Annotated in this window: 96 protein-coding genes, 1 other RNA gene and 1 riboswitch (2 of these 98 only partly in view); of the genes, 16 read left to right on the top strand and 81 right to left on the bottom strand. The window is 36.2% G+C overall.

The genetic code is table 11. The annotated features are described in order from the left end of the window. The 21 genes from hflX to IGI97_RS05355 all read right to left on the bottom strand — a co-directional run. A protein-coding gene (gene hflX, locus IGI97_RS05455; protein ID WP_438738143.1) for a GTPase HflX crosses the window boundary here: on the bottom strand, positions 1–831 show its 5' portion. It extends 411 nt beyond the left edge of the window; the window shows 831 of its 1,242 coding nt (coding positions 1–831); its start codon is at positions 829–831; the stop codon falls past the left edge of the window. Positions 832–834: 3 nt separating this feature from the next. Continuing rightward, positions 835–1,764: a tRNA (adenosine(37)-N6)-dimethylallyltransferase MiaA gene (miaA, locus tag IGI97_RS05450; protein ID WP_002372075.1), complete on the bottom strand. Its 930-nt coding sequence runs from the start codon at positions 1,762–1,764 to the stop codon at positions 835–837. Beyond that, a complete protein-coding gene (locus IGI97_RS05445) occupies positions 1,765–2,511 on the bottom strand; it encodes a glycerophosphodiester phosphodiesterase (protein WP_438738141.1) in 747 nt (248 codons plus the stop codon). A gap of 158 nt (positions 2,512–2,669) precedes the next feature. Next, a complete protein-coding gene (locus IGI97_RS05440; RefSeq protein ID WP_438738139.1) occupies positions 2,670–3,629 on the bottom strand; it encodes a GDP-mannose 4,6-dehydratase in 960 nt (319 codons plus the stop codon). Between the two features lie 90 nt (positions 3,630–3,719). Next, on the bottom strand, positions 3,720–5,141 hold the full coding sequence (locus tag IGI97_RS05435) for a lipopolysaccharide biosynthesis protein (RefSeq protein ID WP_002401292.1): 1,422 nt from the start codon (positions 5,139–5,141) through the stop codon (positions 3,720–3,722). A gap of 70 nt (positions 5,142–5,211) precedes the next feature. Next, the gene (locus tag IGI97_RS05430) at positions 5,212–6,129 is read right to left on the bottom strand and encodes a lipopolysaccharide biosynthesis protein (protein WP_438738136.1); all 918 of its coding nucleotides are present in this window, start codon (positions 6,127–6,129) and stop codon (positions 5,212–5,214) included. 22 nt (positions 6,130–6,151) lie between these two features. Beyond that, a complete protein-coding gene (locus IGI97_RS05425; RefSeq protein ID WP_280946876.1) occupies positions 6,152–6,976 on the bottom strand; it encodes a LicD family protein in 825 nt (274 codons plus the stop codon). 2 nt (positions 6,977–6,978) lie between these two features. After that, on the bottom strand, positions 6,979–8,373 hold the full coding sequence (locus IGI97_RS05420) for an O-antigen ligase family protein (RefSeq protein WP_252654409.1): 1,395 nt from the start codon (positions 8,371–8,373) through the stop codon (positions 6,979–6,981). A 15-nt stretch (positions 8,374–8,388) separates the two neighbouring features. Further along, on the bottom strand, positions 8,389–9,369 hold the full coding sequence (locus IGI97_RS05415) for a glycosyltransferase family 2 protein (protein WP_438738133.1): 981 nt from the start codon (positions 9,367–9,369) through the stop codon (positions 8,389–8,391). A gap of 1 nt (position 9,370) precedes the next feature. Next, positions 9,371–10,429: an NAD-dependent epimerase/dehydratase family protein gene (locus IGI97_RS05410; RefSeq protein WP_002378507.1), complete on the bottom strand. Its 1,059-nt coding sequence runs from the start codon at positions 10,427–10,429 to the stop codon at positions 9,371–9,373. Between the two features lie 12 nt (positions 10,430–10,441). Continuing rightward, positions 10,442–11,146: an IspD/TarI family cytidylyltransferase gene (locus IGI97_RS05405; protein WP_438738131.1), complete on the bottom strand. Its 705-nt coding sequence runs from the start codon at positions 11,144–11,146 to the stop codon at positions 10,442–10,444. A gap of 1,137 nt (positions 11,147–12,283) precedes the next feature. After that, positions 12,284–15,943: a GW dipeptide domain-containing protein gene (locus IGI97_RS05400; protein WP_438738129.1), complete on the bottom strand. Its 3,660-nt coding sequence runs from the start codon at positions 15,941–15,943 to the stop codon at positions 12,284–12,286. Between the two features lie 319 nt (positions 15,944–16,262). Next, entirely contained in the window at positions 16,263–17,105 is an 843-nt protein-coding gene (locus tag IGI97_RS05395; protein ID WP_002400614.1) for a LicD family protein, read from the bottom strand. 15 nt (positions 17,106–17,120) lie between these two features. After that, entirely contained in the window at positions 17,121–17,954 is an 834-nt protein-coding gene (locus tag IGI97_RS05390; protein ID WP_010707337.1) for a glycosyltransferase, read from the bottom strand. Between the two features lie 120 nt (positions 17,955–18,074). Then, positions 18,075–19,472, bottom strand: a complete 1,398-nt coding sequence (locus IGI97_RS05385; protein ID WP_002356909.1) for a sugar transferase — start codon at positions 19,470–19,472, stop codon at positions 18,075–18,077. Positions 19,473–19,577: 105 nt separating this feature from the next. Beyond that, on the bottom strand, positions 19,578–20,879 hold the full coding sequence (locus tag IGI97_RS05380; protein WP_142665376.1) for an EpaQ family protein: 1,302 nt from the start codon (positions 20,877–20,879) through the stop codon (positions 19,578–19,580). Between the two features lie 28 nt (positions 20,880–20,907). Further along, positions 20,908–22,911, bottom strand: a complete 2,004-nt coding sequence (locus IGI97_RS05375; protein WP_164846935.1) for a DUF7657 domain-containing protein — start codon at positions 22,909–22,911, stop codon at positions 20,908–20,910. Further along, on the bottom strand, positions 22,912–25,053 hold the full coding sequence (locus IGI97_RS05370; protein ID WP_438738125.1) for a glycosyltransferase family 2 protein: 2,142 nt from the start codon (positions 25,051–25,053) through the stop codon (positions 22,912–22,914). A gap of 11 nt (positions 25,054–25,064) precedes the next feature. Then, positions 25,065–28,208: a glycosyltransferase gene (locus IGI97_RS05365; RefSeq protein ID WP_438738123.1), complete on the bottom strand. Its 3,144-nt coding sequence runs from the start codon at positions 28,206–28,208 to the stop codon at positions 25,065–25,067. After that, the gene (locus IGI97_RS05360; RefSeq protein WP_002356901.1) at positions 28,198–29,415 is read right to left on the bottom strand and encodes an ABC transporter ATP-binding protein; all 1,218 of its coding nucleotides are present in this window, start codon (positions 29,413–29,415) and stop codon (positions 28,198–28,200) included. The genes IGI97_RS05365 and IGI97_RS05360 overlap by 11 nt, the downstream gene beginning before the upstream one ends. A 12-nt stretch (positions 29,416–29,427) precedes the next feature. Further along, the gene (locus IGI97_RS05355) at positions 29,428–30,222 is read right to left on the bottom strand and encodes an ABC transporter permease (RefSeq protein ID WP_002356900.1); all 795 of its coding nucleotides are present in this window, start codon (positions 30,220–30,222) and stop codon (positions 29,428–29,430) included. Between the two features lie 151 nt (positions 30,223–30,373). Here IGI97_RS05355 and IGI97_RS05350 point away from each other — a divergent pair, with 151 nt between their 5' ends. Further along, positions 30,374–30,811, top strand: a complete 438-nt coding sequence (locus IGI97_RS05350; protein ID WP_434542884.1) for an EamA family transporter — start codon at positions 30,374–30,376, stop codon at positions 30,809–30,811. Positions 30,812–30,857: 46 nt separating this feature from the next. Here IGI97_RS05350 and IGI97_RS05345 read toward each other — a convergent pair whose 3' ends face one another. The 13 genes from IGI97_RS05345 to map all read right to left on the bottom strand — a co-directional run bounded on the left by IGI97_RS05345 (position 30,858) and on the right by map (position 41,986). Then, positions 30,858–31,895, bottom strand: a complete 1,038-nt coding sequence (locus tag IGI97_RS05345; protein WP_438738121.1) for an acyltransferase family protein — start codon at positions 31,893–31,895, stop codon at positions 30,858–30,860. Beyond that, positions 31,888–32,253 (bottom strand): DUF2304 domain-containing protein, encoded by a 366-nt coding sequence (locus IGI97_RS05340; RefSeq protein WP_002359899.1) that lies wholly within the window; start codon positions 32,251–32,253, stop codon positions 31,888–31,890. The genes IGI97_RS05345 and IGI97_RS05340 overlap by 8 nt, the downstream gene beginning before the upstream one ends. Beyond that, positions 32,253–32,978: a glycosyltransferase family 2 protein gene (locus IGI97_RS05335; RefSeq protein ID WP_002379615.1), complete on the bottom strand. Its 726-nt coding sequence runs from the start codon at positions 32,976–32,978 to the stop codon at positions 32,253–32,255. The genes IGI97_RS05340 and IGI97_RS05335 overlap by 1 nt, the downstream gene beginning before the upstream one ends. 58 nt (positions 32,979–33,036) lie before the next feature. Beyond that, the gene (gene rfbD, locus IGI97_RS05330; RefSeq protein WP_002356895.1) at positions 33,037–33,879 is read right to left on the bottom strand and encodes a dTDP-4-dehydrorhamnose reductase; all 843 of its coding nucleotides are present in this window, start codon (positions 33,877–33,879) and stop codon (positions 33,037–33,039) included. 92 nt (positions 33,880–33,971) lie between these two features. Next, a complete protein-coding gene (rfbB, locus tag IGI97_RS05325; protein WP_002359895.1) occupies positions 33,972–35,000 on the bottom strand; it encodes a dTDP-glucose 4,6-dehydratase in 1,029 nt (342 codons plus the stop codon). A gap of 24 nt (positions 35,001–35,024) precedes the next feature. Next, entirely contained in the window at positions 35,025–35,597 is a 573-nt protein-coding gene (gene rfbC / locus IGI97_RS05320; protein WP_353973680.1) for a dTDP-4-dehydrorhamnose 3,5-epimerase, read from the bottom strand. A 12-nt stretch (positions 35,598–35,609) separates the two neighbouring features. Then, complete coding sequence (gene rfbA, locus IGI97_RS05315; protein ID WP_002364387.1) at positions 35,610–36,476, bottom strand: glucose-1-phosphate thymidylyltransferase RfbA; 867 nt, start codon at positions 36,474–36,476, stop codon at positions 35,610–35,612. Between the two features lie 121 nt (positions 36,477–36,597). Then, on the bottom strand, positions 36,598–37,311 hold the full coding sequence (locus IGI97_RS05310; RefSeq protein ID WP_002384299.1) for a glycosyltransferase family 2 protein: 714 nt from the start codon (positions 37,309–37,311) through the stop codon (positions 36,598–36,600). 3 nt (positions 37,312–37,314) lie between these two features. Beyond that, entirely contained in the window at positions 37,315–38,142 is an 828-nt protein-coding gene (locus IGI97_RS05305; RefSeq protein ID WP_002362120.1) for a glycosyltransferase, read from the bottom strand. Next, positions 38,142–38,930 (bottom strand): glycosyltransferase family 2 protein, encoded by a 789-nt coding sequence (locus IGI97_RS05300; RefSeq protein ID WP_002359892.1) that lies wholly within the window; start codon positions 38,928–38,930, stop codon positions 38,142–38,144. The genes IGI97_RS05305 and IGI97_RS05300 overlap by 1 nt, the downstream gene beginning before the upstream one ends. A gap of 121 nt (positions 38,931–39,051) precedes the next feature. After that, positions 39,052–40,188 (bottom strand): MraY family glycosyltransferase, encoded by a 1,137-nt coding sequence (locus tag IGI97_RS05295; RefSeq protein WP_002366956.1) that lies wholly within the window; start codon positions 40,186–40,188, stop codon positions 39,052–39,054. A gap of 106 nt (positions 40,189–40,294) precedes the next feature. After that, complete coding sequence (locus IGI97_RS05290) at positions 40,295–41,206, bottom strand: YihY/virulence factor BrkB family protein (protein WP_002384297.1); 912 nt, start codon at positions 41,204–41,206, stop codon at positions 40,295–40,297. Positions 41,207–41,221: 15 nt separating this feature from the next. Then, positions 41,222–41,986 carry a type I methionyl aminopeptidase gene (gene map / locus IGI97_RS05285; protein WP_142425675.1) on the bottom strand — a complete coding sequence of 255 codons (765 nt, stop codon included), beginning with the start codon at positions 41,984–41,986 and terminating at the stop codon, positions 41,222–41,224. A 174-nt stretch (positions 41,987–42,160) separates the two neighbouring features. Between map and IGI97_RS05280 the strand changes: the two genes are divergently transcribed. Beyond that, entirely contained in the window at positions 42,161–42,604 is a 444-nt protein-coding gene (locus IGI97_RS05280; RefSeq protein WP_002356885.1) for a flavodoxin, read from the top strand. A gap of 74 nt (positions 42,605–42,678) precedes the next feature. On the opposite strand, the gene IGI97_RS05275 is transcribed toward IGI97_RS05280, so the two are convergent. Both IGI97_RS05275 and IGI97_RS05270 read right to left on the bottom strand, forming a co-directional pair. Then, on the bottom strand, positions 42,679–43,152 hold the full coding sequence (locus tag IGI97_RS05275) for a TspO/MBR family protein (RefSeq protein ID WP_002356884.1): 474 nt from the start codon (positions 43,150–43,152) through the stop codon (positions 42,679–42,681). 157 nt (positions 43,153–43,309) lie between these two features. Beyond that, positions 43,310–43,882 carry a TetR/AcrR family transcriptional regulator gene (locus IGI97_RS05270; protein ID WP_002356883.1) on the bottom strand — a complete coding sequence of 191 codons (573 nt, stop codon included), beginning with the start codon at positions 43,880–43,882 and terminating at the stop codon, positions 43,310–43,312. Between the two features lie 250 nt (positions 43,883–44,132). Between IGI97_RS05270 and IGI97_RS05265 the strand changes: the two genes are divergently transcribed. Together IGI97_RS05265 and IGI97_RS05260 are read left to right on the top strand one after the other, a co-directional pair. Next, positions 44,133–45,371, top strand: a complete 1,239-nt coding sequence (locus IGI97_RS05265) for an aminopeptidase (protein ID WP_002362125.1) — start codon at positions 44,133–44,135, stop codon at positions 45,369–45,371. A gap of 259 nt (positions 45,372–45,630) precedes the next feature. After that, a complete protein-coding gene (locus tag IGI97_RS05260) occupies positions 45,631–46,011 on the top strand; it encodes a PH domain-containing protein (protein ID WP_002356881.1) in 381 nt (126 codons plus the stop codon). Positions 46,012–46,102: 91 nt separating this feature from the next. Here IGI97_RS05260 and ffs read toward each other — a convergent pair. Both ffs and tadA read right to left on the bottom strand, forming a co-directional pair. Then, an RNA gene (gene ffs, locus IGI97_RS05255) (signal recognition particle sRNA small type) lies at positions 46,103–46,189 on the bottom strand. 39 nt (positions 46,190–46,228) lie between these two features. Further along, positions 46,229–46,750 carry a tRNA adenosine(34) deaminase TadA gene (tadA, locus tag IGI97_RS05250; protein WP_002384292.1) on the bottom strand — a complete coding sequence of 174 codons (522 nt, stop codon included), beginning with the start codon at positions 46,748–46,750 and terminating at the stop codon, positions 46,229–46,231. A gap of 77 nt (positions 46,751–46,827) precedes the next feature. Between tadA and IGI97_RS05245 the strand changes: the two genes are divergently transcribed. Next, positions 46,828–47,679, top strand: a complete 852-nt coding sequence (locus tag IGI97_RS05245; RefSeq protein ID WP_002383772.1) for a PucR family transcriptional regulator — start codon at positions 46,828–46,830, stop codon at positions 47,677–47,679. A 56-nt stretch (positions 47,680–47,735) separates the two neighbouring features. Beyond that, complete coding sequence (locus IGI97_RS05240) at positions 47,736–48,581, top strand: PhzF family phenazine biosynthesis protein (protein ID WP_438738117.1); 846 nt, start codon at positions 47,736–47,738, stop codon at positions 48,579–48,581. Between the two features lie 26 nt (positions 48,582–48,607). Here the strand turns inward: IGI97_RS05240 and IGI97_RS05235 are convergent, their stop codons facing one another. Beyond that, complete coding sequence (locus IGI97_RS05235; protein WP_002356871.1) at positions 48,608–48,946, bottom strand: hypothetical protein; 339 nt, start codon at positions 48,944–48,946, stop codon at positions 48,608–48,610. Positions 48,947–49,029: 83 nt separating this feature from the next. Further along, positions 49,030–49,734, bottom strand: a complete 705-nt coding sequence (locus IGI97_RS05230; RefSeq protein WP_002384290.1) for a zinc metallopeptidase — start codon at positions 49,732–49,734, stop codon at positions 49,030–49,032. Between the two features lie 197 nt (positions 49,735–49,931). On the opposite strand from IGI97_RS05230, the gene IGI97_RS05225 reads away from it, so the two are divergent. Next, complete coding sequence (locus IGI97_RS05225; protein WP_025187021.1) at positions 49,932–50,285, top strand: YxeA family protein; 354 nt, start codon at positions 49,932–49,934, stop codon at positions 50,283–50,285. 37 nt (positions 50,286–50,322) lie between these two features. On the opposite strand, the gene IGI97_RS05220 is transcribed toward IGI97_RS05225, so the two are convergent. Together IGI97_RS05220 and treP are read right to left on the bottom strand one after the other, a co-directional pair. Beyond that, positions 50,323–51,327 carry a nucleoid-associated protein gene (locus IGI97_RS05220; protein WP_002356866.1) on the bottom strand — a complete coding sequence of 335 codons (1,005 nt, stop codon included), beginning with the start codon at positions 51,325–51,327 and terminating at the stop codon, positions 50,323–50,325. 127 nt (positions 51,328–51,454) lie between these two features. Then, the gene (gene treP / locus IGI97_RS05215; protein WP_002383776.1) at positions 51,455–52,921 is read right to left on the bottom strand and encodes a PTS system trehalose-specific EIIBC component; all 1,467 of its coding nucleotides are present in this window, start codon (positions 52,919–52,921) and stop codon (positions 51,455–51,457) included. A 211-nt stretch (positions 52,922–53,132) separates the two neighbouring features. On the opposite strand from treP, the gene gloA2 reads away from it, so the two are divergent. Both gloA2 and IGI97_RS05205 read left to right on the top strand, forming a co-directional pair. Beyond that, entirely contained in the window at positions 53,133–53,513 is a 381-nt protein-coding gene (gloA2, locus tag IGI97_RS05210; RefSeq protein ID WP_002356864.1) for an SMU1112c/YaeR family gloxylase I-like metalloprotein, read from the top strand. A gap of 21 nt (positions 53,514–53,534) precedes the next feature. Then, on the top strand, positions 53,535–54,032 hold the full coding sequence (locus tag IGI97_RS05205) for an SRPBCC family protein (RefSeq protein ID WP_438738115.1): 498 nt from the start codon (positions 53,535–53,537) through the stop codon (positions 54,030–54,032). A gap of 106 nt (positions 54,033–54,138) precedes the next feature. Here the strand turns inward: IGI97_RS05205 and tnpA are convergent, their stop codons facing one another. Both tnpA and IGI97_RS05195 read right to left on the bottom strand, forming a co-directional pair. Next, positions 54,139–54,594 carry an IS200/IS605 family transposase gene (gene tnpA, locus IGI97_RS05200; RefSeq protein WP_010712524.1) on the bottom strand — a complete coding sequence of 152 codons (456 nt, stop codon included), beginning with the start codon at positions 54,592–54,594 and terminating at the stop codon, positions 54,139–54,141. Between the two features lie 200 nt (positions 54,595–54,794). Next, entirely contained in the window at positions 54,795–55,907 is a 1,113-nt protein-coding gene (locus tag IGI97_RS05195; RefSeq protein WP_438738113.1) for an FUSC family protein, read from the bottom strand. Between the two features lie 172 nt (positions 55,908–56,079). Here IGI97_RS05195 and IGI97_RS05190 point away from each other — a divergent pair, with 172 nt between their 5' ends. After that, the gene (locus IGI97_RS05190) at positions 56,080–58,221 is read left to right on the top strand and encodes a GH92 family glycosyl hydrolase (RefSeq protein ID WP_438738111.1); all 2,142 of its coding nucleotides are present in this window, start codon (positions 56,080–56,082) and stop codon (positions 58,219–58,221) included. A gap of 40 nt (positions 58,222–58,261) precedes the next feature. Here IGI97_RS05190 and IGI97_RS05185 read toward each other — a convergent pair whose 3' ends face one another. The 7 genes from IGI97_RS05185 to IGI97_RS05155 form a co-directional block, all read right to left on the bottom strand. Then, positions 58,262–59,743, bottom strand: coding sequence for a response regulator transcription factor (locus tag IGI97_RS05185; protein WP_002356858.1), 1,482 nt, complete (start codon positions 59,741–59,743; stop codon positions 58,262–58,264). An 11-nt stretch (positions 59,744–59,754) separates the two neighbouring features. After that, complete coding sequence (locus IGI97_RS05180; protein ID WP_002356857.1) at positions 59,755–61,485, bottom strand: sensor histidine kinase; 1,731 nt, start codon at positions 61,483–61,485, stop codon at positions 59,755–59,757. After that, positions 61,439–62,074 carry a YesL family protein gene (locus tag IGI97_RS05175; protein WP_002362905.1) on the bottom strand — a complete coding sequence of 212 codons (636 nt, stop codon included), beginning with the start codon at positions 62,072–62,074 and terminating at the stop codon, positions 61,439–61,441. The genes IGI97_RS05180 and IGI97_RS05175 overlap by 47 nt, the downstream gene beginning before the upstream one ends. Before the next feature lie 70 nt (positions 62,075–62,144). Further along, positions 62,145–63,611: an ABC transporter substrate-binding protein gene (locus IGI97_RS05170; protein WP_002384284.1), complete on the bottom strand. Its 1,467-nt coding sequence runs from the start codon at positions 63,609–63,611 to the stop codon at positions 62,145–62,147. Positions 63,612–63,634: 23 nt separating this feature from the next. Continuing rightward, on the bottom strand, positions 63,635–64,558 hold the full coding sequence (locus tag IGI97_RS05165) for a carbohydrate ABC transporter permease (RefSeq protein ID WP_002359877.1): 924 nt from the start codon (positions 64,556–64,558) through the stop codon (positions 63,635–63,637). Between the two features lie 11 nt (positions 64,559–64,569). After that, positions 64,570–65,526 (bottom strand): ABC transporter permease, encoded by a 957-nt coding sequence (locus tag IGI97_RS05160; RefSeq protein ID WP_002356852.1) that lies wholly within the window; start codon positions 65,524–65,526, stop codon positions 64,570–64,572. Positions 65,527–66,032: 506 nt separating this feature from the next. After that, positions 66,033–66,848 carry a MerR family transcriptional regulator gene (locus IGI97_RS05155; protein WP_002383586.1) on the bottom strand — a complete coding sequence of 272 codons (816 nt, stop codon included), beginning with the start codon at positions 66,846–66,848 and terminating at the stop codon, positions 66,033–66,035. Between the two features lie 66 nt (positions 66,849–66,914). Between IGI97_RS05155 and IGI97_RS05150 the strand changes: the two genes are divergently transcribed. Together IGI97_RS05150 and IGI97_RS05145 are read left to right on the top strand one after the other, a co-directional pair. Further along, the gene (locus IGI97_RS05150) at positions 66,915–68,642 is read left to right on the top strand and encodes an ABC transporter ATP-binding protein (RefSeq protein ID WP_002366974.1); all 1,728 of its coding nucleotides are present in this window, start codon (positions 66,915–66,917) and stop codon (positions 68,640–68,642) included. Between the two features lie 52 nt (positions 68,643–68,694). Next, entirely contained in the window at positions 68,695–70,473 is a 1,779-nt protein-coding gene (locus IGI97_RS05145) for an ABC transporter ATP-binding protein (protein ID WP_002374418.1), read from the top strand. Between the two features lie 53 nt (positions 70,474–70,526). Here IGI97_RS05145 and trpS read toward each other — a convergent pair whose 3' ends face one another. The 10 genes from trpS to IGI97_RS05095 all read right to left on the bottom strand — a co-directional run bounded on the left by trpS (position 70,527) and on the right by IGI97_RS05095 (position 83,830). Further along, positions 70,527–71,531, bottom strand: a complete 1,005-nt coding sequence (trpS, locus tag IGI97_RS05140; protein ID WP_002362895.1) for a tryptophan--tRNA ligase — start codon at positions 71,529–71,531, stop codon at positions 70,527–70,529. A gap of 161 nt (positions 71,532–71,692) precedes the next feature. Continuing rightward, on the bottom strand, positions 71,693–75,472 hold the full coding sequence (locus tag IGI97_RS05135; RefSeq protein ID WP_438738108.1) for an Ig-like domain-containing protein: 3,780 nt from the start codon (positions 75,470–75,472) through the stop codon (positions 71,693–71,695). A gap of 10 nt (positions 75,473–75,482) precedes the next feature. Beyond that, positions 75,483–76,451, bottom strand: a complete 969-nt coding sequence (locus IGI97_RS05130; protein ID WP_379896912.1) for a hypothetical protein — start codon at positions 76,449–76,451, stop codon at positions 75,483–75,485. 100 nt (positions 76,452–76,551) lie between these two features. Further along, positions 76,552–77,223, bottom strand: a complete 672-nt coding sequence (locus tag IGI97_RS05125; protein WP_002389950.1) for a hypothetical protein — start codon at positions 77,221–77,223, stop codon at positions 76,552–76,554. Between the two features lie 12 nt (positions 77,224–77,235). Beyond that, the gene (locus tag IGI97_RS05120) at positions 77,236–78,153 is read right to left on the bottom strand and encodes a carbohydrate ABC transporter permease (RefSeq protein WP_002383582.1); all 918 of its coding nucleotides are present in this window, start codon (positions 78,151–78,153) and stop codon (positions 77,236–77,238) included. Beyond that, positions 78,126–79,028 (bottom strand): carbohydrate ABC transporter permease, encoded by a 903-nt coding sequence (locus IGI97_RS05115; protein WP_002356840.1) that lies wholly within the window; start codon positions 79,026–79,028, stop codon positions 78,126–78,128. The genes IGI97_RS05120 and IGI97_RS05115 overlap by 28 nt, the downstream gene beginning before the upstream one ends. Before the next feature lie 150 nt (positions 79,029–79,178). Beyond that, positions 79,179–80,456 carry an ABC transporter substrate-binding protein gene (locus tag IGI97_RS05110; protein WP_002356838.1) on the bottom strand — a complete coding sequence of 426 codons (1,278 nt, stop codon included), beginning with the start codon at positions 80,454–80,456 and terminating at the stop codon, positions 79,179–79,181. A 49-nt stretch (positions 80,457–80,505) separates the two neighbouring features. Continuing rightward, complete coding sequence (locus IGI97_RS05105) at positions 80,506–81,648, bottom strand: glycoside hydrolase family 88 protein (RefSeq protein WP_002356837.1); 1,143 nt, start codon at positions 81,646–81,648, stop codon at positions 80,506–80,508. Between the two features lie 15 nt (positions 81,649–81,663). After that, positions 81,664–83,463 carry a DUF2264 domain-containing protein gene (locus IGI97_RS05100; protein ID WP_002359866.1) on the bottom strand — a complete coding sequence of 600 codons (1,800 nt, stop codon included), beginning with the start codon at positions 83,461–83,463 and terminating at the stop codon, positions 81,664–81,666. After that, positions 83,444–83,830: a hypothetical protein gene (locus IGI97_RS05095; RefSeq protein WP_002356835.1), complete on the bottom strand. Its 387-nt coding sequence runs from the start codon at positions 83,828–83,830 to the stop codon at positions 83,444–83,446. The genes IGI97_RS05100 and IGI97_RS05095 overlap by 20 nt, the downstream gene beginning before the upstream one ends. Before the next feature lie 175 nt (positions 83,831–84,005). Between IGI97_RS05095 and IGI97_RS05090 the strand changes: the two genes are divergently transcribed. Beyond that, complete coding sequence (locus IGI97_RS05090) at positions 84,006–85,067, top strand: LacI family DNA-binding transcriptional regulator (RefSeq protein WP_002356832.1); 1,062 nt, start codon at positions 84,006–84,008, stop codon at positions 85,065–85,067. A 40-nt stretch (positions 85,068–85,107) separates the two neighbouring features. Here the strand turns inward: IGI97_RS05090 and IGI97_RS05085 are convergent, their stop codons facing one another. Next, a complete protein-coding gene (locus IGI97_RS05085; RefSeq protein WP_002369000.1) occupies positions 85,108–85,941 on the bottom strand; it encodes a hypothetical protein in 834 nt (277 codons plus the stop codon). 278 nt (positions 85,942–86,219) lie between these two features. Further along, the gene (gene lepA, locus IGI97_RS05080) at positions 86,220–88,058 is read right to left on the bottom strand and encodes a translation elongation factor 4 (protein ID WP_002362887.1); all 1,839 of its coding nucleotides are present in this window, start codon (positions 88,056–88,058) and stop codon (positions 86,220–86,222) included. A gap of 246 nt (positions 88,059–88,304) precedes the next feature. Between lepA and IGI97_RS05075 the strand changes: the two genes are divergently transcribed. Together IGI97_RS05075 and IGI97_RS05070 are read left to right on the top strand one after the other, a co-directional pair. Continuing rightward, entirely contained in the window at positions 88,305–89,525 is a 1,221-nt protein-coding gene (locus tag IGI97_RS05075; protein ID WP_002356813.1) for a GNAT family N-acetyltransferase, read from the top strand. A gap of 23 nt (positions 89,526–89,548) precedes the next feature. Next, positions 89,549–90,028 (top strand): nucleoside 2-deoxyribosyltransferase, encoded by a 480-nt coding sequence (locus IGI97_RS05070; protein WP_156248846.1) that lies wholly within the window; start codon positions 89,549–89,551, stop codon positions 90,026–90,028. Between the two features lie 34 nt (positions 90,029–90,062). On the opposite strand, the gene clpB is transcribed toward IGI97_RS05070, so the two are convergent. The 10 genes from clpB to IGI97_RS05020 all read right to left on the bottom strand — a co-directional run bounded on the left by clpB (position 90,063) and on the right by IGI97_RS05020 (position 100,787). Next, positions 90,063–92,669, bottom strand: a complete 2,607-nt coding sequence (gene clpB / locus IGI97_RS05065) for an ATP-dependent chaperone ClpB (protein ID WP_002356811.1) — start codon at positions 92,667–92,669, stop codon at positions 90,063–90,065. 268 nt (positions 92,670–92,937) lie between these two features. Beyond that, positions 92,938–93,309, bottom strand: a complete 372-nt coding sequence (locus tag IGI97_RS05060; RefSeq protein WP_002362881.1) for a DoxX family protein — start codon at positions 93,307–93,309, stop codon at positions 92,938–92,940. A 183-nt stretch (positions 93,310–93,492) separates the two neighbouring features. After that, a complete protein-coding gene (gene purB, locus IGI97_RS05055) occupies positions 93,493–94,788 on the bottom strand; it encodes an adenylosuccinate lyase (protein WP_002356808.1) in 1,296 nt (431 codons plus the stop codon). 42 nt (positions 94,789–94,830) lie between these two features. Further along, entirely contained in the window at positions 94,831–95,946 is a 1,116-nt protein-coding gene (gene purK, locus IGI97_RS05050) for a 5-(carboxyamino)imidazole ribonucleotide synthase (RefSeq protein ID WP_002382795.1), read from the bottom strand. 327 nt (positions 95,947–96,273) lie between these two features. Next, the gene (locus tag IGI97_RS05045) at positions 96,274–97,593 is read right to left on the bottom strand and encodes a nucleobase:cation symporter-2 family protein (protein ID WP_002382793.1); all 1,320 of its coding nucleotides are present in this window, start codon (positions 97,591–97,593) and stop codon (positions 96,274–96,276) included. A 2-nt stretch (positions 97,594–97,595) separates the two neighbouring features. After that, a complete protein-coding gene (locus IGI97_RS05040) occupies positions 97,596–98,177 on the bottom strand; it encodes a xanthine phosphoribosyltransferase (protein WP_002356804.1) in 582 nt (193 codons plus the stop codon). A 154-nt stretch (positions 98,178–98,331) separates the two neighbouring features. Further along, positions 98,332–98,429: riboswitch (purine riboswitch) on the bottom strand. A gap of 147 nt (positions 98,430–98,576) precedes the next feature. Then, positions 98,577–99,263, bottom strand: coding sequence for a hydrolase (locus tag IGI97_RS05035; RefSeq protein ID WP_002356802.1), 687 nt, complete (start codon positions 99,261–99,263; stop codon positions 98,577–98,579). A gap of 19 nt (positions 99,264–99,282) precedes the next feature. Beyond that, positions 99,283–99,924 (bottom strand): glycoside hydrolase family 73 protein, encoded by a 642-nt coding sequence (locus IGI97_RS05030; RefSeq protein ID WP_002366997.1) that lies wholly within the window; start codon positions 99,922–99,924, stop codon positions 99,283–99,285. 99 nt (positions 99,925–100,023) lie between these two features. Continuing rightward, entirely contained in the window at positions 100,024–100,203 is a 180-nt protein-coding gene (locus IGI97_RS05025) for a hypothetical protein (RefSeq protein ID WP_002384259.1), read from the bottom strand. A 59-nt stretch (positions 100,204–100,262) separates the two neighbouring features. Then, a complete protein-coding gene (locus tag IGI97_RS05020) occupies positions 100,263–100,787 on the bottom strand; it encodes a hypothetical protein (RefSeq protein WP_002382789.1) in 525 nt (174 codons plus the stop codon). A 166-nt stretch (positions 100,788–100,953) separates the two neighbouring features. On the opposite strand from IGI97_RS05020, the gene IGI97_RS05015 reads away from it, so the two are divergent. Beyond that, positions 100,954–101,913, top strand: a complete 960-nt coding sequence (locus IGI97_RS05015) for a Gfo/Idh/MocA family protein (protein ID WP_002389962.1) — start codon at positions 100,954–100,956, stop codon at positions 101,911–101,913. 506 nt (positions 101,914–102,419) lie between these two features. On the opposite strand, the gene IGI97_RS05010 is transcribed toward IGI97_RS05015, so the two are convergent. From IGI97_RS05010 to IGI97_RS04975, 8 genes are all read right to left on the bottom strand, one after another. Further along, on the bottom strand, positions 102,420–102,839 hold the full coding sequence (locus tag IGI97_RS05010; RefSeq protein ID WP_002367000.1) for a hypothetical protein: 420 nt from the start codon (positions 102,837–102,839) through the stop codon (positions 102,420–102,422). 112 nt (positions 102,840–102,951) lie between these two features. Further along, complete coding sequence (gene asnS / locus IGI97_RS05005) at positions 102,952–104,304, bottom strand: asparagine--tRNA ligase (RefSeq protein ID WP_002376912.1); 1,353 nt, start codon at positions 104,302–104,304, stop codon at positions 102,952–102,954. A 16-nt stretch (positions 104,305–104,320) separates the two neighbouring features. Continuing rightward, positions 104,321–105,520 (bottom strand): pyridoxal phosphate-dependent aminotransferase, encoded by a 1,200-nt coding sequence (locus IGI97_RS05000; protein ID WP_002359774.1) that lies wholly within the window; start codon positions 105,518–105,520, stop codon positions 104,321–104,323. 38 nt (positions 105,521–105,558) lie between these two features. Beyond that, the gene (locus tag IGI97_RS04995) at positions 105,559–106,077 is read right to left on the bottom strand and encodes a cell wall elongation regulator TseB-like domain-containing protein (protein ID WP_202577122.1); all 519 of its coding nucleotides are present in this window, start codon (positions 106,075–106,077) and stop codon (positions 105,559–105,561) included. Positions 106,078–106,152: 75 nt separating this feature from the next. Beyond that, on the bottom strand, positions 106,153–108,942 hold the full coding sequence (locus IGI97_RS04990) for an ATP-dependent DNA helicase DinG (protein ID WP_002407157.1): 2,790 nt from the start codon (positions 108,940–108,942) through the stop codon (positions 106,153–106,155). Between the two features lie 180 nt (positions 108,943–109,122). Beyond that, positions 109,123–110,499: a hypothetical protein gene (locus IGI97_RS04985; protein ID WP_047649021.1), complete on the bottom strand. Its 1,377-nt coding sequence runs from the start codon at positions 110,497–110,499 to the stop codon at positions 109,123–109,125. 218 nt (positions 110,500–110,717) lie between these two features. Next, positions 110,718–112,175, bottom strand: coding sequence for an amino acid permease (locus IGI97_RS04980; RefSeq protein WP_002356790.1), 1,458 nt, complete (start codon positions 112,173–112,175; stop codon positions 110,718–110,720). 211 nt (positions 112,176–112,386) lie between these two features. Then, positions 112,387–115,343 carry the 3' portion of a PolC-type DNA polymerase III gene (locus IGI97_RS04975; RefSeq protein WP_002381593.1) on the bottom strand. Its footprint extends 1,399 nt past the window's final position, so only the last 2,957 of its 4,356 coding nucleotides appear in the window; the start codon falls outside the window, past its right edge; the stop codon is at positions 112,387–112,389.

Genomic DNA, 115,343 nt, shown 5'->3' with positions numbered 1-115,343 from the left:
TAAATCCATCGTCCGACTTTCTTCCAATGTCGACTGAAAGGCTTCAATCAGCTGTGTTGGTAAATCTTGAATGAAGCCAACCGTATCGGTCAGCGTAACTTCCATGCCTTGAGGCAATTGCCATTTTTTGGTTAAAGGATCTAACGTTGCAAACAATTGATCCTCTGAATAAGTTCCTGCTGTCGTTACCATGTTGAGAATGGTTGATTTGCCAGCATTGGTATAACCAATCAAGCCAATTTGAAATAGTTCTGAATTTTGTCTTTTCTGGCGGCTTCGTTCACGATGAGCAGTGACTTCTTTTAACTCACGACGGATGCCTAAGATTTTATTCCGAATGTGTCGGCGGTCCGACTCTAATTTCGTTTCACCAGGCCCACGCGTCCCAATACCTCCTCCAAGTCGGGACAACTGTTTTCCTTGACCAGCCAAGCGAGGCAATAAATAATCCAATTGTGCTAATTCAACTTGTAACTTTCCTTCTTTGGAGCGCGCACGCAAAGCAAAGATATCCAAAATTAATTGTACACGATCAATTACTCGCACAGCTAACGCTTCAGATAACAGTTGATTTTGGCGCGGTGTGAGCTCATGATTAAAAATCACAAGATCCGCTTCATAGGCATCTTTTAATTGAATTAATTCTTCCAATTTCCCCTTACCGATTACGGTTTGTCGATCAACTTGTGGTCGTTTTTGCGTTAAAACAAACACCACTTCTCCATTAGCGGTTTCCGTTAAATTCGCCAGTTCTTCCATTGATGCAGAAAATGTCTGATAATTTTTTTCCGTCTCAACTCCTACTAGAATCACTTTTTCATGAGTGGTCATCGCCTACTCACTCTCCTTCTGTTGTAGCCATTGCGCTACTTCTTTTTCCAACTTGGGCAAATCTGTTGGCTGCTGAACCAAATCCCACCAATGCGCAGCCATTCGATTTCTAAACCAAGTCAATTGACGTTTGGCATATCGCCGCGATTGCTGTTTGACTGTTTCAACCGCCATCTCTAATGATTGTTCACCGGAAAAATACGGGAAAAATTCTTTATAGCCAATACCTTGAGCTGCTTGTGCATGTGGTTGCTGAAACATCTGTTTTGCTTCTTCCACCAGCCCTTCTGTCATCATTTGATCCACCCGCTGATTAATACGCTCATATAATAAAGCGCGATCTGTTTCCAAACCTAACAAATAATAATCATAGAGACGAGCTGGTTTTTCCTTCGGGGTCAAAATACTATAACCTGTTTTATCAAAGACCTCTAACGCACGAATGACTTTTTTGCGATTATTAAAATGAATGCTGTTAGCCGCTAGAGGATCCTTTTGTTGTAATAACTGCCATAAAGCTTGGTTCCCTTTTTCTTCCGCAAATAAATTGTACGTTTCTCTAATTTCAGGCGAGTCATCTATCTCACGACTTCCTAGTTGAAAATCATAAAGGAGTGATTGAATATACAAACCTGTTCCTCCAACGATAATTGGTAGTTTCCCTTTTTCAGTAATTTCTTTGATTTTTTGACGACCCTCTCTCTGAAAATCAGCAGCAGAATATGTTTCGCTGACTTCACGGCAATCAATTAAATAGTGAGGAATCCCTTCTTTTTCTGTTTCTGTGACTTTAGCGGTGCCAATGTCTAACGAGCGATAAACTTGCATGGAGTCACCGCTAATAATTTCACCATTAAATTTTTTTGCTAAAGCAATACTTAATGCTGTTTTCCCCACCGCGGTGGGTCCTACAATAACTAATACTTTCTCCAATTATGTTTCTCCTTCTTCTTGCCAATTTTGACGAGCAAATTTTGCTTCTTCAGGAAAATCCGTATGAACACCCGCCAATTTTAGCTGAAAACAATTTTCCATTTCTTCCATCCGATTAACAGTCCACGGCCGCAGCGGTTTACCAATTGTGATAAGTTCTTTTTCATGAGCCAACACCCAAGACATTTTTGGATGTAAACTATCGACAAGCGCGAATGCCGGTCCCGCTTGACTTAAATCCTCTGCAGATTCGTAAATAAAGGCCATTTCTGTCTTAGGATCAGCTTTTTTTAATTTAACTAAACTTGGGAAATAAAAACTGGAATATAAATAACGAAACGGCCAGTTTTTTTGCTTCATTTGTTGGACGACTTTTTTCTCAATTCCTTCATAATGGATAATGTCCGTTTTAAGTTCAATATTCAAAAAACCATTGAATTGTTCTTCTTCAAGACATTTTAAAACATCTTCCAATGTTGGAACACATTGAACAGAAGGATTTTTCTGAAACCAGCTTCCAGCATCCAGTTGTTTTAATTCGTTTAATGTTAACTGTTGGATTTCACCATGACCATCTGTCGTACGATCTACCGTTTCATCATGCATAACGATTAAATAACCATCTTTAGATAGGTGAACGTCTAATTCAATTCCTTCAGCACCAACACGAACAGCCTCTCTGAAAGCAATACACGTATTTTCAGGATGGGTGCCTTTACTTCCTCGATGTGCAATAATATCTGTCATGCTCTCACTCCAATCTTGTTTATTGTACCATTGGAGTGAGGTGGGTTCAAATATGGGAAAAAGAAAAGAAAGAGCAAGACATCAATCAAAGCGACTGATGATGTCCCACTCTCTAAGTCTTATAAACAATTTAGTCTCAAATCCGTCTTTTTATTCTCTTAATCTTTTAGTTCATACTTAACATATTTATCCAAACCAGATTGAATACTATATTTCGGTTTATAACCAATGGCACGTAATTTAGATATATCCGCTAAGGAATCTTTGATGTCCCCAGCTCGTGCTTCTTTGTATTCAACTGGCAAAGTGACTTTCATAATATCATTTAAAGAAGAAATTAACTCATTTAAATCGGTTGCTTTCCCTGTTCCGACATTATACACTTCCCCAAGTGATTGGTCAGAATGAGCGACAAGATTCAACGCTTGAACCACGTCCTCAACAAAGACAAAATCACGGGATTGTTTTCCATCGCCAAAGATATTGAATGTCACTTCTTGATTGGCTAATAAGCGTTTGTAAGAGTCCATCACAATCGAAATAACGCCAGAATAAGGCGAATTAGGATTTTGGTTTGGCCCATAAACGTTAAAGAAGCGAACAGCGCTTGTTGGAACATCATATAAATGACAATAGTTTAACACATATTTTTCAGAAGCAAATTTATCCACTGCATAAGGCGTTAATGGACGAATTACTGATTCTTCCTGTTTTGGTAAAGTTGGCTCATCACCATAAACCGCTGCAGAAGAAGCAAACACCAAACGTTTTAAATCTTTCTGGTATTTCCGAATTAATTCCAGTAATTGTAACACACTCTCAAAATTCACTTGGTGTGTTTCCACTGGACGTGCTACTGAATCTGCTACACTAGCAATCGCTGCTAAGTGAAAAATGTAATCGAACTGATACTCTTGCAGTACTTTTTCCATTAATTGTTGATCAATCACGCTACCTTCAATGAACGTGATATTTTCAGATGTGTTTAAATTTTCAGTTTGGCCCATTGATAAATCATCAATGACCACAACTTGATTGTCTTTACTATAATAATTTGCTAAGGTTGAGCCGATAAAGCCGGCACCGCCTGTGATTAAAAAGTTACTCAAGTTTCCCACTCCAATTAAAATAATACATTAATTTTACCATTTTTAGATGTCAAAGACTACAGTTTGTTTTTTAATAAAAAAGGAGAGAAAATAATTTTCTCAACCTTTTACTAAATATTTTAAATTCTTTGCGTTATTTACAAAACTCTTATGAATGAATAAGAAATAGATAATGTACACAATTCCATAAGAAATGAAACTATAAATACTACCGCCAAACCAAAGATTACTAAAGATAAACAATAATGTAACCAACGTTTCCAATACAGTGCTATTACCTATTTTAACGTTCATATCTTTACATAGAAAAATTTCCGCTAAATTACAACGAAATGCTAAACTTACTAATATCAACCCAACAGTTAAATTCAAGTTCCCAACAACGAAAATCACAAACAGCGATAGGATTAACGACAAGGCAAGGGTCAATACGTTAACAAATAAAATTGTTTTTTCTTTTCTCAACGTTTTTAAATACGTGTTAATTAGCAAGGACATCCTACCCTCATAAATAACTATAGGAAATAGAATTCCCATAAATTTCAAACTTTCGCTATATTCAGGTAGCCACATACCTAAAACAAATTTGACAGGTACATATAACAGTAGAATTGCATACGTCAACGGAACAAAAACGCCTCTTAATGTGACAAATAAAGACGGCAATCGCTCTTTATTTGTCCGTCTTAACAACGGAAACATTACAATTCCAACAGCATTAATAAAAGTTAAAAACATATTTGATAAACTTAAAGTAAAGGACAATTTACCAAAGGTTTCGATAGTCCAACGCTGTTGAACAAAAAAGCGAATGGTTCCCATTATTAGCATACTTGCTATACTACTGAGCATTAGTTTACTACCTATGTTAATATTATCAACTATTTCAGGAGTAACTTCCTTCAAACTCATCATGTTCACACGCAACATGTCTTTAACTCTAAACATTCCCCAAACCGTAATAATCAGTTTAGAAAGTATATCCATAATGATTAGCCAATAAAAATCTCGTCCTCCTAATGCAAAGTAAATTGCAATGAACAGGACATATAAATAGCGATCATTTCTGGATAATTGAGCATATTCCTTAATACGATTTGTTGACTGAAAAACATACAGAATAAACGTTTTTGCAATTGTAATTACTGAAACAATGGCCGTCAATATCAAAATAATCCCTTGATATTCTTTCGGCATGAAAAAGTAAGCCCAAAGAATGACAAAAGCAGAAATACAACATTCAAAAATCGCTAAATACCAGAATTGAGAACCGAGATTTCTTTTATCTAAATTTTCGTATTCTTCTCCCCCAATTTTTAAATAGATACCATCAATCCAGCCTAAGTGAAAAAAACCAACATAGGAAGCATAGAAAACATATAATTGCCAATAACTATATTCCCTAACCCCCAACAATTTTGGAACAAATAAGTTTAATAAAACGGATATCCCAAGGGTAGCGAAATTAGCAGCGACTGTATAGTATAGATTTTTTACAACTGATTTAGCTTTCTCATTCATGTAGTGTACCTCTTATTCTTTTATAAGTTTAAATCTAAAATATTCATCAAAGATTTTCATTTTTCGTACTTTAGATAAAAAAGTTATTTAACCAACCTTTGAATGAATACTTCTCTTTAACAGTTTCAGAAACTGGTTTCATGGGTACCTTTAAAAACGTTAATATCTCAGACATATTTTGTCCATTTAGTAAAAACACATTTTCTTTTTCATAGAAATCCATGTTTAAAACTGTACGATTATTCGTAATTAACTTTTTATTAAGAAATAATGCCTCTAAAGGTCTTAATGATATTCCATGTTGATTTTCCTGTACAACATCTAGAATAGCCGATGTATTTGCTTCATACTTAATGAGTTCACTATAAGGGATAGGCTTCTTATAATCATAGTTTGAATAAGAATTTTTCGAAGAATCTACTACATAGATAAAAGGATTCAAATTACACTCTACAAAGTACGCTTCTAACTCTAATAAATAAGAGAGACGCTGTTTATCTACACCAATAAAACAAACATCAGATTGATACTTTGGATCTGCCTGACTAGCAACAACCTTTGTCTCGTCTATAAATTGGTTATTAAAATGCATTTGGTATTTTTCACAATCACCTATATCAAAGGACCAAAGCTCACAGTTTAAATCAGCGTAATAAGAAATCGGTGTATCTTTTTCAACAGGATTACTATACCATATAGCAATCCTGATATGCGGATATTTACGATTTAAATATTTAATTAACGGTCGTGAAAAGTAATGAGAGTTCAACAAAATAAAGTCTATTTCAGAAAGATTCTTTTTCCACTCTCCATAAAAAAATCTTGCAAATGTAGTGTCTATTCTTTTATCTAATTGATTTAATAATTTAACAACAAAAGGACGTTTAGAAAAATATTTTTCTACATGTACACCTAATTTTTGCGCATCAGTTGAAAACAGAACTGATTTTTCATCTAAAGTAATAATCATCATGCGAGTATAATCCATTATTTTTCCTGCCTTTTTTACTTTATTTCCAATAAAAAGTATACGGATGATGCGTCACTTGTTCAGACATAGGTGGTAATTCCATATAATTTCCATAACGTAATGATAAAAATAGTTTTCTGTCTTTGATTGCTCGAACTTTATTGCCAGCAAATAACACATCTTCATAATGATCAAACCATTCTTTTGGAAAAACACCCCATTCTTCATTGATAAATTCAATATAACCACATTCAATAGCTGATTCAATCGGATAAGTAGTTACTTTATCCATAAATTTACGTTTCCAAAAATCATAATCTCCCTGTTTAAGTAATTTTCGGTACCTTGGATATAGAAGTACTCGTTTTAAGTATGCTTTCCATCGAGATTTAGAAATGGCATAAGAATTATTTAAGGTAGCTAACATATTTTCTCTATACGACTCGCATTGACGACCAAAATCTAAACGTTCAGAAGATGTGGTTGGAAAACCATCAATCGGAAAAATATCGACAAACACACCTAATTCTGGGTCCTCACTATTATAAAATTGCTTCGATTTAACACATGTTCTAGTATCAACTAATTTTGCAAACGTATAGCGATAGTTCTTTCTTGTTTCCAAGCTCAATAATAGATAATTTTTATCTTTAGATAATATATTAATTAGACGATCATAATTAGGTCTCGTTAAGACAATATCCAAGTCATCATCCCAAGGGATGTATCCTTGGTGCCTTTCAACACCAATTAAACTACCGTAGTAAATAGAATATTCAATATTATTTTGACGACATATATTATCAATATATACTAATATTTCTGTGCTCGTTTCTTGTATTTCTTTAATCGTTAATGGTTTCATTTTTATCTCCAAAATAAGAATTTATTATTGTTTTTTACTAATTGACTAGAGACAGAACCTAAATATAGCCAAAATAAAAAGGTACCAATTTTATTAACTAAAATTAATTCTGTTAGAAACATTGCCGAAACTAAAATAGTCAGTACAATTAAGACATTTCGCAAAAAATTATCATTAAAAATATTGATTTTTTTTGAAAATAAAACTTGCAATGTTGTTAGGATTTTATTAATTAAAAACAGAATTAACGGAATAGTCCCTGCCAGTCCCGTTGTCGCTAAGGTATAAAAGAAAAAATTATGCGAAGTTTGTTGTTTAACCGCAATCAAAGTATTAGGTAAATATTGTTGGGCATATGTTACCAAATTTCTAGGAGAGGTACCAAACCAGATATTTGACTGAAATATCTCAAACGAACTTTTCCAAAGTCCAAAACGATTATTAGAAATATCTGTCTTGTTTTCTACGTCTGGTCTATCCAAAGAAACATCTGGTCGTTTTTTTGAAACGTTCGTTGTAGATTTGTATTCTACGTTATTCAACAAATCTAAAATAGCTAACATACCTCTTTCAATTAGCTTCGTTGCTATATAGGCAAAAAAGACCATACCAATACTTGTAATAATAGAATATAAAAGTTGTAAACCTAATTTTTTTTCAGTCGTTTTTTGATACACTACAAAAAACGAACCCACAAAAATAATTACCATTAGCTCTACAAAAGCCGTCCTTGATCCAGATAAAGTTATATATATCCATTGTATCAAAATATTCATTATCAATAACCATTTCCACTTTTTCAAAGTAGTTTGAAAAAGTAATGACACCGATAAAATTATTGAAACAACAGAAATGGTAGCCGCAAAGTTAGGGTCGGCAAATACCCCATATAAACGATTTTCAAAAAAGCCAATTCTTAGGCCATTATAAATTTTATCCAAAGGCGCTGTATATGAATACTGTATAAAAAACATGTAAATAGCAATAACTACTAAAAATCCCCAAACTATTAAAAGAATTTTTTCTAATACTTTAAATGTTTTTTTATCTTGTTCTTTACCAATTTGATAAATAACTAATAAAAAAATAGCTTGCCATATAACTAATTTTAGGTTAGCTATAAAATACGTTTGGTAATGAATGAGTGTTACAAAAAAAAGCATGACTATAAAAATGACTAACATCGGATCAAATTGTTTAAATCTTTTATTTTTTAGAATAAAAAACATCTGATTTAGAATATAAACCATCGCCCAAATTGATATCAACCCAAACACCAGAGTATCTACCTTACTTGGTAACAAGCTATAAAGACTAATTGTTCTTAATAAAAGCATAAATTCAAAAATTATTAAAAACGGTAATTTCGTTTTTTCCAAAAAGTTATTTACCCACATAATACTACTCCTAATTTATTCATTTTTTGTTTTCCTATGTTTTTCTTCCAATATAGCAATCATCTTATAATATGGTACTCCGATTTGAAGTGCGATTGCTCCGACTTTTCTAGGCATAGTAAAATATTGATTTTTCATTATAAATTTAAAATTTTTTCGTAAAAAAGTAACAATTTCTTTTTGAACTTTTTTTTCTTCATTATTTAACTTACTATTCATCATTTTATCTAATACTATAAAATTTGCCCAACATACACGTGTATGAACAACATTAGATAATTCAGGATACCGGTCTAAGATATATTTTTCATTTTCTTTCCAAACATTGATTGTATCTAAATCTTTCTTAGAAAAAAGATTGCTTGAAATACTATTGGCACGGTGAAAATAATAATATTTTTGTTGCGTATCAATAACAATTTTCTCTGTATGCTCTAGGATAGATAAAATAACTGCGCCGTCTTCTGTAATCATGCCTACAGGGTATCGGATATCTTCAAAAATTTCTTTTTTATATAACTTATTCACAGCATGAACAGATACAACTTTAGCTTCTAAAATTATTTTCATTGCCGCTACTTTATCTAATACTATATATTGCTGTTGTTTTTCTACAGGCTCTTTCCCCTCATAGACATCATAAATACCACAGATTGATAAATCGGCATCTTCTTTTACGATATTTGTATATAATAATTCATACATATCATCCGCAATGTAATCATCACTATCGACGAAACCTAAATACTCACCTGTCGCTATCTCAATTCCAGCATTGCGAGCATCGCTTAGCCCACCATTTTCTTTATGGATAACTTTTACCCGTTGATCTTGTTCAGCAAACTGATCACACATTGCTCCAGAACTGTCTGGGGAGCCATCGTCCACCAGAATTAATTCAAAGTCAGTAAACGTTTGAGCTAAAATAGAGCGTACACATTTTTCTAAATATTTTTCTACATTGTATACAGGAACAATAATACTAATTTTGGGCATATCAATTTCCGCTACCTTCTAAAATTTTAATTGTATGTTTTAATGGTTCTTCCATACTGTCGTACAGTGGCCGCCAACCTAACGCGTAAATTTTTTGATTGTCTAGTAATGCTTTTGTTGCTTTAGAAAACCCTTGTTTTTCTTGGGCGGTGGCTTCCCCATGAATCACTTTTGTTCCAGCTACATTGGCTAATGTTTCTGCAAAAGTGCGTAACGTAATATCGCAATGTTCGTTTGAAACATTGTAAGCTTCCCCTTTTTGCCCTTTAACTAATAAGAACAGAAGAGCAGATACAATATCTGCAACGTATGCATAAGAGTATAGTTGGGTCCCTGCACTTTTTAGCACAATGTTTTCTTTATGGACTGCATTCATAATAAATTGAGAAGAAGCTTTACTATCCGAAAGTAACATCGTAGGTCCAAACGTACGACTAATTCTTGGAATAACAACATCAATACCATATTTTTGAATATAGGCTTGACATAATGATTCACTTGCTCGTTTTCCTTCAGGATAACCGGCCCGTAGCGTGTTACAGTCAATATAACCGCAATAGTCTTCTGTAAATTTATCAAGATCTCCACGATTTTCTCCATAGATTTCAACAGTTGATAAAAATAACACTTTTTCACTATTCGCTTTAACCGCATAATCTAAAATATGCTGCGTACCAGCAATATTGGTCATAATCGTTCCAATTGGATCACTGGCATATGATTTAGGATGTGTATTACTAGCACAATGCAACACATAGTCACAAGCTTCTGCTATCTGAATTTCTTCTGTGACATCTCCGATAACTATATGGAATAACGGATCTTCTAGATAACTAGTAAATCGCTCTTCTAAACGCGACAATGTTCGTCCCATCGCCCAGATCGAAATATTCGCATTTCTCGTTTTATTTTGGTACATAAGCACATCAATTAAAAAGGTCCCAATCATGCCTGAAGCACCAGTTATAAAAACAGATTTATTAGTTACTTTCGTCCAATCTGGTGTCTTCTCTAAAACTCGTTCAACGTCTGATAAATAATTATCGTCTGTAAATAACATGGTATCCCTCCACTACTCTTCTTTCATTTTCAAGAAGCCTTTAAATAACTGTAAGTCATCTTGTGTGGTTAACTTAATGTTTTTATCTGAGCCTAAAGCAAAATACAATGTTTCGCCTAAATCCACCATCATAGTATTTGTATATGACGATTCAGAAATACCAATATTCTCACGGAATGCTTTTTCGTAAGCCCAAGTTAATTTTTCAAATTTATAGGCTTGTGGCGTTGACACGCGACGTAATGTTTCACGATTAATATATTGTCGAGTTGTTTCCTCGGTTTCTTTTACAAAAATTTGTTCATTATATGGCAACGAAGTCACTGCATTGCCGTATTCTTGACACTTAACAATTACATCAGATAAAACTAATTCATCAACTAATGGACGAATCCCATCATGGATAACAATAGTATCTTCAGGGGTTGAATGTTCTTTTAAGAAATTAACCCCATTGTTAATTGATTCTTGACCAGAATTTCCTCCTGGAATAATCCATTGTAATTTGTCAATATGGTACTCTTTTGCATAGGCATCTAGTGTTTGTTCCCAACCTTTTTTACACACAACTAAGATTCGATCAATGAGTGGATGCTTTTGAAAAGATTCCAATGTGTAGATAATTATCGGTTTTTCCTCTACCATAATAAATTGTTTAGGAATCTCCTGCCCCATTCGTTTACCGACCCCACCGGCAATAATTAAAGCTGTAATCATTTGATACAAAATCCTTTCTCTAACTAGTCAACAACTAGTTTTATTTCAATTTTGTTTAACTTATATATTCATCAACACAGCCAAAACTGCATTCAATCTTTTACATTTTCTCATAACTAACAGTAAGTTTCAATAATTTATCGTAGACCTTAATCGAACTGTAAATATTTGATTAAGAAAAAACTCATTGATGAATATAAATCTGGACAGGTTTCGGAAAGTTTGACTTTTTATTAAGTGTATTTTCCACTTTATTTTTAATTGTTGTTCTTGACAAAAATTGATAGGAATTGCCAAACCAAGTGTTTCTTTACTTCGATGATCGTTATACTAATAAATGTAGCTCCCAATGATCTTCTTCAATTATTGTTAACTTTCAAAAATAGTATTTTCTTTAAGAGCCTGTCCATAATACATTCTTTAACAAACCCTACCTTAGTTGAAATAAAAGATACGACGATAAGAATACTCCTTGATTCATTGACTTTATGTTTTAAACTAGTCGTATAATTCCAATTGTTATGCAAGTCCACAACTAATATGAATTAAATTTTTAGATAATAACTTTCTTTGAAATATTTTCAAAATAAAGGAATTCAATAGTACCTATTATTGCTTTTTGATGAGGAACCAACGTATGAGATAGTCGCTAAATAAATTTTTTAATCTATGTTCCCATTTTCGCTCTAATAGTTTCACTTTGTTAGGGAAATCTGCCATTAAAACCTACTCTCTTGCATGAATTTCAACAGAGTAATCCTTAAATTTGCGACTATGGCGTACTTCCCTTTCCAAAATTCTTTAGAAGAATAAGAAGGACCTTCACCGAATTCTTCAATCTCTTAGTCCTTTAAGACTTAGAAATTGAAGAGATCGAAACGAAGTGTAGTGTACGATGATTTCATCTGTTCATGCTTCACAGTGAAACATTGCAACTTTTAGCGCTTTAGCTCTTTTGACGGCCGGACTGTGACGAGACGTATGTCGAGAAAACACCATAGAAGTTGTTGAGAACAATGCAACGCGTAGTGTTGCTTCTGTTTCCGCCGTTTATCAATTTTTAAGCCTGGGACAAAAATCTGAAGTGATTTTTGTCCCAGGCTCTTTCTGTGTGTGATTCAATAAGTATTTTCACTATTATTTTTTTAATGCTCGACTATCTACCCAGCCGATTGTTTTGCCATTCAATTGAAATTGGTATGAAGTCAGACCACTAGATAATTTTGCAGACTGGATAATGGTTACGACTTGGTTGGCATATTGAGAAGCACGTCCCAAGTTCTCGCCATCTTCGGCAGTATTGTTCGCTTTACTAAAGACCCCATGTCCATTAGAAATTGACGCGTCTGCGATAATGCCTTGTTTGTTCATTTTCGTGTAAGTCGCTGTATTGAGAGTAGGGGTAAACGCCTGCTTATTCATCCAGCCAATTGTTTTGCCTCCAATCGCAAATCGCAAAAACTCTGCACGGCTAGTCTTCGCATACCCTGTAATATGGGCGGCTTGACCTGCGTATATGTCTCCTTTGCCCATACTAGAAACTCCTGGACCGACATTGTAAATTCCGTTGTATACATCATGTTTTTTTGCTTCACTCGCTACTTTTACTTTTGCATTGTAATCGTAGTTTTTTTGGCTAATTAAATCATCAAAGATTGTTCCAAATGCCCGACTATCTACCCAGCCGATTGTTTTGCCATTCAATTGAAATTGGTATGCGGTCAGACCATTAGATAATTTTGCAGACTGGATAATGGTTACGACTTGGTTGGCATATTGAGAAGCACGTCCTAAGTTCTCGCCATCTTCGGCAGTATTGTTCGCTTTACTAAAGACCCCATGTCCATTAGAAATTGATGCGTCTGCGATAATGCCTTGTTTGTTCATTTTCGTGTAAGTCGCTGTATTGAGAGTAGGAGTAAACGCCTGCTTATTCATCCAGCCAATTGTTTTGCCTCCAATCGCAAATCGCAAAAATTCTGCACGGCTAGTCTTCGCATACCCTGTAATATGGGCGGCTTGACCTGCGTATATGTCTCCTTTGCCCATACTAGAAACTCCTGGACCGACATTGTAAATTCCGTTGTATACATCATGTTTTTTTGCTTCACTCGCTACTTTTACTTTTGCGTTATAATCGTAGTTTTTTTGACTAATTAAATCATCAAAGATTGTTCCAAATGCCCGACTATCTACCCAGCCGATTGTTTTGCCATTCAATTGAAATTGGTATGCGGTCAGACCATTAGATAATTTTGCAGACTGGATAATGGTTACGACTTGGTTGGCATATTGAGAAGCACGTCCCAAGTTCTCGCCATCTTCGGCAGTATTGTTCGCTTTACTGAAGACCCCATGTCCATTAGAAATTGATGCGTCTGCGATAATGCCTTGTTTGTTCATTTTCGTGTAAGTCGCTGTATTGAGAGTAGGGGTAAACGCCTGCTTATTCATCCAGCCAATTGTTTTGCCTCCAATCGCAAATCGCAAAAATTCTGCACGGCTAGTCTTCACATACCCTGTAATATGGGCGGATTGACCTGCGTATATGTCCCCTTTGCCCATACTAGAAACTCCTGGACCGACATTGTAAATTCCATTGTATACATCATGTTTTTTTGCTTCACTCGCTACTTTTACTTTTGCGTTATAATCGTAGTTTTTTTGGCTAATTAAATCATCAAAGATTGTTCCAAATGCCCGACTATCTACCCAGCCGATTGTTTTGCCATTCAATTGAAATTGGTATGCGGTCAGACCATTAGATAATTTTGCAGACTGGATAATGGTTACGACTTGGTTGGCATATTGAGAAGCACGTCCCAAGTTCTCGCCATCTTCGGCAGTATTGTTCGCTTTACTAAAGACCCCATGTCCATTAGAAATTGACGCGTCTGCGATAATGCCTTGTTTGTTCATTTTCGTGTAAGTCGCTGTATTGAGAGTAGGGGTAAACGCCTGCTTATTCATCCAGCCAATTGTTTTGCCTCCAATCGCAAATCGCAAAAATTCTGCACGGCTAGTCTTCGCATACCCTGTAATATGGGCAGCTTGACCTGCGTATATGTCCCCTTTGCCCATACTAGAAACTCCTGGACCGACATTGTAAATTCCATTGTATACATCATGTTTTTTTGCTTCACTCGCTACTTTTACTTTTGCGTTATAATCGTAGTTTTTTTGGCTAATTAAATCATCAAAGATTGTTCCAAATGCCCGACTATCTACCCAGCCGATTGTTTTGCCATTCAATTGAAATTGGTATGCGGTCAGACCATTAGATAATTTTGCAGACTGGATAATGGTTACGACTTGGTTGGCATATTGAGAAGCACGTCCCAAGTTCTCGCCATCTTCGGCAGTATTGTTCGCTTTACTGAAGACCCCATGTCCATTAGAAATTGATGCGTCTGCGATAATGCCTTGTTTGTTCATTTTCGTGTAAGTCGCTGTATTGAGAGTAGGGGTAAACGCCTGCTTATTCATCCAGCCAATTGTTTTGCCTCCAATCGCAAATCGCAAAAATTCTGCACGGCTAGTCTTCGCATACCCTGTAATATGGGCGGCTTGCCCTGCGTATATGTCCCCTTTGCCCATACTAGAAACTCCTGGACCGACATTGTAAATTCCATTGTATACATCATGTTTTTTTGCTTCACTCGCTACTTTTACTTTTGCGTTATAATCGTAGTTTTTTTGGCTAATTAAATCATCATACTGTTTTCCACCACTAGATGTAAATCGTCCAGTGTAATCAGCATTAATATCAAACACACCTACTCCGATATCAACACCTGGAATCGTTAATAAAGAAGACCATTGCCATGCCGCATAACCTTCATTTTTGTGCCATAACTGATCTGCAGTCGGTTCAAAAGGATACTGAGCAATCCAAATATTTTCAGTCCCTAGTTGTGTAGGCGATAAAACTCCTTCTGTAAACCAGGCTGCCATTGAATAATGTAATACATTCGTAAAGCCTCTTGCTTTTAATTGATTAGCAAAAGCAATTGAATTAGCTGTCAATTGTCCATTATTCATGCTACCTTCTTCTGCATCATTAATCATTAAAGTATCTTTTGGTAATCCAGTATTAATTGCTGTATCGGCAAAGTAGTTTGCTTCTTTTATTGCCTGATCTTTTGTTGTAAAGTGACTATAGTGATAGGCAGATACTTTTATTCCCACTGCATTTGCATTTTGAACTTGTGCAAATCTTTCTGGATTTTGATAAGTTGTCGCTTCGGTCATTTTAACGACCACTCCGCCTATCCCATAACTTTTCATAGTTTGATAATTTGCTACACTTAAACTACCATTCCAAGAAGATACATCGATAAAGTTTTTAGGCGGACGATTTGCCTCTGTTATGCTAATAGGATCACCATAGGCATATGCGGCTCTTTTTCTTCTCGTTCCTTTCATTCCTGATCCCATAGGTTTGTTCATATCCTCTGTTATTACGATTTCGTCTTCATCTTTCTTATTAGCTTCTGAAGAACTAGTCGTTTCCGAAGTTTCTTCAGCATCTTTTGATTGCCAAGTGTCTTTAGCATCACTCGTGCCCAAACTATTTTTTGTTTCCGAAGGAACTGAAGATGAGGTGCTAGAAGAACTTTCTGTCGAAGTTTCCCCGCTAGATGACGTAGAATTTAGTGTTTCTGCTGTATCCGTAGAAATTACTTCTTCTGCACTTTCACTACTTGATGCATCGATTGCATACACTATTGATGAACTAGGAACCAATGCTGTCAACATTAGCATTGTAATAACAGATATTTTATTTATTCTCTTCATTATTTATTTAACCCTTCTTTTTGCGTATTGTTTACAATTAATCCTCATTTAATTATAGTATGTAAATTTTACTTGAAACCAACAATTTTTTACTTTTCAAATTGAAATTTCTCAAAACTGATTAGAATGAGCACTAGTTTCAAATAATTTTCTAATAAATTTTAGCTTACGTCAAGAAAATCTTGCTAACTTTTTTTTACTATTTTATTTCTAAACTTTATCTTTTTATTACATTGATTATGTTATTTATTTTTTTAAAACAAAATGCTGAACGCTATTTATAGATAACGTTCAGCCTCAGTATAAATAATTGAAGTTTTTAAAGATATTCTGTATACGATTTTTTAGTATCAACAATTAGCGCTTCATGATGAGGTTGACGATCTTCCTCTGGTGGCAATTGCATATAATCCCCAAAAACCTGTGTTAAGTAGCGCTTGTAGCCCACTGGTATTGGCATTTTTGTATCTTCAAATGGAACAAAAATAGCAGATTTAAAATCTTCTAAATGATAAATATTGCCCATGTAGCGTGGTCCGACACACAATTCTGTGACATAAGGAGTTGAACCAAAGGAATACTTGGTCATTCTTTTTTCAGCGAAGCGCCAAATATGATAGCGAATTTTGCTTGAAGAAAAAATCCCTAATAAAACCTTGCTTCCTGTAGCCATCAGACCACCATGTTTTTCTGGAACAACTTGCGAACAAAATAACGCATAAATCAGTGCCCAAAACTTTTGGATTTTTCTTCGCAATTTCCCTTCTGGCGCACCATCTAACGGAAAAATATCAATTGGTAAACCATGAGGGATATCTAAATCCTCTTGATAGGGTTTAATAAAAGTAGTGGCAGTATCCCTAATAGTTATAAATGAATTATGATCATTATATGTTTTAGAAGCAACTAATAATGGATATCTATTTATGTCTGCTTTCTGTGGCCATAGCTTTTTTAATTTTTCATAGTCTGGTCGTGGCATAAAAAAATCCAAATCATCATCCCACGGAATAAATCCTTGACTGCGTACAGCACCAATACAACCACCGCCACAGAAATAACATAATAAATTATTTTCTTGACAAAATTGCACAAAATATTTGGACATAGTTAATGTTACAGCCTGTATTTCTTTTAAATCTGTCTGAGACATCTCTTGCATAATTTTACCTCAATCTTAATCATTTTCTTTCCTTAAAAACTTCTCATAAAATTTACCTCGTAAAGTATTCGGCATCAAACTTACGACAACATGTGCACTGGAACTCACAAAAAAATCTTTAAAACTACCAAGTCCTGCTTGATAGATTGCTTTGCGTCCTTTTAGTCCTGACTTAAAATACTGCCAACCACCACGCCGTGCGTACATATCACTGCCTGTTCGAGCATAGACTAAATGTTCAGAAAGGTTCTGCGCTTCCTTTCCTTTTTTCAATAATCGTACCCATAAATAATAATCTTCAAATCCTGACATTGGCAGATAGTTACCGACCTCTAAAATGTCTGACTTCTTATACATGACAGTCATATGATTAAACGGGTTTCTTCTTTTGGAAAATTCACGAATAGCCTCATTAGAACTTGGAAGGTTACGATACCCCAAAATATTTTCTATGTTCCCTTCAAATTCGATAATGTTAGAACCGGTAATGACCAAGTTAGGATTTTTTTGAAATAATTGCCACTGCTTTTCAATCCGATCCGTCTTCATAATATCATCTGCATCCATTCGTGCAATCAGTTCATTACGACAAGCTTTAACCCCTTCTGCCAACGCTTTACCTAAACCAACATTTTTTTCTAGAGGTAAAACATGAAGCACTTCTGGATACGTTTCTTTATATTTATCTACAATGACTGTCATTTCTTCAGTTACAGGACCATCTTCTACTAATACTATTTCATCGACTTTTACAGTTTGATTAAAAATACTGTCTAAACATGCAATAACATATTCAGGACGCTCCTTTATATAAATGGAAAGTAAGACACTTACTGGTACCTTTTCCATTTCTTCACCCCTATTTCTTTTTTCATCCACGCTTGTATATTTTTACATAGAATACCTGATTTTTCAAGCTTTGTTAGAAGTCTCTCTTTTTTTCAAAAAAAAGAGAAGCCATAGCTCCTCTTAACGGTAAATTCTAATAGCATTCTCTTTACAATAATCCATCGTCAATTCTTCACGTTCTTCAGACTCATCCAATCCTCTTGATGATACTTTATCAAAGAGAATTTTGATGGTTTGAAGCAGAATTTTCATATCCAACAGTAATGAATAATTCTTGATGTACAGTAAATCAAAGTTCAATTTACTATTGTAGTCAGAAGCATACTTCCCATAAACTTGGGCATAGCCAGTAATCCCCGCACGTACATTGTGACGTAAATAGTAATTCGGGTTTTCCTGATTAAATTGATCAACAAAGAATGGTCGTTCAGGACGTGGTCCGACAATGGACATATCCCCGCGAATAACATTGATTAGTTGTGGCAACTCATCAATACGTAAAGCGCGCAAGTATTTACCAACTGTAGTGACGCGACTGTCGTTACTTGTAGATAAGACTGGACCTGATTTTGCTTCCGCTGTTGCCGACATCGTTCTAAATTTTAAAATCGAGAACTCACGTTGATCTAATGTAATCCGAGTTTGTTTGTAAATCACTGGTCCCGGTGAGGTTGCTTTGACTAAAATCGCTGCAATAAGCATTAAGGGTGAGGTAATCACAAATAGGCAAACAGAGACTAAAATATCGAATAAACGTTTAATAAAATTCTCTTCTGGTTGAATTTCAAAATTTGAGACTTCGATAATACTTTCATCTTCAAAGTTCATCATGTTTGGTTTTAACATAATTAGATTTTCAAAACTTGTATCTAAAAAGATTTTTTTCTTGTGTTTGACAATTAATTGATACAATTTTACTTTTTCGTTCTCATCAACATTACTTGAAATATAAACAATATCGATTTCATCGATAATTTTTTTTAAGTTTTCATAGTAATTGCTGACAACAACGCTCGTTACTTTATGCTTGTTATTTTTATCAGACATAAAGTTTTGAATTGAACGCATGACTTGATTTTCTTTACCTAGTAAAACAACTTTTCGCTCATTGCTGACCTTTAAGTATAAATAATAAACAAGAATTCGCCAAAGACTTAGAACAATAATTCCGATTATAAAGGAATATCCTAAAACAGAACGCGGGAACGTAAACCAACGTCCGGCAAATGTCACAATCATAATCGTTAAAGTCATTAAAATTTGACCAATCACCGTGACAAAAATGATGTCACTAATTTTGCGATTATAAAAAATATACGCACCTAACAACAAATTCAAAAAGATAAAAAAGATTGAAATGTAAATTGCAGATTTTTCATAAGCCACAAAGTTAAATGAAGGAATTTCTCGGCCAAATTTCACCATAAACCCTAAGATGATTGATAAATTATAGAGCAAAACGTCTGCTAAAATAATTACAATTCGTCTTGCATTACTCCATTCACTTTTTGATGTCATTAAAAACTTCCTCTCTTCACTTCCAGTAATTACATTATTTGTAATAACATGCAACCCCTATATTACCATAATGTCAGCGGACAAGAAAGTTCTATAGGATGAAAATTATCTGCGATGTCTTTGGACACGACTTAATTCTTCAGGTTGGTCCCAGCCCTCTTCGTCAACAGGTGCTATCGGGCGCTCTTCATTGCTAACAGGACTTGTTTGTTTCACTCGTTTTCTTCTTTTAGATGTCGTTGGTCTTTCATGTCTTCCTCGTTTTTTCTCTGGCCGGAAGTAGAAGGCTAGCCCAAGGAAACTATAAACAATCGGCATCCAATGAGGCGCTAATAAAATATCTTCCATAAATGAATGAATCCAGATTAAAAGGAAGCCTAAAAGTAAACTAACTTGCAAACGATCCAATGTTTTTTTGCGGAAACCAATCAATAAAATCATACTGACTAAAAAACCAAATAAAATCAGATAGCCAATGACACCAAAATTACTTAACGTAAATAGAAAAGCATTATGTGTCCCCAGCGGTTTCCATGAGGCCACAAAAGGCTCCATACCGACTTTAATATGTTGAGGATCAGATAACCATTTAGCAAAAAACTCATGCCAAATTCGTTCTCTTCCTGTAAATAAATCAACAGTATCCGATTCCGCACATAAGTAAAATAACAATGGTCCCAATGCAGCTACTCCGACAAAACCAAACAGCCAAACTTTCGAACGTTGCAAGAAACGTTTTGGTAAAAGATTATCCACCAGAATAAAACCAACTAAAATGGCAAAAGAGGTTTTTGATTGACTGACCCATGTACCTAAAACACCACCAATGTATACAGGTAAAAGCAGCAGGTTAAAAACCTTATTTCTATATGCTTTGATCAAACTACTGGCCATCATTGTTGAAAACATCAATGTTGCACCAATCGTATTGGTATTAATCCAAATACTTTCTAGTTTATTTGATTCTTTAAAAATTTCGTCTGCTGGAATCAACTGAGGCAACTCCACGGACATCCGATACAAAGTCGCACTCAAAGCAACTAAAGAGACAATTAATAAAAGCGTTTGATCCAAACGATCAAAGACACAAACTTTAAAACAAAGAACCAACAAAATAATTAAAGGAATCATTGTATCTGTTTGCATCGTGCTATGACGGATTGATTCCGTAAAGTGAAACAAGAGCCAGGTGGCTAGCGCCAACGCTACGGTCAGCCAGTCAATAAATTTTAATTTCGTACAATTTAATAGCAGTACAAGTATTACTGCTATTAATAATAAAATTGAACTATTGGCATACATATATTTTGTGACTGGCGCATCAATTCCTACGACCCACATCGTATACGAGCCGATCATTGTAACTAATAAAATAAGTCGACCGATTCTATTCAATACTTTTCCCATATTCAAACCTCATTCCATGAATGAATCACTAGTCGTTTATTCGATAAATATATGCCCCGTTCTGATCAGGTCCATATAATTTTTCAAAATGAATCGTTGGTGTGTCTAACGGTTCTAATGGTTTATAAACGACCGCATATTTAATCCCATATTCTTTTAATTTTTCTGGAGATAAACGAGCAATAATCGCATCTTTTTGCATCAACTCTAAAACAGGGGTCTGATTTCCTACTTCAACATTGATGTGCGCATAGCGATTATAAATAAATGTGTCTTTTCCTTTTGGATCTAATGGTTTCCAAGCCTCTAAGTCAGGTGTAAAAGCAACACCGTTAAATGTATGCACACCTAACATTGGCAAATAGCCATACATCAAGCGTTCGCCCACCCACAATTGGTTGGGGTCTTTTTTGTTAATTTCTTCCACTTCTACCGCTATTTTTTTACCATAGACAGCAGAAACGCCTCGAGAAATTGGATTAACAAAGGCACCAGAAACCATAATGATTCCTAATAAGACAAGGACAAATAACGTGCGCCAACGTTTAAATAAAGCAACAATTAAAACGGTAGCGACAACTAAGACACCAATGATGTCCATTCGTGTAACGTATAACCGTAAATTGCCCGTATATAAAACAAAGAAATACAGAACAACATTTAGTCCTAGCGCCCCTAACCAGGCCATCATTGGAATTTTTGCTTGGCGATTCCATAAATAATCGATGAACCATAAACTTAACAACACAGCGGCAAACCCAAAGGATAACATCGCCCGTTGTTCTGGCACATAAGACCACAATGTCAACTTAGCAAAAATTGTTGGAAATTGAACGCTCATCCAAACTAAGTTAAATAAACAATACACGAATAAGACAAAACCGTAAATGTTTTCTTTGATTTTTTTATAAAAAATAAATGGTGAGAGCGGCAAAATAACAAAAAATAATTGATAAAAACTACTGATTTCCGAATTATTTGAATATGGAACATCTTGAAACGGCATTTTCCAATTTGTTAAAAATAACAAAATATCGCGTTTAGGCATATCTCCACCTAAACTTACCCGTTTTCCTGGATAAGCGGTATCCATTACTGCTTTTAAGGAATCCAATGAGCCATATAGCGATCCGCCAACAATAATCGCCGTCATCAAGAGTGCCCCACCTATCAGGACCCCATCCCACTTATCCAACTTAATTTTTTTACGAAATTCTAAAAAGAATAAAATTAAAAATAATAAAATCAAATAACCAAGTGGTACTTGTAACGCAGGATAAATAACTAAAACAAATCCTGAAGCCATAATAACAGCCGTTATCGCACAAATGACACGACGTCGAACACTACTATGATAATAGAAATAATTATAAATTCCCACTAAAAAACCTAAGCCAAAAAATACTAAATCTCCAACTGGCGAGACAAACCACCATTGAAGGGCCGAAGAAAACGGAATCCAAACACTTGCTAACAAAGCTAAATATTTATTCCGCCGTGTGACGATCAAGCCAATTTCAAAAGAAAATAAAATTAAGCCAATTAATTTAAGATTCCAATACCATGATAAGCCATACTCTTTGCCTAATAGTACATAGCCCCACGTAAAAGGTTTCGCTAACGTGGCCAAATTCCACGCTGGTGAATTATAGCCTACCACCATGTCTTGCCCATTTAACGTAATCACATCATTATGTGTTTTCAAACCTGTTTGTGTTTGTGAGAGACTAAATGGGGTTTGAACGAGCCATTCATCCGAGCGAACACCTCTTGGTTCACCAGCAATTAATGAACTTTTTTGACCATCTGCATATTCAGAAACATACGCATCCCACATGTTTAATGAACTACCATGGACTTTAAAGGCGACCAGTAAAATAAAAATGACTGCCGCTAGCAGATAGCGCCAGCGTAACAAATGATCAACCAAGCGAGCGCTCTGCTCAGCTTGGTTGCGTAATGGTTGTTTTTCTTTTCTTGTAGTTAGTTGTTGTTCCATCTTTTCGCTCCATTTCGTCATCCGCAATTGCATCTAGTCAATTCGTAATGAAAAGTTGGGAATATCCCTTGTCAGATTAGGATTATAAAATGGATCATTTTCAATTAAAGGTCCCCATTTTTCTTCCATCATCACTTTTTCTTGTTCAAAACGTTTTTTCTTTTTGCCTTTATCATCATATCCACGAGTTTGAGATTCAAAATGATAAAGCTCTGCTTCATGAAGCCAGACGTTGTCACGTCCTAAAGCTTGGACTTTCAGGCATAAATCAACATCATTGAAAGCTACGGTAAACGCTTCTTCAAAACCACCAACTGCATCAAAATCTGCTTTTTTCATAAGTAAGCATGCGGCAGTTACTGCTGAATAATTAACATTAATAGCTAACCGACCAAAATAGCCTAAGTCACCATGGGGATAACCATAATGACCATGTCCAGCGACACCACCTAATCCTAAAATAACGCCTGCGTGTTGGACCGTATTATTTGGATACAATAATTTCGCACCTACACAGCCAATCCGTTCTTGCTGAGCAAATGAAACCATCAAGGTTAACCAATTCTCTGTAATCACTTCGGTATCATTATTTAAAAATAATAAATACTCTCCGTGCGCTTTTTTCGCTGCACGATTGTTAATAGTTGAGAAATTGAATGGAATATCGATTGATTTAACGAAAAAGCGGCCAGGTAATTGTTGTTCAAATTCTGCATACAATTCGTGCATTTTTGGATCTGTACTTCCATTATCAGCCATAATAATCTCGTAATTTTGGTAGGTTGTTTTTTCAATAATCGATGAAACACAACGTTGTACGTCTTTATAGCCATTTTTAGTTGGAATAATAATTGAGACTAACTTTTCAGATTCAATGTCATAATAAACATCGTATAAGCCATTCGCCGCCCCATGCGTTGCATGACCATTAATACCTCGACGAACGAGCGCATCTTGCACGGCTCTTAGCCCCGCTTCAAAAGCATAACCTTTGGAGCCCTGATCCACTGCTGTTGAGGTTGGCAGCATCCGCCAATAGTAAAGAACTTTTGGAATATGTGTGATGCGTTCTTTTGTCGTTTTTTCAGTAAATCTTAAGACTAAATCGTAGTCTTGAGAACCTTCGTAACCTTTTCGAAAGCCGCCAATTTCTTCTAGAATACTCCGACGATACACGCCTAAATGCGAAATGTAATTCGTTCCTAAAAGTAAATCAGGTGACCAATCTGGTTTAAAGGCTGGATCAGAACGATTTCCATCCATGTCAATCTTATCTTCATCACTATAAATTAAGTCCAGTTCTGGGTTTTCATTAAGCACTTTAACCACTTCATAAAAAGCATTGATTGCTAATTCATCATCGTTGTCTAGTAAGGCGACAAATTCTCCGGTAGCAATCGCTAAGGCAGAGTTGGTCGCTTCGGAAATATGACCATTTTGTTCACGAAAGACGACCCGGATTCGCTCATCCAATTGTTGGTACTCAGTTAAAATCTTTTTGACATTAGGATCTGTTGAGGCGTCATCGGCCATACATAATTCCCAATTAGTATAGACTTGATTCAAAATAGAATCAATGCACAACCGAAGCCATTTTTCTTCAACATTATACACTGGCATCGCAATGGAAATTTTAGGTTGATAATGAAATGTTGCGATTTCTTGCGTCATCGCTTCTATGTCTAGTACTTCATTTCTAGCTAACCAGTTAGGATACGAAGCTTGATTTCTTAGTTTCTCAATTTTCGCTCGTTGAATGGTATGAGAAATACCATTTTTAGCCATATACTTAAATCCTTTTTTGGCTTTTATCCAAAGACGAGTCACTTTATCTTCTGTCCCTGGAATCACTGGATATTTTTTATTCAAGGGAAAATCCACCGTTACAACATGTGCTGATGATTGAAAATGAAAAGGGAGTACTTTTTTTTGTTTAATTCCTTCAAGTGTAACAACAAAGCCAGCTTCAATCGCAGGCTCTGTTTGATAAATTTGATTAACATCTTCACGTAAAACGCGCTGAATGTTATAAGCGGACACTTGGTTTTCATTATTAATTGTGAAAGTTGGGCTTTCTTTAGTGATTGTATCCAACGCCCAACCTGTAATGGTTAAATTATTTGTTGTTTTGTCGCGATAGATACTATCAAAGATCACCTTAATGTCTTCATTCATGTGCATTCTCCTTATAGATGTTTCGGATTTCGGTAAGGATCAACTAAAGCTTCCGCAGTCCATTTTTCCGCAAGTTCTTTATAAGATCCTTTTTTATCATGGTTTTGCATTTTTTCGTCTGCTTTCAAAATTGCATAGGACACATATACATTTCGTTTACCAGCGCTAGCAAATTGTAACGATAAATCGACACCCATCCACTCTTTTCCTAAGTTTTCGTTAATTCCTTCTAAATTTAGGTAAAGTTGTTTGTTGAATAGTAAGCAGTCTTCAGTTGCTGCTTGAACATTTCTTGGTAAAGCAATTCTGTAATAGTAACCTAAGCTTTTACCAGGGGTGCCTTTTTCGGGATAAAGTAATCGACCTTTGTCTGTATCAACTGATACTCCCACCGTTTCCACGCGATAGCGTGCGTCAACTACGCGGCCAGTCACTAAACCAGAGGTCTCTTGTTGACCAATGTTCATTAACTCTTTTAACCAATCATTTTTCGTTGGTACCAATCCAGCATTTAATAAAGCCACATATTCTCCCTTAGCAGCTTGAATCATGCCATGACGAGTTTCTGTTGAAACATAACGAAGACGGTCATTTTGGATATTTATTTGATTCTCGAAGCGTGCAGGCAATAGAATTTCATAATTTGTATAGGCAGTTTTTTCTAATAATTGACGTAAGTAACTACTCATATTCTCTGTATCATTCGTAATAATCAATGATACCATCGGCACATGATCATAAAGATAGTTAATTTTATAGGAACCATAAAATTCGGCAATCTCTACTTGTGCTTTTAAGCCACGGCGTTCCGTTGCCGCTTGGACCGCTTTTTGACCAGCTACATAGGCGTAACCTTTGCTTTCAGGGTTTAGAGCAGTCGATGATTCAATGGCACGCCAATGATACATCATACCAGGAATGTGCTTGATTTTCGTTGCTTGTTCCGTTGCTCGTAATACGAAATCATAGTCTTGAGCGCCGTTATATGCTGAGTTCAGTCCGCCTACTTTTTCTAATAAATCACGTTTCACAACAACAAAGTGTGTAATGTAATTATGGTTTAAAATCAGTTCTGGATTCCAGTCCGATTTGTAAAACGCGTTGAAGCGACGACCATTTTCTGTAATTTTATCTTCATCAGTATAAAGAAAATCAATCGTTGGATCTGTGTTTAAAGCTTTGACCACTTCATATAATGCTTGTGGCGCTAATTCATCATCGTTATCCATGAAACCAACAAAATCGCCAGTAGCAATCGACAAAGCTGAGTTAGTTGCTTCTGAAATATGTCCGTTTTCTTCGCGATAAATAACTTTGATTCGTTGATCTAGTTCTTTATATTTTTCTAGCATGGGCTTAATATGTTCGCTTGGCGATGCATCATCTGCTAAACATAACTCCCAATTTTCATAGTACTGATTTTGTAAAGAAGAAACGCACGCTGCAAGCCATTTTTCTTCGACATTATAAACAGGCACAGCGACAGAAATTTTAGGCTGAAATTGGAACGTTTTAATTTCCGCTAAAACTGCCTCCACGTCAACAGGGGCTTCTGCTTTTTCTTGTCGTTTAAAGTACCACTTCACTGAGCCCATGAAACCACGTGTCTGAATCGAACGCCATGCTCGATCAAATTTTGTGCCTGGTTGAACCATGTTTGGACGCTCCACCACGTATTGAACCTTCTGGCCTGATTTGGTGTCAATGTTTAGCGTGTAGGCTGGTAAATCTTCTGGATCTTTAATCGTAATGACAAAACCATAATCTTGATCGCCTTCTAATTCAAACATATCAATAACATCCCGACGATATTCTGTTTCCACCGTATAAGTGACTGATTCACTAGCTTCTGCAATGCTGAATCTTAGCGGATAATTTGTTTGTTTGTCATACGCCCACCCTCTGATAACAGAAACGTTATTTTCTACATCGCGAGCAATATCATCGATGGTTAAATTAATCATTTTATCAAATTTAGTTAACGTGATTCGTTTATATTTTCCAGTAGGCATAGGGGCAGTCTCCGTCTGTTTATTCATTTCTTCTAAAAATTGATTTCTTTCATCTAACAGTGCATGAATAAAGGTATTTTCACGTTCTGAATAGTTGCCTTCAAAGAAATAATCAATGTCTACTGTCAGGTCTTTGCCTGCCATTTGTGCATCGGTTACTTCGATTACAGGTACTTGCGTATCTAAGAAATAATAGATATTCTCTTGTACCAGAAAAGCATTCGTGGCTGCGACTGGGACTGTCTCACCGTCTATCGTCATGGATAATTTAACAATTGCCCCCGTTAAACTTGGGAATAATTTTATCAGTTGGACGTCTTCTGGTATCTTCAGTTGGAACTGTTTTGTTTCAGGTTTTTGTAAATCAACTGGTTGATCCAACTCAGTCTCTTTTTCTTCGCCGCAATTAATTAAAATATGAACGTTTTTTTCATTGTATGAATTTACTGGTGTCACTCGCTCTGGCTGTTCTACTGGTTCAGCAGTCAAGGCAAAAAAGTACTGATACACTTCACCAAAGGGACGCGCTTTAAAAGCTGCTTGCACTTCTACAGGTAACGCTTCATATGTCGTAGGAATTTCGTTGTAGCCAACTTGATTAAATGTAAAATCTTCTTTGGCAATGTATAAACCAACTTCTGCAAAAACTTTTTCAAATCCTTCTTGTAAATAGAATGATTTATGCGTAGCATCCAACAGCCCAGTTTCATTCCACGTTAAACGATTATTAAATAAATCAATTAAGACCGAATTATGCGCCAAATTAGGGAACGTGATTAAAATTTGACCGCCTGGTTTTAAAAATGGTTTGACTTTTGCTAAGGCGCTTTGAGGATTCATTAAATGTTCCAACACATCCGCAAAAACGATATAATCAAACGTCTTACCAGCAAAGTATTCGACCCAATCATTTTCATCAATATTGCCATAAAAGGCATCTGTTGAAAATTGACTGACATGATCATAAAGTTCTTTGTCTAATTCAACAATTGAGACCTGGCACTTTTTTTCTTCCATCAAATAGCTAGTCATTCGCCCATTACCTGGACCAAATTCCAAGACATCACTATTTTCTTTGATTTGTGCTACGATTTTCCCAACACTGGTACTCTCGTCTGTTTCCATTTCAAAATCATACTTCATCTTTTGTCGTATCCTTCCATTTATGATCTAAGATGACAATTCCTTCTCCGGCATAACGACCGGTAATAAACATCGTCACGTATTTTGTTTTGTAGACTAATGGGACTGTTGCATGTTCCTCAAAGAAAGCAATATCAAAATAATATTCACCTGTTAATAATGACATTTTTTCATATTCTAAATAAAAAACATTCCGTCCTTTTTTCCAAGGAATTTGCACGCCATCTAACAACGTATTTAAGCCACAGACATAATGATTGTCCACTGTTCGAATAGCGACCCCACAAACAGGCTTCTTAATTTGGTCGTTTTTGACAGTATATTCAATTTTTACAATCACTTTTTCATCTTGCGTTACCATTTCTAATGGTTCATAATCCGCATTTAAAAGTTCCGCATGATCCACTTCAATAATATCTGGTGTTGGGGTTTCATCTTTCATGGTCGCTTCGCGGTCAACCGTTTTAATTGATTTCTTTTTCAAAAAGTTTTCGTAGTTGGTCGTCACGTCCATCGTATCTCCATATTCAACGACTTTCCCGTGTTGCAACCAAAAAGTTCTGTCACAAAAACGACGAATGGAGTTTACATCGTGAGAAACAAATAAAATTGTTTTACCAGAATTTTTAATTTCCGTAAATTTTTCCATACATTTTAATTGAAACTCTAAATCCCCGACTGCCAACGCTTCATCGACAATTAAAATATCGGGATCCACGTTAATAGCTACCGCAAATGCCAAGCGGACAAACATACCACTAGAGTACGTTTTAACTGGTTGATACAAATGATCGCCGATGTCAGCAAAATCAATGACATCTTGGACACGCTCTTCCATCTCTTCTCGGGAAAAACCTAGGACCATTCCATTTAAGAAAATATTTTCATATCCTGAATATTCAGGGTTAAAACCTGAACCTAATTCAAGCAACGCTGAAATTTTCCCATTAATCACCATGGACCCGGAGGTTGGCGTTAATACCCCTGTAATAATTTTTAACATGGTTGATTTCCCAGAGCCATTTTCGCCGACAAAGCCAATCATCTCGCCTTTTTTAATTTGCATCGTGACATCGTCTAACGCATAAAACAAATCGTGGTAGGATTTTTTGGTTGGACTAAGCGCTTCTTTAAACCGATCGGACGGCTTTTTATACATGTTGTATGTTTTGGTAATATGTTGGATATCGATTGCATATTCTGACATGTCGTTCTCTCCTTATAGTACATCTGAAAAATGTGGTTTTAAGCGTCTAAACACGGTTGAGCCAATTAATAGTAAAACAATAGTAACTCCCCAGAAATATAAGCTATATTGCCAATGTTCCCAGAACCATGCACCGCCTAAATAAGATTCGCGGTATCCTTGAACAATATAATATAATGGATTGATTTTTAAGATTGTCGCAATCATTCCAGTTGGCTGCCATAAAATTGGCAATGTCCACATAACTGTTTGCATAATGATATTGATAAATTGCATAATATCAGGTAAAAATGGTTGTGTTGAAGCAGTAATCCACGTAATTGCTGTTAAAAAGACTAATAAACAAGCTAAGTAGTAAATTAATTGCAAACTGTACAGACTTGGGTAATAACCGTTAGCTGTAGTAATTACAAAACCAATTAGAATGAAAAACAAGTGGGTGTACAAGTTCGATAAAATTTTAGATGTTGGTAAAATTTGTACATTAAACACGACTTTTTTAACTAAATAACTATATTCACGAAACACATTCGTGGCTGATAATAACGAATCTGAAAAGAAGAACCAAGGCACCATCCCTGTTACTAAATAGACAATGAACGGCATATTGTCGCCAGCTCTAGAACGAAGGCCTACAGAAAAGACAAACCAATACGTCAAAACAGTTACTAATGGCGTTAAAAACGCCCAGACAATTCCTAGTGCTGAACCAGCATACTTGGCCTTAAAATCATTGAATGAAAATTGTAATAACAATTTTTTGTTCTGAAAAATATTCTTGAAAATTGAAAATGTTTCTTTAAACATATACTTATTCCTTCCGTAATAAACTATTTTTATCTAAAATTTTTGGATACAAAAATGCCATTTTAAACAACATTTCTATTTTATCGATAAACGCCTAGCTTTTCAATAGTAGACCCCTTTTTATAAAGAAAAATTTAACTGATTTCGCTATATTAAAAAATCTTGTCCAATTTTTAGGAGATTATGCTACAATAATGGAGGTCTTGCATTTTTTTGCACGGAAATTATTTTTGAGAGAAGGGAAATTATGGTTCTTTTTATTATTTACGTATTTCTGTCTTCTGCTGGTCTGGTCTTATTTAAACTAGGTTCTAGCAGTTTGAACATCCAACTCCAACAAACAATCTTTTCAATGAATATCTCACTTATATCTTTATTAGGTTTATTTTGTTATTTAATTAGTTTTATTTTATGGATGTTAATTATTAGTCGTTCCGATGTTTCTTACATTGTTCCTTTAGGCGTTGCCTGTACAAACATCGCTATTTTAATTGCTTCAAATCTTATTCTAAAAGAGACAATCACAACGAATGCCCTTATTGGTGCTGTGGTTATTATTGTCGGCATTGTGATTATGAATCTTAAATAAAACAACAAAGACCTTAAACTCCAACTTAAGGTCTTTGTTGTTTTATTTAATATAGATTTTTAAGCCAATAAAACTGTCTCAGTTCACTTAATTTAATGATAATATAACTAAAAACAATTAACAAAAAAACTTGTACAACATATGTTTTAAAATTATCGTACGTTAACTTTTGAATCCCTAATTGACTAGCTGCATAAAATAGTAAATATTTTATCGGATTTTGCGCTAAATAAATAATAATACTAGATTTTCTTAAAAAGTCACTTCCAGGAATACGTATATTTTCTAAATTAAAACTTAAAATAACCACTAACACAGCAACTATTGGTAACGTAAAATAATTTTGTGCATCATAAAAAACACCTAATTGTTGCGCAAATTTCACTTCCTTTAGTCCTACATAAGAAAAAATAACAATACCTAAAACTAAGAATAAATTATTTAAAGGCTTTTCAAATACATAGTTTGCTAAAAAATAGCCTATAATCACATAACAAATCGTAGAAATCATCGAAAAAGATATAGAACCATAAAAAGGCACTTGTTTAATCCATTCAATGTCAAAGTACCACTTACCATAAGTAAAAGTAAATACTCCTATCAGAAAGCTAACAATTCCAATTGTTAATAATACTTTCTCACCAAAATAACTTCGGATGTAATAAATAATAAATACACTCATTACTAATGCGATTAAATACCAAGAAACACCTATTCTGGGGACATAGCCTAATAATATGCTCAGTATAAATGATATTTTTCCTCTTAAATCCATTTCCCCTTTAACAAAATTCATAATAGATACGATAAAGAAGGGGATGTAAAAGATCAACCACGAAAGATATACTTTTAAGATTCTTTTTATATAATTGAATAGTATTTTTTTATCTTTTTCTTTTTCTCTAAAAGAAATTTTTTTAAACAAAAAATATCCAGATACTATGAAAAAAAACGGAACAGAAAAGCGGGCTAATATTTTCAAATCACTACCCAAAATAGATTTAGAGGGAAATGTATGAATTCCAACTACACTTAATGCAGCAATAAATTTGAAGGCATCCAATACATCATTGTTTTTAGTCATTTTTCCCCTCTCTATTCTCCCATTTTTCTTCAGATTTCATGATAGATAATTCTTGCAATAATGTTTTAATGCGATTTTCGTGTTTTGAAATCAACACAGAATTTTTAATTTCCATAATTAAAAGGACAATCACCGCAGCTGATAATAAGAAGTTTGATGTTGTTTCAAACCCAAAGGCCATTGCTAACCATTCTGCCACATGCGGGAAAATAGCAAAAATAATTAAGACAATTGAGATTAATAACCAAATCAAAGCATTTTTTAGGAGAAAAATATTTTTATTAATCCCTCGAATAATGTATAAGAAAAAGCCAATTGCAAATAAAAATAAAGCTAGCCATAACACGGTTGGTAGCATTAGTCTCCCTCCTTCATAAAGGCAGCAATCAGAATTGCTGAGCCGACTTCCAGCATATACTTCACAGAAGCCAAGGCACGAATCGAAGAAACACCACCAAGCCGTTCCATCATATTGACAGGTCTTTCAACAATCACAAAGCGTTTTTTAATTAAGTGAACAATCGATTCTGGCTCGGGATAATTTGTCGGATAACGCTTTGCAAAAAAAGCAATCACTTTCCGATTTCCCGCTCGATAACCAGAAGTCACATCATAAATTGTTTTACCAGAAGCCATTCGAATGCAAAAAGATAACAAACGAATACCAAAACGGCGCATTTTCGTACTTTGAAAAGACGCTTCGTTTCCAGGAATGAAACGAGAGCCAATCGAAAAATCACATTTACCCTCTGCTAATGGTTCCAGTAAAATAGGTAAACTATTGATATCATGTTGACCATCACCATCAAACTGAACCGCAACATCATACTCATTTTCTAAGGCATATTTATAGCCGGTCTGTACCGCCCCGCCAATACCTAAATTCAACACTAAATGAATGGCATTAATTTGGTTGGCTTCTAAAATTTGTTTGGTTCCATCTGTCGAGCCATCATTAATTACCACATAATCCAATTCATGTTGAAAATGCGTAACTTCCTGTTTAAATGTTTCAATGGAAGCAATCGTCCGCAAAATGTTTTCTTCCTCATTGTAAGCAGGAATGATTAAAAGTACCTTCATAAAGAGAAACACCTTTCCACTTTTTCTCTAACAAAACCCCTCACTTACACAAGACAATTTATTGTTGAACATTTTCTAACATTTGTGCTAAGGCTTCTTGCCAAGTAGGAATTTTAAAGCCTAACGCTTCTGTTTTACTTAAATCCATGACAGAATATTGTGGTCTTTGCGCCTTTTGTGGAAATTGAGTTGAATCCACTGGCAGTACTTCCACTTCAGTATCTTTTAAAATTTCTTTAGCAAACTGATACCAGCTACAGCTGTTTTCATTAGACAAATGATAAACACCAAATGGCGCTTTTTCTGCAATAACAAATGCCATAAATTCGGCTAACGTTCTTGTCCAAGTTGGGCGGCCAAACTGATCGTCCACTACCGTTAGTTGGTCTCTTGTTTCCGCTAATTTTTGCATGGTAAAGACAAAGTTATGACCGTATTGACCAAATACCCATGATGTTCGAATAATATAATAGTCGTCCAGGATTTCTTGGACCGCTTGTTCACCTAATAACTTCGTCCGACCATACTCATTTAAAGGATTCGGTTGATCATCAATCGCATAGACGCCTTCTTTTTTAGTTCCATCAAAAATATAATCTGTACTTACGTAAACAAGTGTCGCCCCCACTGCTTTAGCAGCTTCTGCAACATGACGTGTGCCATCTACATTCACTTTTTCATCTAATTCCTTGCCTTCGTCTTCTGCTTTATCAACAGCTGTATAAGCAGCACAATGATAAATGACGCTTGGTTGAATTTCTTTCACTTTTGCCAACGTACTATCCGCATCAGTAATATCTAATTCTGTGGAATCCGTTGAAACATACTCAATTCCTTGTTCGTCTAATAGGTGACGTAATTCTGTGCCCAATTGGCCATTTCCACCAGTAATTAAAATCATTTTTTTCGCTCCTTCTTGAAAAAAAGGCAGGGCAAAGTAGCTTTTGTACTTTGCCATCGCCTTTCGACTGTTATCTCACATGTCAGAAAAAATTACTGACCATTTTGTGCATATTTTGCTTCAACAGCTTCTTTATCTGCACGCCACCAATCTTCATTTTCTGTATACCACTTGATTGTTTCTGCCAAGCCTTCACGGAAATTCGTGAATTCTGGTTCCCAACCTAATTCTTCGCGTAATCTGGTTGAATCAATCGCATAACGTAAGTCATGTCCTGCACGATCGTTGACATGCTCATAGGCATCAACGGGTTGTCCCATTAATTCTAAAATTAATTCCATCACTGTTTTATTGTCTTCTTCACCATCGGCTCCAATTAAATACGTTTCGCCAATTTGCCCTTTTGTTAAAATTGCCCAAACAGCCGAAGAATGGTCGTTTGTATGAATCCAGTCACGAACATTTTTACCAGCACCATAAAGTTTTGGTGTAATGCCACTTAAGACATTGGTAATTTGACGAGGAATAAATTTTTCAATATGTTGATATGGACCATAGTTATTTGAACAGTTTGAAATTGTTGCTTGTAAGTTAAAAGAACGGACCCACGCTTTGACTAACAAGTCAGATCCTGCTTTTGTTGAAGAATAAGGGCTTGAAGGATTGTAAGGCGTTTCGGCAGTGAATTTTTCCCCTTCGCCTTCTCCATGTCCTGGTAAATCTTCTCTTAAAGGTAAATCGCCATAAACTTCATCAGTCGATACATGGTGGTAACGAACATTGTTTTTACGACAAGCTTCGATCAATGTGTACGTCCCAATCAGATTGGTTTGTACAAATGGGAATGGGTCGTTTAATGAGTTGTCGTTATGCGATTCAGCAGCATAGTGAACAACCGCATCTGTTTCAGCGACTAAACGATTAACTAATTCAGCATCAGCGATATCTCCTACGACTAATTCCACGCGATCACTCGGTAGACCTTCAAGATTTTTTTCATTTCCTGCATACGTTAATTTATCTAATACAGTTACATGAACTTCTGGATGATTCTTTACAACATAATGAACAAAATTTGAGCCGATAAAACCAGCTCCACCTGTTACGATGATTTTTTTCATAATTGAAACTCTCCTACTTTTTTCTTAAATTTCGCCATAGATAAACGGATTTTCCGCTTCAAATTCTTTTAAGGTTGGATGTTTTTGATCCTTTTCTGACGTAATCGCTTTTTCTGGCGCAATTGGCCAATCAATAGCTAACGCTGGATCGTTAAAATCAATACCGCCGTCTGCTGCCGCATTGTAGTAATTGTCACACTTGTACATAAAATTCACGTTCGGTGTCAAGGTGACAAAACCATGAGCAAAACCTTTTGGTACTAAAAGCTGACGGTGATTATGTTCTGATAAAATGTAGCCTTCCCATTGACCATAGGTTGGACTCCCTTTACGAATATCAACAATCACATCTAATACCGCACCTGTTACAACGCGAATTAGTTTTGTTTGCGCAGCTTCGCCTTTTTGAAAATGCAATCCACGCAAGACACCTGCTTCTGTTGATAATGAATGATTATCTTGGACAAAGTCAAAGTCTAATCCATGTTCTGCAAATTTAGCTTTGGAATAACTTTCTGTAAAAAAGCCACGATGATCACCGAAAACATCCATTTCGATAATTTTGACATCTTGTAATTTTGTATCAATAACTTTCACGTTTCTTCGCTCCTATTCTGCTGCTAAACGTAGCAAGTATTGGCCGTAGCCATTTTTCTTCAATGGTTGTGCCAATTCTACCAATTGTTCTTTTGTAATATAGCCCATTCGATAAGCAATTTCTTCCAAACAAGCGACTTTTAAATTTTGACGTTTTTCAATTGTTTCAATAAATGTTGACGCTTCTAATAAGGATTCGTGTGTGCCTGTATCTAACCAAGCAAAGCCACGGCCCATTACCTCAACAGAAAGTTTATTTTTTTCAAGGTAGACTTTATTAACGTCTGTTATTTCTAATTCCCCACGTTCTGACGGTTTGATCCCTTTCGCAATTTCAACCACTTCATTGTCGTAAAAATACAAACCTGTCACTGCGTAATTTGACTTCGGTTGTGCTGGTTTTTCTTCAATAGAAAGCGCCCGCATCTCTTCATCAAATTCTACCACGCCGAAACGCTCTGGATCATTTACATGGTAACCAAAGACTGTTGCCCCTGATTCTTTAGAAGCCGCTCGTTGCAACATTTTTGATAAGCCGCCACCATAATAAATATTGTCCCCTAAAACTAAGCAGACACTGTCATCACCAATAAATTCTTCACCAATAATAAATGCTTGCGCCAAACCATCTGGGCTTTCTTGTACCGCGTATTCGATATGAATGCCTAAATCATGGCCATCGCCGAATAAGCTTTCAAAACGTGGTGTATCTTCTGGTGTAGAGATAATCAAAATTTCATTAATTCCCGCCAACATTAACGTTGACATTGGGTAATAAATCATTGGTTTGTCGTAAATTGGCATTAATTGTTTTGATGTTGCTTTTGTTAGCGGATATAAGCGTGTCCCGCTTCCGCCTGCTAAAATAATTCCTTTCATGAACAATCTCCTTAAATACTTCTATTTTTAGTTTCTATAAAACCAAATATCCTTCCCTATTATCGCATTAAGCATAGGGTTTGTCATGTTTTTTACGTAAATTTTACAAATCTGTAAAAGTTTAGCGTTGTTCCTTTAAACGCTGATGTAAAGCTTTTAATAAATTCACACGCCAATTTAATTTTTGTTGGAAACTTGTTTTGGTAATAATAGGGCTGACATTCGCTCCATGTCTTCGGTAAAGCACTAATGGTTCTTTAATGAGACCCGTTTGCTTCTTCCGTGCAGCTAATAAGCCAATCCACATATCATGCATAGGAACTTCTGGCGGAATGGGTAAAATGACATTTTTCATCTCTTGACGAAAGGCCATACCTGCCCCAATATAGCCACTTTTTATCGCATTTCGCCAAAACCCTGGTTTGACTTTTCGGAACTTAAAATAAGAGGGATTGGTAACTTGTAAATCCGCATCAACAATTTTCAAGTCACTAATAACCACTTGAATGTCAGGGTGCGCTTCAAAATATTCTGTCACCGTCGTTACTTTATTTGGCAACCAAACATCATCTTGATCTGCTAAAAATATTACTTCGCCTTTCGTATGCGTAAGCGCAAATGCAAAATTAGCAATCACTCCTTGCCCTGGACCTTGTAACAATTGAATTTGGGGATAATTCGCTGCATACGTTCTCAAAATTTCCAACGTATGATCAGTAGAACCATCATCTGAAATAATTAGTTCATCTTCTTCACTGACTTGTAAAAGAATACTATCTAATTGTTCCGCGAGATATTTTTCTCCATTATATGTCGCAATACAAACTGAGATCATAGATTATCCTTTCATTAACTTGAGAAATTCTGCCAATGTTTGCCGCCAAATTTGGCGATTTTTGACAGTTAAAAATTGCTTACTACTGCGTAAAAATAAATGGCGTCGATGATGGGAAAACTTTTCTTGATCATATCGACGATAAAATAACGTTTCTGCTTCAATAATAGAGCGATAACGTTGAGAACTCATTGTACGATAATCTAAAACAGACAATTCTTGTTTTAGGTGGACTGGTAAGACTTCAATCTTTTTATTGGCTTGATTCAATTGATAAAAGAACCAATGATCTAAATAGTCCAAAGGAAATTCTTCCGAAAATCCTTCCAACCAGCGCAGTGTTTCTGCCGTAATGACTGTACCAGAATTGATAGCCATCAACGGTTGGTTGGCTATCCCTGCTGTTGGCTTTGCTCCTTTAAGTCCAACATATTGATCACTATAAACTGGCGAAATTTGTTGTCCATTTGCTTCTACAATTGGAACATAGACTGCCACAGTCGGATCTAACGGCATGATGATCAACGTATCAAAATAAGAAGCTGGCACTTCTGTGTCTTGGTCAAGGAGCAACAATAATTCACATTGATTCGTTTGACTAAAAGCAATCGCTTCATTATAAGCGGTCGCTAGGCCTGGATTATCAGGATTATGTCGATAAGTAACATTTTGTTGTAAAAATAATGCATCTTCTTGAGGAAGTGGGCTGTTGTCATAAATAAATAAGTGCAATTCGGGGTGATCTACCACTTCTTTTAATAACAAATAATTCGGCGTATCAGCCATTTTCATTTGATATAAGACGATGACTACCGCTAATCTTTGACTCATTAAAAGAACCTCCAGCCCCATTTGTTAAAAAATTTTCCCATTGATTGCATAAAGATTTTAAACAATTTTCGACTTTTATGGGCGCCCTTTTCATACATGTGAACAACCGTTTCAAAAGGCGTATAGAGAATCCGATAGCCTGCTTTGCCAAAGCGTAAACATAAATCGTTGTCTTCAAAGTACATGAAGAAACGTTCATCGAACCCACCAATTTCAACGAATTTTTCACGATCAATCAACATAAAACAGCCTGAGCCCATTTTAATATCCGTTGTTTCTGTATCCGACAAATCGCGACATTCATAAATACTCAAACGTTTATCAAAAATTTTCTTTACAAATTGAAAGGGAATAAAACGTAACATATAATCGAAAACATCTAATTTTTGACGAACTAAATATTGCGTCGTGCCATCTTCATTTAGCACTTTAGGGCTAACGACTGCAATGTTCTTATCTATTTTGATACGGTCTAATAGACGATCAAGCACGTCTTTAGTAACCAAAACATCGGGATTAAAAATAATTGCATACTTTGTCGAAGCATTGAATAACACTTGATTATGACCATGACCAAACCCTTGATTTTCTTCAGCGCGATGGATAGTAATAAATGGTTCATATGTTGTTAATTTTTCAAGATACGCTGTTTCAGAATGATTGTCATAGATATGAATATCATAGATACTATCAGTACCTAGTTCGGCTTTTAATTGGTCTAGTACATTAAAAATGTAACGACTATTATAAGTGACAATCGAGATTGTTACCATTTCTTGCATGCTCATTTCTCCTTACTACTGAAACATCGTCTTAAAAAAAAAGCATATGTTTCACACATATACTTTTTTAAGTTTAATGGAATTATATCATAGGTTTACGCTCTCGCAAAGCAACCTAAAGATTTCTTTACTTTCTCTTAGAATGCTTGCCAAGTCGCTTTTTCATTTGCTCCTGACGATATTCACGATTCCCTAAAATCCGTAACAAATACATCAACGGTTGATGCCCTTCGCCAACTAGACCGATTAGTTCAATAAATAGTTCTAAGCCAATTAAACAAAAGACAATTAATAAAATTGATGCTACTGTACTTGAATAGCTGAACAATAAAGAGACAAAGGAAAAAACTAACGCTAATGCATAAATAGTCATGACCGCCCCTTTATGGGTAAAACCTAAAGATAACAAGCGGTGATGCAAATGCATTTTATCTGCTGAGGAAATGGGCTTCTTGTTCAATAGCCGTCGAATAATTGCATAAACCGTATCCGTAATTGGCACACCTAAAATCACCATTGGCGTAATTACCGTAATAAACGTAGCATTTTTCAATCCCTGTAACGACATTACTGCAATCATAAACCCGAGGAATAACGCCCCGGTATCTCCTAGAAATATTTTAGCTGGATAAAAATTGTATGGGAAAAATCCCGCAATGCTCGCAACTAAAATAAAAATAACAATTGGAATATAGACCGTTTTAGCATGTAGGAAAAAATACCCTGTAATACCAATCGTGGTTAATCCAATAATGGATACGCCTGATGCTAAACCATCCAAACCATCAATTAAATTTACTGCATTCGTAATCGCTAAAATCCACAATAAAGTTAGTGGTAAACTAAACCAGCGCAAATCAATCATTCCAACAACTGGCAACGTCACAAAATCTATCCGAATTCCAGCAACAAAATAAATAACTAATGCTGCTAACAAAATACCGATTGTTTTTTTCATTGGAGTAATCTCTTTAATATCATCAATGAGGCCTGTCAAAACAACCATTCCACCAGCCAAAATAATCGGCCAAATATAATCTTGTGGGATAATCGAACGAAAAATCAATAAACATGAACTAGCAAAAGCAATATAGATTGCAAGTCCTCCTGCTGTAGGCATATTTTTGGTATTGATTCGTCGCTCTCCTGGTGCATCATAGGCGCCAATCCGAAACGCTAGAAGCTTAACAAGTGGTGTTAATAGCAAAGATAAGATAAATGTCATAAATAAACGTATCAAAACTTCATAAATAAATAGTGACATAGTCGAACCCACTTTCTTCTCGTTCAGGGTATATTATACCGTAAACTGAAGCATTTACAAGCTGAAACATGTGTTCTGACAACGGTTTAGACTTTTTTAAAGAAATCTATTTATTTTTCTTTTTAAACCATCTAAACAAGCGTTGTTCAAAACTTGGTTGTTTTTTTTCTTTATCTCCAGATAAGTATTCATCAACGACAGCGTTGACAATTGCTCCTAAAATAATAATCGTGGCAGCAAAATTCAACCATAACATCAAGATGATAAAACTCCCGATGATTTGATAACTTGCGATTCTAGAACTAAAATATTTTACGTACAAACCAAAAATTTGTGATAATAGCATCCAACCGACTGTCGAAAAAATAGCCCCTGGCAAAATAGAACGTAACGATAATTTCCGATTAGGAACGACCGCATAAATCAAACACATAATCACCAATAAAACAACGGTCGTTAACGGCCATTTTAACGCTTGGAAAGTATCGATCACAGACGTTGAGTAATGGAAAATTGGTTGCAGTAATTCAATAATGTACTGACCCAGACCTAAAATTACTACTACACCAACAATCGCTACCATAAATAACAAAATAACTAAAAATGAGACCACTCTTACGAGAATAAAATTTTTCCTTTGTTCGACACCAAAAGCTTTATTCATCGCGTTTTGTAGTGCATTAATACTTTGACTGGCACTCCAAAATGCTGCTAAAGCGGAAACAGAAAGCAACCCGCCTGAACGTTGAGTCAATAGTGAACGAATCGCTGGTTCTAAGTTCTTATAAACATCTTTCGGAATCGCCTCTGCAATATAAGGCAACACAGAATTAGGGTCGATTCTTAAATAAGGTAAGACATTACCTACCGCAATCAGTAATGGAAACAGCGAGAGTAATAAATAATAGGCAACAACCACTGAGCTGTTGCCTATTTCGGCTGTGACCATGTGACTTTGCGTTGTCTCAATAAAACGCATCAAAGATTGATTCTTTTTGATGTTGTCGAGAAACTTCATCACACACTCTCCTTATTAATAAGTCAATTCTTCGCCTTGTGACGTTAAGATTCTTGGACCTTCTTTCGTAATCGCTAATGAATGTTCATATTGACAGCTTAGACCGCCATCTTCAGTATAAGCAGTCCAACCATTTGGGTCCATTTTCATGCGCCAAGTTCCTGTGTTAACCATTGGCTCAATGGTAATAACCATTCCCTCTTTTAAACGTAGTCCTTTACCTGCTTCACCATAGTGAGGAATCATTGGACTTTCATGGATAGTTGGGCCAATGCCGTGACCTACAAAGTCGCGAACAACCCCATAGCCTTCTCCTTCTACATACGTTTGAATTGCATGACCAATGTCGCCAATTCTATTTCCTACTTGTGCTTGTTCAATCCCAAGATATAGCGCTTTTTTGGTTACTTCCATCAAGCGATCAATTTCAGGTGTTGATTCACCCACGACATAAGACCAGCATGAATCAGAGATTGCGCCCTTTAAGTCGACACACATATCTACTTTGATTAGGTCGCCATCTTTTAATACTTTTTTACGAGGAAATCCGTGGCAGATTTCCTCGTTGATACTACAACAAGTAGCATATTTGTAGCCTTCATAGCCAATTTGAGCCGCCACGCCACCATGACTTTCAATAAAGTCTCTCACAAATACTTCAATATCCCAGCTTGTAATGCCAGGTTTAATAAACGTCCGTAAATGACGGTGAACATCCGCTAATAATTCCCCTGATTCATCCATCATTTCAATTTCTCGTGGTGATTTTAATGTAATCATACTATCTCTCCTAAACTTGTTTCATTCAAATTATTTTATCACATTTTTTGCAAAAAAGATTGTTCAAACACCAATTTTCAAAAAGTCCCTTAATAAAAGCACTCGCTAGTCTTTTATAAGAAATGCGCATCTGCTATAATAAGTGACAGAATTGTATGAGGGGGAAGAAAGTTTATGACGTTAGCTAAAATTGTGTATGCAAGCATGACTGGGAATACAGAAGAAATTGCCGACATTGTTGCAGAAGCATTTGAAGATTTAGAATTAGAGGTCGAAATTGATGAGTGTACGCAAGTCGATGCCGCTGATTTTGAAGAGGCCGATATCTGTGTAGTAGCTACATATACGTATGGCGATGGCGATTTACCTGATGAAATTGTCGACTTTTATGAAGACTTACAAGAGATTGATTTATCAGGAAAAATCTTCGGCGTTTGTGGTTCAGGAGACACGTTTTATGATGATTTTTGTAAATCGGTGGACGACTTCGAAGCAGTCTTTACTCAAATTGGGGCAAAAAAAGGCGCCGACAGCGTTAAAGTTGATCTAGCCGCTGAAGAAGACGACATCCAACGCTTAGAAGAATTTGCGAAAAAATTAGCAACTGCCGCAGAATAACTATGTTGAAATAAATAAAATAAACACCAGAAAAAAATGGCTAGTTCCCATTTTTCTCTGGTGTTTTGATATTCCTAATTTAAAAATAAAATACTGTAATTTAAAGCAGCCGCAAAAGTAACCCAAAGAATATAAGGAATCATCAACCAGCCACGCGTTATTAATTTATAACGCAAGTAGTCCCACTGTTGAACTATTAATAATAGCCATAACAATGAGATATCAATCACAGATAATAAATTGTTTTGTAAAGAAAAAAAGAAAAATGTCCAGAAAAAGTTCGCAATAAATTGTAAAATAAATAGCGTAATCATCCGTTTTTTCTGTTGTTTATTTGGATGAACTAAGATGAAATAAAAAGTAATGCCCATAAAAATATACAACACCAACCACACCGGTCCAAATAACCAGCCTGGCGGAGCAAAACTTGGTAATCTCAACGCTTGATAATATTCTCTCGCATTTACTGAAAATAAGCCCGACAAGAGCCCTAGTCCGGTAATTCCTACAATACTTAGCCATAAACGCTTATCTTTCACTCGGTTCATGTTTTTTGCCCCTTTCTATTTCTCTTCTTTACTGTAGCATGGTTGCGAATAATCTACCATTAATACACTTAACAAAAAAAGACCGTTCTTTTAAGAAACAGTCTTTTGCTGTTACCTCACAGAAGTTATCAGCATGAGGTTACACTTTTTTTAATTTTTATAGGTCAATATCAATTGGTTCATCTCGTTCAAGAATTGCTTCAATACTATCTTTCATTAAATGAATGATTTGTTCTTCTGAAGGATGGATAATTCCAGAAGTCATCAATGCAGCCACACCAGTAGCGACCACCCATGTTCCCATGTGTAAAGAGTCAATTTGAACATCGTTTAAATTAGCATACTCAGGATCAGCTTTTACCGCTTCAGTAAAATAGTGATAAGAGAATTCTTGCATTTTTTTGCCGCCACCATATTCTTCTAAATAAAGCGCACGGTATAACTTACTTTCACTTGTCGCAAAATGAATATAGTTTAAAGCCAAATCAACAATTGTATTTCCGGTATGTTTTACTGGAAAGACTTCTTTCGCTAAGTATTTATGAATTTTTTGGAATAAAGCATCGCGTAAATCATCCATGTTTTTAAATTCCAAATAAATCGGTTGGGTGGAACATTTCATTTTATTAGCAATATTACGTGCAGTGAACTTCGAAAATCCTTCAGTGGCGACTACTTCATAGGCAGCTGTTAAAATCTGCTCTTTCGTAATGGTTTTTTTTCTTGCCATAATTCCCTATCCCCTTTATTCATTCATATACAACGCTTCCAAATAAATGCTTATGGTTATTGTAACACGATTTTTCTATTATGCAAAATTAGAACAACTCTTTGTACAAAAGTTCACTGAGCGGGAGCACGACAACTTTTACCCCAACTTAAAATAACAGTTGATAAAGGCTTTATTTCGTTGAGTTCCCCGCTCTTCCGTGTTATGATATGAGCAGTCATTACCCATCAAATTGAAGGAGGAATCACGAATGACCTTAGAGAATTTTAATGAAAATCTAAAGAAATATGCACGTTTAATTGCTGAAACGGGTGTCAATGTTCAGGACAATCATACGGTTGTTTTACAAATCAGTGTCGATCAAGCGCCCCTTGCCCGCTTAATTACGGAAGAAGCTTATCGCTTAGGCGCGGCCGAAGTAATTGTTCAATGGAGCGACGAAACCATTCAACGTGAATTTTTAGCTCATGCTGCAACTGATCGTATTGAAAATGTTCCTCAATATAAAATTGATCAAACCGATGATTGGATTGCCAAAGGCGCAAGCCGAATTAGCGTGGTTTCTTCTAATCCTGATGCATTAGCTGGCGTGGATGCACAACGTGTAGCAGCTTTCCAAGCGGCTAATGGGAAAGCATTGGTCAACCTACGAAAAGCAACGCAAGCCAACAAAGTAAGTTGGACTGTTGTAGCTGCTGCTAGTGAAGGCTGGGCAGCTAAAGTCTTTCCAGAATTAGCAACAAGTGAAGAACAAGTTGATGCACTTTGGAATGAAATTTTCAAAACAACACGAATTTATGAAGAAAACCCAGTCATTGCTTGGGATATCCATGATAAAAAATTACAAGAAAAAGCGGCTGAATTAAACGAACAACAATTTACTGCTTTACACTACACAGCTCCTGGAACAGATTTAACGATTGGTTTGCCTAAAAACCATTTATGGGAAGGCGCTGGTAGTTATAACGCTCGTGGGGAAGAATTCATGGCTAATATGCCAACAGAAGAAGTTTTCACCGCCCCAGATAGTCGCCGCGTTGATGGTTATGTTTCTAGTACAAAACCACTAAGTTATGCTGGCACAATCATTTCGGGAATGAAATTTACATTTAAAGATGGAAAAGTTGTTGACTTCTCAGCTGAACAAGGCGAAGAAGCATTGAAAAATCTCTTAGCTATTGATGAAGGTGCCAAACACTTAGGAGAAGTTGCTTTAGTACCAGACCCTTCACCAATTTCACAATCCGGTTTGATTTTTTATAATACATTGTTCGATGAAAACGCCTCTAATCATTTAGCCTTTGGTTCGGCCTATGCCTTCAACTTACAAGGCGGCACGGAGATGAGCGAAGAAGAATTAGCTGAAGCTGGTTTAAATCGTAGCCAAACACATGTGGACTTTATGGTAGGATCTGACAAAATGAATATTGACGGCATTAAGGAAGACGGGACGATTGTTCCAGTTTTTAGAAATGGCGATTGGGCATAGTCCTACCAAATGTTGAAACCAAAGTTTTTAGCTCCAAAAAATAAGAAGAAACTGCTTTTATTCAGTAGGTTCTTTTAAAATTTAGAAAGTGAGGCCTAAGTTGCAGCGATTTAGGCCTCACTTTCTTATGCTAAAAAATCAATTGCATTCGAAGGACCTTTAACGTTATAATCAAATTGAAAGCGGATTCTTTTACACGATATAAGTTTACTTTTAAATAAAAGAATTTTTTTCAAAAAAGTAGAATTGGAGAATTAACATGGGATTATTTGATGGATTATTAGGGAATGCAACACAAAATAACAATGAAACAGCTGAAAAAGAATTACGGGATGTTTTAATCCCTAACGAAAAAGTAGATATGGCCTTCACTTTAGTAAGAGATTTAATTGTCTTTACAGATAAACGCTTAATTTTAGTCGATAAACAAGGAATTACAGGTAAAAAAGTTGATTATAAATCGATTCCCTACAAATCTATTTCACGCTTTTCTGTTGAAACTAGTGGACATTTCGACCTAGATGCAGAACTAAAGATATGGATTTCAAGTGCTGAGTTACCTTCAGTAAGTCTTCAATTTAGAAAAGATAAAGATATTGTTGCTATTCAACAAGCTTTAGCAGCTGCTGTATTATCTTGAATCCACAAAAAAAGACAGGAAAGCGACCAACTTTCCTGTCTTTTTAATTTTAGATAAAATAAAAAAGGCTTCTCAGCCTTGATACGTTCCTTATTCAATCAGACACATGGCGGCACTTGCTTAGTGCTGCTTCCTTCCGGATCTGACACAATTCACTAGCCCGCCATTGTCCTAGCCTTTCGGCAAAACCTAGTATAACGTATTTTTATTCTTTTGACTAGTCTTTCTTTTGATTTTTTAAAAGTTTCTCTTCTTTTTTCTTTGCCCGTAACCTTTTAAAGAACTGAACTAGCAATAAGCGACACTCTTCTTCTAAAACGCCTGCTTCGACATAGGCCACATGATTGAAGCGTTCATCTTCTAATAAATTCATCAAAGTCCCAGCAGTGCCTGCTTTAGGATCAGTTGCGCCATAATAAACTTCTGGAATTCGTGCTAAAAGCATCGCCCCACTACACATTGGACAAGGCTCTAAAGTTACAAATAATTGGGTTTCTTCTAGACGCCAATTTTCTATCCCGCGACACGCTTCTTGGATTGCATACATTTCTGCATGCGCCGTTGCTTCTTGCCGTGCTTCTCTCAGATTATGCCCGCGGCCAATAATTTCCCCTTGCCGAACAATTACAGCTCCAATAGGCACCTCAGCCAAACCTTCTGCTTTTTTCGCTTCTGCAATGGCTTCTCGCATAAAAAATTCTTTTTCTTCTTGTGTTAACGTTGTTTCTTTTTTTCCCAATTAATTTCCACCTTTCGGCTTTTTCCCACTAAACTTCTGTCTTGCTTCATGGTACAATAAATCAGTGAGGTGTGTCTATGATTATTGAAAATTTATCTCAGCTTTATCCCAAAGGCTATTTATCAAAAACAATTGGTTCCGAAGCCACCTATTCAATTCCTGTTGACGACCAATTTTTCATTGTGAATAAAGCTTTCTTAAGTATTAAAGAACAGCATTTGTTGGAAGCGCTTTTCCCAATTTCTGAAAACCCAACAATTACTGGTAACCATCCTTGGTTCAGTTACTTATTTCAACAGGCAAAATTACCTGCCGAAGGGACCTTTCGTATGTTGCAAATTCAGACGAATGTCACAAAAGAATTACAAGCTGAATGGCAATTTAATTTAACAAAGATGTTTCCAGATACAGTTGATTGTTTCAGTCCAAGTAATAATATGTATATTTTAGTTGAAGAACAGTCAAAAAATACCTTTCAACAAGAAGAAATTCAAGGAATCTTTTTAACATTAGATACAGACTTTGATTGCACTAGTGCTGTATTTGTTGGCAATTTTTATTCCTCTGAAGACATTCTCCGGCGTTGTTTCCATGAAGAACAACGTATTTTTTCAGAAGAACTTAATTCCTCTAGTCGGACGACTGTTTTTAGTTTAACCGATGTCGCCCTCCACTATTTTACCAAGGAAGCCATGAGCCAAAATGTACTTGTTGAGTATTATCGTCGTTTATTAAATAAAGACACCGATATTCAGCCAATCATCAGCGCTTTGTGGAAAAATCAAGGCAATATCAGCTCCACTGCAAAAGATTTATTTATGCATCGAAATACTTTACACTATCGGTTGGAAAAGTTTTTTGAACAAACTGGCTTATCTTTAAAAAAAATGGATGATTTAATCTTTTGTTATTTGTTATTAAGAAAGTAGCACGTCCATTTTTTACTCGTATGTTTTTTATTCCCAATTAGAAAGTAGGCGTTCCAATGAAAATTACCGCATATGTCGCTAGTGCATTTAGTAAAAACTACGAAGGTGGCAACAAAGCAGGCGTTATTTTTATGACACAGCCCTTAACGAGAACCCAAAAAATGGCCATCGCCAAAGAACTAGGATTTGCAGAAACTGCTTTTATTTCATACTCAAAGATTGCTGATTTCCGCCTTGAATATTTTACACCAAAAGAAGAAGTCGACTTATGTGGCCACGCGACAATTGGCGCTTTCACCATTATGAAGCACTTAAATAAATTATTGCAAACAGCATATACAATCGAAACGAACAGCGGTTTGCTCGCAATCACGGCGAACGGTGAACAACTATTTATGGAACAAACTGTTCCAACTTTTTATGATACGCTCACTTTAGAAGAATTGAGCGGCTGCTTTGATTTAAACGCAGTGGCGACAGCTTTTCCTATCCAGATTGTGTCAACGGGTCTAAAAGATATTTTGGTTCCCATTAAAAATGCGCAATTATTACAGGATTTACAACCAAACTTTGAAAAAATTAAGTTACTTAGTCAAAAGTATGGAGTTATTGGGATGCATCTTTTTGCTTTGTCTGAAGAAAATATCATTTGTAGGAATTTTGCGCCCCTTTATGACATCGATGAAGAAGCCGCTACTGGTACATCAAATGGCGCGTTAGCTTGTTATCTGCACCATCACCAAATTTTACAAAAAACCAATTACACTTTTTCCCAAGGTTATACCTTAAACGCTCCTTCAGAAGTCTTAGTGTGTTTGAACACTACACCTCAAAAGACAATTGATCAAGTTCTAGTTGGTGGCAGAGGCTATTATGTTGAAACAAAAGAATTATTTTTATAAAAAAAAGATGGCCTAGGCCATCTTTTTTACTTCATTGCATCTTCAATAAATGTGAAAAAACGTTCTTTTAAAGAATCTGTATTGTCTTTAACTTTTTCGCCATATTCAGCTAATTTTGAACCGCCATCTTTCACACGATCAACAACATTTAAAACAGAATCTAATTCATCATCGGATAAATCATCGACAATCGATAATAATTTTTGGTTTCCATCAAATTTATCGTCTACAAACTTTTTAACTTTATAACGATTGGAAACATGAGATACCTTCTTAATAATTTTTTCAGAAGCGATGACTGCAACAGAGACACTTGCAACTGCAGCAATGCTTAAACCGATACCAATTTTTGTTGATGCTTTCATTTCCTTCAGCTCCTCTGTTATTTTCTATTTTAATCATAACATATTATTACTTTTATGCGTAATAGAAAGACCTTTGCTGGCACTTAGTCTCGGCGGTTGTTGCCACCAAATAAAATAACCAAACGTAAAAGTTGTAAAAAGGTCGAAAGCGCCGCTGCTACGTAGGTAAGTGCAGCTGCAAAAAGAACTTTTCTGGCCATTGGGACTTCTTCTTCTGTTAATAACCCACCTTCAGAAAGAATACTTAATGCACGTCTAGACGCATTAAACTCCACCGGTAAAGTCACCAATTGAAAAATCAAGGCTAATGAAAAAGCCAAAATTCCAATGTTGATTAATGTTTGATTCCAACTAAATAAAACACCAATCAAAATTAGTGGAAAGGAAATGGTTGAACCGATGTTGGCAACTGGAACAATAGCTGCACGAAGACGTAAAGGCACATAGTTCGTATGATCTTGTACCGCATGTCCGCATTCATGAGCCGCCACGCCAATAGCCGCGACCGATGTCGATTGAGCAGTGGCTTCGGATAAGCTCAACATTTTGTTTCCAGAATTATAATTGTCAGTTAAATCACCAGCAATTTGCTGAACTCCAACATCATTAATTTGTTCTTTTTGTAAAATATATTGTGCTGCCTGCGTGCCTGTAACATGTTTACTGCTTCGTACTTGATCATATTTACGAAAGGTACTGTTAACATATGCGGAGGCCGCACCAGAAATCGCAATTCCGATAATTACCAATATATAGGTTGGATCGATTCCAAAATAAAAGGGCATCATTGTCCTCTACCTCCATCTTTTTTCTTTATTGTAGCATGATAGTGAAAAAAAGGGAGCGACAAACGTTGTCTTTTGTTTAAAAAAATGATGAATTTTTCAAGAAAGTGCCAAAACTAACAAAAGTGTCACTCAATTAACGGAAAAAAATATGGCAAATTTCCCAAAAAAAAGGCATACTATTCCTTGAGGTGAGGAAAATGAAAACATTACTAAAAATATTAATTCCCATAGTCATTTTAGCTGGCGGTAGCTGGGGCGTTTATAATTACTATTACGGTGGAGAAGCCTATTATACACAAATCACAACATCTGGTGAAAAGAAAGATGAAAAATCAGCTTCTGGTGAACCGACGACTTTGTATTACTATCAACAACCTGCGTTTAATAAAAACGGTGAAGAAAAGACCATTGAATTAAACGAATATCGTGATCAACCTTTGCGTATGAAAGCCTATCTAAAATTGAAAGTCAATCCCCGTAAAGGCGTGATCAGTTGGAATGAAGTAACAGAAAAAGAAGTCCCTGAAAAAGCTTTAGAAAAATTAAAATAAAGAAAAAACCGTTGGCAAGCGACCAACGGTTTTTTCTTTATAATTGATTACTAATTTTTTCGATATTTTTTAGCATAATGGACACTGTGCCATCTGGATTATTAACAAATTCAATTAAATCGCCATTGCGGTAAACATCTAACGGAACAATTAATTCAATACCGTTATCCATTTTTAACTTCTGTTTGCCAAATTTCTTTTCAGAAATTTCGCGAGATTCTCTGACTGGCGGTGTTTTGTCGACAAACTTCGACTCATTCACTTCTTCTTGGTAAGCTAATTTAGCTGATACATTTTCTTTAAATACTTGCTCAGCAATCTGCTCATTGTCAATCGTTCCCGTTTCCTCAATGCTATCATATACCGCTTCTTTTACCGAAGCCATTAGTTCAAACTCATCTTCGTTAAATTTCTTTCCAATGCGTTTGACTGCCTTTTTAATTTCTTTGATATTTTCTTCCATGGAAGGTGCCGCTTGCGTCTCAATCACTTTTTCAGAGAAATACCAGATTTTTTCTCCTGAAAATTCATATCTTTTCTCTAGTAATTCAAACGCTAATGTATCTAAGTCAACTGTAATTCCTTCATCTGGTTTTTGTGATTTTGAAGACAAAATTGCTCGATTGATAATCAGTTTGTTATAAACGGATTCTTCTTCATAGTCGACGTAATGCGTGTAACTTTCTTTATAGTTTAATTTAATCATTGCGACATGTAACACCGTATCTAATTCATATAAAATGAACAAAATATCAGCACTAGGCGCATCTTCGCTTCCTGAATAAACATCATACCAATGTTGGGTAACTTCTTGGCTTTTCTTCACAAAATCACTAGGAATCCCACGTAACGTGTCAACAAAGGAACTATTTTCCGCCAATGTTCCAGTCTTTGTTTGTGCAGTCGAAAGTTTTGAAATTTTTGCAGTTAAATACGTTCGAATATACTCAGTGGTTAAATCTAGTTCCTTTTCAGAGAAAACCGGCGTCCCAGTTTCTCGATCAATAATGTGTAAAATTGCTTTTTTTAAATAAATATCCATTTTTACGCTCTCCTTTTCTCAACCTTTTTAGTCTAACTGAAAGAGAGGAAAAAGCCAATAGTTTCTATAAAAAGAAGAAGAATTCGTAGACATTTGTCTACGAATTCTTCTTTACTTCAAAAAGCGATTACCCTTCTTCGCTGTATAACATCCCTGTTGCTTCATCAACTGGATCGACTTTATTAAAGATGCCTTTCTTTCTGAAAATATAAGTTAAGCCCATTGGTACAATAATGGCAATCACCATTGCGCCTAAAAACGGCAAGTAATACTGTGGCACAATAGATAAAATTCCTGGCAAGCCACCGACGCCGATACTTGTCGCACGAACGCCCATTAAAGTGGCAAACATTCCGGCCATTGCTGAACCAATCATGCCCGCAACAAATGGATAAACATATTTTAAGTTGATCCCAAACATCGCTGGTTCAGTCACACCTAGGTAACAAGAAATCATTGCTGGAATCGAAACTTGTTCTTCTTTTTTGTTTCCACGATGCATAAAGATAACTGCTAAAACCGCTGAACCTTGTGCAATATTTGATAGAGCAATCATTGGCCATAAGTTGGTTGACTGAAAGTCAGCAATCAACTGTAAATCAATCGCATTACTCATATGATGCAACCCAGTGATGACTAATGGTGCGTACATAAAGCCAAAGACGGCGCCAAATAACCAATTAAATGTTGACGTTAATCCTGCATTTACGATATCAGAAACCCAACTACCAATCGTCCAACCGATTGGTCCTAAAATGACATGTGCAGCCAATACTGTTGGTACTAAAGCAAACAATGGGACAAAAATCATTGAAATTGCTTGAGGAATCACTTTTCTAAAGAAAATTTCAAGATAGGCAAGCAAGAAGCCGGCTAACATAGCTGGGATAACTTGCGCTTGATAACCAATCATGTTAACTTGAGCAAACCCAAAATCCCAGAAAGGAATTTCTGCTGCTTTAGTCGTCGCAACTGAATAAGCATTCAGAAGTTGTGGTGAGACTAATGTAATCCCTAGGACAATCCCCAAAATTTGTGTGGTTCCCATTTTCTTCGTAATACTCCACGTAATCCCAACTGGCAAGAAGTGGAAAATTGCTTCGCCGATTAACCATAAGAATGAATTGACTCCATTCCAAAATTGAGAAACTTCCACGATTGTTTGACCATCAAGAAAGCCAAATGGAACCCCTTCCAAAATATTGCGGAATCCTAAAATCAATCCCCCGATAACAAGTGCAGGAATTAATGGTGTAAAAATCTCAGCTAAAACAGAAACAACTCGTTGAACAGGACTCAAATTACTTTTGGCAGCTGCTTTCCCTTCTTCTTTTGAAACCCCTTCTAAACCGGAAATTGCAGAAAAATCATTATAAAATTGTGGGACTTCATTCCCAATAATTACTTGAAACTGTCCAGCATTTGTAAAGGTTCCTTTTACAGAAGGAATATCTTCAATCACAGGTACATCCGCTTTTTTTGGATCTTTTAATACAAAACGCATTCGAGTTGCACAATGAGAAACAGCTGAAATATTTTCTTTGCCTCCTACTGCTTTCAACAACTGTTGTGCATCGCTTTGAAACTTACCCATTTTACATTCTCCTCTCAAACTTGTATATACAATTAAGTTGTATATACATCATACTTGATTATTCTTTTTTTGGCAAGCGCTTTCTTTCAAAAAAATAATTTTATTTTTTTGAAAATCCCTTGTCTTTTCTTAAAGAGTCAAACAGAACGCTTTTTTAGCTGCTTCTTTATTGCTATACTACAGAGGGAAAAAACGAAAAGGAGTATGAAAAATGTTTTTTAAAGAAATTCATCATGTGGCAATCAATGCCTCAAATTATCAAGCAACTAAAAATTTTTATGTCGAAAAGCTGGGCTTTGAAGTTCTTCGCGAAAATCATCGTCCCGAAAAAAACGATATTAAATTAGATTTAAAATTAGGCAGCCAAGAATTAGAAATTTTCATTTCTGATCAATTTCCCGCTCGCCCCTCTTATCCTGAAGCTTTAGGATTACGTCATTTAGCTTTTAAAGTTGAACATATTGAAGAAGTGATTGCTTTTTTAAATGAGCAAGGAATTGAAACAGAACCGCTACGAGTAGATGATTTTACGGGTGAAAAAATGACCTTCTTTTTTGATCCAGATGGACTACCTTTAGAACTTCACGAATAATAAATAAAGGAGAGAAACAACATGAAAGATACCTTTCGCTTAGAAAACCAGACGATTTATTTTGGTACAGAACGGGCAATTTCAGCCAGCCCTCAAACGATTTGGCGCTACCTGACTGAGACAGACAAGCTAAAAAAATGGTTTCCAGAATTAGAAATTGGTGAATTAGGTGTTAACGGGTTTTGGCGGTTTATTCTGCCCGATTTTGAAGAAACAATGCCTTTCACTGATTATGCAGAGGAAAAATATCTGGGCGTGACTTGGGATACTGGTATCATCTATTTTGACTTAAAAGAACAAGCACCTCATCAGACCCTGTTAGTCTTCTCAGAATCTCTCCCAGAAAATTTTACAACACCTCGCCATAAAGATATCGCTGGTTGGTCAATTGTTCTCAACCGCTTGAAGCAAGTAGTTGAAACCCCTGATGCAGCACCAGAAAAAATAGATTTTCCGCAAATAGAAAATCATTACTTGGAAAAATTAACGAATTTAGAAAGTAAATATCCACCCGCATAGCGGGTGGCTTTTTAATAGCCCTAGAAGGGCTCGCTACCTGCTGCTCCCTTTAAGGGAGCTTTTTTTAGAGACCGCCAACCGCTACCATTCTATTCTTATCTAGTTGTTACTTCCTAAATGGATCTTTATACTCTCTTTTGTTTATACTATCCCTTACTCGATCTTCTGCTTCTTGTTCTCGTATATACTTAGCTATCGTTTTTTGGTTCAATCCTACAGTGCTCACATAATAGCCTTTTGACCAAAAGGATCGATTTCCATAATTGTATTTTAAATTCGCATGACGTTCATGAATGATTACTGCACTTCTTCCTTTTAAGAAACCCATAAAACCTGATACACTCAACTTCGGCGGAATTCTTACCAACATATGGATATGGTCGGGCATTGCATGCGCTTCAATGATTTCGACTTCTTTCATTTCACACAATTTCCTTAGTATTTTCCCTATATCTCGCCTCAATTTACCATAGATTACTTTTCTTCTATATTTTGGTGTAAACACAAGATGATACTTACAATTCCAACGAGTATGTGCTAAACTTTTATCGTCGTTCGACATTCAAAAACTCCTTTCGATTTGATAACGGTTGGTAGCCTTTATCTATTATATCGAAAGGAGTTTTTATCGCTAAAGCTCTGGCCTCCACGCGCAGTACGCGTGGTTTTTTTGTCGAAATCTCTTTAGAGATTTCAACTGACTAAAGTCATTAAATTAAAAAGTGTGGCACAACGGGTAAATAACCCTTTGTGCCACACTTTTTAAAAACATAAAATACGCTGATAAACAAATAAACCTAAATCAATTAAACAAACAACAAAAATTGCCAATAATACAAAAGAGACCCGCAACTCTGCGGCGTACATCCCTCGTAAACTAATTGTTGCCAAACATAACCCAAAAATCGTTGCCATTGTCACTTGTAACACGGTTCCTGGTTTTAGGGCATAAACAAAAATGCCAATCAAACTAGAAACAACGAGGTGTGTCAGTGGCAATTGAAGCCAATTGACAACAAACAGACTAAGGAAACATCCTAAAAGAGTCCCCCAAAAACGTGTCTTAATACGCGTGTTCATTTCTGCTTTCACTGGATGCAAGAGTAGAAAAACATTCATCGGAATCCAAATTATTTTAATGCCTCCTACACTCCACATTAAAATAAAACTCAGCGTAATGGTGAAACTCATACGAATAGCTAAACGAAATCGTTGCACCCTTTCGTCAGGACTTTCTAAAAATTGTTTGAAACTTGTGATCCCAAAAAAAGTCTGTTGTAAGTCGTGCCAGAAATTAATAACCGTCAATTTTTGTTGCTTCATATTTAATTGAATGCTTTTAAAAAAGCGAACATGGCCTCTACTCTTTAAGCTGGTAAGCTGACTTAATCCCGTTTGCCACCAAGCGTTTAGTGTTAAAGCCAATAAAAAAAGACCAATTAAAAAGGCCACAACTTGAGATTGCATCAAAAATGTATTTCCTTTAACCTGGATTAACTGACAAAACGTAAACATCATCAAATAACTATGGTACCGCATCGGTGTCGCAGATGAATAAAATAAATAAACAATTAAAAATGTCACACTACTATTTAAAATAATAGACCAGCTAAAGGAACTACTAGCTATAAATGCTAAAAAACTGATCACAAATTGCCTGATACTCATTTTGAGCAGCGCTACAAACGAATAATCTTTTTTATAGTTAATTTTAAACATAATAGTAAATACAGGCACCATAATTAAATAGCTTGGGGAAAATAAAAAATCCAATGTATAAAAACTAACCAAAAAAAAGGCGATGACTGGGAAAATGGCCCAAACATACGCAAAAAATTGCTGACTTTTTGTACTAAAAAAATAAATAACAATCACTCCAATATCGATTCCTTATCCATTGTAACATGCTTGTCAATTCCCTCTTCAAATTGAATATACCAATTCGTTAAAAATAAATAAAAAAGCGAATAAATACGCTTTCATTTCTTGTTTTTTGTGCTATAATCAGCCTATATGATATATCATTTAAAACAAAGGAGCTACTTTCATGAATATTCAAGCGATTGATACGCGACACGGAACTGCCAACCAACATAGTTTTTCAAATGGAAATTGTCTACCCTATACTGGCGTGCCATTTGGGATGAATTTTTACGCCCCGCAAACAACTGACCAAAAAGGCAGCTGGTGGTTTCATCCAGAAGATCGAACATTTCAAGGCTATCGAGTAACGCATCAACCAAGTCCTTGGATGGGTGATTTTAGCCATTTATTAATGACCCCTGTCAGTGGTTCATTGTCGGAACTTTCTTTATTCCATGCCCAAAGTTCTTATCGTCCAGAAGAAAGCCTTTTTTCTCCTGTCGAAATTAACTTAACTCAATTACGCTATCAAATAACTTCTCAATTAATCCCAAGCATGTATGGTGGTATCTTAACCATTGATTATCAACAAAAAGATAATCACTTACTACTAACTCTGCCTGGACGTTATCAAGTAAAACAATTAGATGACCATCAAGTGGCTGTAAAAGTCATCAACTATTCTGGTTGTGAAGATCCAGATTTTAGTTTTTATTTTGTGCTTCATTTTGAACAGCCTTTAACCAAATGGTTTGCCCCTTCTTCAGGTGAAGATGGCAAAATCCTTCTTTCTTTTGGAAATATTGCTCAACAAGTTGTTCATTTTAGTAGTTCATTTATTTCTGAAAAACAAGCGCAGTTAAATTTAGCGCGAGAAATCTCTTTGCGTTCTACTGAGATGCTGCAACAAGGAATCGCAGATTGGCATAATTATTTCGATCGCCTTAAAGTAACGCATGAAAACCCTGAACATACTAAAACGTTTTATCATACACTGTATCGAACATTCCTATTTCCGCAAACCTTTTATGAATTGGACGAAAATCAGCAGCCGATTCATTATGATACGTTCTCGCAAACGGTTCGTCCTGGTGTACTATATACCAATAATGGCTTTTGGGATACTTATAAAACGGTCTACCCATTGTTCTCACTAATTGCTCAAGAAAAATACGAAGAGATGCTAGAAGGCTTTTTAAATAGTTACAACGAAACAGGTTTCTTGCCAAAATGGTTATCTCCAGATGAGCGTGGTTTAATGCCCGGCACCTTGATTGACGCTGTCATTGCTGATGCCGCCGTGAAAAAGATTCGTCCTGACTTGATGCCTCAGTTCCTAGAAGCGATGAAAAAAGGCGCTACACAACAAAGCGAACGAGAAAATTATGGACGTCAAGGAACTCTGGATTATCTAAAATATGGCTATGTTCCTTCAACCTATCATGAATCTGTAAATCATACCTTAGATTATGCGTACAGCGATTTCTGCATTTCACAAGTTGCAAAAACACTGAATGATTCAGAGACCGCAACGTTTTATCGTCAACAAGCCTTGAATTATCAACAACTTTTTAATCCTGAAACTGGCTTTATGCAAGCCAAGGATACTGAAGGCAATTTCCGTCCTGACTTTTTAGATATTCGTTGGGGCAAAGATTACGCCGAAGGAAGTGCTTGGCAATCAAGTTTTGCGGTTTATCAAGATTTTGCAGGTTTGATTAAGCTATATGGTAGCGAGTTAGCTTTCGAAAAAAAATTAATTCAGCTATGCAATCAAGCGCCTAACTTTAACGTTGAAGGCTATGGTTTTGAAATTCATGAAATGAGTGAAATGGCGGCAATTGATTTTGGTCAATTAGCCATCTCAAATCAACCAAGTTTCCATTATCCGTTTCTATTCAGCTACATCGGCAAACCAGAGATGGCTCAACCACTTTTAAAACAACTAATGCAAACATTTGATGCTTCACCAACTGGTTATCCAGGTGATGAAGACAATGGCAGCATGTCTGCTTGGTATATTTTTAATAGCTTAGGCTTTTATCCCGTCACACCAGGAGCTGGTGAATATGTAATCGGGATGCCTTTAGTCCAGACGGCGGAAGTAAAACTGTCAAATGGTAAACAATTAACCATTCAGACATCACCAAACAAAGTCCAACAACAATTTATTCATGAAATTCAGTTAAACCAAGAAAAACATACTGCGCCTTACTTTACTCATCAAGAACTATTAAACGGCGGGACTTTAGATTATCAATTAGGGATCGTCCCGAATCCACAAAACACAGCAGAACGACCGTTTTCATTAAGTACGGAAAAATAATAAAAAGAAAGATGTTCATAAAAATTGAACATCTTTCTTTTTATTCTTCGACACCTGCGTAATTTGATTGGTATTGCTCTCGAAATTCTTTTGGGGTAATTCCATTTAATTTTTTAAACATTTTTGAAAAATAGTTGGTATTGTTAAATCCTACTTTTTCTGAAATTTCGTTGATTGTATCATCCGTGTACAATAATAATTTTTGGGCATGCTTGGTACGCACTTGATTCAAATATTGAGAAAAACTCCGCTTGGTTTCTTTTTTGAAAATTTGGCCTAAATAACTAGGGTTCAAATGAAGCTCATCCGCCACCGTTTTTAAGTTTAATTCTTCTAAATAGCCTTGTTCAATTCTTTCTACAGCTTGGCTAACACTTTCTGAATATTTTTTTATTTTAGGTTTATTTTTCACTTCTGCCAAGACTTGCTGCATTAACGCATACAGTGTATTAAGATTGTTGCTGGCTCGAATTTCTTCCACAATTTTTTCATAGTTTTCTTCTAACACAGTTGGATACTGACGGGAAATATCTGAAAAAAGTAAAAAGACTACATAGCGTACATATTCTGGCGTAGCGTGTTGTTGACTTAACTGATTGAAAATAGCATCTAATTCCCGTTGAATGGTCTGCATATCCCCAATCATCAAGGCTTGGTTAAACGCTAGAAAAGTAAAATCTTCTGCCGAACGATTCATTTGTTCTTTTTGATTATTTGGCAGAAATTCTTGATAAAACGTTTCAATTGCTTGCAACTGTTTTACTTTCTCATAACTTTCATAAACCGTTTCCCATTCATTGACAGATTCCCCTACAAAAATCTGTCCTTGACCAGCTAGAATCGCTTCAATTTCACGAATAAATAAGAACGCTTCTTGTCTGGCCCCTTTATAGATAAGTAACAATTGGTGGTACGTACTCATCCAACTTTCAATGAATAACAGTTGGCCTTTTTTCATAAATAGTTCCTTGATTGTTTCTAAAAATGGCATCTCAGCTTCAACCAATAAAACGGTAAAATCACCTGGTTTTATAGTCGTAAATTGCTGCATTAACTCTTCGTATTCCCCTTCGCTGATTTCATCATTAAGCCAACGCATCAAGCCATTTTCTAGATATAGACGCACGCGGGCATGGGATTTTTTTTGTTGGTCCAATTCTGTTTTAATTCTCTGGATATTGGCTAATAGTTCTTGCTTATTGACTGGTTTCAAAAGATAATCTTGGACCTGCAAAGCCATGCCTTTTTTGACGTAATCAAACTCTTGATAACCTGATAAAATTAAACTAATAAATTGATGTCCTTTTTTCTTTGCTTGCTCAATTAATTCGATCCCACTCATTTCCGGCATCGTAATATCTGTTAATAAAACATCAATGGATTCTGTTTCTAAAAAAGCCAATGCTTCTTGCGCACTACGCGCTGTTTTAACAATTTCAAAGCCTAACTCTTGCCAAGGAATAATCCATTTTAAGCCTTCTAAAATCATATATTCATCATCAACAAACATCACTCGATACATCTTTTCACCCCTTATGCTACAAACGAAAGACGAATTGTTGTCCCTTCTCCTTCTTTCCCTTCAATGGTTAAACCATAACTCTCCCCAAAAAAGCGTTGTAAACGTTCATGAACATTTCTTAATCCAATGGATTGTTCCGTTTCTATTTCTGTTTGATTTAAACGTTCGCGAATTTCCTCTAACCGATTGGCGGTAATTCCTTTTCCATTATCCACAACAGCCACAATAATTTTTTCGCCTTCTCGGTAGGCGTGGACCTTGATAGCATTGTCTTGTCGTTGATAGTCAATTCCATGCACAAAATAATTTTCGACAAGCGGCTGAATGATGAACTTAGGAATTTCAACATCAGCAATTGTTTCTTCTATTTCGAACTTATAGGCAAATTGGTCGGGATAACGCATTTGATACAAATACACATATTTTTCGCAAAATGAGATTTCCTCTGCCAAGGTCGTGGTTTTTTCTTGGTTAATATTATTCCTAAGTAACGTTGAAAAAGCATAGACAACATCAGCTAGTTCTTCTTGTTGCCGACTCAAGGCATACATACGAATATATTCCAACGTATTATAAAGAAAATGAGGATTAATTTGCGACTGTAACGCTCTCATGTGAGCATCGCGTTGCTTAATTTCTAAAGTATAAATATCGTGAATGTATTGATCTAAACTGTCTACCATAAAATTAATCGCGGAAGCAATATCATTCAACTCTTCCTGAACTTGATTCGTGTCAATTCGTTCTTTTAAATTGCCATCGCCAATGGCTCGTGTCGCTTCTAAAATTAATTGGACTTGTTGAGAATAGCGTTTAAATAGGCGGTTTAAGCCCACTAATAAAATAACAATCAAAAGTAACCCAATCCCTAAAATGGCCGCATAATTCATAAACAATTGCTGAAATAAGACTCGGCGGCTTGTTAATAAGAGAATGGTACTCCGACCACTGCTTTCTATTTCCGTAATATCGTAGCGATTATGAAAAACCTGTTGAATGTCACTATCGGTGTGCATTCTTTTATCTAGTTGCCGCTCTTCTTCTTTGGTAAATTGTGCTTTTTCAGAAAAAATTTGATTCCCAGCACTATCATAGATAAACGCATTAATACCTGATTTTTTCAATAAGTCTGCTTGGTTGCCTAGCAATTCTTGACTTGAAAACACAGTGTACAATTCTCCCAGTGGTTGTCCTGTATAAGGATCGGAGATAATTCGCATTAGTTGAAAGCCATGTTTTTTAATTGATGACATATCCATTTTTTTCCCATTTGTAGCTGTGCGATTGGCGAACAAAACCTGATCAAATTCATCTAAGCGAATAATCACTTCTTCTAAGTCAGGAAAGGTGCTAAATAATGTACTTAAATTATTTCCAAAGTGGGTACTGACCCGATCTTCCGACCATTGACTGTAAGTATAGTCAAAATACTCAGGAGGAGAAAGTTCCATATATTTTCGCATGTTTTCAATTTTACTTGCAGAGCCAGCTAATTCATTAATCATATTTGTCGCCGCATTATTTTTATTCGTTACATAGCTGTCAATTTGGGAAACGGCGTTATTTTTTTGTGAATCAATTGATAAGTTAATTGTATAAGTAACATAAACGCACAAAGCAGCCACCGTTAACAAAATAATACTTGTTAACAGTAGACTGTATTTTTGTACTAATCGATTTAATAAATATTTTTTTTTAAACAGTTTTTTGAAGATTCGCTTCATTTTGTTCCAACTTTCCATCAATAAACTGGCGATTTTTACGCGTGACATAGGCACACCACATCATAATTAAGGCAAACGAAGCAAATAGTAGCAGTCCTTTCATTTTCCAAGTTAAAGCAACGATACTAATTACACCGAATAAGACTTTAAAAAATACACCGAGGTTTAAAAAGATACTGATAAATGAAAGCTTCATTAAATCAATAGTTGAGATAAAATAGCTTCCTTCATATAGTAGCATATAAATGTAAAAAATAACGAGTATTAGGGAAACAAAAAATAAAATAAATGTAATAATTAACCACATTATTCCGGTAAATTGAACGGCTAAATAAATATTATAAAAAACAAATCCTAAAGTGAAGAGAAAAAGTAAAAAATAACAGTTACTTCTTTTAAAATGTGCTTTCCATGATTCAAATGCTCGTTTAACGGTGATTGCTTGATAATTCATGCCCTCTTCCAAAATGAAATCAGTCATCATTTGGAGTGCTGGACCAACACCAAAAATAATCCCTCCAGCTAAACTAAATAAAACAAACAGTAAATTTAGTTTGATTACTGTCCAGGAAAGGTAAAACAACCGTTGAATCCCTGTACTTTCCATCTTCCTCTTCCTTTCTATTATGTAAAAGGCTGAGCCAAAAGCGCTCAGCTAATGCCTCAGCCTCCTGTGATTATTTTTGAGATTGGATATATTCGTCTAATTGTGTTTGCATTTCTTTTTGAACTTTATCCCAGCCAGCTGTTTTTAGGTCATCCATTAATTTTGGAAGTGTTTCTTCTGGATCAACAGTTCCTGTATTTAAGCTTGCTGCGTAACGATTCATAACTGTAGCAACGTTAGTGATTTCAGTTTTCACTTTATCATTTACAAAAGTAAAACCAAGAATTGGTGAATCTTTTGCTTCTTCGATGCTCTTATCACGTTCTTTAACCATGTCTTCAGTGACAGATTCTTCTGGCCAAATGATTAAGTTGTTTCCTGTGTTCCAAGCACTCAAATGAGTTGTTGGTGTGTAATCTTTCAATAATTTCACACGATCATCGCCAACTTTTTCATATTGTTTGCCTTCTTCACCATAAACAAGTCCGTTTAGCAATTCTGGATTGCTGTTTAATAAGCCTAGCAATTCAACAGATTTTTCTTTGTTTTTAGACGTATTTGCAACAACATAGTTAGCCATTTGCGCTTGAGCTGTTGTTTTTAATGGTTCTGTTAGTGGACGAGAAACAAGTGGTTTGCCAGCAGCTTGTGTTAAGATTGTATCACCATAATCCATAGGTCCTTGTGTTTCTTGACGCATGAACCAAGTATTGGTATTTAAGTCATATGGTGTTGTACTTGTAGCAGCATCTGTTGGAATCAAGCCATCTTTATACCATTGATGTAAGACTTTTAAGTTATTAATCATGTCTTTGTCGGCATATTGGTTAATAATTTTTGGTGAGCCAGTATCAGTTGTTTTTACTGCAAATGGATATTGGTTACCAATAGGGAAGTCATAATTACCTGTTGCAAAGAATGTTTGGCCGATAGCAAAAGCAGCAATATTTGGTTCTTTTTTATGGAATTCTTTTAGAACTTCCGTTGCACTTTCATAACTACCATCGACTTTACTAATATCTAAATTGTATTTATCGACATATTCTTTATTAAAAGTTAAAACTTGTTGACCGTAAGAGTTACCTAAAATTGGGAACGCATACAGTTTTCCATTGATCGTATTTCCTTTAATATAGTTATCTGGCAATTGATCATAGGCTTCTTTGGCATATTTAGGTGCTAAATCAGTTAAATCAGCATAGGCGCCTTTTTGTGCATTCGTTGCATAATTTTGTGCTAATGAAATATCATAGCTTTCACCAGAAGCAACGATTGTTGACATTTTTTGGTCCCAATCGCCCCAACCAACAAATTCCATTTTTAATTTTGCCCCAATTTTTTTCTCGATAATTTTATTCGCATTATCGATTAATTGGTCATAATTATCTGGTTTGTCCCCAACACGATACATTAATAACGTTGGTGTACTATCATCACCTTTTGACGCTGCATCTTTTGAAGATTTACCGCACGCGCTTAGTCCTACAGCTAAAGCTGCTGCGCCAGCTACGGCTAATCCTTTTTGCCATTTTTTCATTCCTTATTTCCTCCTGTACAATTTTATTCTTTCACGCCACCGATTGTTAAACCACCCACGAAATATTTTTGGAAGAATGGGTAAGTTAACGCAATTGGTAACGTAGATAAGACAACAATCGCCATTCGAGCCGATTCACTTGGTAGAACGCCTAAGCCTTCTTGTGCTGCTGCACCCATATCCGTACTTCTTGATAAGAACTCTAAGTTGTTTTGAATTTTCATCAATAAATACTGTAATGGTACCAAGGTATCTTTTTGAATGTAAAGTAACGCATTGAACCAATCGTTCCAATAACCCAAAGCCGCAAATAAACTAATTGTGGCAATCCCTGGAACGGCTAGTGGTAACACAATGCTGACAAAAATGCGCATTTCACTTGCGCCATCAATACGTGCCGATTCAATAATACTGTCAGGCACGGTTTTCTTGAAAAACGTTCGCATCACTAAAATATTAAATGGTCCTAAAGCTAAAGGCAAAATTAACGCCCAAATTGTATCTTTCAATTGCAATAAGTTTGTCATTACTAAATAGTTCGCAACCATCCCTGGTGAAAATAACATTGTAATTAAAGCAAACAATGTAAAGAATTTTTTAAATGGAAAGTTGGAACGAGAAATGACATAGGCATATAATGACGTCATTGTTGCATTGACAATCGTCCCTGTCACCGTAATGAAGACCGTTACCCCTAAGGCATGAATAATGCGTTGACTCATTGCCCCTTGGAAAATGTAACGATAGGCCTCCAATGAAAATTCTTTTGGCCAAAACCGGTAGCCGTTTGCTGCTAATGATCCTTCACTTGTCAATGAAATCATAATAACAAAGAAAAACGGAACCACACAGGAAATAGCAAAAATCGCAATGACAATATTGAAAATCAAATTCGCTGTCGGGTTGAAGGATCGAACGTTAACGCTAGTGACTTTTTTCTTTTTCATAATCCTTCCTCCTAAAATAGTGCTGAATCTGGTTCAATTCGACGAACAACTAAATTCGCAATTAATAACAAACATGCCCCAACGACAGATTGATATAACGCTGCAGCTGCCGTCATGCCTACATCACCAGTAGCCGTTAAGCCATTGTAAATATAGGTATCTAACACACTTGTCACGTTGTAAAGCGCACCTGAGTTTCTTGGTACGATGTAGAACAAACCAAAGTCTGCTCTGAAGATACCGCCGATGTTTAAAATTAATAAAACAGACATCATTGGTAAAATTTGTGGAATCGTAACATTTTTTATCTGTTGCCATTTGTTGGCACCATCTACCATCGCTGCTTCATAGTATGTCGGATCAATCCCCATCACAGAAGCATAGTAGATAATACTGTTGTAGCCTAGACTCTTCCAAACATTTAGGAAGACAAAAATTACTGGCCACCAACGTGGATCTGCATACCAGTTAATCATTGTGCCGCCATTACCAGTAATCCATTGATTCAAAATCCCTTTATCTGGACTTAAAAAGGCATAAACAAAATAGTTAATAACCATCCAAGATAAGAAATATGGTAGCAATGACATCGTGTGATAAACTTTAACCAAGCGACGATTTCTTAATTCACTCATAATAATAGCAAAAGCAATCGCGAAGAATAAGTTAAAGGCTAAAAAGACGACATTGTACAAAATGGTATTTCTAGTAATTAACCAAGCATCTTTTGACGCAAATAAAAATTTAAAGTTTTCAAAACCAACCCAAGGACTTTCTCTTAGACTAGCTAAGAAACCATCTGGTGAAATATGAAAATCTTTAAATGCGACCACATTGGCTAAGACTGGTATATAGAAGAAAAATATAAACCAGATAAATCCTGGTAACGCCATAAGGATTAAGGCCTTATAACGCCATACATTTTGAAAAAACCCGTTTTTCTTCTTCATTCGTTTCGCTCCTTTCATAAATATAATAGCGTTTTCATAATATCTTTTTAAGGAACAAATTATAGGATTTGAGAAACAAATTATAGATTTTGTATCATTTTAAGCTAAAAATTTACCGAATTGACTTTTCTTTGTGAAAACGTTTATCTGATATTTTTTTACAATCTCTTAAGAACCTTAAAAATAATTGGCTAAGCCTCACTCATAAAGCGATTTTGCTAGTGTGTATTTGTTGTATAAAAGCTGAGAACTTGTTATTTTCACAAAGGATATTATCTAATTATTTTTGAGGAGGACTATTTTTGAATTTTATCCGTAAAAACACCAGAGCAATTCGTTTAATTGTGGTATATTTTTTTGCAGTTTTAATGCAAGCTGGTTCTTTATTATTATTAGCTATTTCACTACTATTTTTCTATTTGCCTTTATGCACACACAATATGTTGGATTTCTTGTTATAAATAAAAAAAGGAACTAGCTTAGCTACATTTGCTATTGCTAGTTCCTTCTTTGTTTCAATTACTTCACTTTTCCCCTAAAATTTCAATCCAACCATAATAATATTCAATATATTGGTTTTCCTCTTCTAGTTGTGTCAAGATATGCTCTCCGACAACGATGCCTGTTTCAAATCCTTGTTTTGCTAAACGCTTTTTTACTTCTTCGATATTATTCAAACGGGTATCTTGTGTATTGACTTTTAAAATAAAACCTTTGTATTGGCTACTTGATTCTTTGAGCCAAATCACTTTATCTAAACTTTTTTTATTCACATGATTTGCCAAACAAATCCCATACGTCAGTTCATTGGATTCACTTAAATCCCCGTAAATACCTAAAGTTGAAATGTGTTCCATGTAAACTTTCATCTCTTCTGGATCCTCAATATCAACAACAACAATTTTATCAAAAGGAATTGGTTCATCTGAAAAAACCAATGTTTCTAAATCAATTAACGCATGTAAATGTAATTTTCTTTTCTTGATTTCTTTGTATTTATGTTGAAGCCTTTTTATTTCTTGCCCCAGTTGTTCTTCTGTTGCTTCCATGGTGGCATAGAGATCGGTAGGTGTCTTTTTATATAAATTCAACATATCTTTGATAGGAATCCCCATTTTTCGATAAAAATCAATATCATATATTTTGAACAAATCTTCTAAATCAAAGGTTCGATATCCGTTTTCTTCATTGCGTGTTGTACTAATCAACCCTTGCTCGTCCCAATAACGAATCGTGGACTTAGGGATATTTAACAACTCAGAAACATCTTTTATTGTGTAATTTTTTTCCATACTGTTCCCTCCATCAAAAAGTTTAGCATTTCTACTGTTGACATTCAAGTTACTTGAACGTGTACAATGACTCTTTGTAACAGCTAAAACGGTATTGTTTAAGGAGGAAATTTCATGAAATTAATGAAAGAGTTTATTAAAGAAAATAAATGGATTGTTCTTGCGACAACTTTAACCATCTGTTTGCAAATCGCAGGAACCCTTGGCGTCCCTAAATTAGTTGGCAAGTTGATTGATGTGGGCATCGTTAGCGGTGACCAACAAGTAATTAAAACGATTGGCATACAAATGTTTCTTGTGGCATTCATTGGAACAATTGCCGCAATTATTTCTAGCTATTTGTCTGCTTTAGTAGCTGCTAAATTTGGTTTTCAAGTTAGAGGATTGTTCTTTAAAAAATTTCAACAATTCTCGATGAAAAATGTTGATAAGTTTGGTTCAAATTCTTTGCTAACTAGAATGACCAACGATGTAGATAATGTTCAAACAATGATTGTGCTATTTTGCCAATTAATCTTTCCAGCGCCTATTATTAGTTTATTTGCCTTAGTGATGACATTTTCTTATTCAGTTTCACTCGCTTGGGTAACATTGGCTTCCATCGTATTTTACTTAGTCGTTGTTTATTTTTTAATGAAAAAAGGTACCCCTTTATCTTTAAAAATTCAACCAAAAATGGATCGAATTACTACGACTTTACGAGAGTTCTTTACTGGAATTAATATGATTCGTGCGTTCAATAATCAAGACTTTGAAGAGCAGCGAACCAATCAAACATTTAAAAATTATGCTGAACGCATGAGTAAAGTGAATCAAATCTTTGCTTGGATTACTCCCGTTGCCTTTTTATTAATGGGCGTTGTGTACGCCTCTATTTTGTGGTTTGGCGGTAATTTAGTTGCAGTAGGCACCCTACAAATTGGCACCGTTACAGCTGTGATTGAATATACCCTTCTAACTTTGGCCTACTTAATGATCGCGGCTATGGTATTAGTTGTCATTCCACGGTCCGTTGCTTCCTTGAATCGCTTGCAAGAAGTTTTGTCAGAAGAAATTGAAATTAGCGATCCTCACACTGAAGCAACCATTGCTTATCATCCTGAGAAAGCCTTGATTTGCTTCGATCACGTCACGTTTCAATACACAGAAACAGCTGATCCTGTTTTAGAAAATGTTAGTTTTGTCATCCCTAAAGGAAAAACAACGGCGATTGTTGGGGCAACTGGCGCTGGTAAAAGTACTTTAGTTAAGTTACTTTTACGAATAAATGAGGTCACAGCCGGCACGATTAGCTATTCTGGCACAGATATCCGCTCATTATCTCAGCAAACGATTCGTAAAGTCATCAGTTATGTGCCACAAAAAGCCTTTCTTTTCAGTGGGACAATCTTATCAAACTTATTAATGGGAAATGCCAAAGCAACTACAGAAGAAATAAGAACGGCACTAGAAATTTCACAATCTTCTGAATTTATCGATTCCTTACCACAAGGGATTGAAAGTTTCGTAGCACAAGGCGGGTCCAACTATTCTGGTGGTCAAAAACAAAGAATGTGTATTGCACGAGCCTTAATCAAACCGGCAGACGTTTATATTTTCGATGATAGCTTTTCCGCATTAGATTACAAAACTGATGCCGCTCTACGTGCCGCTTTACATGCACAAATGTCGGACAAAACTTTACTCATTGTTGCTCAACGGTTAAGTACAATCATGAACGCTGACAATATTATCGTCCTAGATGAAGGAAGGATTGTTGGTCAAGGCACCCACGCTGATTTACTTACCACTAATAGCTATTACCAAGACTTTGCTAAATCGCAAGGTATCTTACCCAAGTAATTAAAGAAAGGATGTGACTGCTTGAAAGAAAGTTTTCTTTTCAAGCCATACAATGAAAAAAACAATGAATCTTCAAAGCTTTAAACGTTTCTGGAAAATGATTAAACCTGAGCATCCAATCTTTTATGGTCTAATGATCTGCAGTTTAATTGGAAACTTATTAATTGTTGCCATGACCTATATTATGGCAATCGGGATTGATAACCTCTTAGAAGCGATCAAGCGTGTCGGGCTCAAAGGTATGACACTTCCTTTAGTTGAAGAAGCGCTCTTAGGTCCCGTCTTACTTTTAATTCTCTTTTCAATCATTAGTAGTATCACTTCTTTTATTCAGGAACGAGCAATGGCTTCTTTAAGCGAACGGGTTACTTTAAGAATTAGAAAAGAAGTGACAAAAAAGTTTAAAACTTTACCAATGGCCTTCTTTGACAATCACCAAGTGGGCGATATCATTAGTCGTTCAACAACTGGCTTAAACCAATTGTCACAAGTTCTTTTAACAGGCATCAACCAATTTTTCACTTCCGTCGTGACTATCCTTTTTGCAGGAATCATGTTGTTCTATATTGATGCAAAATTAACCATTTTAGTGTTGCTCCTAATTGGCGGCAGTACTTTCATGACGACAAAAATCGCGAATAAAAACAAGGTGTTTGCTGATCAAAGTCAAGCTGAATTAGGTCAATTAAATAATAAGATGGAAGAATATTTAGCAGGAAATTTGGTCACAAAAACCTTTAATCAACAGCAAAATGCTGAAAAAACAATTGATGCTGTTAATCAACAACATTATCGTGCCTTTAAAAAAGCACAGTTTCTAAATTTTGCGATTTATCCAGCTATTCGTTTTATTAATCAGTTGGCTTTTATTATTAGTGCTATCTTAGGCGCAATGCTCGTTTTATCTGGTGGTATTACGATTGGTTTCTTGCAAGCGTATTTGCAATATATCAACCAAATTTCTGAGCCGATTTCTACCGCTTCTTATGTCATTAACTCAATTCAAGCAGCGATGGCTTCCATTGATCGGATTTTTGTTATCTTAGATGAAGCTGATGAACAGCCAGAAGCAACTCATTTAGAAACTATTTCTTCTCCTAAAGGAGCCATTGAATTTAAAAATGTTCAATTTGGCTACACACCAGAAAAAATTTTAATGAAGAATGTTGATTTTTCTGTTCAACCGAAAAAAACAGTGGCCATTGTAGGACCCACCGGCGCTGGTAAAACAACATTAGTCAACTTATTAATGCGTTTCTATGAAATAAATCAAGGTGCCATTACTTTTGATGGAATTGATATTACGAAACTTTCTCGACAAAATCTAAGAAATTTATTTGGCATGGTATTACAAAACACTTGGCTATTTGAAGGAACCGTAGCAGATAATATTGCCTATGGAAAAAAAGATGCTTCTCGTGAAGAAATAATTGAAGCAGCTAAAATTGCTCAATGTGATCATTTTATTCGGACCCTTCCTCAAGGATATGACACAATTATTTCTAGCGAAAATGGTGCATTATCACAAGGGCAACAACAGTTATTAACCATCGCCCGAATCATTTTAGCAAATCCGCCCGTTGTTATTCTCGATGAAGCAACTTCGAGTGTGGACACACGAACAGAAGCCCATATTCAAAAAGCGATGGAAACTGTCACAGAAAATCGAACAAGCTTCGTTATCGCTCATCGATTATCCACGATTGAAAATGCTGATTTAATTTTAGTGATGAAAAATGGCGATATTATTGAAAAAGGAACGCATCAGGAACTATTACAAGCTCCGACTCTTTACGCCAGCTTATATAATAGTCAATTTCAAACCACTTAAAAAGAACTGGAACAAGTCATTCTTCTTTTGACTTGTTCCAGTTCTTTTATTGCTTAGAAGTATTGAATTCCCATTGCTTTTTTGACTTCTGTTAAGGTTTGTGCTGCCACTTTTTCAGCAGCAAGACTTCCTTTATGCAACATTTCCATAATCGCTTCTGGATTTTTAGCCAGCTCTTCACGACGTCGACGAATCGGTGCGAGTTCTTCTTCTAGGACATCAATTAAGTAACGTTTAATTTTCACATCTCCTAAACCGCCATGGCGATAGTGTTCTTTTAATTCTTCAATATATTCTTTATTTTTCCCAAAAACATCCAAGTAAGTAAAGACCATATTTCCTTCAACTTGTCCTGGGTCCTCTATACGAATATGATTTGGATCGGTATACATACTCATTACTTTTTTCTGTACCACTTCAGCTGGATCTGAAAGATAAATACCATTACCTAACGACTTACTCATTTTTCCGTTGCCATCAATTCCTGGCAAGCGTCCCATGCCTTTTGGTGGTAACACAGCTTCCGGTCTAACTAAAACTTCACCGTACGTCTGATTAAAACTATGCACAATTTCTTGCGCTTGTTCCAACATTGGTTTTTGGTCTTCCCCAACTGGGACTAAGTTCGCTTGAAAGGCAGTAATATCAGCAGCTTGTGAAACGGGATAAATAAAGAATCCTGTCGGAACACCCTCCCCAAATTTTTTTTGCTCAATTTCTGCTTTGACCGTTGGATTCCGACGAACACGTGACGTGGTCACTAAATTTAGATAGTACATTGTTAATTCAGCTAACTGTGGAATTTGCGATTGGATAAAAATTGTTGTTTTCGTAGGGTCTAAACCAACTGCTAAATAGTCCAAAGCAACTTCTAAAACATTGGCTGAAACTTTTTCGGGATTTTTTGCATTATCTGTCAATGCTTGTAAATCTGCAATCATGACAAATAATTGATTTGTAGGGTCTGCTTGCATTTCTACTCGTTTTTTTAAGGAACCTACGTAATGTCCTAGGTGCAATTTACCAGTTGGACGATCACCTGTTAAGATAGTATTCATTGTCTACACACCTTTATCGTTTACTTTCATTTATTATTTTACCTTGTTTTAAAAAGAATGAATAGTAGGCAATAGAATATTTATTGATTCTAGATAATCGAAGAGACTAGAAAGATTGCAAGGTACAGCAATTCTTGTTCCAGTCTCTTCAAACAGTTCGTTTATTTTGTGACTTTAATTGAAAATTGTGCAGTCACTACCGGTAAAACTTTGCTTGTTACTTTGATTTGATAATTTCCTGCAGCAGTCGTTGCTTCTGTCCTAATCAGACCGTTTTCATCTACACTTACTGTATTGCCAGCATCTGGTGTAACCAACTCATACGTTACTTGCGAGCTCCAAGCATCCGTTTCTGTGTGCGGCGCTTGACCAATCACTTTAGATTGAATTTGATAATTTTCGCCTGATTTTATAGTAGCTGTTTCTGTAGCAAATTGAATTCTTTCAGGAATCGCATGAGTTTGCACGACTTGGAAGATTTTTCGTTCATCGGGATTCGCAATTCCTATTTTTTCTTCTACTGCAGCAGGGAACTGGTAAGTACCTGGCGGGCTACTTGGCGAATAATTACTAACATCGTCATCCCAAGAAATAACCTTCAATTTCGTTTCGCTACCATCATCTAATTTTGCAATTACTTCAGTTGGCAAATTCAGTTCGCCTCGCGAGGTGCCTGTTAGTCGATCCAGCGTAGGCAATTCCTTGAATCCAACAATATGTTTAGCGGTGACTTTTACATTGGCAATAATTGGCATTGAGACACCTGCTGCTCGTCCTACAACAGTGAATGTTCCTTCTTTTTGATAAGAAGATGCTGGAACTTCTGACCAATTGACAGTCACTTCTCGTTGTGAACCATCCGAATAAAAAATAGTTGTTTTTTCTGGTAGATTAGGGGCTTGACCCGCTTCTGTCGTGACCTCAATCGACTCATGTTTGACTTCGAAAACATTCGATAAAACAATTTTAGGAGCTAAACTATCCTCTGCTAGCTGTTGACCAGTTGGCAAGGTCAATTTGCCTGTTAAAAAGTCTTGATAGGCCTTTTGTGCGCCTTCTTTTGAAAAAGCATCAAACCCAGCATTATCAGAATCATAACCAGGCAAACGACTGTCTGTAATCGCTAATAAGAAACTTAACTTGGCTGGAATTTTCTCACCACTTTGAATTAGCTTCCGTAGATAGTTACTAATATCAATAGAGATTGTATTTTGATTATTCATAATTGAGCTATTTGTAAAAGATTGTCGAGCAATAAATTCTTCATTTGGTACATTTAAATTATTTGGACCATTGTTCCAAGTAATGGTGTTACTCATCCAATTAGTATCTGTTCCATAAACATCTACTTGGAACTGCGTATTTTTCAAACGTTCATCATTTGTATTTCCAGCACCATTCCACGCATCATAACGCATCACATTTAATTCTAAATTGGCACTTTTTAGTGATTGATAGTTCTTCAATTCTTGTGTATCAATTTCAACGTAAATCCGGCGATTATACCCCGCAGAACTAGCATTTTTTAATTTTAATGCGTAATTGCCTGTATAGTTTACTCCATATGGATATTTATAGGCGTCTCCTGAACTAATGGCAGCAGTACCGCCTGCTATAGCAGAGTATGCTCGGTTACCATCACTCTTTTGAACATAGGCATTTTGAGCTGTTTTTAGTTTAACGGTGTCTTTTCCTTCACCAAGTTCACCCTCAAAAGAGATCTTGGCTGTTACTTTGACAGCATCTATCGGTAAGCCGATAACTGTTGCTGCAACTTCAATTGTGCCTGCTGTATTAATTTTTTCTTGAGGGATTGCTTCCCATTGTAACTTAAATTCTTTTTTGCCTGTCGCAACCACTTCTTCATTAACGACTTCTTCGTACGTTAATTCAACTTGCTCTGGCAAATTAGGATACACACCTGTTGCCGAACTAATTTCTAACACTTGATTTTGATAACGAATACTTTTTTCAATTGTGGATGCTTGTTGCGCACCAATATCTAAAACTTTATTTTTCAAGCTATTTCCAAAGAAGTCTTCGGCCGCACTGTTCACTTCCGACAAGCCTTTACCAATCGCTGGAGAGGTTTCTTTTAACTGGAACATTTGTGCTCGCTGACGTAAGCGTTCTTTAGAAGTAAATTCAACCACATTATCTTTTGTTGGTTTCAATGTCGTAAATTCTTGCTCTGCCAACTCTTTCACTTTTTCAGGGTTATCTGTGATTTCTAATTGTGGTTTTTCAAAAATGTTTCCACTTGATACTAATTTTTCAACAGTTGCACCACTTTTTTCTGTAGCAATTTCTTTTGGCCAAATAACATTATTTTTGAAATATTTTTCTGGATTATCGACCATTTTACGTTCAATGGGTTGTGTCCCATTTGTTGGATAATTAGATAAGAATTTTAATTGTCCGGTACCTTCTTTGTATAAAATATTATTGTAAAAATTGGCTACTGTACCACTGTTGTCAGAACTATTTCCTTCACCAAATAATGACGTTGAAATACCGTCGCCAACATAAATCGTATTATTGTGGATAGTTGGCATTGCCGCTCCATCATTTTTCACCCAATAATGGAAAATGCTTTGTTCTTTATAATTGTAGCCACCAGCTCCGCCTGGATTGTCTTTACCTGTTCCTCGGTTACCACCGCCGTCATTAGCTGAGATATTGTACCGAATAACCGAATTTTTTTGATCAGACATAAGCAATAAAAAGCCGCCAGTATTATGATGTGAATAGTTATATTGATAAATAACATTGTTTGACTGCATGTCCACATCATAAGCTTCGGCATCGTTAAATCCATATTTGATTCCGTATACTTCGTTATATTGGAACAGTCCGTCATCTACAGACATTGCCCAAACGCCCGCGTAATTTTGTGTACCATAATCGGCATTGCACATTCGGACAGCAACATTTCCTTCGACGACACCGCCACTTTTGGCTTCTGACAAGACAATCCCGTCGCCAGCAATATCTTCTAAATAGTTATTACGAATCGTAATATTAGAAAACGTTTTGTAGAAAGTGTTGCCTCTTGAGGTATCTGAATCAGCTTTTGTTCGAATTCCTTCAAGTCCCACTCGTTGAATCACATTATTTTCAATCAAAATATCATTAAATCCAGTCGTTGTTCGATGATCATTGGCTGCCGTTACTACATTGCCATTCTCATCAAACCAACTTCCTAAAACAATAATTCCACCTACCGCTTTTAATCGTTTGGTTGCAGTATTCCCACTTAGATTCAAATAATATTCTGTTTGAACATCATGAACATAGTTATTCCTTATCGTGACACTATTGAACGTTCGATTTTGTTCATATCCTAGGACTAATATCCCCGCTCTTTGAGCATCTCCTGGTTTCTTATAGCCTTCGAGATTATCTAGCTCTGGTGTATTTGTCACTTCTAAGTTTGAAATATCCCAATATTCTTGGTTCACTAACTGTACGGCCCCTGAGATTGCACGTTTGAAAGTCCCTGTGCTGTAGGTGCCACCACCGTTAATAATCGGACGCCGTGTTGTTTCAAAAATGGTTTCTCCTTTGTCATTCGTATCATAAAAATCAATGACAATCTTTTGTGCCGCTGTCCCATTCCCTTTTGGATGCAACAATTGGTTATTCCAGGTACTTTGCGCATTCAGCAAAAGATGGTCGCCTGGCTGAAACTCCGTCTGATTCACTTTTTCAAAATCACGCCAAGCACTGGCTGGAGACTGCCCATCATTGGCATTATTTCCTCCTTCCCCATCCACATAGTAGGTCGTTCCATTTTGAGCGACACCTACTGAACGAAAAAGTAACGGCTGATCACTCACTGTTTCCCCATAAGCAGGAAGACTAAATAATTGAAGCTGGGAAAAAACAAGCAAAATAGAAAGGAAAATGGTTACACTTTTAAAATACGCTTTTTTTCTCATTTTCTGCTCCTTAACTGTTTTTATTTTGATAATTTTGAAAAAACTTTTCTCTGTCTTTCTCCAACAAGTCCACTTTGGTTGCTTGTTGATACGTAGCTAATTTCTCTTTGTAGCACGTGTTGATATAGGCATTTTTGCCAAATTGTGGTGCTTCTTCAAACTGTAAAAGTTGCCCTCCTTCCTTATTAAAAATATAAAAGTATTGGTTTTCGTGGTATCCTTTCACCACGGTACCAACAGCTTTTTCACTAAGAATCTCCCCAACAGACAACGAATAAATATCCTCTTTTTGGATTTCTGCACTCTTCAATTGATACGATTCAATAACAAGATTAGGTAATTTATTTTGCCACTCCAATAACGTCTCCTCATAAGATAGATTCGGAGAGATTGCTTCGGCTATTTTTTCTAATTCTGCTTGCTTACCTGAAAAATTTGGAATTTCAATTGCTTCAACAAAGTAATCGGTCTTTTTATATTTATCATCCAATTGCTCAAAGGCCTGCCGCAATTCTTTTTGCGTTGGCTTTTCTTTCTCCATTAATTTCTCTTTTATTTGGTCCTGTAATTGTTGATCTTTTGCATCTAAAAATTGCCAGAGCGTTAAACTGCTCTTTTGGTCTTGCCATTCTTTTTTTTCTTGCCCAAATGTTTGTGAGTGGGCTATTTCTAACTCCGTCGCCAGTTGTCTAATCATTTTATGTTGTACTAAATCCTCCATTGCAACCTTCAGTAGTTCCTGAGTGGGTGATTTTCCGTTATACGTTTTGCGCCAGAAATTTTTCCCAAACGAAGTTAAATTATTCTGATCAGAGAATTGCTTCGCTACACGATTCATATTTTTATCGCCATAAACAATCAATTCTTCGACTTGGATTGCTTCGTTATTAATCATACTTTGCTGGCTGGTAGTAAAAATAACGAGCACAAAAATAGCACCTATCAAAAAGCTACTTAAAATAATTATTTTTTTCTTCATTCGTTCGCTCCCTCCACTTTAATAAACAAGGCAAGAACAAAATAAGCAATCCCACCTTCATTCATTTTCCTGAAAATCGAGATTACTTATTATGTAAAAATTATTTATTCTTTTTTTGCTTTTCATGCAATTTCCCAGTATTTAAATAAATAATCCCTAGGAACAGGACAGGGGTTACAACAAACCCAAACTGTGGCTTCAAAAACATCATTGCAAACATTGAGAATAGTAAAAAAACATTTAGACAGCTGACATACCATTTCCGCAGTCCATAGTAAATTGAAATCCGAAACACATCTTTAAAAGAAGCTTGCGGGTTTCGTACTTGAAAATACCAAGCATTCAGCATAATAGCTAACCCAAAAATTAGCAGAAGGACCATCAATGGAATAAACCATTTACCAATCGTTGTTTTGGCAAAAAAGAATATATCTGTCACACTGATGATGCTACTTCCTAATCCAAGCAAGCTGATAAGAAAGCCTCTTAACCCAAACTGACGAAACTTTTGGAAAAAAGTTTTAAACGGATCCAGCTCTTTTTCTTCTTTAAAAGTATCGATTAAGCCTAAAAGTGCAATCATCCCTGCCCCCATCGGCAGCAACGTTACTACAAAAAGTGGGAGGTTTCGTGGATCAATGTCTAAGCTAATCACCGCTATGAAAAAAGGAATGTTCACTAAAAGAAGCCCTAGATTACCGATAAATAAAATGTAAAGCCAGCGAAAAATTTTCATATAGATATTATTATCAAAGGTTTGCTTAGTAAACATTCAAACTTCCTCCTAATTCTTCATTCCAGATGTAGCAATACCTTCAACAAAGTATTTTTGCATTGCTAAAAAGACAATCCCTACTGGTAAAATAGAAACCACTGATGCGGCCATGATTAAGGCATATTCAGCATCAAATAAACCGACGAACATTTTCAAACCTAACTGAATCGTTTTATTCTCAGTAGAAGATAAATAAATGAAAGGTCCCATATAGTCATTCCATGTATTCACAAAAGTAATAATCGTGAGACTGGCTAAAGCTGGTTTGGTTAATGGTAAAATAATTTTCCAATAAATTCCCCACTCACTTAACCCATCAATCCGCGCGCTTTCACATAGTGAATCTGGAATACTGCTGTAATATTGTTTCAGTAAAAAAACCCCAAATGCATTAAATGCTTGTAATAAAACAAGTGACCATAACGTGTCAGTCAAACCTAATTGACGCATCATAATAAATTGTGGAATCATATACGATTGCCAAGGAATAGCAATTGTTGCGATGTACGTAATAAAAAGTGTATCTCTTCCTCTAAAATTCATTTTTGAAAAGCCATATGCTGCAAAACTTGAAGTAAATAGTTGAATAATCGTAATCACAATACTTAAAAATAACGTATTTTTAAAGAAAGTTAACAATGGAATGCGTTCCCAAATAACGGAATAGTTTTCTGGATGCCAACTTTTAGGAATCCATTGAATTGGAATGGTGAAAACTTCATTGTTTGTTTTAAATGATGCTGAAACCATCCAAATGAAAGGCACCAAAGTAATTAACGCAAGTAAAGTTAAGAGAATGATTACAAGGATCCCACCAGGTGTGACTTTTTCTGCTTTTTTCGTTTTTGCTTTTCGAGTATTTTCTTTTTTTGAAAAAGTTGCTTCCATCTTTTCTCCTCCTAAACTTTCTCTTGATGTTGATTCCATTTAAATTGAGCCACAGTAATCGCTAGAACGATGATGAATAAGACCATCGCAATGGCTGATGCATAACCAAAATTAAATTTGACAAAGGCTTCATTGTAAATTTCGTAAACTAACACATTCGTTGCACGTCCTGGTCCACCACCAGTCATAACTTGAACTAAGTCAAACACTTTGAAACAGTTAATTACAAGCATGATAGTCACGAAAAAGGTCGTTGGTCGTAGTGAAGGTAAGGTAACATTTAAAAATTGATTCCATTTACCCGCCCCATCCATTGACGCTGCTTCATATAATTCTCTTGGCACACTTTGTAAACCAGCTAAATACAAAATCATATAATACCCCATAAAGCGCCACACACTAACGATGATAATTGCTGGTAAAGCCCAAGTAGAACTAGATGTCCAGCCAGGAGGATTTTCAATAAATAATTTCAAAAATTGATTAATTGGTCCCATCGTTGGATGAAATAGCATATTCCAAACGACCGCAATCGCAACTAATGACGTTACATAAGGAAAGAAAAAAGCAGTTCTAAAAAATTTCATCCCTCTAATTTTACGATTCAACAAAATCGCTAGTCCTAATGAGCAAATCAATGTTAACGGAACAACACCAATCGTATAGATAAACGTTTGTTTTAACGAAATCCAAAACGTATCATCATGAATCATTTTGGTGAAATTTTTCATTCCGACAAATTCAGGGGTTGAAAAAGAATCCCAACTCATAAAAGCTAAAATCAGTGAACAGATAACCGGGATTAAAGTGAAGAGGAAAAAGCCAATAAAGTTTGGTGCGATAAAAGATAACGCAGTCCACGTATTTTTTCGTCTCAATTTATTTGCTGTTTTTGTTTTTGAAGTAATTTCCATAATTGTATTCTGTTAAGTGAACTTAACAGGCCCTCCTTCCAAACTCAAGCTACATTCTTTATTTAAAAAAATAAGCTGAAATTCATTGTAGGTTACTCATTTCAGCTTATTTTTTTCATCAATCTTTTGTGTTTTTGCAGGAAATAATAATTAGTCTATCTCTGCTTTGACACGTTTTTCCATGTTAGCAATACCATCTTTTGGTTTTTCGTCGCCGACCATAATTAAATCATGTTCTTCTTGTAATACTTTATCAATTGCGGCACCGTTTTTATCAGATGGGAATTCTAAATTAATTGTATCTGGGTTAAAGGCTTTTTGTGAGACTTCATCTGAAGGCATTCCTTTTCTTGCAAAGTAGATTTTATCAATTTCATCTGTTTTATAAGAAGGAACCACCCCTACTTCTGCTAAAAGTTTTGCACCTTCTTTACCTGAAGCAAAGTCTAAGAATTTTTGAGCAGCTTTTTGTTTTTTACTGTTTTTATTAATTGCAAAACTTGTCGGTGAGCCAAAGGTAGTTGCTTTACCTTTTTCTTGTTGTGGTATTTCGGCAATCCCCCATTCAACATTTGTTTTGCCATCATCAATGTTGGTTAATAAAGTCCCCATGTACCAGCTACCCATGTACATCATCGCCGCTTTTGAATTTTCAAATTGTGATTGATACGTTACTTTTGTTGATTTTGCTGTTCCAAAATCCATTTGTGATTGATCTTTTTGCATTCTCAATGCGCGATCATAATAAGTTTCCATATAATTGTATTTTGGTTCAATCAAATTGGCATTGTTTTGAGCAGCAGCAATCGCTTGAACGGTTGAGCGCCAAGTATGTTGATAGGCACCATATACTTGTTCTTCTGGTTTAGATAATTTTTTCGCTAATGCTTCATATTCGTCCCAAGTCAAGTTATCGGGATAGGCAATTCCGGCTTCATCAAACATTTTTTTATTGTAATACAATACCCAGAAATCTGTACGATAAGGCTGAGCATAGGTTTTACCATCGATTTCATACATCTCGTAACTTGCTTTGGCAGGTGCGATATCTAAATCTTTAACGTGATCGGTTAAATCCACCAATTGATTGCGTAGCGCGTAATTAGAATATGAAAGTAAGTTTTTCATGGTTAAAATATCCGTCGTATCTCCTGATGAAAGCATCGTTGTTACTTTTGTGTCATAATCATCTGAAGCAATGTCCACCGGTTCAATAGTGATATCAGGATTTTCCGCTTCAAAAGCTCTGAATAATTTCTCAAATTCTGGGGTCGTGTCATAATTCCAAGTAGTTACTGTTAATTTTGTTTTGCCATCTTCACTCTTTTCAGTTGCTTTCTTTTCACTTGAACCACCACATGCTGTTAAAGTTACTGCCGCCACCGCTAACAACGCTGCCGCTGTTAAGCCTTTTTTCCAAAATTTCATTTGTACTACCTCCGCTATTTATTATTTTTTAGGAGTTTTCCTCCATGAATTACCAAAAAGAATACCAGCTTTTCGCTAAACGAGTTAACGCTTCCAAATAAAAGTAGTCGCCCCAAATCATGCATTCATCGACTCCTGTATTTGTTTTTTTATCATAGACACCATGAAGCAATAGGCCGTTCGACTCTGGTCGTAAAACCGTTGTATACTTTTCCGCTAATGCTTGTAATAGTTCTAGCGCAACCTTTTCATAATAGCCATGTTTTTCATCATTTAATGGAAGCTGACGAGATAATTCTAGTAAGCCACATGCAGCAATTGCAGCAGATGAGCTATCACGTTCTTCTTCACTCCCTTCATTGAAAATTAAATCCCAGTAACAGATTTTGTCTTCTGGTAATTCTTGAATAAAGTAATCAGCAACATTTTTTGCTGTTTCCAGAAAACTACTATCTCCTGTATATAAATAACTTAACGTAAAGCCGTAAATTCCCCAGGCTTGGCCGCGAGCCCAACAAGAATCGTCTGAATATCCTTGTTGCGTCTTACCGTATAAAGCTTCGCCTGTTTCCGTATCAAAATAATACGTATGGAACGTAGTGTGATTTTCTCGCACAATATATTTTTGTGTTTGTTTCGCATGATTGTAGGCAGCTTCATAATACTCTTGCTTGCCAGTCATTTTTGCTGCAAAGTATAATAATGGTAAGTTCATTAAACAATCAATAATCATTCTACCTCGTTGCTCTGGATCGTCTAAATTCCCCCAAGCTTGAATAATCTTGGCTTTTGGTGAATAACGTTTCATTAATAAGTCCGCAGCTTGCAAGGCCATTTCTTTTGAGGCCTCATGACCATTGACTTGATAATCAGCAATGGCTGTTAAAATATACAAAAAGCCTATATCATGTGTTTCCAGCTCAATTTGTTCATCCAAGCGATGTTGAAAAGAAGCCATCTGTGTGGTAATCACTTCATCGAACTCTGTTGAATTTGTTAATTCCTTTGCTAAAAATAACATTCCTGGCCAAAAGCTGGCCGTCCAGTCAATATTTTCTTCAGGATAATAAATTTGATTTAAACTTGCCGCGGGTGGAACTAATTCTTTAAATGTCTCTAAATTTCCTCGAACTTTGTTTAAAGCAAAACTGATTTGCTTCGGCAACCACTCAATCTGTCCATTTTCTGTCATTGTGTATTTCTCCCCCTAATTCCCCAAAATTACAACTTTTTCTTCAACTAAAAGCTGATTTTCTTTTAACCTAACTTTAACTGGCTCAATTTGTTCATTCGGTAGTACGCCTGTCACCAATGAAATTAAAAGATGTTTCCCTTTCGACAAGTTTGCTTTCAAATATGGCAACTCCGTTAACGGATAAAGTAAATTTGTATTCGGTTCTGTTCGAATAATCGCAGCTTCAGAAAAGCCGTTGATATTTTCTACTTTTGACACACCTTTTGCATTTTTTACCTCAGCCATTTGATCAGAAACACAAGTGACCTTTTCATCGAAGAGCGGGATTGAGAAGCCACCTTCATAAGCCACTAATGCACGTTGTGTCTCAATTTCGTGGATCCGTAAATGTTGGCCTTCTAATGGTACAATTGTCGTTTTGATTGCTACATCGGACCAAGGATGCCATTGATGAATGATACGATCATCAAGAATTTCGTACTGATCATCTAATCCTTTCGTGCGGAAATAATGGTCGTCTTCAGCTAAAGCCAAGCAATTATCATAAGCACCTTCGTAATACCAATAATCACTCTTTATAGTACTGAAACCAAAATGGGAAGAATAAACAAATTTACTATATTTATCATGCGCATGAGCTTGATAATTAATAAATTGTCCCGCTGGAAACATTAAACCATGTGTCCCTGCATCATTTACTTGATAGTAGTTCCGACTTTCTGGTGAAGGTAAGTGTTTTTCTGGAAAACTAATAGGCTGTGTTTCTGCTTGCCAATAAGGATGATCTTTTGGAACCGCTAACAAAATGAATGTTTTAAAGGCCCAATAAGGTGAACCAGGACCATTATAGCCTTCGGCAAAGACCATATTTTGATAATCATAACCTACCGACAATAATCCATCTGTTGTAAAAATATCTTTGTTCATCCATTGATGAAGATGTCGGCTGATTAGACCTTTGATCTCACCCCACGGCAATGCTTCAACATCTGCAAAAACTAAGGCACTAAAAAATGACACTTGAGCAAAACGATACGTTAAGCTACGTCCAAAGGGAATCGCTTCTCCTGGCTGAGTAAACCAATATTTAAACTCTTGCGCGAACAAAGTTGCTCGTTCCTTCATAATAGCCACTCTTGCGGTATCTTCCGGGGCAAAACGACAATACAATAAACTATAATAATGAATAGCGAAAGAAACATAATAATCAACTTGTGTCTCGACTCCGTCATAATACCAACCATTACCGACATAAAAACGATCAATTACAGCCAAATCAACAGCGATCTGTTCTTTTGAATACGGCATTTCACAATGTTTCATCGCTAAATTCAGCAACACTCTAAAGAAATGCCAATTATTTGGCGGAATAATGTTTTCATTGGCTTGTATCAGCCAACTGTGTAAATTGTTTTGCTGTTCTTTTGTTAATTGGTCCCACGTTTTTTCTTTGTTTAACAAAAGAAATGTACTTAATGCTGCCATCTCAACAATCAATTGATCATAATCTTTTGTTTTTCCCCAATAAGATGAACTCTCAGGATCGGTTCCTTCGATAATTCCCGTTAGAAAGTCATTCAAATACTCACTTTCATTTTGCGTTACATAAGGACCTAGTCCCCATAATGGTCGTAAAAATGCCTCCGCATCACGTGTCCCTTTAGAATAAACCGTTCCGTGTGTCCCTAAATCCAGATGACCTTGATACTCTCGATCAAAAAACAATTCCAGTGGCGCTAATAAATCTTCAAATCCTTCTGCAACTTCTTCGTATGTTTCAAAAGGATTCTGTCTAATTCGTGGCTGAATCATGATTCTCCTCACTTTCAATTAATGTCCCTTTCAAAAAGCCGTAATATTCTCCGTAAACTGTCACTTCGTCACCAATTTTCAATTTTTTCTTTTGCTCATTAAAAACTTGATATTTACTAGAACCACTTTTCAAAATAAAACGATCACCTTTTTTTATTAAACTGGAACGACTGTCGCTCTCAACAATCTCCCCTTTCAAAGAAATATATTCATTTAAACGAACGTCACCATTTTGTAATTCTGTTTCTGAATAAGACTGTGCCGTTTCCTTTAGATTTTGAAGAGATTCTTCATCAAATTCTTTTTCACCGGATTTACAACCTGTTAAAGCAAGTAAAATTAGTAAAAAAAGTGAAAATCTTTTCACTAAACCACCTTCTCCATCGAATTAAAGCGCTTTCTTTGACTTTATAGTATATTTTTTTAGTCAAAAAATCAATAGTTTTTGCTAAAAAAAAGTAAAAAAAGCTTTTTCTTGCTTTTTTTTACTAAAAAGAAATATACTATATGCTATAATAGTACTTGAGAAGGAGGCATTTAGAATGGCAACTATCACAGATATCGCAAAAGTCGCGAATGTTTCAATTTCAACTGTATCGCGAGTTCTGAACTATGATCCAAACTTATCCGTTACAGAGGAAACCAAGCGAAAAATTTTTGAAGCAGCAGAAACCCTGAATTATACGAAATATAAAACTAAAAATAAAAACAAACAGCAGGAGCAACTGACACCTAACCTTTCCGTACAAACAGCTCCGCAAGAGCCTTCGATTGCCGTCGTTCAGTGGCGTTCAGATGACGAAGAACTAACGGATATTTACTATATGTCGATTCGTTTAGGCGCTGAAAAACGGGCCGAAGAGTTAGGTTACAATATTCTAAAAGTTTCTCAATTGGAACAACATAACCTTCAAGGGATTGATGGCATTTTGGCAATTGGCAAATTCACTCAAAAGACGTTACAAGAGTTGCAGCAACTGCATCCCAATCTTTGTGTAATTGGCAGTAATTTCCCATTGGAAGAATTTGATTCTGTAAATACTGATTTTTATCAAGCAACCGAGATTGCCTTAACCCATCTTTTGGAATTGGGCCACGAAAAAATTGCCTTTATTGGTGCCGAAGAAAGCGAAAACATGTATGGTTTCCGTCGCTATAAAACGCCGACAACCAATGCTTATCTTGACATTATGCAGCATTATCACTTGTTTAACGAAGATTATTTTATCTTAAAAGAAAATGGCATGTTGGATGTCAAAACGGGGGAACAATTGACAGAAGAAGCGTTAGAGAAATGGGGAAATGATTTACCTACTGCGATTCTTGCTTATAATGACGCCTTTGCAATCGGTGTGATACATACGTTAGCCGCACACGGTATAAAGGTTCCTGAAGAAATTAGTGTCATGGGGATCAATGATATCTCTATTTCTCAATATGTCTCACCACCGCTATCCTCTGTCCATGCCTTTACTGAAGAAATGGGCGAGACAGGCATTAATTTATTGCACAAACGAATTCAAATGCCTAGCATTCCTCGTAGAGTCCTGTTAAACACAGAATTGGTTGTCCGCCAATCAACAACTAGCCCACGCCAGAAATAAAAAATAAGGACCGCTCCTATAAAGGAACCGTCCTTATTTTTTATTTGTTTTGACCAAATAATTCAATTTGTGTTAATGCTGGAAATGGTGATGGTTCATCTGCTTGAATTAACTCTGTTAGTATCACCCACTCCGCTGCCCGTTTCGCAAAGGTAAAGCTCTGGCGTTGCTCAGTCTTAACAGTTTTAAAGACCTCATGTGTACCGTCGGAAAATTTTAAAGTCACTTGTTGCCAATAATTATCATGGGGAAAGTCCGCTCGTAATGTTAAGATCACTTTATCCAACAAGACTTCACGCCCAAATTCAATTTTTAATGCGGCATCTAACTGCTGATTAATCCCCCATGATTGATAAGGATACGGCCCATGATAAAGATTAGCGAAGGTACCGTCAATCGCATTACAAGCAAAAAAAGTAGCATCATTTCGCGTTTCCACGTTGGCAGATGCATGAGGATACGCACCAGTAAAATGTTGTAAATCATGTGGATTTAACGCCCAATTACGATAACTCTTAATTTCTTCTTTAGTGGCAATACGCACACTTATATAAGGTTTCTTGGTTTCAAAACGATACGCTGCTCGCGCTTCGATAGCGTTTTCATTTTTTATGATTGGAAACGTCCATTTTTGTTCTGGAACATAAATTAAACTGCTATCAAGCGTAGCATCTAACTTCACCATTAAATAAGTATTGGGCGTATCTAAACAAACTTGAATCACATCGCCGTCTTGTAATTGACAATCCCGAGCAGCTAAACAAACAAAATCTTTTCCTGTAATAGTTAACTCTTTCAAAGAATCTGAATCATCTATCTTAGCTTTTCTAACTTCTTGTTCTTGATTTAAAATCGATAATGAAATACACGTCATATGCTTCCCTCCTAGTTTTACCTTTATTATATATTATTTTAGTAAATTAATCTATTTTTTACTAAAATAATAACTAATTAAAGCATAAATGTTTAGATTAAAAAAATAAAAAGGATTTTCTTAAAAGTCTTCTTTTGTTCAAACTGATTATCTTTAAGATTTAAAAAGTGGGACATAAGTTGAGCCGACCCCCAAAAGTTAGATTTCTAGGTCTAACTTTTGGAGTCGGCTCAAGTCGAAATGACTAATGTCCCACTTTCAATAAAAAAAGAATAAATTTATGATTTTTTCTGATCATCTTCATCCATTTTCAGAACCGCCATAAAGGCTTCTTGAGGAACTTCCACGGATCCAATTTGTTTCATCCGTTTCTTCCCTTCTTTTTGTTTCTCTAACAATTTACGTTTACGAGAAACATCGCCACCATAGCATTTAGCCAGTACGTTTTTGCGTAAGGCTTTAATATCTGAACGAGCCACAATTTTTTGACCTATCGCCGCTTGAACTGGGACTTCAAACTGTTGACGTGGAATTAGTTTTTTCAGTTTCTCAACAATCGCTTTACCACGCTCAAATGCGAAATCTCGGTGAACAATAAAGCTTAAAGCATCCACTTTTTCAGCATTTAATAGAATATCCATTTTCACTAGGCGGCTGGTACGATAGCCAGCCATTTCGTAATCTAAGGATGCATAGCCTTTTGTACTTGATTTCAATTTATCGAAAAAGTCAAACACGATTTCAGATAACGGAATTTCATAAACTACGTTTACACGATAATCGTCTAAGTAATCCATTGTAATGAATTCGCCACGTTTACGTTGTGATAATTCCATTACTGCTCCTACATAATCGTTTGGCACCATGATTTGCGCTTTAACATAAGGTTCTTCCACAGATTCAATCGTTACTGGTTCTGGAAATTCAGCTGGGTTATCAACAACAACGGTTGTTCCGTCTGTTTTATTAACATGATAAATTACAGACGGTGCTGTTGTAATTAACTCTAAATTAAATTCTCGTTCCAAACGTTCCTGAACAACATCCATGTGCAGCAAACCTAAGAAACCACAACGGAAACCAAACCCTAAAGCTTGCGATGTTTCCGGTTCAAATTGTAACGCCGCATCATTTAATTGTAATTTTTCTAATGCTTCCCGTAAATCATTGTAGCGCGACGTATCAATTGGATATAAGCCACAATAAACCATTGGATTCATTTTGCGGTAGCCTGGTAGTGCTTCTGCTGCTGGATTGTCGGCCAAAGTCACTGTATCCCCGACCCGTGTATCTTGAACCGTTTTAATGCTAGCGGTGATATAACCCACATCACCAACCATTAAATAATCACGAGCAATTGGTTTCGGTGAAAAAACGCCGACTTCTGTTACATCAAACGTTTTACCGTTACTCATCATTTGGATTTTATCCCCAGGACGAACGACACCGTCAATTACACGGATGTTTAAAACGACCCCCCGATAACTATCGTAAATAGAGTCAAAAATCAAAGCCTTTAAAGGAGCCTCAATATCGCCTGATGGAGCTGGTACATACTCCACCACTTGTTCTAAAATATCTTCAATACCAATCCCTGCTTTGGCACTTGCTAAAACAGCTTCCGATGCATCAATTCCAATTACGTCTTCAATCTCTGTCCGAACACGCTCTGGATCAGCCGCGGGTAAATCAATTTTATTAATAACAGGTAAAATTTCTAAGTCATTATCCAATGCCAAATAGACATTTGCTAGCGTTTGCGCTTCAATTCCTTGCGCCGCATCAACAACTAGAACAGCCCCTTCACAAGCTGCCAAGCTACGAGAAACTTCGTAGGTGAAATCGACGTGCCCTGGTGTGTCAATCAAATGGAAAGTATAGGTTTCACCATCTTTGGCTGTATAGTTTAATTCAATTGCGTTTAATTTGATGGTAATGCCGCGTTCTCTCTCTAAATCCATTGAATCAAGTAATTGATCTTGCATTTCTCGACTGCTAACTGTATTTGTTTTTTCCAAAATCCGGTCGGCTAAAGTTGACTTCCCATGGTCAATGTGGGCAATGATCGAGAAATTACGAATTTTCTCTTGTCTTGCTTTCATTTCTTTATTGTTCATTTTTTGCCTCATTTCTTTTAAGAAAAGCTAGCTCCCTGCTAGCTTCATCAATCAATTGTTATATTTTAGTTGCCTTTTTTATCAAATTATCATGTTTAAAGGTCTAGGATAATCAGCACTTTTCATTATACCAATTTTTGAAGAAGATTTAAAGCACTTCCCTTTTATTCTTTTGGTTTCGAAAGGCTAACAGAGTTTCGAAAAATTTGGTATACTAAAAACAGTAAATTTATTGGAGATGGAAAAATGGATGAACAAGAATTTCGAAAGCAACTGACCTTAAAGCCTGTTGAGGAAGAACACATTGATCAATTTAATGAACTTCTTTCCTATGTTTTTCAAGTAACTGAAGCAGATATTGAAGAAAGTGGTTTTGAAAACAAACGGGCATTTATCAAATCAAAACAACCGATTTTAGAACTTTCAAAAGTATTTGGCTGGTTTCACGAAAATCAATTAATTTCACAAATTGCTATCTATCCATGCGAAGTCAATATCCATGGCGCTTTGTATAAAATGGGCGGCGTTACTGGTGTCGGTACCTATCCTGAATATGCCAACCACGGTTTAATGAAAGACTTGATTCAAACAGCATTAGAAGAAATGCGCCAAGATAAACAGTGGATTTCTTATCTTTTCCCTTACAACATTCCTTATTACCGACGTAAAGGTTGGGAAATTATGTCCGACAAGTTATCTTTTAAAATTCGGGATACGCAATTACCAAAAACCGTTCCTGTTCCAGGAATGATTGAACGGTTAGCTGTCGATCACCCAGATGTCTTTGATGTCTATGCGCGATTCGCTCGTCAAAATCACGGCGCGCTCATTCGTAGTGCCTTCAACTGGGAAGAATATTGGCGTTTCGAAAACGAGGAAGAACGGACTGCTGCTGTCTATTATGGTGCCAATCAAGAACCTTTAGGAGTACTTTTCTATTGGGTGGCCGATGAGGTATTTCATATTAAGGAAATGTTTTACTTGAACCAAGAAGCCCGAAATGGCTTGTGGAATTTTATTACTGCGCATTTTTCGATGGTTTATTGGGTCAAGGGCGATATCTATAAAAACGAACCACTAGCCTTTCTTTTAGAAGACAGCCAAATTAAAGAAAGCATTGAGCCCTATTATATGGCTCGAATTGTTGATGTCAAAGCCTTTTTAGAAAACTTTCCTTTTGAAAGTACGGCTAAGCCCTTCCATTTTGTCGTTAAAGATCCTGTTGCTGAGTGGAATAATGGTATTTTTGGCTTAATTTGGGATGAAAATGATCAAGTAACCATTACGGATGAACCTCTAGGCACCGCCGTTCACTTAGATATTCAAACACTAACTTGTTTAGTCATGAATTACCGACGCCCTTCGTACTTACATCGAATTGAGCGCATTGATACAGATAAAGAAACTTTAAATTCTTTGGAACGGATTTTTCCTGACCAAGAAGCTTATTTCAGTGATTATTTCTAAACCCTTGGATTGGAGACAGACAAATGACAAAAATTTATTTTGCAGGACCTTTATTTTCGCAAGCTGACTTACGTTATAATGCCTATTTAGTCGAACAAATTCGACAATTGGATAAAACAATCGATCTTTATTTACCACAAGAAAATGCGGCGATTAACGACAAATCTGCTTATGCCGATAGCAAAATGATTGCCTTAGCAGATACAGAAAATGTCCTTGCTAGCGATTTATTGGTTGCTTTATTAGACGGTCCAACCATTGATGCGGGCGTAGCTTCCGAAATTGGTGTTGCTTATGCCAAAGGAATTCCGGTGGTTGCCCTTTACACAGACACCCGCCAACAAGGTGCTGATAATCACCAAAAGCTTGATGCTTTGAACGAAGTCGCTGAAAATCAATTCCATTATTTAAACCTTTATACAGTTGGTTTGATTAAATTGAATGGTCGGGTTGTTTCTTCAGAAGAGGATTTGTTGGAAGAAATTAAGCAACGATTGTCATAATAAAAAAGAACGAGCAAATTCGCTCGTTCTTTTTTTATACTTCTTCTATTGGTTCATTTTCAAAAACTAATTGATTGTCTAATAGACTAATCGTGACTTTTGTTTTTGGCATTACTCGACCAGAAACAATTTCTTTTGCTAATGGTGTTTCGACTTCACGAGTAATGAAACGTTTTAACGGACGAGCTCCATAAGCTGGCTCATACCCATTTTCAGCAATCCATGTTTTAGCTTCATCAGTGATTTCCAACACAATTTCTTGTTGCTCTAAACGATGAGCAAGTTGTGCGGTCATTTTACCAATGATTCCTTTCACATTATCCAAGCTCAATGGTGTAAATAAAATAGTATCATCAATTCTGTTTAAGAACTCTGGTTTAAAGTGTCCTTTTAGAATATTCATGACTTGATTTTCAACTTCTTCTGGAATTGTTCCTTCAGGTGTCACACCTTCCAATAAAAGCTGAGAGCCGATGTTACTTGTCATAATTAAAACCGTATTTTTAAAATCAACGACCCGACCTTTAGAATCTGTCAAACGACCATCATCTAAAACTTGTAATAAGATATTAAAAACATCTGGGTGCGCTTTTTCAATTTCGTCTAATAAGACAATTGTATAAGGGTTTCGACGAACAGCTTCCGTTAACTGGCCACCTTCTTCATAACCAACATAGCCTGGAGGGGCACCAACCAAACGAGACACGGCATGTTTTTCCATGTATTCACTCATGTCAATCCGTACCATATGATCTTCAGAATCAAACAAATCTTCAGCTAAAGCTTTAGCAAGTTCTGTTTTACCAACACCAGTTGGTCCTAAGAAAAGGAACGAACCAAGTGGGCGATTTGGATCTTGTAAGCCTGCTCTTGAACGAATCACCGCATCACTAACAGCATCGACGGCTTCATCTTGACCAATCACACGTTTGTGTAATGTTTCATTCAGTTTCATTAATTTTTCTCGTTCGCCTTCAACTAATTTTGTCACAGGAATGCCAGTTAAACGACCGACCACTTGCGCAATTTCGTTTTCAGTAACCGATTCTTGTACCATTTTGACGTTATCTTTAGCGTTCTTTTCTTCCAATTCTTTCAATTCATGTTCTAATTGCGGAATTGTTCCATGACGCAAAACAGCAGCTCGTTCTAAATCATAATTATTTTCAGCATCTTCTAATTCGTGTTTTGCTTTATCAATCTCTGCACGTTTGTTGGAAACCGCATTAACTTCTTCTTTTTCCGTTTCCCATTGCATTTTCATTGAGTTGGCTTCTTCACGCAAATCTGCTAATTCTTCTTGCAAGTTGGCTAACCGTTTTTTACTTGCATCATCTGATTCTTTTTTCAAGGCTGCTTCTTCAATTTCTAGTTGCATTAACCGACGTGTTACTTGATCGAGCTCTGTTGGCATCGAATTCATTTCCACTCGAATCGTTGCGCTTGCTTCATCGACTAAGTCAATCGCTTTATCTGGTAAGAAACGATCAGTAATATAGCGATCGGATAAAGTAGCGGCAGCAACTAAAGCATTGTCATGTATATTCACGCCGTGGTGAATTTCAAATCGTTCTTTTAAGCCACGCAAAATAGAAATTGTATCTTCTACTGTTGGTTCTTTGACTAATACTTTTTGGAAACGACGTTCTAAGGCTTTATCTTTTTCCATATATTGGCGATATTCATCAAGCGTTGTGGCACCGATTAAATGCAATTCACCACGTGCTAGCATCGGTTTTAATAAATTTCCGGCGTCCATACTGCCTTCTGTTTTACCAGCTCCGACGATATTATGAATTTCATCAATGAATAAAATGATTTTGCCATCACTTTTTTTCACTTCTTTTAAAACAGCTTTTAACCGTTCTTCAAATTCGCCACGGAATTTTGCTCCCGCAATTAAGGCACCCATATCTAAAGAAAAAATGGTTTTATCTTTTAAGTTTTCGGGAACATCTTTACGAACGATTCGTTGTGCTAATCCTTCAACAATCGCTGTTTTACCAACACCTGGTTCACCAATTAAGACTGGATTATTTTTAGTTTTTCTTGATAAAATCCGAATAACGTCACGAATTTCTTCGTCACGACCAATGATTGGATCTTGTTTTCCTGCTTTTACTTGTTGTACTAAGTCAACACCGTATTTTTCTAGTGCTTTATATTGTTCTTCCTGGTTTTGAGAAGTCACACGATCTCCTCCTCTCATCTCTTCAATATTTTTTCTTAACTCTTTTTCCGTAATGCCTTGTTGCATTAAATATTTTGTTAAACGATAATTTTTCAATTTCATTAAAGCTAAAAGTACAATTTCGGTTGATAAAAATTCATCTTGGAATTCTTCTCGAAGTGAATCAGCTTCTTGCAATAAATGGAACAAATTTTGACTTAAATTTTGACCATATTGTACATTACCGCCTGCCACACTTGGATATTCATCTAACGCGTTATCTACTTCTCGTTCAAATGCGTCAACATCTAAACCAGCATCTGTGTAAAAATTACGTCCAAAATGGTTTGGTTGAAGAAAAATTTTCCATAAATGTGCGATATCAATTTCTTGATGTTGCCGTGTCACCGCAACTTTTTGAGCTTCAGCAATCGCCTCTTGAAGCGTGGTTGTCATTTTTTCAATATTCATAAACGATCCCTCCCGTTTATTGTTTTGCCTTTTTTATTTTAACATTCTTTACAATTATTATTATCCGACTTTTGATGGATTTCTTCAAAAGTTAAGGTATTTGTAAACCTTATAAATTTATTATACCCTATTGGTCAGTAAAGGTCAATGACAAAATTGACCTTTTTTGACCTTTTTTTTAAAAAAACTAAAACAGCTAACTATCACTGTTTTAGGTCTTTTTTCGCAATAACAACTAGTTTGACCAACTCTTTATTGCTTTGATTTATTAAAAATAAAGTTTTAACGTAAGATACTTTTTATCGGCATAGCTAACCAAAATAGCCAAACTGGTTATTGCTAAAAATAATTCGTACTCATAACCACTAAAACCACTTGCCAAACCAAAAGAAAAAATAGCTCCGACTAAAACTGCTATGAATCCTACTGATACCAAAGGAATTAAAAAGCCAATAATCATAAATAATCCACCAATTAATTCAATTGCCGCTACACCATACACGAAAAGGCTCGGCAAACCAATACTACCAAAAAACGCTAAAGTATCTTCCAATGACGTTACTTTCATCACTCCATGAATTAGCATCGTCACCCCTAGCCAAATTCTAATCACTTGAATGCCTCGCTGTTGTTTATCCATACTTCTCCTCCTTTGTTTGCATTAAATAGTTAATGTAACTATTTAAGTTACATTATAAAGGATAAATCGAAAAAAGTATAGAAAAAAACAAACGTATTTAACAATACGTTTGTTTTTTAATCCTTCAGTTTATAACATTATAAGAGAAAAGCGAGAAGAATCATCCTTCTTCTCGCTTTCTTTTTATCCTAAACCAACACGTTCAAAAATCGTGTCAACATTTTTTAAATGATAATGGTAATCAAAGGCATCATCTAGCTCTTCTTTTGATAAGACAGATGTAATTTTTTCATCCGCATCTAGCAACGGACGGAACGCCGTTTGATGATCCCATGCGTAAGCTGTTTTTGGTTGGACCAGATCATACGCTTCTTCACGTGTCATGCCATGGTCAATCAATTTTAACAAGACACGTTGGCTATAAATTAGTCCATAGGTCGCATCCATGTTACGTTTCATATTTTCTGGGAAGACCGTTAAGTTTTTGACAATATTACCAAAACGATTCAACATGTAATTTAGCAAAATCGTCGTATCGGGAATAATAATCCGTTCAGCAGACGAGTGAGAAATATCTCGTTCATGCCATAAACTCACATTTTCAAAGGCAGTAATGACATGACCACGAATCACACGTGCCAAGCCAGTCATATTTTCAGAACCAATTGGATTCCGTTTATGCGGCATTGCCGAAGACCCTTTTTGTCCTTTTGCAAAAAATTCTTCTACTTCACGCGTTTCTGATTTCTGTAGACCACGAATTTCTGTTGCAAATTTTTCAATACTTGTCGCAATTAATGCCATGGCAGAAACATATTCTGCATGTAAATCACGTGGTAAAACTTGTGTCGAAATCTCTTGAGCACGGATCCCCAAATGTTCGCAAACATATTCTTCAACAAATGGTGAAATATTGGCAAAGGTACCTACGGCTCCACTGATTTTACCCGCTTCGACACCTTTGGCTGCATGTTCAAAACGTTCAATGTTGCGTTTCATTTCAGAATACCACAACGCTAATTTCAAACCAAATGTAGTAGGTTCTGCATGAACACCATGCGTTCTTCCCATCATGACCGTATGTTTATACTCTTTGGCTTTGGCTCCGACAATCTCCGTAAATGTTTGTAAATCTTTCCGTAAAATATCATTCGCCTGTTTCAATAGATAACCATAGGCAGTATCCACAACATCTGTGCTGGTTAACCCATAGTGCACCCATTTTCGCTCTTCACCAAGCGTTTCTGAAACGGCACGAGTAAAAGCGACAACATCATGACGTGTTTCTGCTTCAATTTCTAAAATACGTGCAACATCAAATGATGCATTTTCTCGGATTTTTTGTACATCTTCTTTAGGAATTTCGCCAAGTTCTGCCCAAGCTTCATCCGCCAAAATTTCAACTTCTAGCCATGCCTTGTAGCGGTTCTCATCTGTCCAAATTGCACCCATTTCGGGTCTTGTATAACGATCAATCATTGTACCTTATCCCCTCTTTACTCCTCAATTTTTGAAAAATAATTACGACCAAATCTTTGTTTCTTTAATTTCTTCCAGTGTTTCATCGATTTCTTTGGTTAATATAGTAATATGCCCCATCGCTCGTTGCGCTTTTGCTTCACTGTGGCCATAATAGTGGAAATGCCAATCTGGATGTTCATTAATAATGTCCATCGTTTCATAGGCCTCATTTCCAAGCACATTGACCGTGACTGCTTCAGACAACAGTTGAATCGTTGGCATTGGCCAATTACATAAACCACGAATATGCGTATCATATTGGCTAAAAGAACAAGCATCTATAGAAAAATTCCCAGCATCTTCTGGACGAGGTAAAATTTTATTTACATAAATCCCGCCTGTTTCTGTATAAAACATTTCAATTGAAAGGGTGCCGACTAAACCAACTGCTTTAGCAATCACCTTAGCAATTCGTTGCAACTCGCCACTAACTTCGTCATCAATTCGGGCTGGCGCAATCGTTTCATGTAGCTTACGCTCTTTTTTAATTGTTTCCACAACTGGAAATGTCGCAAATTCGCCACGACCATTACCAGAAATCAGAACAGATAATTCTTTTTCGTAAGGAATCCAAGCTTCCAAAACACAGGTTCCTTCTCTTAGAAGATTCATGGATGGCGCTAAGTCCGAAGTACTATGTAGTACATAACGACCTTCCCCTCGCGTGTTCTTTAAGATACACGGGTAGCCAATGCCATCAATTGCTTCTTGAATATCAGTCGGACTAACAATCGTTGCATAAGGGGCAATCACAATATTATTATCTTCCAAGAAACTTTTTTCCATTAAGCGATCTTGCGTAATCGCTAAAATATCTGTTCCTTGCGGTATATTCGCCAAATGTTGAATCGCTGTTAACGCATCAACATCTGCATGTTCAAATTCATACGTAATCACTTGGGCACGTTTTGCCAATTTCTCTAACGCTTCAGGATCATTATATGCTCCTAATAATTGCCAATCGGCAACTTGTGCAGCAGGACAATCAATTTGTGGATCTAGCACACCCACTCGAAACCCCATTTCTCTTGCACTAAGGGCCATCATTTTTGCTAAATGTCCGCCACCAATGATACCAATCACTTGACCAGGTAATAGTGGTTTATCCAAGTTCATCACAACTTTCCATCACAGTTTTATCCTTAAAATCCTTCTGCGGTTTCTCGTCGCAGTCTAGCCTTTAAGAGTGCTCTTTTTACATGATACAAGGAAAAAGGCTCAACTTCAAGTGCCAGCAGTGTTTCCATTAGGTTTTCTCATCAGAATTTATTAACATACTTTAGGATAAAACAGCGGTAACTTACTACTCGTCTCTTTGTAACCAAGCTTTTTTCTCTTTTTCTCTTCAGATTGATGAAAACATTAAATTTTTCTAAACGATGATTAGGTCAAAAAAGTATGAAAGAAAAGCCACCTGACCTTATCTATCATACTTTTTTGAAACTATTCGTTACTTTCTGAGGTTTCTTTTAAACCATTGAATAAAAGATTTAAAATAATTGCGGTAATGCTGCTCATGACAATTCCATTACCAGTAAACATGCTAACAGTTTCTGGTACTTTATTAAAGAGCGTCGGCATAATATTAAAGCCTAAACCAAAGCCAATCGAGATGGCAATAATTAATAAATTTTTGTCATTTGAGTAGTCAACTTTTGACAACATGCGCATTCCTTGGACAGCCACCATTCCAAACATAACCAGCATTCCGCCGCCTAAAACTGGCTCTGGGATAATTTGGGCCATCGCACCAATTTTTGGTAATAAGCCTAAAATAATTAAGAAAAAAGCAGAAAAATAAATTGGTCGACGTGTTTTGATCCCAGATAATTGAACTAACCCGACATTTTGAGAGAAACCTGTATAAGGAAACGTATTAAAAATCCCCCCTAAAATGACGGCTAAACCTTCTGCATGATACCCACGACGTAAATCATCTTCGCCAATTTTCTTCCCTGTAATGTCTCCTAAGGCAAAATAAACACCTGTTGATTCAACCATACTAACAATTGAAATAATAATCATCAACACAATAGAAGAAAGATCAAACGTTGGTTTGCCAAAATAAAATGGCTGTGGAAAATGAAACCACGTAGCTTGACCAACAGGAGATAAATCCACTAATCCCAGAAACGCAGCTAAAATTGTGCCACCGACTAGGCCGATTAACACGGCAATTGACTTGATAAAGCCACGTCCCCAAACTTGCACAACAATGATTAAGGCAATTGTTACAAATGCGAGGAGCAAGTTTTTAGGATCACCAAAACTTTTGTCCGTTGCTAAGCCGCCACCCATTTTTTCAACAGCAACAGGAATTAAGGTCAAACCAATAACTGTAATGACTGTGCCGGTGACTAAAGGCGGAAATAGACGTTTAATTTTTGAGAAAAATCCTGCAATAAGAACGACAAAAATGCCCGAAGCAATAATTGAACCGTAAATTGCACCAACCCCTTTGTTCGTACCAATCATGATTAAAGGCGCAACTGCTTGAATGGCACAACCTAAAACGACTGGCAAGCCAATCCCAAAAAACTTATTCACCGTTAATTGTAAAAGTGTCGCAACGCCGCACATAAAAATATCGATTGAAATTAAATACGTCATTTGTTGCGAATCAAAATTCAAGCCGGTTCCGATTAATAAAGGTACGGCAACTGCTCCAGCATACATCGCTAATAAATGTTGCAATCCTAAAACGGCGGCTTTCCCATTTGGTGTTTCCGTCTGTTGTGGTGTATTCAATTGTTTTGTTTCCAAGATTATGCATCCTCCTCTAAAAACGTCACCGTTCCTTCACTTAATGAAGCAATACGCGCTAAAGAGACTACATTTAATCCCATGTCTTCTAATAACTGACGACCATCTTGGAATGATTTTTCAATTACGATACCAATTCCTTCAACCTTTGCACCAGCCTGTTGGCATAATTCTACCAATCCTTTGGCAGCTTGTCCGTTAGCTAAAAAGTCATCAATAATCAACACTTTATCAGCATCAGATAAAAATTTTCTTGAAATTGAAATTTGGCTTGTCACTTGTTTTGTAAATGAATAAACTGAAGCTGTTAAAAGCTCTTCATCCATGGTTAAACTTTTTGCCTTACGAGCGAAGATCATTGGCACGCCTAATTTTTGCGCTGCGTATAAGGCAGGAGCGATTCCTGATGCTTCAATTGTAATTACTTTGGTAATGCCTGCTTCTGCGAAAACCTCAGCAAAACGATTACCCATAGCCTCCATTAATTCTGGATCCACTTGGTGCGTAATAAAACTATCTACTTTTAAAACACCTTCACCTAATACACGGCCATCATTTTTGATACGTTCGACTAATTCCTTCACAATATGAACTCCTTTACTTATTTTTCGATAGATGCTTTGTTCTCATCCTGAGGAAAGGACGGTTCGTTAAAAACGAACGAAATAAAACAAAGTGCTATTTATATTCGTGTTCTAACAAAAGAAAAAAGCCCATTTTGCCAAAGCAAAAAAGGGCTATCCGCTCTTCTTCACTTATAGACCAGCATTTACGGTGCTGGGTAGAGACGGTCAACCGTATTTTGACCTTATACAAGCTTCTATGTTTCTCTAGGATAGTACAAAAATCTCTAACTTTCAATGGTTTAACAACTTTTTTTCATTAGAATTTTCAAATAATTGGTTCATTCTTCCATTGTTCCGTAAAAGCGAACATTAAATAGTCAAAAACGCTTTGGCAGTCTATCCTGCCAAAGCGTTTTTTTATTCTTCATCGGTTGCTTTTTCTTGTTCACGATATTTTTTCATTTTTTTGCTGAATAATTCACCGTTACTAGGGGGCGTATATGTAATAGCATTCGCTCCGGCGATAATGGTTTCATGAATACTCGATTCAGTTGGTCCTCCTGTTGCAATAATCGGTAATTCTGGATACTTGCCACGGAAATAGCGTACGGTGGCTGCAGTATCTTTTCCTGCACTGATATTAATCATATCCACGCCAGCCGCAAGTTTTTCATCAATTGGCGTATGAATAGAAGTTACTGTGCTGATAATAGGAATATCGATTGCTTCATCCACCATTTTAATTGTTTCAATTGGTGTAGGACCATTCAAAACGACACCCATTGAGCCTTGTGCTTCTGCAAATAAACTCATATAAGCAGAACGCATGCCTTGCGTTAAACCGCCGCCGACTCCTGAAAAGACAGGAATATCCGCTGCTTCAATAATGCCTTTTGTAATCGCTGGATGCGGTGTAAAAGGGTATACAGCAATCACTGCCTGTGCATCCGTATTGCGGATAATCGCAATATCTGTCGTAAAAATAATTGATTTTATTTTACGGCCAAAAATTTTAATGCCACTGGCTTGCCGAATAATCTCTGGCATTTTTACAATATCTTGTTTCAGCGGCGTCATAATTTCTGGAATCCACTTTTCGCTCATTGTCATCGTTCCTCCATGCTTAACGGTCGTATTTATTTAAATTGTATTCTTCAATTACATGAATGATCTTATCAGCGTATGTAGGATCCGTTGCGTATCCAGCATCTTGAAGCGCTTGTGCAGCCTCTTTATAATTTTTGGCTAACAAGACTTTTTCATATAAATTTGGATCCCAATCGACCCCATCAACAAATAACTTGGTATGATCTCGCATGGATTCTTCCCAATTGTCATAAACTCGAAAATCACCCTGAATCGTAATCCAGACCTCATTGACATACTCTTTTGTTTCTAAATTGACTTTTGGTTGATTCCCATATGCTTTAATCCCAAAAAGATTGTTATATTTCGATGCTAATTGACTTTGTCCAAAATTAGATTCTAAAACTGCTTGCCCCATAATAATACTTGGTAATACCCCGTAAGATTCTTGTAATTCACGTGCATACGGCGTGATTTCAGCAACAAATTCTTCTTTTGAGATGTTTTCATTTTGGCGATTGACTGACTCGCTTTGTCCCTTATCTGAATCCGAAAGGACAGATAACGAAAAGACAAAGGCCAAACCGACGACAACTACGCCTAAGAATAACTTTGGCAAATTCAGCTGCTTTTTTCTTTTTTTCTGATAGTTGCTCACTTCATTAATTCCCCACTTCATCTTTTATTTTCCGATAAAATGTTTCACTATCTTTCACTTTCGTGATTGATTTCATTTGTTACTATAACCGAATAATTGTATCATTTTCACAGAAAATTATCAACTTTCATCACTGCTTACGCTCGTGATTTCAGTACTTGATTCAGTGGTAGCAGTTGAAGAAACTGTACTACTTTCAGAAATTTTAGTGGATGATTTCACTGTTGTTTCAGTTGATGTGTGAACAGATTCTTCAACTGGCTTTTTGCCAAAAAAGACAAAAATTACCGCACCAAACATAATAATCACAGATAAAATCCCAGCAATTGTGTATTTCAAAAGACCATCCTTCCTATTCGTTATTCACCTACGTAAGTATCCATCAGATTTTCATTGACCCAATCTAATAATTCAACTTTTGAACCTTCCAATTGTCGTTGAATCGTAGCTGGTAACCGGAATGTAATAATATCATCAAAACCCCATTCGCCATAGGCCAGCGTCACTTTCAAATCAATATAACCAGCAGCAATTTCTTGTTCCTGTTTATTGTTAGGAATCAATTCTACAACGCCCAAATCAGATTGTAACCATTTTTTGGCAATTGTTGTTTTTAACCGTTTATATTCCGAAACAGCTAGGTTACGTTTTTCCGGAAATAAGATGGTTTGGCGGAGTATTTTTTGAGTCAGCATCCACTCATAATCCGTAAATAAATTCTTAATTTTTTGCATGACTTCATTGTCCAAACCAAATTGGCCTTCTTTCCAAGCTTGCCAATCGGCTGCTTGAATTTGATAAGCGGAGTAAAAATTTTCTTCTGTTTGGTACTGTTCAATAATTGCGTCAACAATAATATCTACATAAACTTGATGCATAATCATTCGCCTCCATTTTCTATTTTACTGAAATTCTCTAAAAAAAGCATCTTTTTATCTCTGGATTTTATCATATTTACAAAATTGTCCTTGTTTTCTAATTTCTCTTGTTTACAGTATAATAAATAATGAAGTAGATTTGAAGAAATTGCATAGATTAGGAGGACTTCTTTTGACAAAAAAATTATATCAATGGGGCATCGTAGGATTAGGTGGGATTGCCCACGAATTTGCTTCAACGTTTAAACAAGAAACTAGCCAACTTGCAGCTGTTGCTTCACGGACATTGTCTAAAGCAGAACAATTTGCCGCTGATTATTCAATCCCTAAAGCCTATGGTTCTTATGAAGAATTGCTAGCAGATGAAACAATCGATGTTGTCTATATAGCAGTGCCAAATAAACAACATGCTGAACACATTTTAAAAGCGCTCCAGGCCGGAAAACATGTGTTGTGTGAAAAAGCTATTACGATGAACGCGGCAGAATTAAAACAAGCCTTGGCAGTTGCAGAAAAAAATGACCTTATTTTAGCAGAAGCCATGACTATTTTTAACATGCCACTATACGACGAATTACGTCGCTTGATGGATGCTGGCAAATTTGGTCAGTTAAAAATGATTCAAGCACCATTTGGAAGTTACAAAGAACCCGATCCTAAAAATCGCTTTTTTAATCCTGACTTAGCAGGCGGCGCATTGTTAGATATTGGTACTTATGCGGTTTCGTTTGCTCGTTGGTTTCTCAGCTCACAGCCAGACGTTTTAGCTTCTAGCATGGTTCCCTTCTCTACTGGCGTTGATGAACAATCGGTGACATTGCTTCGGAATAAAGAAAATGAGTTGGCTACTATTTCATTAACATTCCAAGCAAAAATGCCAAAGCAAGGAATTGTTGCTTTTGAAGATGCCTATATTACCATTACAGATTATCCACGCGCAGATGAAGCGATTGTTCACTACAACGACGGTACGGTTGAGACCATCGTTTCTGGGTATTCAGCTGAAGCCATGAATTACGAAATCTACAATATGGTTGAAGCAATCAAAGGTACACAACCCAACCGCTCCTTATTTTTCACGACAGAAGTCATTGATATTTTGGACCAGATGCAAAAATTATGGCAGGCGTAAGGAAATCAAAAAACAGAAGGTAGTTTAACCTTCTGTTTTTTGTTTTACTGCTTAATTATTTTTACTAGTTTGAGATATATCCCTAACAGTATCATAAATACTGCACTAACTCTTAACTCTGTATTATACTCATAAAGCCAAGTAGCTTGTGAAAAGACAAGAAATACTAAAAAAATAATTGGTATACAAAATAATCTATTCTCTTTTTCTGTCAAAAAAATGATTGACAGTGATAATAAAAATAACGGAATAAACATAAATTGTAAAAATATGTTCGATAAGACAACTATGTAATTCTTAAATAAGACTGGATTGATCCAGATAATTGCAACAATAGTCAATACAAAATATCTAATGATACTTTCCGTCCTGATGGCATATAACAGTCCTAGGAAAGCCAACAGGCTACCAATTATATCTTCATAGGCAAATAGATGTGTACTGATCATCGCTTCTGTTCACCTCCTTTAATAATAAAAGCTTAATTCAGTTTTTCTCTTTCTTTCCTACTTCTTCTCAGTTAAGTTTTGTAACAATAAATAACAAAAATAGACCACTACGATCAACTGAATCATTAACCAACTAGGCGTTACTTCACTTAACACTGTTTCTCCATAACTACTCCCTAACAACGCAAAAGTCAAAACCAAAAGTGCCTCTGGAATAAATGAGCGTGTTTTTTTGTAGAAACTTTCGATTAAAAGAACCACACCTGTCATTATAAAAAATAACGGTACAACCAAAATGTCATATATCAGATAAAAAAATCCACTATCATTTATAGAATAGCTAATTAGTTTAAATATGAATAAATTTTTCCATGTTACAGCTAAAATAATCCATAAAACGTATTTCATTGTATAGCGATCAGAGACAAATAAAATTACCGAAAGCAGAAAAATAAATAAAAAACCAAAGAAAACCATCTTTTTTACTCCCTTAACATTACTAATTGGTGAATATCAATTTAAGCTTTATCGCATCAAATAAAACTGGAAGTTCAAGCTAAACGCTTAAACTTCCAGTTTCCATTTTTCTCTATGGATAAATACGGTTTAACATACGTGGGAACGGAATCGCTTCACGAATATGTTCATTACCAGTAATGAACGTAACAGCACGTTCTAAACCTAATCCGAAGCCAGAATGTGGCACAGAACCGTATTTACGTAAATCTAAATACCAGCTGTATTCTTCTTCAGATAAGCCAAACTCAGCTACTTTTTCTTTCAAATAATCATAATCAGTTGCACGCTCTGAACCACCGATAATTTCACCATAACCTTCTGGTGCAATTAAATCGGCACAAATTACAACATCTTCACGTGTTGGATGTGGTTTCATATAGAAGGCTTTAATTGCTTTTGGATAATTTAAAATGAATGTTGGAACGCCATAGTAATTTGAAATAAAGGTTTCATGTGGGCTACCAAAGTCTTCGCCCCATTCAATGTGATCATAATCATTGTTTGCTTCTTCTTTTTGTAATAACTCAATCGCATCATCGTAAGTAATACGTTTGAATGGTTCCGAAACATATTTTTCCAGTAAAGCTGTATCACGTTCTAAAACATCCAATGGATATTGTTGATTTTTCAATACCGATTTAATTAAATGCTTTACGTAGGCTTCTTGAATATCTAGTGATTCTTCATGAGTTGTGTATGCCATTTCTGGTTCAATCATCCAGAATTCCGTTAAGTGACGACGAGTTTTGGATTTTTCCGCACGGAAGGTTGGTCCAAAAGTAAAGACTTTTCCAAATGCCATCGCACCAGCTTCTGCATATAATTGACCTGTTTGTGATAAGAATGCTGGTTGTCCGAAGTAATCTGTTTCAAATAATTCTGTTGTGCCTTCTGGTGCTGATCCTGTTAAAATTGGGCTATCAATTTTAATGAATCCTTGTTCGTTAAAGAACTCGTAAGTAGCACGAATAATTTCGTTACGAACTAACATGATTGCATGTTGTTTGCTTGAACGTAACCATAAATGACGATGATCCATTAAGAAATCTGTACCGTGTTCTTTCGGCGTAATTGGGTAATCTTCTGAAGCGCCAACGACTTCTAAATCAGTGATATCCATTTCATAGCCGAACTTAGAACGGCTATCCTCTTTGATAACACCAGTAACCATGACTGCTGTTTCTTGTGATAAATGTTTAATTTCTTGGAATTTTTCTGTACCAGCTTCTTCACCAAAGGCTTCAATGAAGTTTGGTTTGAACACGACACCTTGGAAAAAGGCTGTCCCGTCACGTAATTGTAAAAAGGCAATTTTTCCGCTTGAGCGTTTGTTAGCAATCCAAGCGCCAATTTTTACTGTTTCTCCAACATGTTTGTTTGAATCAATAATTTGAATTTGTTCCACGTTTGTCTCTCCGTTCATTTCTTAGTTTATTCTTTTAGGCGTTGTGCTGAATTCGTTTCTTTTCTATAAAGTCGTTCATTCGCTCAATCGCTTTTTCTAACGTCATTAAATCTGTCGCATAGCTCATCCGCACATGTTCTGGTGCACCAAAGCCCTCTCCCGTTACCAGAGCAACATGCGCTTCTTGTAATAAATCTTCCACCCAGTTAGTCACGTTATCATACCCACAAATTTCTAACGTTTTTTTGACATTCGGGAATAGATAAAAGGCGCCTTCAGGTTTTATTAGCGAAACGCCTGGCAAAGCTGCTACTTTTGGATAGATATGATTCAGGCGTTTTTCAAAGGCCTGACGCATGTCTTCAACTGTCGACTGTTCACCTGTTAAAGCCTCAATTGCCGCATATTGGCTAACCGCGACTGGATTACTGGTGGATTGTGAAGCGAGTTGTGTCATTGCTTGAATAATTTTTTCATCACCGACTGCAAAACCAATGCGCCAGCCTGTCATTGCATATGTTTTGGAAACACCATTAATAATGATTGTCTGTTGACGAATTGCTTCTGAGATGGTTGCAATTGGTGTGAACCGATGTCCATTGTACACCAAACGACCATAAATATCATCTGCAATAATGAGGATATTATGAGCAACTGCCCATTCACCAATTTGGCGTAATTCTTCTTCCGTATAAATAACACCAGTTGGGTTAGATGGTGAATTTAAAATGATTGCTTTTGTTTTGTCCGTTCGTACAGCTTCTAATTGTGCGACTGACACTTTAAATGATTGCTCTTGCGTGCTTGATACAAATACTGGCTTGCCTTCTGCTAACTTGACTTGTTCACCATAACTTACCCAATAAGGGACAGGGATAATCACTTCGTCCCCAACGTTCAAAATGGCTTGAAATAATAGATACAGCGCATATTTGGCACCATCTGTCACAATAACTTGCTTGGGTTGATAACGAAGTTGATATTCTCGTTCCACATAAGAGACAATTGCTTGCTTTAATTCAGGAATGCCGCCAGAAGGTGTGTAATAACTTGCTCTTCCATCCTCAATTGAAGCAATTGCTGCTTTTTGAATATTTTTCGGGGTTACAAAATCTGGTTCCCCAACCGTTAAGCTTAAAACATCTACACCTTTTGCTTTTAATGCTTTCGCTTTGGCGGCAGCTGCTAATGTAACAGAAGGAGTCAATTGCTGTGCTCGATTTGATACGTTCATACACCTTTCACTCCCACTTTCATCAAAACCTATCTAAATTAAATATCTTTGACAACGTTAATCTCTTCGCCTTTATCAAAGCTCATAAGATAATACGTTAGTACTCCTTGATCATTTTCGGTGACCACTTCCCATGCAGGGCGCTTATCATAAAGCCCTAACGTAGCTTTCATCACCGATTCATCGGGATGGGCTTTAGCAACAATGTCTGTTATTTGTTGTTCAGTTTGACCATCTTTTTGATTTAAGACCGTGACTTTTTCTCCCGATTTAGGGACAATCACGACAATATCTGTGCCTTTATCATTTTTGCCGGTTAAAGTAAAATACGTATTTTTGCGTGTAAACCAGTAAAATTTATCAACTGTTTCTAAATTAGCAGAAGTTTTGGCAATTGCGGTTGCTTCTTTTTTGGCTTGAGCCATTGGTTGATTGGTTCGTACAAAAAAGATAATTATTGTTACAAGAATTGCTAAAAGGATTGCCAATAGGGTTAAAAGGACAGTAATCCGTTTCTTCTCTTTCTTTTCTTCTAATTCCTCCAAAAATCCTTCCATCCTCTCTAAACTTACTGGGTCTTATTATAGCAGAAAAATAGCGGCCTTTCACAAATATGACCTAAAAATAATCGATTATTTGTTTAAAAATTCCTTTAATTCTTCTAAAATTTCAGGCATGGGCGCTTCTTTTACTGAGAGTCCCTTGGGAAACGCTTTGATTAATCGTTTGCCATATTTTGCAGTGACTAAACGACGATCCAGAATTAGCAATGCCCCTCTGTCTTCTTCAGAACGGATTAGACGGCCCAGTGCTTGTCGCAAACGTAAGGCTGCTTTCGGTACCGCTTCTTGAGCAAATGGTTGTATCCCTTCTGCTTCTAAATACGCATATTTTGCTTGCACAAGTGGTCGTTTCGGGTTTTCAAAAGGTAAACGCGTGACGATCAATAACTGTAAAGCTGTTCCTGGTAAGTCCACACCTTCCCAAAAGCTATCGGCTCCTAGCAAAACATTTGGTTTTCCATTAGAGAACCGTTTAAGAATTTTTTCACGACTGCCGCTAATCCCTTGGGCGAGGACCTCTTGTCCTTTTTCCAATAATCTTGGCTGGACTTGATGATACACGGTGGACAATAATTCATGCGAAGTAAAAAGAACCAACATCGAACGTTCCTCTTGCGCCATCAATTTTTCAATGGTATCTGAAATGTATTGACCCATTTCATAGGAAGAGGCATTTTGAATGGCTACTGCTTCTTCCGGTACATAGACTCGCGCATTTTCTGCATAGTTATATGGCGTTGGCAGGGTTTTGAACGTCACCTCTGTTAAACCTAACCGTTGCGGTAAATACTTTTTATTGTTGCCAAACTTCAATGTGCCGCTTGTATAAATAATTCGTTCATACCGCGGATACCACTTTGTTTCAGGAAGCAAACTAGCTTCTAAGTCATGAATTTCAATCAAGCCATGGTCTTCATTTTGTGGTAAATATTCTTTTACCCAACGTGGACGCCAATCATCAAGATAAATGGTAAAACAGTGATGAATACGTTCAATTTCATCAAAAAATTGAAACAAGCGAACAAAAACGATGCGATCAGCCAAACTAAAGGTTTCCAACTGACTCATAATTGTTTGCTGTAACTTACTTTGAATAGTTAACAGCTCCTGCAGTAAAAGCTGGAGCGTTTGACTATGTTTTTCTCCCGCAGCAGATAAATAATCAATACGTTCTTTGGTTAAAAGCAACTCCTGATGGTCTATTCGCTTCTGTGTTTTACTAAATAAACGATGCAATTCAAAAAGAAAATCTTGCCATTCATCCACAAAATCCAGTAAACCTTGCTGATAAATTTTTACAAACCGCTGCTCTTCAGAAAACTGTTGAAAAATTTGCTGTAAAGCAACAAAAAGTTGTTCTTTTTCAATAAAATGCGTGACTTGTTTTTTTAGTATCACACTGTTTACTCGTTCGCTTGCCATCCGACTAGCGATGTCTGGTAAATGATGTGCTTCATCAATAATTAGCCACGGACTTTCAGGTAATAACGGTTGTTTTCTTAGCGACTCTTGCGCCAAAAATGCATGATTAACAATCAACACGTTACTTTGAGCGACTTTTTTATACAGATGTCTTAAAAAGTCAACTTCATAAAGTTCATCTTTTTTTGAAAGAAAATCCAATCCGCGATGTGTAACTTCTTTCCAGAATAAATGATTTAAATTCGTCAATTGTAGTTCATCTAAATCGCCCGTTTCTGTTTCTAGCAACCAGACGAGAACGCCCATTTGATAAAGAGCGTATTGTTTTTGCGGAGTTGGCTGATTCAACGTTGCCTTAAAGCGTTGTAAATCAAGATAGTGTCGATGGCTTTTAATAACAATGCCTCGTAATTTCCCTTGGCAGATTTGATTGGCTAATGGTAAATCTTTTTCCACTAATTGATTTTGTAAAACAATCGAAACTGTTGAAATGATGACTGGTTTTTCTGGCGTTGCTAAATAGCTCATCGGCAACAGATAGCCTAATGTTTTTCCCGTTCCAGTCGCTGCTTCAATAAATAAATCTTTTGTCGTTCCTTCTGTAAAATGATCATAGACTAAATTCATCATCCGACTCTGTTCCGCACGATAAGCGAAACGTTCGCCAAACAGTTTTTCTTTGGCTTTTTTAGTTTTGGGATACGTGCTAGTCTGATAGAACGTTTCTTCAAAAAGAGGAACTTCTTTTTTGCGTAAAGCAATGCCACTGACCACTTGATAAGCTGGATTTAATGGTGTGACTTGTTTTTTCATTTGTTCATACGTTTGTTGAATAAAGGCACTGGTTTCCCGCGCTGTCTGTTGACTTAATTCCGCAATTTTTTCCATAGTGACTAATGGTAAAGATTTCATTTTTTCTTGAATTAATAACAAAAGTTCGGCTGTAACCTGCGCATCACTATCTGCTTGATGGGGATTCTCATGAGACAAACCTAAGCTTTCCGACAAATCACTTAAACGGAAACTTTTTTCTGTCGGTAAAAAAATCTGTGCCAATTCCACTGTATCAATGGCTGGAATGGTAAGTGGCGGCGTGCCACACCGTACCAGTTCACGAGCTAAAAAATTATAATCAAAGTGGACGTTATGCGCCACAAAAATAGTATCTTCCAGATAATGATAAATTGTATGTGCTACATCTTCAAAATAAGGCGCTTTTTGAACTTGCGTATTACTAATCCCCGTTAAACTTTGAATTTGTTTTGGTACTACTTGATTGGGATTCACATCTGTCGCAAAGTTCGCAATAATCTTTCCATCTTGAACGAGAACGCATCCAAACTGAATGATCCGATCACTTGTAGGATCTGTTCCAGTCGTTTCAAGGTCAACTACTGCATACACTTGTTTGTCTTTCAATGACTTCACGCCTTTCATTCATCTTTGAAAATTATACTACAATTTATAGGATTTTCACTAGTATTTCAAAAATTCTCTTGAAATCTTTTCCAGAAATAATAAGAAAGAGCCTGAAACAAAAATCCAAAGTGATTTTTGTTTCAGGCTTAAAAGCTGATAAACTGAACGGTTTTGTCTTACCTTCTCCTAAATAAACGATTAATAACAGTCAAGGATTTTCTGCATATACTGGTTTAATTGCCCATAGCCTTCCAATTCTCTGATTACTGGTAGCGGACAACGAACCTTTTTATTAAATAGTGTCCGCTTTTCAACATATTCTGTAACTTCGTCTAAAAATTTATCTAATCCTTTTTCTAATTTCATACAACTTAACTGATTGCAAATTCGCACGTCTCCTGCCTTTTTCTTTTGAACTTGTTTAAATGATTGTGAGAATGCTTTTGCTTCAAACATTTGTGCTTCTAACTGTCTTTTTTCAATCGTTATTTTCGGTACTGCTTGATTTCCATCAGTATCCTCTAACTGGCGACTCATAAAGCGACGATAAATTTCCTCTTCTAATTCGTCCAATTGTCGTTGAAAGTCTGCAGGAATTGTCCGACTTGATGAATTTTCTTTCTCACTTTCCATAGAGACAGCTTCTTTTTCTGGCTTCTGCTCCTCTTCTTTTTCGGCAGACTTATTTACTGAATTTAGCGAGCTTTTTTCTGTTTCTTGTGGAAAAGTAAATAAAGGTTTTGCCGCGGTACTCTGCTGGTTTTCTTGTTTTTTTTCTGGCTGTGCTTCTTTAATTGGCGCTGGTTCAGATAACACTGGTTCTTTCGCTGGTTCTTCAAGTACTAGTTTGTTAACGGGAAGCACTGCTTCACTTGTTGCTACAGTTGTTTCACCTTCTTGATTTTCCAGATTATCAGGCGATAGATTGACGTCTGGTTGTTCCAGATTAGTATCCTCTGATACTTTCAGCGATGCCTGTTCTGCGGCTATCACAGGAGAAGCTCTTTTCAAATGGATCGTTTTTATTTGTCTAGAAATGACGGGATTTCTCGTTTGATTAACGGCTTCATTTAAGGAGGCTAAATTTTCTTTTAAAAGTGTCAACATTTCACGTAAGACAGCAATTTCACCAGCTAATTCCGTTAATTGATTTTCTTGCGGCACTACTTGCACATTGGTTTCATTCATACGGACTGTTTTTTTATTTTTAGTTGTCGGTATTTCATACATCCATTGTTTCAATGCGAATCGTAAGTCACGAGTGGTCGGCTCAAAGCTTCCAAAATAAACAGTGTAGTACATTAACTCCGTTTCAACATAGACATAAATCTTTTTAACAATTAACTCTTCAAACTGTTCTGATTCATCCCAACTTTCACATAAAGCCTCAAAAAATTGTTCCCCTTCTGCTAAATTTTGGTACTCTTTCGCTAAATAAAGCTTGCGAATTAAGTAAAAATTATACGGTGTTTCAACATTATCCGCATAAATTTCTCGTCCTAAAAAATCTGGATTCGTTTCTTTACAAAGAAAGACCGTTTTCTCTTCTGGTTGTGTTTCAAGTGTTTTAGTCATGAGGTTCACTTCCTTTTTCTCCGTTAATAACCATTTTTTAATGATAGATACCTTTAGTATACAGGAGAAATTCTTCTGATTTTCTCATATTTTTAAGAGACAATAGAAATTTTAGAGAAAAATCGACAGAAAAAAACGTGAGATAAACAGTCCTATTGACCATTTATCTCACGCAAAATACTTAAACTGACTATTTTATCCTTGAAACATGCAACCATTTATTCTGCTGAATCAATTGGCAAAATCGTGTCTTTTTTCTCGCGACGTGCAATTGCTGGTAAAATCATTCCTAATAGAATTAAGACGATTGGTGTCACAATGTTAGAAGCTAATTGGAACAACCAGCCTTGAGGGTCTGAGGCATACTCAAATTTAGGCACCATTCCTAGGATACAAGCAAAGGCTGTAAATAGGAAACACCAAAGACCAAACACAAAACCAATTTTAGGATTTTTAACAAATTTATATTCTGAATTAAATTGTTTGTATGCTTTGTTTAGAAGCATATAGGCAAAGAAGACCCACAAGTAACGCATTGGCATAACTACAGAATTTAAGTTAGTTAGCCATTTAACCACTTCGTTCATGTCCTTCAACCCAAACATCGGTAAAGCGATAATAATACTTACTAAAATACCTGTTAATAAGTAACCATTAATTAACGTACCTTTTTTCGTACGTTTACGTAACCAACTTGGAACAAATTCTGGATCTGCTTCAGCTAAAAGAATTTTCAGTGGAGCATCAATTGAAAAGGCTAACGCAGCCACTTGACCCACTGTATTCGTCAAAGCATAAACAATCATTAAGAGATTACCGACACCATAATATGCGCCTAATTTTTGGAAGGCACTGTAGGCACCATTTGCCATTAAATCTTTAGGAATATTGTCACTTGAGAATAACATGCCCATTGCAAATGAACCTAAAACAGCCGATAAACCAACCATTGCCGCTAGGAAAATCATTCCTTTAGGGAACTCTTTGGCTGGATTTTTAGTTGCATTTACGTAAGGAGAAATTTTTTCAGCGCCACCTACCGCAAAAACTAACATTGATACGGTTGTAAAATAACTAAAATCAAATTTAGGAATGTAGGTGCTGACTTGTGACATGTTTGGCGTCGCAAATTCAACCGTTGAATTAATAAATGGTGCGCCTACCGCTAATAAAATGAATAAAATAGACATCACAAACATGGCGGTTCCAGCTAAACCACCAATAACTTTTAAGGTGGTTAACCCTTTTGTTGATAATAACAAGAAAACCAAGAAAATTATTAATGAAATAAATGATACCGTTACGATTGGCATCGTATTGACTAGGTTTCCATTCCCTTGAACTGCCCAACCTAAGGCAATTAAAATTGCTTGTGGTTTTTGTGCCAAGTAAGGAATGTGCACTACCCAATAAGTCCATGCTGCATAATAGGCTAGACGTTTAGTACTGGTGTTTTGCACCCACGAACTAACCCCACCATTGCTGTCTTTAAATGTTGAACCTAATTGTCCTACGATTAACGCATAGGGAATAAAATATAAAACTAAAATCAAAAGCCATGAAGTGACCACTGAAATCCCTTGTTGTGCATAATTATTCACAACATTTCCAAGACCCCAGACCATGTTAAAGGCAATTAACCCGACGGTAAACCATCGTAATTGCTTTTTGTCCATATAACCAATTCCTTTCTTATTAAAAAAAATAAAGCTCTTCATTTATCATAAGCATTTTACTTTTTATGCACAAGCTCAACATAATTAAATAAAGATGGCTTTTTAATAAGTAATTAAAACGCTTCTAGCAATGATTTTCTAATTTATTTGATGACTAAAAAAGGCCGGTGAATAAGTTGCTTCACCAGCCTTTTTCTAAGAGATTTTTCTTTTATAACATATCAAATAATGATAATTGGTTTTCATCTGGCAAGTCTTTTAAGACACCATTTTCATTCATGTATTCAATTAACGTTTTAGAAACTTTGCCTCGTGTTGCCAAATCTTCTTTCGATAAGAACGGTTGCTCTTCTCGCGCAGCAACAATGGCTTTCGCTACGTTGAGGCCTAAACTTGGCACTGCTCGGAAAGGTGCAATCAAGGTATCCCCTTCAATCACAAAATTTTCAGCATCTGATTTGTACAAATCAATCATGCCAAATTTATAGCCTCGTTCCAGCATTTCATTACATAATTCTAAAACCGTTAATAAGTTCTTCTCTTTAGTGGAGGCGTCCATCCCTTTGTCCGTAATTTCTTTCATTCGTGCTTTCACAGCTTCTTTCCCTTGTGACATTGCCACTAAGTCAAAGTCATCCGCCCGAACGGAGAAAAACGCACAATAATATAAGATTGGGAAATAAACTTTAAAGTAAGCGACCCGCAACGCCATTAATACGTATGCTGCCGCATGGGCTTTCGGGAACATATATTTAATTTTAGAACAAGAATCAATATACCAGTCAGGGACGTTGTTTTCTTTCATCGCATTTAAATACGTATCCCGTAGTTCATCAGGAATCTTATTCCATTGTCCTTTACGAACCGTTTCCATAATCTTAAAGGCCATCCCACTATCCAAACCAGCATGAATTAAATATACCATGATATCATCCCGACAACCAATTACTTCAGCAAGATTGGCTTCGCCACGACGAATCAATTCTTCTGCATTCCCTAGCCACACATCGGTTCCGTGAGACAGTCCAGAAATTTGAAGTAATTCTGCAAAAGTTGATGGATGGGTCTGCTCTAACATGCCTCGAACGAAACGTGTTCCAAATTCAGGAATTCCTAACGTTCCTGTTTTAGAATAAATTTGCTCTGCATCCACACCTAGAACATCAGGTCCTTCAAAAATACGCATCACTTCTGGATCGTCTGTTGGGATGGTTTTTGGCTCAATCCCAGATAAATCTTGTAACATCCGAATCACGGTTGGATCATCATGTCCTAGAATATCAAGTTTTAAAATATTATCGTGAATGGAATGGAAATCAAAGTGCGTCGTTTTCCATTCTGCCTCTTGATCATCAGCAGGGTATTGAATTGGCGTAAAGTCATAAACATCCATGTAATCAGGAATTACAATAATACCGCCAGGATGCTGCCCAGTCGTCCGTTTAACCCCTGTTGAACCTTTGGCTAAGCGATCAATTTCAGCACCACGCAAATGTAAATTATGATCTCTTTCATATCCTTTAACAAAGCCATACGCTGTTTTGTCGGCAACTGTACCAATGGTTCCTGCCCGGTAGACATATTCTTCACCAAAAAGAACTTTCGTGTAGTTATGGGCTTCGGCTTGATAATCGCCAGAAAAGTTCAAATCGATATCGGGAACTTTGTCGCCATGGAACCCTAAGAACGTTTCAAAAGGAATATCGTGACCATCTTTAAACAATCGAGCGCCACATTTTGGACAGGCTTTTTCAGGCATATCAAACCCTGAACCATAGGAACCATCTTCATAGAACTCAGAATATTGACACTCAGGACAATAATAATGTGGCGCTAAAGGATTTACTTCAGTAATCCCTGTCATTGTCGCAACAAAACTCGAACCGACAGAGCCCCGTGAACCAACTAAATAGCCATCTTCATTACTTTTATGCACCAGTTTTTGAGAAATTAAATAAATGACCGAGAAACCATTCCCGTTAATCGAATTCAGTTCCTTTTCTAACCGTTTTTCGACAATTTCTGGTAAAGGATCGCCATACAATTCGCGCGCACGATTGTAGCTTAAATCAGTGATCTCTTGTTCAGACCCAGGAATTTTTGGCGTATACAAATCGTCTTTTACTGGAATAACTTCTTCACATAAATCAGCGACTTTGTTGGGATTTTCTACTACAATTCGCTTAGCGACGTCTTGTCCTAAAAATTGAAATTCCGTTAACATTTCATCGGTGGTTCTGAAATGAACCTTTGGTAAACTATGGCGATTTAACGGATTAGCGCCGCCCATAGACCCGACTAAAATTTTCCGATAGATGGCATCTTCTTCATTTAAATAATGAACATTTCCAGTGGCGACAACCAGCTTGCCAAGTTCGTCACCGATTTTCACTAGATTACTAATAATTTCTTCCAAATCTGCTTCATTTTTCACCAATTCTTGTTCAATTAATGGCGCGTAAACTGGTTTGGGCATAACTTCAATATAATCGTAGAATTTGGCACGATTTTTTGCTTCTTCGACACCTTTTTGCATCATTGCTTCAAAAATTTCGCCGTTTGAACATGCGGAACCAATTAAAAGCCCTTCTCTTAACTTCGATAATTGCGAACGAGGAATCCGTGGTACTCGGAAAAAATAATCTACATTGGACATCGAAATCAATTTAAAAAGATTTTTTAATCCTGCTTGAGTTGTTGCTAAAATCGTTGCATGGAAAGGTCGAGCTCGTTTGTATGAGTCTCCTTCGCCAATATGACGATTCAAATCATCATGGAAATGCATATCATGATTCTCTTTCGCTTCTTTTAAGAAAATCCAGCACAAATGACCCGTTGATTCCGAGTCATAGATGGCGCGGTGATGTTGTTCTAAGTTGACGCCAAATTTTTTCGATAAGGTATTTAGACGATGGCTTTTGAAATGTGGATACAAGAATCTGGATAATTCTAATGTATCGATGACGGGATTAGCCGCTTCAGGTATTCCATGTTTGCCATAACTTGTATTTAAGAACCCCATATCAAAAGAAGCGTTGTGGGCCACTAAAATAGTTCCTTCTGAAAACTCTTTAAACATGCGTAAAACTTCTTCTTCGGATTTTGAACCGCGCACCATTTCATCTGTAATCCCAGTTAAATTGATCGTTGTTTGAGATAATGGATGGC

Source organism: Enterococcus sp. DIV2419 (assembly GCF_051711865.1).
Lineage (GTDB): Bacteria > Bacillota > Bacilli > Lactobacillales > Enterococcaceae > Enterococcus > Enterococcus faecalis.
This window is presented reverse-complemented; position numbering and strand designations above follow the sequence as displayed.

Bases quoted from the DNA above. Each gene is read 5' to 3' on its own strand.
- IGI97_RS05445 (WP_438738141.1), bottom strand. From the start codon at position 2,511: ATGACAGATATTATTGCACATCGAGGAAGTAAAGGCACCCATCCTGAA.
- IGI97_RS05435 (WP_002401292.1), bottom strand. From the start codon at position 5,141: ATGAATGAGAAAGCTAAATCAGTTGTAAAAAATCTATACTATACAGTC.
- IGI97_RS05430 (WP_438738136.1), bottom strand. From the start codon at position 6,129: ATGGATTATACTCGCATGATGATTATTACTTTAGATGAAAAATCAGTT.
- IGI97_RS05425 (WP_280946876.1), bottom strand. From the start codon at position 6,976: ATGAAACCATTAACGATTAAAGAAATACAAGAAACGAGCACAGAAATA.
- IGI97_RS05420 (WP_252654409.1), bottom strand. From the start codon at position 8,373: ATGTGGGTAAATAACTTTTTGGAAAAAACGAAATTACCGTTTTTAATA.
- IGI97_RS05415 (WP_438738133.1), bottom strand. From the start codon at position 9,369: ATGCCCAAAATTAGTATTATTGTTCCTGTATACAATGTAGAAAAATAT.
- IGI97_RS05410 (WP_002378507.1), bottom strand. From the start codon at position 10,429: ATGTTATTTACAGACGATAATTATTTATCAGACGTTGAACGAGTTTTA.
- IGI97_RS05405 (WP_438738131.1), bottom strand. From the start codon at position 11,146: ATGATTACAGCTTTAATTATTGCCGGTGGGGTCGGTAAACGAATGGGG.
- IGI97_RS05400 (WP_438738129.1), bottom strand. From the start codon at position 15,943: ATGAAGAGAATAAATAAAATATCTGTTATTACAATGCTAATGTTGACA.
- IGI97_RS05395 (WP_002400614.1), bottom strand. From the start codon at position 17,105: ATGCAAGAGATGTCTCAGACAGATTTAAAAGAAATACAGGCTGTAACA.
- IGI97_RS05390 (WP_010707337.1), bottom strand. From the start codon at position 17,954: ATGGAAAAGGTACCAGTAAGTGTCTTACTTTCCATTTATATAAAGGAG.
- IGI97_RS05385 (WP_002356909.1), bottom strand. From the start codon at position 19,472: ATGACATCAAAAAGTGAATGGAGTAATGCAAGACGAATTGTAATTATT.
- IGI97_RS05380 (WP_142665376.1), bottom strand. From the start codon at position 20,879: ATGGGAAAAGTATTGAATAGAATCGGTCGACTTATTTTATTAGTTACA.
- IGI97_RS05375 (WP_164846935.1), bottom strand. From the start codon at position 22,911: ATGCAATTGCGGATGACGAAATGGAGCGAAAAGATGGAACAACAACTA.
- IGI97_RS05370 (WP_438738125.1), bottom strand. From the start codon at position 25,053: ATGAATGAAGACATTAAGGTGATCTTTGATAGTATCTATCGCGACAAA.
- IGI97_RS05365 (WP_438738123.1), bottom strand. From the start codon at position 28,208: ATGAAGTATGATTTTGAAATGGAAACAGACGAGAGTACCAGTGTTGGG.
- IGI97_RS05360 (WP_002356901.1), bottom strand. From the start codon at position 29,415: ATGTCAGAATATGCAATCGATATCCAACATATTACCAAAACATACAAC.
- IGI97_RS05355 (WP_002356900.1), bottom strand. From the start codon at position 30,222: ATGTTTAAAGAAACATTTTCAATTTTCAAGAATATTTTTCAGAACAAA.
- IGI97_RS05345 (WP_438738121.1), bottom strand. From the start codon at position 31,895: ATGACTAAAAACAATGATGTATTGGATGCCTTCAAATTTATTGCTGCA.
- IGI97_RS05340 (WP_002359899.1), bottom strand. From the start codon at position 32,253: ATGCTACCAACCGTGTTATGGCTAGCTTTATTTTTATTTGCAATTGGC.
- IGI97_RS05335 (WP_002379615.1), bottom strand. From the start codon at position 32,978: ATGAAGGTACTTTTAATCATTCCTGCTTACAATGAGGAAGAAAACATT.
- rfbD (WP_002356895.1), bottom strand. From the start codon at position 33,879: ATGATTTTAATTACTGGTGGAAATGGCCAATTGGGCACAGAATTACGT.
- rfbB (WP_002359895.1), bottom strand. From the start codon at position 35,000: ATGAAAAAAATCATCGTAACAGGTGGAGCTGGTTTTATCGGCTCAAAT.
- rfbA (WP_002364387.1), bottom strand. From the start codon at position 36,476: ATGAAAGGAATTATTTTAGCAGGCGGAAGCGGGACACGCTTATATCCG.
- IGI97_RS05310 (WP_002384299.1), bottom strand. From the start codon at position 37,311: ATGATCTCAGTTTGTATTGCGACATATAATGGAGAAAAATATCTCGCG.
- IGI97_RS05305 (WP_002362120.1), bottom strand. From the start codon at position 38,142: ATGAGTCAAAGATTAGCGGTAGTCATCGTCTTATATCAAATGAAAATG.
- IGI97_RS05300 (WP_002359892.1), bottom strand. From the start codon at position 38,930: ATGAGCATGCAAGAAATGGTAACAATCTCGATTGTCACTTATAATAGT.
- IGI97_RS05295 (WP_002366956.1), bottom strand. From the start codon at position 40,188: ATGTCACTATTTATTTATGAAGTTTTGATACGTTTATTTATGACATTT.
- IGI97_RS05290 (WP_002384297.1), bottom strand. From the start codon at position 41,206: ATGAAGTTTCTCGACAACATCAAAAAGAATCAATCTTTGATGCGTTTT.
- map (WP_142425675.1), bottom strand. From the start codon at position 41,986: ATGATTACATTAAAATCACCACGAGAAATTGAAATGATGGATGAATCA.
- IGI97_RS05280 (WP_002356885.1), top strand. From the start codon at position 42,161: ATGACGTTAGCTAAAATTGTGTATGCAAGCATGACTGGGAATACAGAA.
- IGI97_RS05275 (WP_002356884.1), bottom strand. From the start codon at position 43,152: ATGAACCGAGTGAAAGATAAGCGTTTATGGCTAAGTATTGTAGGAATT.
- IGI97_RS05270 (WP_002356883.1), bottom strand. From the start codon at position 43,882: ATGGCAAGAAAAAAAACCATTACGAAAGAGCAGATTTTAACAGCTGCC.
- IGI97_RS05265 (WP_002362125.1), top strand. From the start codon at position 44,133: ATGACCTTAGAGAATTTTAATGAAAATCTAAAGAAATATGCACGTTTA.
- IGI97_RS05260 (WP_002356881.1), top strand. From the start codon at position 45,631: ATGGGATTATTTGATGGATTATTAGGGAATGCAACACAAAATAACAAT.
- IGI97_RS05245 (WP_002383772.1), top strand. From the start codon at position 46,828: ATGATTATTGAAAATTTATCTCAGCTTTATCCCAAAGGCTATTTATCA.
- IGI97_RS05240 (WP_438738117.1), top strand. From the start codon at position 47,736: ATGAAAATTACCGCATATGTCGCTAGTGCATTTAGTAAAAACTACGAA.
- IGI97_RS05235 (WP_002356871.1), bottom strand. From the start codon at position 48,946: ATGAAAGCATCAACAAAAATTGGTATCGGTTTAAGCATTGCTGCAGTT.
- IGI97_RS05230 (WP_002384290.1), bottom strand. From the start codon at position 49,734: ATGATGCCCTTTTATTTTGGAATCGATCCAACCTATATATTGGTAATT.
- IGI97_RS05225 (WP_025187021.1), top strand. From the start codon at position 49,932: ATGAAAACATTACTAAAAATATTAATTCCCATAGTCATTTTAGCTGGC.
- IGI97_RS05220 (WP_002356866.1), bottom strand. From the start codon at position 51,327: ATGGATATTTATTTAAAAAAAGCAATTTTACACATTATTGATCGAGAA.
- treP (WP_002383776.1), bottom strand. From the start codon at position 52,921: ATGGGTAAGTTTCAAAGCGATGCACAACAGTTGTTGAAAGCAGTAGGA.
- gloA2 (WP_002356864.1), top strand. From the start codon at position 53,133: ATGTTTTTTAAAGAAATTCATCATGTGGCAATCAATGCCTCAAATTAT.
- IGI97_RS05205 (WP_438738115.1), top strand. From the start codon at position 53,535: ATGAAAGATACCTTTCGCTTAGAAAACCAGACGATTTATTTTGGTACA.
- tnpA (WP_010712524.1), bottom strand. From the start codon at position 54,594: ATGTCGAACGACGATAAAAGTTTAGCACATACTCGTTGGAATTGTAAG.
- IGI97_RS05190 (WP_438738111.1), top strand. From the start codon at position 56,080: ATGAATATTCAAGCGATTGATACGCGACACGGAACTGCCAACCAACAT.
- IGI97_RS05185 (WP_002356858.1), bottom strand. From the start codon at position 59,743: ATGTATCGAGTGATGTTTGTTGATGATGAATATATGATTTTAGAAGGC.
- IGI97_RS05180 (WP_002356857.1), bottom strand. From the start codon at position 61,485: ATGGAAAGTTGGAACAAAATGAAGCGAATCTTCAAAAAACTGTTTAAA.
- IGI97_RS05175 (WP_002362905.1), bottom strand. From the start codon at position 62,074: ATGGAAAGTACAGGGATTCAACGGTTGTTTTACCTTTCCTGGACAGTA.
- IGI97_RS05170 (WP_002384284.1), bottom strand. From the start codon at position 63,611: ATGAAAAAATGGCAAAAAGGATTAGCCGTAGCTGGCGCAGCAGCTTTA.
- IGI97_RS05165 (WP_002359877.1), bottom strand. From the start codon at position 64,558: ATGAAAAAGAAAAAAGTCACTAGCGTTAACGTTCGATCCTTCAACCCG.
- IGI97_RS05160 (WP_002356852.1), bottom strand. From the start codon at position 65,526: ATGAAAGGAGCGAAACGAATGAAGAAGAAAAACGGGTTTTTTCAAAAT.
- IGI97_RS05150 (WP_002366974.1), top strand. From the start codon at position 66,915: ATGAAATTAATGAAAGAGTTTATTAAAGAAAATAAATGGATTGTTCTT.
- IGI97_RS05145 (WP_002374418.1), top strand. From the start codon at position 68,695: ATGAAAAAAACAATGAATCTTCAAAGCTTTAAACGTTTCTGGAAAATG.
- trpS (WP_002362895.1), bottom strand. From the start codon at position 71,531: ATGAATACTATCTTAACAGGTGATCGTCCAACTGGTAAATTGCACCTA.
- IGI97_RS05135 (WP_438738108.1), bottom strand. From the start codon at position 75,472: ATGAGAAAAAAAGCGTATTTTAAAAGTGTAACCATTTTCCTTTCTATT.
- IGI97_RS05130 (WP_379896912.1), bottom strand. From the start codon at position 76,451: ATGAAGAAAAAAATAATTATTTTAAGTAGCTTTTTGATAGGTGCTATT.
- IGI97_RS05125 (WP_002389950.1), bottom strand. From the start codon at position 77,223: ATGTTTACTAAGCAAACCTTTGATAATAATATCTATATGAAAATTTTT.
- IGI97_RS05120 (WP_002383582.1), bottom strand. From the start codon at position 78,153: ATGGAATCAACATCAAGAGAAAGTTTAGGAGGAGAAAAGATGGAAGCA.
- IGI97_RS05115 (WP_002356840.1), bottom strand. From the start codon at position 79,028: ATGGAAATTACTTCAAAAACAAAAACAGCAAATAAATTGAGACGAAAA.
- IGI97_RS05110 (WP_002356838.1), bottom strand. From the start codon at position 80,456: ATGAAATTTTGGAAAAAAGGCTTAACAGCGGCAGCGTTGTTAGCGGTG.
- IGI97_RS05105 (WP_002356837.1), bottom strand. From the start codon at position 81,648: ATGACAGAAAATGGACAGATTGAGTGGTTGCCGAAGCAAATCAGTTTT.
- IGI97_RS05100 (WP_002359866.1), bottom strand. From the start codon at position 83,463: ATGATTCAGCCACGAATTAGACAGAATCCTTTTGAAACATACGAAGAA.
- IGI97_RS05090 (WP_002356832.1), top strand. From the start codon at position 84,006: ATGGCAACTATCACAGATATCGCAAAAGTCGCGAATGTTTCAATTTCA.
- IGI97_RS05085 (WP_002369000.1), bottom strand. From the start codon at position 85,941: ATGACGTGTATTTCATTATCGATTTTAAATCAAGAACAAGAAGTTAGA.
- lepA (WP_002362887.1), bottom strand. From the start codon at position 88,058: ATGAACAATAAAGAAATGAAAGCAAGACAAGAGAAAATTCGTAATTTC.
- IGI97_RS05075 (WP_002356813.1), top strand. From the start codon at position 88,305: ATGGATGAACAAGAATTTCGAAAGCAACTGACCTTAAAGCCTGTTGAG.
- IGI97_RS05070 (WP_156248846.1), top strand. From the start codon at position 89,549: ATGACAAAAATTTATTTTGCAGGACCTTTATTTTCGCAAGCTGACTTA.
- clpB (WP_002356811.1), bottom strand. From the start codon at position 92,669: ATGAATATTGAAAAAATGACAACCACGCTTCAAGAGGCGATTGCTGAA.
- IGI97_RS05060 (WP_002362881.1), bottom strand. From the start codon at position 93,309: ATGGATAAACAACAGCGAGGCATTCAAGTGATTAGAATTTGGCTAGGG.
- purB (WP_002356808.1), bottom strand. From the start codon at position 94,788: ATGATTGATCGTTATACAAGACCCGAAATGGGTGCAATTTGGACAGAT.
- purK (WP_002382795.1), bottom strand. From the start codon at position 95,946: ATGAACTTGGATAAACCACTATTACCTGGTCAAGTGATTGGTATCATT.
- IGI97_RS05035 (WP_002356802.1), bottom strand. From the start codon at position 99,263: ATGAGCGAAAAGTGGATTCCAGAAATTATGACGCCGCTGAAACAAGAT.
- IGI97_RS05030 (WP_002366997.1), bottom strand. From the start codon at position 99,924: ATGAAGTGGGGAATTAATGAAGTGAGCAACTATCAGAAAAAAAGAAAA.
- IGI97_RS05025 (WP_002384259.1), bottom strand. From the start codon at position 100,203: ATGTTTGGTGCGGTAATTTTTGTCTTTTTTGGCAAAAAGCCAGTTGAA.
- IGI97_RS05020 (WP_002382789.1), bottom strand. From the start codon at position 100,787: ATGATTATGCATCAAGTTTATGTAGATATTATTGTTGACGCAATTATT.
- IGI97_RS05010 (WP_002367000.1), bottom strand. From the start codon at position 102,839: ATGGTTTTCTTTGGTTTTTTATTTATTTTTCTGCTTTCGGTAATTTTA.
- asnS (WP_002376912.1), bottom strand. From the start codon at position 104,304: ATGAACGGAGAGACAAACGTGGAACAAATTCAAATTATTGATTCAAAC.
- IGI97_RS05000 (WP_002359774.1), bottom strand. From the start codon at position 105,520: ATGAACGTATCAAATCGAGCACAGCAATTGACTCCTTCTGTTACATTA.
- IGI97_RS04995 (WP_202577122.1), bottom strand. From the start codon at position 106,077: ATGGAAGGATTTTTGGAGGAATTAGAAGAAAAGAAAGAGAAGAAACGG.
- IGI97_RS04990 (WP_002407157.1), bottom strand. From the start codon at position 108,942: ATGAAAGGCGTGAAGTCATTGAAAGACAAACAAGTGTATGCAGTAGTT.
- IGI97_RS04985 (WP_047649021.1), bottom strand. From the start codon at position 110,499: ATGACTAAAACACTTGAAACACAACCAGAAGAGAAAACGGTCTTTCTT.
- IGI97_RS04980 (WP_002356790.1), bottom strand. From the start codon at position 112,175: ATGGACAAAAAGCAATTACGATGGTTTACCGTCGGGTTAATTGCCTTT.